Source organism: Streptomyces sp. NPDC005791 (genome assembly GCF_042871485.1).
Lineage (GTDB): Bacteria > Actinomycetota > Actinomycetes > Streptomycetales > Streptomycetaceae > Streptomyces.
Map to the genome: position 1 here is coordinate 1 of NZ_JBIAIP010000015.1, position 113,214 is coordinate 113,214.

At 70.3% G+C, this 113,214-nt stretch carries 100 protein-coding genes, 2 tRNA genes and 1 pseudogene (1 of these 103 only partly in view); 70 read left to right on the forward strand and 33 right to left on the reverse strand.

Annotated features, from left to right (window positions below; genetic code table 11):
* Positions 1 to 155 precede the first annotated feature (155 nt).
* Positions 156 to 1,337 carry a molecular chaperone DnaJ gene (gene dnaJ, locus ACFYSH_RS26335; RefSeq protein ID WP_359476959.1) on the forward strand — a complete coding sequence of 394 codons (1,182 nt, stop codon included), beginning with the start codon at positions 156 to 158 and terminating at the stop codon, positions 1,335 to 1,337.
* Between the two features lies 1 nt (position 1,338).
* A complete protein-coding gene (locus ACFYSH_RS26340) occupies positions 1,339 to 1,785 on the forward strand; it encodes a heat shock protein transcriptional repressor HspR (protein ID WP_359476956.1) in 447 nt (148 codons plus the stop codon).
* 36 nt (positions 1,786 to 1,821) lie between these two features.
* Here ACFYSH_RS26340 and ACFYSH_RS26345 read toward each other — a convergent pair whose 3' ends face one another.
* Both ACFYSH_RS26345 and ACFYSH_RS26350 read right to left on the reverse strand, forming a co-directional pair.
* A complete protein-coding gene (locus ACFYSH_RS26345) occupies positions 1,822 to 2,832 on the reverse strand; it encodes a LuxR C-terminal-related transcriptional regulator (RefSeq protein ID WP_388755975.1) in 1,011 nt (336 codons plus the stop codon).
* A gap of 190 nt (positions 2,833 to 3,022) precedes the next feature.
* Positions 3,023 to 4,006 carry a helix-turn-helix transcriptional regulator gene (locus ACFYSH_RS26350; protein ID WP_359476950.1) on the reverse strand — a complete coding sequence of 328 codons (984 nt, stop codon included), beginning with the start codon at positions 4,004 to 4,006 and terminating at the stop codon, positions 3,023 to 3,025.
* A gap of 128 nt (positions 4,007 to 4,134) precedes the next feature.
* On the opposite strand from ACFYSH_RS26350, the gene ACFYSH_RS26355 reads away from it, so the two are divergent.
* On the forward strand, positions 4,135 to 4,458 hold the full coding sequence (locus ACFYSH_RS26355) for a 5'-nucleotidase (RefSeq protein WP_359476947.1): 324 nt from the start codon (positions 4,135 to 4,137) through the stop codon (positions 4,456 to 4,458).
* On the forward strand, positions 4,455 to 4,775 hold the full coding sequence (locus ACFYSH_RS26360; protein WP_099173435.1) for a (2Fe-2S)-binding protein: 321 nt from the start codon (positions 4,455 to 4,457) through the stop codon (positions 4,773 to 4,775). The genes ACFYSH_RS26355 and ACFYSH_RS26360 overlap by 4 nt, the downstream gene beginning before the upstream one ends.
* 111 nt (positions 4,776 to 4,886) lie before the next feature.
* On the opposite strand, the gene ACFYSH_RS26365 is transcribed toward ACFYSH_RS26360, so the two are convergent.
* A complete protein-coding gene (locus tag ACFYSH_RS26365) occupies positions 4,887 to 5,288 on the reverse strand; it encodes a TIGR03618 family F420-dependent PPOX class oxidoreductase (RefSeq protein WP_359476943.1) in 402 nt (133 codons plus the stop codon).
* A gap of 134 nt (positions 5,289 to 5,422) precedes the next feature.
* On the opposite strand from ACFYSH_RS26365, the gene clpB reads away from it, so the two are divergent.
* From clpB to ACFYSH_RS26380, 3 genes are all read left to right on the forward strand, one after another.
* Positions 5,423 to 8,023, forward strand: coding sequence for an ATP-dependent chaperone ClpB (clpB, locus tag ACFYSH_RS26370; RefSeq protein WP_359476940.1), 2,601 nt, complete (start codon positions 5,423 to 5,425; stop codon positions 8,021 to 8,023).
* A 338-nt stretch (positions 8,024 to 8,361) separates the two neighbouring features.
* The gene (locus ACFYSH_RS26375) at positions 8,362 to 9,630 is read left to right on the forward strand and encodes an MFS transporter (protein WP_359476936.1); all 1,269 of its coding nucleotides are present in this window, start codon (positions 8,362 to 8,364) and stop codon (positions 9,628 to 9,630) included.
* A 70-nt stretch (positions 9,631 to 9,700) separates the two neighbouring features.
* A complete protein-coding gene (locus tag ACFYSH_RS26380; RefSeq protein WP_359476933.1) occupies positions 9,701 to 10,246 on the forward strand; it encodes a YbjN domain-containing protein in 546 nt (181 codons plus the stop codon).
* Positions 10,247 to 10,320: 74 nt separating this feature from the next.
* On the opposite strand, the gene ACFYSH_RS26385 is transcribed toward ACFYSH_RS26380, so the two are convergent.
* Positions 10,321 to 11,502 carry a pyridoxal phosphate-dependent aminotransferase gene (locus ACFYSH_RS26385; RefSeq protein ID WP_388755828.1) on the reverse strand — a complete coding sequence of 394 codons (1,182 nt, stop codon included), beginning with the start codon at positions 11,500 to 11,502 and terminating at the stop codon, positions 10,321 to 10,323.
* 142 nt (positions 11,503 to 11,644) lie between these two features.
* Between ACFYSH_RS26385 and ACFYSH_RS26390 the strand changes: the two genes are divergently transcribed.
* From ACFYSH_RS26390 to ACFYSH_RS26460, 15 genes are all read left to right on the forward strand, one after another.
* The gene (locus ACFYSH_RS26390; RefSeq protein WP_359476927.1) at positions 11,645 to 11,899 is read left to right on the forward strand and encodes a hypothetical protein; all 255 of its coding nucleotides are present in this window, start codon (positions 11,645 to 11,647) and stop codon (positions 11,897 to 11,899) included.
* 310 nt (positions 11,900 to 12,209) lie between these two features.
* Positions 12,210 to 12,734 carry a DUF2617 family protein gene (locus tag ACFYSH_RS26395; RefSeq protein ID WP_359476924.1) on the forward strand — a complete coding sequence of 175 codons (525 nt, stop codon included), beginning with the start codon at positions 12,210 to 12,212 and terminating at the stop codon, positions 12,732 to 12,734.
* A 128-nt stretch (positions 12,735 to 12,862) separates the two neighbouring features.
* Positions 12,863 to 14,461 (forward strand): polyamine aminopropyltransferase, encoded by a 1,599-nt coding sequence (locus ACFYSH_RS26400; RefSeq protein WP_359476921.1) that lies wholly within the window; start codon positions 12,863 to 12,865, stop codon positions 14,459 to 14,461.
* Positions 14,462 to 14,545: 84 nt separating this feature from the next.
* Complete coding sequence (locus tag ACFYSH_RS26405) at positions 14,546 to 15,394, forward strand: SRPBCC domain-containing protein (protein WP_359476918.1); 849 nt, start codon at positions 14,546 to 14,548, stop codon at positions 15,392 to 15,394.
* A gap of 30 nt (positions 15,395 to 15,424) precedes the next feature.
* Entirely contained in the window at positions 15,425 to 16,219 is a 795-nt protein-coding gene (locus tag ACFYSH_RS26410; RefSeq protein WP_359476915.1) for an aldose 1-epimerase, read from the forward strand.
* A 30-nt stretch (positions 16,220 to 16,249) separates the two neighbouring features.
* Entirely contained in the window at positions 16,250 to 16,789 is a 540-nt protein-coding gene (gene pyrE / locus ACFYSH_RS26415; RefSeq protein WP_359476913.1) for an orotate phosphoribosyltransferase, read from the forward strand.
* Positions 16,790 to 16,955: 166 nt separating this feature from the next.
* Positions 16,956 to 17,987: a class II fructose-bisphosphate aldolase gene (gene fbaA, locus ACFYSH_RS26420; protein WP_359476910.1), complete on the forward strand. Its 1,032-nt coding sequence runs from the start codon at positions 16,956 to 16,958 to the stop codon at positions 17,985 to 17,987.
* Between the two features lie 210 nt (positions 17,988 to 18,197).
* Positions 18,198 to 19,706 (forward strand): DHA2 family efflux MFS transporter permease subunit, encoded by a 1,509-nt coding sequence (locus tag ACFYSH_RS26425; RefSeq protein ID WP_359476908.1) that lies wholly within the window; start codon positions 18,198 to 18,200, stop codon positions 19,704 to 19,706.
* 3 nt (positions 19,707 to 19,709) lie between these two features.
* The gene (locus ACFYSH_RS26430; RefSeq protein WP_359476905.1) at positions 19,710 to 20,123 is read left to right on the forward strand and encodes a DUF3151 domain-containing protein; all 414 of its coding nucleotides are present in this window, start codon (positions 19,710 to 19,712) and stop codon (positions 20,121 to 20,123) included.
* Between the two features lie 169 nt (positions 20,124 to 20,292).
* The gene (locus ACFYSH_RS26435) at positions 20,293 to 21,141 is read left to right on the forward strand and encodes a tryptophan 2,3-dioxygenase family protein (protein ID WP_359476902.1); all 849 of its coding nucleotides are present in this window, start codon (positions 20,293 to 20,295) and stop codon (positions 21,139 to 21,141) included.
* Positions 21,134 to 22,330 carry a kynureninase gene (gene kynU, locus ACFYSH_RS26440; RefSeq protein ID WP_359476899.1) on the forward strand — a complete coding sequence of 399 codons (1,197 nt, stop codon included), beginning with the start codon at positions 21,134 to 21,136 and terminating at the stop codon, positions 22,328 to 22,330. The genes ACFYSH_RS26435 and kynU overlap by 8 nt, the downstream gene beginning before the upstream one ends.
* 115 nt (positions 22,331 to 22,445) lie before the next feature.
* On the forward strand, positions 22,446 to 23,321 hold the full coding sequence (locus tag ACFYSH_RS26445) for an alpha/beta hydrolase (protein WP_359476896.1): 876 nt from the start codon (positions 22,446 to 22,448) through the stop codon (positions 23,319 to 23,321).
* Positions 23,322 to 23,396: 75 nt separating this feature from the next.
* Positions 23,397 to 24,716 carry a histidine kinase gene (locus tag ACFYSH_RS26450; protein ID WP_359476893.1) on the forward strand — a complete coding sequence of 440 codons (1,320 nt, stop codon included), beginning with the start codon at positions 23,397 to 23,399 and terminating at the stop codon, positions 24,714 to 24,716.
* The gene (locus ACFYSH_RS26455; protein ID WP_359476890.1) at positions 24,713 to 25,381 is read left to right on the forward strand and encodes a response regulator transcription factor; all 669 of its coding nucleotides are present in this window, start codon (positions 24,713 to 24,715) and stop codon (positions 25,379 to 25,381) included. The genes ACFYSH_RS26450 and ACFYSH_RS26455 overlap by 4 nt, the downstream gene beginning before the upstream one ends.
* A gap of 9 nt (positions 25,382 to 25,390) precedes the next feature.
* The gene (locus tag ACFYSH_RS26460) at positions 25,391 to 26,596 is read left to right on the forward strand and encodes a cytochrome P450 (RefSeq protein WP_359476887.1); all 1,206 of its coding nucleotides are present in this window, start codon (positions 25,391 to 25,393) and stop codon (positions 26,594 to 26,596) included.
* Here the strand turns inward: ACFYSH_RS26460 and ACFYSH_RS26465 are convergent.
* Positions 26,579 to 26,965, reverse strand: a complete 387-nt coding sequence (locus ACFYSH_RS26465; protein WP_359476884.1) for a hypothetical protein — start codon at positions 26,963 to 26,965, stop codon at positions 26,579 to 26,581. The two genes, ACFYSH_RS26460 and ACFYSH_RS26465, sit on opposite strands and share 18 nt — an antisense overlap.
* Positions 26,966 to 27,025: 60 nt before the next feature.
* Entirely contained in the window at positions 27,026 to 27,856 is an 831-nt protein-coding gene (locus ACFYSH_RS26470; protein ID WP_359476881.1) for a diacylglycerol kinase, read from the reverse strand.
* A 186-nt stretch (positions 27,857 to 28,042) separates the two neighbouring features.
* On the opposite strand from ACFYSH_RS26470, the gene ACFYSH_RS26475 reads away from it, so the two are divergent.
* Entirely contained in the window at positions 28,043 to 29,326 is a 1,284-nt protein-coding gene (locus ACFYSH_RS26475) for an adenylosuccinate synthase (RefSeq protein ID WP_359476878.1), read from the forward strand.
* A gap of 116 nt (positions 29,327 to 29,442) precedes the next feature.
* Here the strand turns inward: ACFYSH_RS26475 and ACFYSH_RS26480 are convergent, their stop codons facing one another.
* On the reverse strand, positions 29,443 to 30,993 hold the full coding sequence (locus ACFYSH_RS26480) for a substrate-binding domain-containing protein (protein WP_359476876.1): 1,551 nt from the start codon (positions 30,991 to 30,993) through the stop codon (positions 29,443 to 29,445).
* 265 nt (positions 30,994 to 31,258) lie between these two features.
* Here ACFYSH_RS26480 and ACFYSH_RS26485 point away from each other — a divergent pair, with 265 nt between their 5' ends.
* The 3 genes from ACFYSH_RS26485 to ACFYSH_RS26495 all read left to right on the forward strand — a co-directional run bounded on the left by ACFYSH_RS26485 (position 31,259) and on the right by ACFYSH_RS26495 (position 34,538).
* On the forward strand, positions 31,259 to 32,152 hold the full coding sequence (locus ACFYSH_RS26485) for a glycoside hydrolase family 19 protein (protein ID WP_359476873.1): 894 nt from the start codon (positions 31,259 to 31,261) through the stop codon (positions 32,150 to 32,152).
* 95 nt (positions 32,153 to 32,247) lie between these two features.
* Complete coding sequence (locus ACFYSH_RS26490) at positions 32,248 to 32,739, forward strand: hypothetical protein (protein WP_359476870.1); 492 nt, start codon at positions 32,248 to 32,250, stop codon at positions 32,737 to 32,739.
* A 341-nt stretch (positions 32,740 to 33,080) separates the two neighbouring features.
* On the forward strand, positions 33,081 to 34,538 hold the full coding sequence (locus ACFYSH_RS26495) for a helix-turn-helix domain-containing protein (protein ID WP_388755978.1): 1,458 nt from the start codon (positions 33,081 to 33,083) through the stop codon (positions 34,536 to 34,538).
* A gap of 87 nt (positions 34,539 to 34,625) precedes the next feature.
* Here ACFYSH_RS26495 and ACFYSH_RS26500 read toward each other — a convergent pair whose 3' ends face one another.
* Positions 34,626 to 35,120, reverse strand: coding sequence for a MarR family winged helix-turn-helix transcriptional regulator (locus tag ACFYSH_RS26500; protein WP_359476867.1), 495 nt, complete (start codon positions 35,118 to 35,120; stop codon positions 34,626 to 34,628).
* Entirely contained in the window at positions 35,117 to 35,746 is a 630-nt protein-coding gene (locus tag ACFYSH_RS26505; RefSeq protein WP_359476864.1) for a DJ-1/PfpI family protein, read from the reverse strand. Before ACFYSH_RS26505 ends, ACFYSH_RS26500 begins: the two co-directional genes overlap by 4 nt.
* Before the next feature lie 175 nt (positions 35,747 to 35,921).
* Here ACFYSH_RS26505 and ACFYSH_RS26510 point away from each other — a divergent pair, with 175 nt between their 5' ends.
* From ACFYSH_RS26510 to ACFYSH_RS26520, 3 genes are all read left to right on the forward strand, one after another.
* A complete protein-coding gene (locus ACFYSH_RS26510) occupies positions 35,922 to 37,295 on the forward strand; it encodes an aspartate aminotransferase family protein (RefSeq protein WP_359476861.1) in 1,374 nt (457 codons plus the stop codon).
* Between the two features lie 92 nt (positions 37,296 to 37,387).
* On the forward strand, positions 37,388 to 38,101 hold the full coding sequence (locus tag ACFYSH_RS26515) for a GntR family transcriptional regulator (RefSeq protein WP_388755842.1): 714 nt from the start codon (positions 37,388 to 37,390) through the stop codon (positions 38,099 to 38,101).
* Positions 38,102 to 38,182: 81 nt separating this feature from the next.
* Positions 38,183 to 38,833: a hypothetical protein gene (locus tag ACFYSH_RS26520; protein ID WP_359476855.1), complete on the forward strand. Its 651-nt coding sequence runs from the start codon at positions 38,183 to 38,185 to the stop codon at positions 38,831 to 38,833.
* A gap of 64 nt (positions 38,834 to 38,897) precedes the next feature.
* Here the strand turns inward: ACFYSH_RS26520 and ACFYSH_RS26525 are convergent, their stop codons facing one another.
* Positions 38,898 to 39,680 (reverse strand): SLATT domain-containing protein, encoded by a 783-nt coding sequence (locus ACFYSH_RS26525; RefSeq protein ID WP_359476852.1) that lies wholly within the window; start codon positions 39,678 to 39,680, stop codon positions 38,898 to 38,900.
* Between the two features lie 358 nt (positions 39,681 to 40,038).
* Here ACFYSH_RS26525 and ACFYSH_RS26530 point away from each other — a divergent pair, with 358 nt between their 5' ends.
* The 7 genes from ACFYSH_RS26530 to ACFYSH_RS26560 all read left to right on the forward strand — a co-directional run bounded on the left by ACFYSH_RS26530 (position 40,039) and on the right by ACFYSH_RS26560 (position 46,622).
* Entirely contained in the window at positions 40,039 to 40,377 is a 339-nt protein-coding gene (locus tag ACFYSH_RS26530) for a YbaB/EbfC family nucleoid-associated protein (RefSeq protein ID WP_359476962.1), read from the forward strand.
* Positions 40,378 to 40,437: 60 nt separating this feature from the next.
* Complete coding sequence (gene recR / locus ACFYSH_RS26535; RefSeq protein WP_031090791.1) at positions 40,438 to 41,037, forward strand: recombination mediator RecR; 600 nt, start codon at positions 40,438 to 40,440, stop codon at positions 41,035 to 41,037.
* Between the two features lie 83 nt (positions 41,038 to 41,120).
* Complete coding sequence (locus ACFYSH_RS26540; protein ID WP_359476848.1) at positions 41,121 to 41,780, forward strand: DUF5063 domain-containing protein; 660 nt, start codon at positions 41,121 to 41,123, stop codon at positions 41,778 to 41,780.
* Between the two features lie 192 nt (positions 41,781 to 41,972).
* On the forward strand, positions 41,973 to 43,244 hold the full coding sequence (locus ACFYSH_RS26545; RefSeq protein WP_359476845.1) for an aspartate kinase: 1,272 nt from the start codon (positions 41,973 to 41,975) through the stop codon (positions 43,242 to 43,244).
* A complete protein-coding gene (locus ACFYSH_RS26550; RefSeq protein WP_359476842.1) occupies positions 43,241 to 44,305 on the forward strand; it encodes an aspartate-semialdehyde dehydrogenase in 1,065 nt (354 codons plus the stop codon). Before ACFYSH_RS26545 ends, ACFYSH_RS26550 begins: the two co-directional genes overlap by 4 nt.
* A 359-nt stretch (positions 44,306 to 44,664) precedes the next feature.
* Positions 44,665 to 45,240, forward strand: a complete 576-nt coding sequence (locus ACFYSH_RS26555; RefSeq protein WP_359476839.1) for a SigE family RNA polymerase sigma factor — start codon at positions 44,665 to 44,667, stop codon at positions 45,238 to 45,240.
* A complete protein-coding gene (locus tag ACFYSH_RS26560) occupies positions 45,237 to 46,622 on the forward strand; it encodes a hypothetical protein (RefSeq protein WP_359476836.1) in 1,386 nt (461 codons plus the stop codon). Before ACFYSH_RS26555 ends, ACFYSH_RS26560 begins: the two co-directional genes overlap by 4 nt.
* A 272-nt stretch (positions 46,623 to 46,894) precedes the next feature.
* On the opposite strand, the gene ACFYSH_RS26565 is transcribed toward ACFYSH_RS26560, so the two are convergent.
* The 5 genes from ACFYSH_RS26565 to ACFYSH_RS26585 all read right to left on the reverse strand — a co-directional run bounded on the left by ACFYSH_RS26565 (position 46,895) and on the right by ACFYSH_RS26585 (position 53,806).
* Positions 46,895 to 47,677 carry an SURF1 family protein gene (locus tag ACFYSH_RS26565; protein ID WP_359469032.1) on the reverse strand — a complete coding sequence of 261 codons (783 nt, stop codon included), beginning with the start codon at positions 47,675 to 47,677 and terminating at the stop codon, positions 46,895 to 46,897.
* 62 nt (positions 47,678 to 47,739) lie between these two features.
* On the reverse strand, positions 47,740 to 49,620 hold the full coding sequence (locus ACFYSH_RS26570) for a prolyl oligopeptidase family serine peptidase (protein ID WP_359469035.1): 1,881 nt from the start codon (positions 49,618 to 49,620) through the stop codon (positions 47,740 to 47,742).
* A 159-nt stretch (positions 49,621 to 49,779) separates the two neighbouring features.
* Positions 49,780 to 50,574, reverse strand: a complete 795-nt coding sequence (locus tag ACFYSH_RS26575) for an SGNH/GDSL hydrolase family protein (protein WP_359469037.1) — start codon at positions 50,572 to 50,574, stop codon at positions 49,780 to 49,782.
* Positions 50,575 to 51,040: 466 nt separating this feature from the next.
* Positions 51,041 to 52,954 carry a molecular chaperone HtpG gene (gene htpG / locus ACFYSH_RS26580; RefSeq protein ID WP_359469040.1) on the reverse strand — a complete coding sequence of 638 codons (1,914 nt, stop codon included), beginning with the start codon at positions 52,952 to 52,954 and terminating at the stop codon, positions 51,041 to 51,043.
* Positions 52,955 to 53,146: 192 nt separating this feature from the next.
* Positions 53,147 to 53,806, reverse strand: a complete 660-nt coding sequence (locus ACFYSH_RS26585) for a TetR/AcrR family transcriptional regulator (RefSeq protein WP_388755852.1) — start codon at positions 53,804 to 53,806, stop codon at positions 53,147 to 53,149.
* A gap of 117 nt (positions 53,807 to 53,923) precedes the next feature.
* Here ACFYSH_RS26585 and ACFYSH_RS26590 point away from each other — a divergent pair, with 117 nt between their 5' ends.
* Both ACFYSH_RS26590 and ACFYSH_RS26595 read left to right on the forward strand, forming a co-directional pair.
* The gene (locus ACFYSH_RS26590; RefSeq protein WP_388755855.1) at positions 53,924 to 54,481 is read left to right on the forward strand and encodes an NAD(P)H-dependent oxidoreductase; all 558 of its coding nucleotides are present in this window, start codon (positions 53,924 to 53,926) and stop codon (positions 54,479 to 54,481) included.
* Between the two features lie 139 nt (positions 54,482 to 54,620).
* Positions 54,621 to 55,138, forward strand: a pseudogene (locus ACFYSH_RS26595) (PrpF domain-containing protein); the annotation flags it as partial.
* A 220-nt stretch (positions 55,139 to 55,358) separates the two neighbouring features.
* Here the strand turns inward: ACFYSH_RS26595 and ACFYSH_RS26600 are convergent.
* The 3 genes from ACFYSH_RS26600 to ACFYSH_RS26610 form a co-directional block, all read right to left on the reverse strand.
* Positions 55,359 to 55,694 carry a MerR family transcriptional regulator gene (locus ACFYSH_RS26600; RefSeq protein ID WP_388755858.1) on the reverse strand — a complete coding sequence of 112 codons (336 nt, stop codon included), beginning with the start codon at positions 55,692 to 55,694 and terminating at the stop codon, positions 55,359 to 55,361.
* 968 nt (positions 55,695 to 56,662) lie between these two features.
* A tRNA-Pro gene (locus ACFYSH_RS26605) sits at positions 56,663 to 56,736 on the reverse strand.
* 88 nt (positions 56,737 to 56,824) lie between these two features.
* The gene (locus ACFYSH_RS26610) at positions 56,825 to 57,763 is read right to left on the reverse strand and encodes a metallophosphoesterase (RefSeq protein WP_359469050.1); all 939 of its coding nucleotides are present in this window, start codon (positions 57,761 to 57,763) and stop codon (positions 56,825 to 56,827) included.
* A gap of 79 nt (positions 57,764 to 57,842) precedes the next feature.
* Between ACFYSH_RS26610 and ACFYSH_RS26615 the strand changes: the two genes are divergently transcribed.
* On the forward strand, positions 57,843 to 58,307 hold the full coding sequence (locus tag ACFYSH_RS26615; RefSeq protein ID WP_388755862.1) for a GatB/YqeY domain-containing protein: 465 nt from the start codon (positions 57,843 to 57,845) through the stop codon (positions 58,305 to 58,307).
* An 85-nt stretch (positions 58,308 to 58,392) separates the two neighbouring features.
* Here the strand turns inward: ACFYSH_RS26615 and ACFYSH_RS26620 are convergent, their stop codons facing one another.
* The gene (locus ACFYSH_RS26620) at positions 58,393 to 60,621 is read right to left on the reverse strand and encodes a transglycosylase domain-containing protein (RefSeq protein WP_388755865.1); all 2,229 of its coding nucleotides are present in this window, start codon (positions 60,619 to 60,621) and stop codon (positions 58,393 to 58,395) included.
* 397 nt (positions 60,622 to 61,018) lie between these two features.
* Between ACFYSH_RS26620 and ACFYSH_RS26625 the strand changes: the two genes are divergently transcribed.
* Positions 61,019 to 61,396: a WhiB family transcriptional regulator gene (locus tag ACFYSH_RS26625; protein WP_359469058.1), complete on the forward strand. Its 378-nt coding sequence runs from the start codon at positions 61,019 to 61,021 to the stop codon at positions 61,394 to 61,396.
* Between the two features lie 31 nt (positions 61,397 to 61,427).
* On the opposite strand, the gene ACFYSH_RS26630 is transcribed toward ACFYSH_RS26625, so the two are convergent.
* Both ACFYSH_RS26630 and ACFYSH_RS26635 read right to left on the reverse strand, forming a co-directional pair.
* Positions 61,428 to 62,876, reverse strand: coding sequence for an ArsA-related P-loop ATPase (locus ACFYSH_RS26630; protein WP_359469060.1), 1,449 nt, complete (start codon positions 62,874 to 62,876; stop codon positions 61,428 to 61,430).
* Positions 62,873 to 63,907, reverse strand: coding sequence for an ArsA-related P-loop ATPase (locus tag ACFYSH_RS26635; RefSeq protein WP_359469062.1), 1,035 nt, complete (start codon positions 63,905 to 63,907; stop codon positions 62,873 to 62,875). The genes ACFYSH_RS26630 and ACFYSH_RS26635 overlap by 4 nt, the downstream gene beginning before the upstream one ends.
* 71 nt (positions 63,908 to 63,978) lie before the next feature.
* Here ACFYSH_RS26635 and ACFYSH_RS26640 point away from each other — a divergent pair, with 71 nt between their 5' ends.
* From ACFYSH_RS26640 to ACFYSH_RS26655, 4 genes are all read left to right on the forward strand, one after another.
* Positions 63,979 to 64,137, forward strand: a complete 159-nt coding sequence (locus tag ACFYSH_RS26640) for a DUF4177 domain-containing protein (RefSeq protein ID WP_019992579.1) — start codon at positions 63,979 to 63,981, stop codon at positions 64,135 to 64,137.
* The gene (locus ACFYSH_RS26645; RefSeq protein WP_359469064.1) at positions 64,137 to 64,607 is read left to right on the forward strand and encodes a RidA family protein; all 471 of its coding nucleotides are present in this window, start codon (positions 64,137 to 64,139) and stop codon (positions 64,605 to 64,607) included. Before ACFYSH_RS26640 ends, ACFYSH_RS26645 begins: the two co-directional genes overlap by 1 nt.
* A gap of 172 nt (positions 64,608 to 64,779) precedes the next feature.
* Positions 64,780 to 65,706 carry an NUDIX hydrolase gene (locus ACFYSH_RS26650; RefSeq protein ID WP_359469066.1) on the forward strand — a complete coding sequence of 309 codons (927 nt, stop codon included), beginning with the start codon at positions 64,780 to 64,782 and terminating at the stop codon, positions 65,704 to 65,706.
* Entirely contained in the window at positions 65,699 to 66,529 is an 831-nt protein-coding gene (locus ACFYSH_RS26655; protein WP_388755872.1) for an MBL fold metallo-hydrolase, read from the forward strand. Before ACFYSH_RS26650 ends, ACFYSH_RS26655 begins: the two co-directional genes overlap by 8 nt.
* Before the next feature lie 84 nt (positions 66,530 to 66,613).
* On the opposite strand, the gene ACFYSH_RS26660 is transcribed toward ACFYSH_RS26655, so the two are convergent.
* Positions 66,614 to 67,288 carry a Crp/Fnr family transcriptional regulator gene (locus ACFYSH_RS26660; protein WP_014046869.1) on the reverse strand — a complete coding sequence of 225 codons (675 nt, stop codon included), beginning with the start codon at positions 67,286 to 67,288 and terminating at the stop codon, positions 66,614 to 66,616.
* 307 nt (positions 67,289 to 67,595) lie between these two features.
* Here ACFYSH_RS26660 and nth point away from each other — a divergent pair, with 307 nt between their 5' ends.
* The 3 genes from nth to ACFYSH_RS26675 all read left to right on the forward strand — a co-directional run bounded on the left by nth (position 67,596) and on the right by ACFYSH_RS26675 (position 70,537).
* The gene (gene nth / locus ACFYSH_RS26665) at positions 67,596 to 68,384 is read left to right on the forward strand and encodes an endonuclease III (protein WP_359469072.1); all 789 of its coding nucleotides are present in this window, start codon (positions 67,596 to 67,598) and stop codon (positions 68,382 to 68,384) included.
* Positions 68,385 to 68,502: 118 nt separating this feature from the next.
* Entirely contained in the window at positions 68,503 to 69,240 is a 738-nt protein-coding gene (locus ACFYSH_RS26670) for a CoA pyrophosphatase (protein ID WP_359469075.1), read from the forward strand.
* A 91-nt stretch (positions 69,241 to 69,331) separates the two neighbouring features.
* On the forward strand, positions 69,332 to 70,537 hold the full coding sequence (locus tag ACFYSH_RS26675; protein WP_388755876.1) for a MarP family serine protease: 1,206 nt from the start codon (positions 69,332 to 69,334) through the stop codon (positions 70,535 to 70,537).
* Between the two features lie 54 nt (positions 70,538 to 70,591).
* On the opposite strand, the gene ACFYSH_RS26680 is transcribed toward ACFYSH_RS26675, so the two are convergent.
* From ACFYSH_RS26680 to ACFYSH_RS26705, 6 genes are all read right to left on the reverse strand, one after another.
* A complete protein-coding gene (locus tag ACFYSH_RS26680) occupies positions 70,592 to 70,795 on the reverse strand; it encodes a hypothetical protein (RefSeq protein WP_359469081.1) in 204 nt (67 codons plus the stop codon).
* A 105-nt stretch (positions 70,796 to 70,900) separates the two neighbouring features.
* Complete coding sequence (locus ACFYSH_RS26685) at positions 70,901 to 71,878, reverse strand: alpha/beta hydrolase (RefSeq protein WP_359469084.1); 978 nt, start codon at positions 71,876 to 71,878, stop codon at positions 70,901 to 70,903.
* Entirely contained in the window at positions 71,875 to 72,405 is a 531-nt protein-coding gene (locus ACFYSH_RS26690; RefSeq protein ID WP_359469087.1) for a phage holin family protein, read from the reverse strand. The genes ACFYSH_RS26685 and ACFYSH_RS26690 overlap by 4 nt, the downstream gene beginning before the upstream one ends.
* Before the next feature lie 39 nt (positions 72,406 to 72,444).
* A complete protein-coding gene (nhaA, locus tag ACFYSH_RS26695) occupies positions 72,445 to 73,848 on the reverse strand; it encodes a Na+/H+ antiporter NhaA (protein ID WP_388755880.1) in 1,404 nt (467 codons plus the stop codon).
* A gap of 359 nt (positions 73,849 to 74,207) precedes the next feature.
* Positions 74,208 to 76,175 (reverse strand): acetate--CoA ligase, encoded by a 1,968-nt coding sequence (gene acs, locus ACFYSH_RS26700; protein WP_388755883.1) that lies wholly within the window; start codon positions 76,173 to 76,175, stop codon positions 74,208 to 74,210.
* 196 nt (positions 76,176 to 76,371) lie between these two features.
* Entirely contained in the window at positions 76,372 to 78,879 is a 2,508-nt protein-coding gene (locus ACFYSH_RS26705; RefSeq protein WP_388755885.1) for a SulP family inorganic anion transporter, read from the reverse strand.
* A 298-nt stretch (positions 78,880 to 79,177) separates the two neighbouring features.
* On the opposite strand from ACFYSH_RS26705, the gene ACFYSH_RS26710 reads away from it, so the two are divergent.
* Complete coding sequence (locus ACFYSH_RS26710) at positions 79,178 to 80,500, forward strand: hypothetical protein (RefSeq protein WP_359469097.1); 1,323 nt, start codon at positions 79,178 to 79,180, stop codon at positions 80,498 to 80,500.
* A 32-nt stretch (positions 80,501 to 80,532) separates the two neighbouring features.
* On the opposite strand, the gene ACFYSH_RS26715 is transcribed toward ACFYSH_RS26710, so the two are convergent.
* Positions 80,533 to 81,528 (reverse strand): ATP-binding protein, encoded by a 996-nt coding sequence (locus ACFYSH_RS26715; RefSeq protein WP_359469100.1) that lies wholly within the window; start codon positions 81,526 to 81,528, stop codon positions 80,533 to 80,535.
* A 102-nt stretch (positions 81,529 to 81,630) separates the two neighbouring features.
* Here ACFYSH_RS26715 and ACFYSH_RS26720 point away from each other — a divergent pair, with 102 nt between their 5' ends.
* Positions 81,631 to 82,455: an oxidoreductase gene (locus ACFYSH_RS26720; RefSeq protein ID WP_359469102.1), complete on the forward strand. Its 825-nt coding sequence runs from the start codon at positions 81,631 to 81,633 to the stop codon at positions 82,453 to 82,455.
* A 411-nt stretch (positions 82,456 to 82,866) separates the two neighbouring features.
* Here the strand turns inward: ACFYSH_RS26720 and ACFYSH_RS26725 are convergent, their stop codons facing one another.
* Complete coding sequence (locus tag ACFYSH_RS26725; RefSeq protein ID WP_359469351.1) at positions 82,867 to 83,718, reverse strand: HAD-IB family hydrolase; 852 nt, start codon at positions 83,716 to 83,718, stop codon at positions 82,867 to 82,869.
* A gap of 564 nt (positions 83,719 to 84,282) precedes the next feature.
* Between ACFYSH_RS26725 and ssd the strand changes: the two genes are divergently transcribed.
* The 7 genes from ssd to ACFYSH_RS26760 all read left to right on the forward strand — a co-directional run bounded on the left by ssd (position 84,283) and on the right by ACFYSH_RS26760 (position 89,450).
* The gene (gene ssd, locus ACFYSH_RS26730; RefSeq protein ID WP_359469104.1) at positions 84,283 to 85,356 is read left to right on the forward strand and encodes a septum site-determining protein Ssd; all 1,074 of its coding nucleotides are present in this window, start codon (positions 84,283 to 84,285) and stop codon (positions 85,354 to 85,356) included.
* Positions 85,353 to 86,501 (forward strand): TadA family conjugal transfer-associated ATPase, encoded by a 1,149-nt coding sequence (locus ACFYSH_RS26735; RefSeq protein ID WP_359469106.1) that lies wholly within the window; start codon positions 85,353 to 85,355, stop codon positions 86,499 to 86,501. Before ssd ends, ACFYSH_RS26735 begins: the two co-directional genes overlap by 4 nt.
* Positions 86,498 to 87,367, forward strand: coding sequence for a type II secretion system F family protein (locus ACFYSH_RS26740; RefSeq protein WP_359469109.1), 870 nt, complete (start codon positions 86,498 to 86,500; stop codon positions 87,365 to 87,367). The genes ACFYSH_RS26735 and ACFYSH_RS26740 overlap by 4 nt, the downstream gene beginning before the upstream one ends.
* Positions 87,368 to 87,372: 5 nt before the next feature.
* Positions 87,373 to 88,182: a type II secretion system F family protein gene (locus ACFYSH_RS26745; RefSeq protein ID WP_388755891.1), complete on the forward strand. Its 810-nt coding sequence runs from the start codon at positions 87,373 to 87,375 to the stop codon at positions 88,180 to 88,182.
* 170 nt (positions 88,183 to 88,352) lie between these two features.
* On the forward strand, positions 88,353 to 88,574 hold the full coding sequence (locus ACFYSH_RS26750; RefSeq protein WP_359469111.1) for a DUF4244 domain-containing protein: 222 nt from the start codon (positions 88,353 to 88,355) through the stop codon (positions 88,572 to 88,574).
* Complete coding sequence (locus tag ACFYSH_RS26755; RefSeq protein ID WP_359469113.1) at positions 88,561 to 88,953, forward strand: TadE family type IV pilus minor pilin; 393 nt, start codon at positions 88,561 to 88,563, stop codon at positions 88,951 to 88,953. Before ACFYSH_RS26750 ends, ACFYSH_RS26755 begins: the two co-directional genes overlap by 14 nt.
* 5 nt (positions 88,954 to 88,958) lie before the next feature.
* Positions 88,959 to 89,450 carry an Rv3654c family TadE-like protein gene (locus ACFYSH_RS26760; protein ID WP_359469354.1) on the forward strand — a complete coding sequence of 164 codons (492 nt, stop codon included), beginning with the start codon at positions 88,959 to 88,961 and terminating at the stop codon, positions 89,448 to 89,450.
* Here the strand turns inward: ACFYSH_RS26760 and ACFYSH_RS26765 are convergent.
* Positions 89,368 to 91,881 carry a DEAD/DEAH box helicase gene (locus ACFYSH_RS26765; RefSeq protein WP_359469116.1) on the reverse strand — a complete coding sequence of 838 codons (2,514 nt, stop codon included), beginning with the start codon at positions 91,879 to 91,881 and terminating at the stop codon, positions 89,368 to 89,370. The genes ACFYSH_RS26760 and ACFYSH_RS26765 overlap by 83 nt on opposite strands.
* 79 nt (positions 91,882 to 91,960) lie before the next feature.
* Here ACFYSH_RS26765 and ACFYSH_RS26770 point away from each other — a divergent pair, with 79 nt between their 5' ends.
* The 14 genes from ACFYSH_RS26770 (at position 91,961) to ACFYSH_RS26835 (ending at position 111,654) form a co-directional block, all read left to right on the forward strand.
* Positions 91,961 to 92,314, forward strand: a complete 354-nt coding sequence (locus tag ACFYSH_RS26770) for an STAS domain-containing protein (protein WP_003967428.1) — start codon at positions 91,961 to 91,963, stop codon at positions 92,312 to 92,314.
* Positions 92,315 to 92,520: 206 nt separating this feature from the next.
* Positions 92,521 to 92,970: an ATP-binding protein gene (locus ACFYSH_RS26775; protein WP_359469119.1), complete on the forward strand. Its 450-nt coding sequence runs from the start codon at positions 92,521 to 92,523 to the stop codon at positions 92,968 to 92,970.
* Positions 92,971 to 93,208: 238 nt separating this feature from the next.
* Entirely contained in the window at positions 93,209 to 95,680 is a 2,472-nt protein-coding gene (locus tag ACFYSH_RS26780; RefSeq protein WP_359469122.1) for a sodium-translocating pyrophosphatase, read from the forward strand.
* Positions 95,681 to 95,959: 279 nt separating this feature from the next.
* Positions 95,960 to 96,580: a small secreted protein gene (locus ACFYSH_RS26785; protein ID WP_359469125.1), complete on the forward strand. Its 621-nt coding sequence runs from the start codon at positions 95,960 to 95,962 to the stop codon at positions 96,578 to 96,580.
* A gap of 143 nt (positions 96,581 to 96,723) precedes the next feature.
* A complete protein-coding gene (locus ACFYSH_RS26790) occupies positions 96,724 to 98,229 on the forward strand; it encodes a methyltransferase (RefSeq protein ID WP_359469128.1) in 1,506 nt (501 codons plus the stop codon).
* A gap of 378 nt (positions 98,230 to 98,607) precedes the next feature.
* Positions 98,608 to 98,805 (forward strand): hypothetical protein, encoded by a 198-nt coding sequence (locus tag ACFYSH_RS26795; RefSeq protein ID WP_359469130.1) that lies wholly within the window; start codon positions 98,608 to 98,610, stop codon positions 98,803 to 98,805.
* 360 nt (positions 98,806 to 99,165) lie between these two features.
* Complete coding sequence (topA, locus tag ACFYSH_RS26800; protein WP_388755895.1) at positions 99,166 to 102,033, forward strand: type I DNA topoisomerase; 2,868 nt, start codon at positions 99,166 to 99,168, stop codon at positions 102,031 to 102,033.
* A gap of 176 nt (positions 102,034 to 102,209) precedes the next feature.
* The gene (tmk, locus tag ACFYSH_RS26805) at positions 102,210 to 105,320 is read left to right on the forward strand and encodes a dTMP kinase (RefSeq protein ID WP_388755898.1); all 3,111 of its coding nucleotides are present in this window, start codon (positions 102,210 to 102,212) and stop codon (positions 105,318 to 105,320) included.
* 110 nt (positions 105,321 to 105,430) lie between these two features.
* Entirely contained in the window at positions 105,431 to 106,636 is a 1,206-nt protein-coding gene (locus tag ACFYSH_RS26810; protein ID WP_359469138.1) for a DNA polymerase III subunit delta', read from the forward strand.
* 103 nt (positions 106,637 to 106,739) lie between these two features.
* Positions 106,740 to 108,269, forward strand: coding sequence for an alpha/beta hydrolase (locus ACFYSH_RS26815; RefSeq protein ID WP_359469141.1), 1,530 nt, complete (start codon positions 106,740 to 106,742; stop codon positions 108,267 to 108,269).
* A 98-nt stretch (positions 108,270 to 108,367) separates the two neighbouring features.
* A tRNA-Thr gene (locus ACFYSH_RS26820) sits at positions 108,368 to 108,441 on the forward strand.
* Between the two features lie 458 nt (positions 108,442 to 108,899).
* Entirely contained in the window at positions 108,900 to 109,304 is a 405-nt protein-coding gene (locus ACFYSH_RS26825; RefSeq protein ID WP_359469144.1) for a hypothetical protein, read from the forward strand.
* A gap of 3 nt (positions 109,305 to 109,307) precedes the next feature.
* Positions 109,308 to 110,666, forward strand: a complete 1,359-nt coding sequence (locus ACFYSH_RS26830; protein ID WP_359469147.1) for a cytochrome P450 — start codon at positions 109,308 to 109,310, stop codon at positions 110,664 to 110,666.
* Between the two features lie 328 nt (positions 110,667 to 110,994).
* A complete protein-coding gene (locus ACFYSH_RS26835; RefSeq protein ID WP_359469150.1) occupies positions 110,995 to 111,654 on the forward strand; it encodes an NAD(P)H-dependent oxidoreductase in 660 nt (219 codons plus the stop codon).
* A gap of 315 nt (positions 111,655 to 111,969) precedes the next feature.
* Here the strand turns inward: ACFYSH_RS26835 and ACFYSH_RS26840 are convergent, their stop codons facing one another.
* Positions 111,970 to 112,950, reverse strand: coding sequence for a Gfo/Idh/MocA family oxidoreductase (locus ACFYSH_RS26840; protein ID WP_359469152.1), 981 nt, complete (start codon positions 112,948 to 112,950; stop codon positions 111,970 to 111,972).
* Positions 112,947 to 113,214 carry the final stretch of an NDP-hexose 2,3-dehydratase family protein gene (locus ACFYSH_RS26845; RefSeq protein ID WP_359469154.1) on the reverse strand. Its footprint extends 1,199 nt past the window's final position, so only the last 268 of its 1,467 coding nucleotides appear in the window; the start codon falls outside the window, past its right edge — the gene reads right to left on this strand; it ends in the stop codon at positions 112,947 to 112,949. Before ACFYSH_RS26845 ends, ACFYSH_RS26840 begins: the two co-directional genes overlap by 4 nt.

The following is a 113,214-nucleotide window of genomic DNA, read 5'->3' on the forward strand; positions in this document are numbered from 1 at the left end:
GGGGGGGGGGCGTGCCGGGGGGGGCCGCCGGGGGGGGGGGGGGGGCCCCCGGGGGGCCGCCCCCCCCCCGCCCGCGGGGGGGGCCCCCCGGGGGGGGGGGGGCCCCCCCCCCCGGCCCCCCCCCCACGGCCCATCGTCCGGAAGGAGGGACGTCGATGAGCACGAAGGACTTCGTCGAGAAGGACTACTACAAGGTTCTCGGCGTCCCCAAGGACGCCACCGACGCCGAGGTCAAGAAGGCGTACCGGAAACTCGCGCGCGAGAACCACCCGGACGCCAACAAGGGCGACGCCAAGGCGGAGGAGCGCTTCAAGGAGATCTCCGAGGCGAACGACGTCCTCGGTGACCCCAAGAAGCGCAAGGAGTACGACGAGGCGCGCGCCCTCTTCGGCAACGGAGGCTTCCGGGCGGGTCCCGGCGGTGCGGGCGGCAACTTCAACTTCGACCTGGGCGACCTCTTCGGAGGTGCTCCGGGTGGCCAGGCTCCGGGCGCCGGTGGCTTCGGCGGCGGCGGTCTGGGCGATGTCTTCGGCGGACTGTTCAACCGTGGCGGCGCGGGCACACGTGTCCAGCCGAAACGCGGCCAGGACATCGAGTCCGAGGTGACGCTCAGCTTCACCGAGGCGGTCGACGGGGCCACGGTCCCGCTGCGGATGTCGAGCCAGGCACCCTGCAAGGCGTGCTCGGGCACCGGCGACAAGAACGGCACCCCGAGGGTCTGTCCGACCTGCGTCGGCACCGGTCAGGTGTCGCGCGGTACCGGCGGCGGATTCTCCCTGACCGACCCCTGCGTGGACTGCAAGGGCCGGGGCCTCATCGCCGAGGACCCCTGTGACGTCTGCAAGGGCAGCGGCCGTGCGAAGTCGGCACGCACGATGCAGGTCAGGATCCCCGCGGGGGTGTCGGACGGCCAGCGGATCCGGCTGCGCGGCAAGGGCAGCCCGGGCGAGCGCGGCGGCCCGGCCGGCGACCTCTACGTCGTCGTCCATGTCGACGCCCACCCGGTCTTCGGCCGTAAGGGCGACAACCTCACCGTCACCGTGCCCGTCACCTTCCCGGAGGCGGCGCTCGGCGGCGAGGTGAAGGTCCCCACGCTCGGCGGTCCTCCGGTCACCCTGAAACTCCCGGCCGGCACGCCCAACGGACGTACGATGCGGGCCCGGGGCAAGGGCGCCGCGCGCAAGGACGGCACCCGGGGCGACCTTCTGGTCACCGTGGAGGTGGCCGTGCCCACGGACCTCGGCGCGGACGCCCAGGACGCGCTGGAGGCCTATCGGAAGGCGACCGCGGGGGAGGACCCGCGGGCGGAGCTGTTCCAGGCTGCGAAGGGAGCTTGAGATGGACGGCCGTCGACGCAATCCGTACCAGCTGACGGACGAATCACCGGTCTACGTGATCTCGATCGCGGCCCAGCTCTCGGGCCTGCACCCGCAGACACTGCGCCAGTACGACCGCCTCGGCCTGGTCTCGCCCGACCGCACGGCCGGGCGCGGTCGGCGCTACTCGGCCCGTGACATCGAACTGCTGCGTACCGTGCAGCAGTTGTCCCAGGACGAGGGCATCAACCTGGCGGGCATCAAGCGGATCATCGAGCTGGAGAACCAGGTGGCCGCGCTCCAGCAGCGTGTCGCGGAGCTCTCGGCGGCGGTGGACGGTGCGGCCGTCGCCATGCAGCAGCGCGAGGCCCAGGTGCACGCCTCCTACCGGCGTGACCTCGTGCCGTACCAGGAGGTGCAGCAGACCAGCGCACTGGTGGTCTGGCGGCCCAAGCGGCCGAAGGACTGAGCCTGGCTGAAGGCCGTCCGGGCCCGCCCCAGGAGTTCACGCTCCGGGGGCGGGCCCTTTCGCTGCCGTCCCCGCGTCCTGGCCGGCGATGCCCGACCGCACCAGGAGCGCCCCCAGGTGGGTGCGGCTGTGGGCGCCGAGCGTCTGCGTGAGCTTGGAGATGTGGGAGCGGCAGGTGCGGACGCTGATGCCCAGCTTGCGGGCCACGACGTCATCGACGTCACCCTCGACCAGCAGGCGGGCGATGCTCTGCTGGACGGCCGTGACCTGGGCGCCGGGCGCGGCCGAGGGCAGTTGCTGCGCGAAGGGGACGGCCTGGGCCCAGAGGACCTCGTAGACCTGGACGAGGTAGGCGACCAGGGCGGGATGGCGCAGTTGCAGAGCCATGGTGCGATCCGGCGTCGCGGGGATGAACGCGACGTCGCGGTCGAAGATGATCAGCCTCTCCACCGTCTGCTCGGTGGTCCGCACCTGTAGGTGGTCGGGGGATATCTGGGCCAGGTAGTCCCTGATGTTGGTGCTGTAGCGGGCCGGGTGCTGGTAGATGTGCCGGAGCTGGGCGCCGCGCCCGATGGCGGTCCTGGCGTTGGTGATGGCCCATCGCATCCCGTTCAGCGGCCGGTTGCTGCCCGGCTGGGCGGTGAGGACCTGTTCGGTGGCGGAGGCACTCGCCTCGCGCAGGGCCGCCTCGATCGCCGGTCTTCCTTCGAGCACCGTGATGGCGAGATCGGGGTCGGCACTGGCGACGCCGGCCAGGGGTGCCAGCGATCTGCTGAGAGCGGCGGCGAGCTGCAGGCGCTCGTCCAGTTCGCGGGTGAGGGGCTGGAGCAGGTGGGCCAGGGCGGCTGACGGGGGCACCGGACGCATCCAGGTGTCGTCCTGCGGATCAGGGTGGACGACGGCCATGTCGATCAGACACGGCACGGACTCGAGTGCGGTCGCGGGGATGCGCCCGGCGCGCACCGCCTCCTCGTACAGCCGGACGGCCGGGTCGCACAGTGTCCTCGAACCGTGCGGATGCGCGTGGTTTGCCTCGTCCGTGATGATTTGGTGACCCCTCACTTCGTGCAGTGCAACAAGATGACGGTGGTGGAAGCGTGGTGGTGGGGGGAGTGTGGGTGGTGTTGCGGGAGCCGCCGGTCTTCCCCTTCGGTGCGGGGCGTGGACGCGCCCCTTTCCGTCGCGCGGTTGCGCCCGCCGGCCCGGGGGGTGGGGGACGTCCGGGGGGATCGCCCGGTCAGGAATCTTGGTCCAGGATGCCTGACCGGGCGATGAGGTAACCGAGTTGGGCGCGGCTGGTGCTGCCGAGCGTGGCGGACAGCTTGGCCACGTGCGCCCGGCAGGTACGGACGTTCATGCCGAGACGACGGGCTATGGAATCGTCCACGTGCCCCTCGACGAGGAGCTGCGCTATGGAACGCTGGACACCGCTGATCCCCTTGGGCGGCGGTTCGTACCGGACCTCCCCGAGCAACGGGGACGCACGGCTCCAGAGCTGTTCGAACACCTTCACCAGGTAGTTGACCAGGCCCGGGTGGCGGAGTTCGAGGGCGACCCCGTCGTCGTTCCGGGCGGGTATGAAGGCCACGGTCCGGTCGAAGACGAGGAGGCGCTCGATGAGCTCCTCCAGGGTGCGGATCTCCACCTTGCCCTGGGACAGGCGGGCCGCGTAGGCGAGTGTCCCCTGGCTGTGCCGGACGGTGTGCTGGTAGAGCGTCCGCATGCTGACGCCCCGGTCGACGACCGACAGGGCGCGCTCCAGGCCTTCGCTGAGACGGTCCTCGCCCCGGTCCCCACCGGGCTGGACGGTGAGCACCTCCGTGCGGCACTCGGCGGTGGCCAGGTCGAGTGCGGCGTTGATCCTGTTGCCGCCCTCCAGCACCGTGATGGCGTGGGTGGTCGGCGGGTCCTGGGCGCTGATGTCCATGAAGGGCTCGAACGATTCGGCCAGCGCGACGGAACGCCGCCTGCGTTCCTTGATCTCGCGCTCTATGGGATGCAGACGCTGGGCCAGAGCGGCGGACGGAGGGACCGGGCGGAGCCAGGCCGTGTCGTCCGGATCCGGGTGCAGCAGCGCGAAGTCCATCAGGCAGGGGGCGGGGTCGACTTCCACCCGGGAGATCCGGCCGGAACGAAGAGCACTGGCGTAGAGGCGTTTTCCCTCGTCGCACAGCTCGGTGACCCCATGGGGATGTGTCCCTGTTGCGTCGCTTGTAGCCATATCTCCACCCCCCAGCTTCCTGAACATGCAGGAACATGATGCATCGTCCTGGTGGCGTTGTGTGGCCCGGGTGAGACATCGTCGTGGATGCGGGGGAGAGGAATCCACAAGTGAGGACGAAGCCGACTATGGATAAGCGAAAGCTTCGCTCGGTGCTTGCTGCCGCGTTCGTCGCGGCCCTGGGCTTCGGCGTGACGGCCGGCCTGGCCGGCAGCGCGTCCGGGCCTGGCGAGATCAGCTGGTCGGAGCAGGCGGCTGGGCCGGGGGAGATCAGCTGGGGCATGCCTGCTTCCGCTCCGGGCGAGATCAGCTGGGGCATGCCCGCGGCTGCTCCCGGCGAGATCAGCTGGTTCGTCCAGGCAGCGGGGCCCGGTGAGATCAGCTGGGGTATGCCCGCTTCCGCTTCGGACGAGATCAGCTGGAGCGCGCCCGCAGGCGTCGCGAGCGCATGACCACGCCCCCGGACGACCGCACCTTCCGGCGGGAGATGGCCACGGCCTATCGGTCAGGGTGGCATTTCATCGATCTGCTCACGGCACTGACCCGCCAGGGCGATTCGTTGATGGTCACCCTGTTCGGAGAGCCGATTCTGGTCGTGATGGAAACGGATGACGACATCCGCGCCTATCGCTGTCTACGCCGGCCTCGCGGAGCACCGCAACCGGTTCGCTGTGCCGTGAGGTACGGCATGATTTTCGTGAATCTCGATCAGCGCGACCATGAGCTGTTCGAACAAGAAGCCATTTCCGCCACCCCCCGCAGTGCCTGAACGATTCCCCCGTTTTCACCTATCGTTCCGGCACTTCCCCCACACAGCGGCGCCATCGTGACCTGAACACGATGGCGCCGTTGTGCTGCCCGGGAATTCCCCGCGCATTGTTCAGGCATTTCCGAGGGCCCGGTCGACGGTGATCTCGATGACGATGCGCTCGGGGTTGGGCCGCGGAGTCCGCTCGTAGCGCTCCGCGTAGCGGCGTACCGCGTCCTGGATCTCGTCGGGCTCCGTGCGGACCACCGCCCGGCCCTCCAGGGTCGCCCAGCGGCGCCCCTGCATCTGGCAGACCGCGACCCGTGCCCCTTCCGGCCCCGCCGCCCGCACGTGGGCGGCCTTTCGCGTGTTCCTGCCGGTGATCACGCGGGCGATCCGCGTCTCGGGGTCGTACGTCACGCCGACGGGCACCACGTGCGGTGTGCCGTCCGGGCGGAGCGTGGTCAGGGTGCACACATGGCGCTCCCGCCAGAAGGCGAGGTACTCGGGTCCGGGGTTGCGTAGGTCAGGCATGGGGCCAGCCTAGATACAGCGGGATCCGGGGCCCGAGGTGGCATCCGTCGTCCTTGAGTGGAATAGACTCAACTTTGTACCCGTTGTGCGAGTCATAGCCCCTGAAGTACCAGCACGAGGAGGAGACAGCGCCCGTGGACGCCGAGCTGACCAACAAGAGCCGGGACGCCCTCAACGCGGCCACCAGCAGGGCCGTCAAGGACGGACATCCGGACCTGACCCCCGGGCACCTGCTGCTTGCACTGCTCGCGGGCGAGGACAACGCGAACATCATCGATCTGCTGGCCGCCGCCGAGGCCGATCAGGTGGCCGTTCGCGAGGAGACCGAGCGGCTCCTGGGCGCACTGCCCAGCGTCACCGGGTCGACCGTCGCGCCACCGCAGCCGAGTCGGGATCTGCTCGCCGTCCTCGCGGACGCCGACCAGCGGGCCAAGGAGCTCGGAGACGACTACCTCTCCACCGAGCACCTGCTGATCGCCCTCGCGGCGAAGGGCGGCCGTACCGGTGAGATCCTCGACGGACAGGGAGCCAGCGCCAAGAAGCTGCTGGACGCGTTCGAGAAGAGCAGGGGAGGGCGCCGGGTGACCACTCCCGACCCCGAGGGCCAGTACAAGGCCCTGGAGAAGTTCGGCACCGACTTCACGGCTGCCGCGCGCGAGGGCAAGCTGGACCCGGTCATCGGCCGCGACCAGGAGATCCGCCGCGTCGTGCAGGTGCTGTCGCGCCGCACGAAGAACAACCCGGTGCTCATCGGTGAGCCCGGCGTCGGCAAGACGGCCGTCGTCGAAGGGCTCGCCCAGCGCATCGTCAAGGGCGACGTCCCCGAGTCCCTGCGGAACAAGCGGCTCGTCTCCCTCGACCTCGGCGCGATGGTCGCCGGCGCCAAGTACCGCGGCGAGTTCGAGGAACGCCTCAAGACGGTCCTCTCCGAGATCAAGGAGAGCGACGGGCAGATCATCACCTTCATCGACGAGCTGCACACCGTCGTCGGTGCGGGCGCCGGCGGTGACTCCGCCATGGACGCGGGCAACATGCTCAAGCCGATGCTCGCCCGCGGTGAGCTCCGCATGGTCGGCGCCACCACGCTCGACGAGTACCGCGAGCGCATCGAGAAGGACCCCGCCCTGGAGCGCCGCTTCCAGCAGGTCCTGGTGGCCGAGCCGTCCGTCGAGGACACCATCGCGATCCTCCGTGGCCTCAAGGGGCGCTACGAGGCGCACCACAAGGTACAGATCGCCGACTCCTCGCTGGTGGCCGCCGCGACGCTCTCCGACCGCTACATCACCTCCCGGTTCCTCCCCGACAAGGCCATCGACCTCGTCGACGAGGCGGCCTCCCGGCTCCGCATGGAGATCGACTCCTCGCCCCTGGAGATCGACGAGCTCCAGAGGTCCGTCGACCGGCTGCACATGGAGGAGCTGGCCCTCAAGAACGAGTCCGACGCGGGGTCCAAGCAGCGTCTGGAGAAGATCCGCCGCGACCTCGCCGACAAGGAGGAGGAGCTGCGCGGTCTCACCGCACGCTGGGAGAAGGAGAAGCAGGGCCTGAACCGCGTCGGTGAGCTCAAGGAGCGGCTCGACGAGCTGCGGGGCCAGGCCGAGCGCGCCCAGCGCGACGGTGACTTCGACACCGCCTCCAAGCTGCTCTACGGGGAGATCCCCGGTCTGGAGCGTGAGCTGGCCGAGGCGGACGAGGCCGAGCAGGAGGCAGCCGAGGACACCATGGTCAAGGAGGAGGTCGGCCCGGACGACATCGCCGACGTCGTCGGAGCCTGGACCGGCATCCCCGCCGGACGCCTCCTGGAGGGCGAGACCCAGAAGCTGCTGCGGATGGAGTCCGAGCTGGGCAGGCGGCTGATCGGCCAGACCGAGGCCGTGCGGTCCGTGTCGGACGCCGTGCGCCGTACGCGTGCGGGGATCGCCGACCCCGACCGGCCCACCGGCTCGTTCCTCTTCCTCGGACCGACCGGCGTGGGCAAGACGGAGCTGGCCAAGGCGCTCGCGGACTTCCTGTTCGACGACGAGCGGGCCATGATCCGCATCGACATGAGCGAGTACGGCGAGAAGCACAGCGTCGCCCGGCTCGTCGGCGCTCCGCCCGGCTACGTCGGCTACGAGGAGGGCGGCCAGCTCACGGAGGCGGTCCGCCGCCGCCCGTACAGCGTCGTGCTGCTCGACGAGGTCGAGAAGGCCCACCCCGAGGTCTTCGACATCCTGCTCCAGGTGCTCGACGACGGCCGGCTCACCGACGGGCAGGGCCGGACGGTGGACTTCCGCAACACCATCCTGGTCCTCACGTCGAACCTGGGCAGCCAGTTCCTGGTCGACCCCCTGACCGAGCCCGAGGTGAAGAAGGAGCGGGTGCTGGGCGTCGTGCGCGCCTCGTTCAAGCCGGAGTTCCTCAACCGGCTCGACGACCTGGTCGTCTTCTCCGCCCTCTCCGGGGACGAGCTGGCCCACATCGCGGGGCTCCAGGTGGCCCGTCTCGCCGGCCGTCTGGCGGACCGCCGGATCCACCTGGACGTCAGCCCGGACGCCCTGGCCTGGCTGGCGGAGGAGGGCAACGACCCGGCGTACGGCGCCCGGCCGTTGCGCCGTCTCATCCAGACCGCGATCGGCGACCGGCTCGCGAAGGAGATCCTCGCGGGCGAGGTCAAGGACGGCGACACGGTCCGGGTGGACCGGGCCGGCGACGGACTGATCGTGGGGACCGCACCGGCGGCGAAGACCCTGTAGGCGAGAACCCGCACCGTGTGTCCCCGGCCGGACGCTCTCGCGTCCCGGCCGGGGACACATGTGTGTGCGGCTCCCGGGGATATTGATGTGTGTAGCCGACACGCTCTCGGCGCATCCGCCTGCGCCACGGAATTCCCGTTCCGTGGCTGAACGGCTGATGCGAAACCCGCCCGGTTCCGCTATTTGTATCAGGGCGATACATATCTGTGCCCCCCTTTTCGAATCGGAGCAGCGGCTGCGCGGGAGACAGTGGTCCGCGCAATACCGGGCCACTCCCGCCCCATTTCCTTTACGGCGGAAGCGGCGATGTCGAATTCGTGAGCCGGTAAGGTACGCGCATGACGGAGCGGATACCCGGCGAGGCGAGCGCGGAGCCGAGGAATTGCAGAAGTGACAGTCTCCTTCGCCTGCGCGAATTCCGTGCCCTGTGGGCGGCTTCCGCGCAGTCGGTGACGGGCGACCAGCTGGCGCGCGTGGCGCTGTCCCTGCTGGTGTTCGAACGCACCGAGTCGGCCGGCTGGACCGCGGCGACCTATGCGCTGACGACCCTGCCCGCCCTGCTGTCCGGGGTGCTCCTCTCCGGCCTCGCCGACCGTTTCCCCCGGCGTACGGTCATGATCGGGTGCGACCTGGTCCGCGCCGTCCTCGTCGGGCTGATGGCCCTGCCCGGTACGCCCCTGCCGCTGCTGGCCGGGCTGCTGGTGCTGGCACAGCTCGCCGAGGCGCCGTTCGGGGCGTCGCAGGGCGCCCTGATGCCGGCCGTCCTGGGCGAGCGCCTGTACGAGCGGGGGCAGCGGGTCATGCTGATCACCCACCAGGCCGGACAGCTGGTCGGCTTCGCCGTCGGCGGGGCCCTCGTCGTATGGCTGGGGAGCCATCTCTCCCTGGGACTGAACGCGGCGACGTTCCTGATCTCCGCCGCCCTGATCAGGCTGGGTGTGAAGGCGCGGCCGGTGGACGCCGGGAGCGACGCGCGGCCGAAGCGGATGCACACCCAGGTGGGAAGGGCCGCCGCACTGATCTGGTCGGACCACCGGCTGCGGTCGCTGGTCGCGCTCGGCTGGCTGGCGGGGTTCATCATGCTGCCGGAGGGCCTGGCCGTCCCCTTCGCGGAGGAGGCCGACGGGAGCGCCGCGTCGGTGGGGCTGCTGCTCGCCGCGCATCCCGCCGGAATGGTGCTGGGTGCGGCGCTCCTGGGGCGCGCGGGCTTCGGCGTCGAGCGGCGCCGCAGGCTGCTCGGTCCGCTGGCGGTGGGTGCGAACCTGCCGCTGGTCGTCTACTGGGCGGGCCCCGGCGTGGGGGTGGCCCTGCTGGTGCTCCTGGTGTCGGGCTTCTTCTCCGCCTACCAGATCACCGCGGGGGCGACCTTCGTCCTGCTCACCCCGGCCGACCAGCGCGGTCAGGCCCTGGGCCTGGCCAGGTCGGGGCTCACCGCCATGCAGGGGATCGGCGTCGCGGCGGGCGGAGTGGCGGCGGAGCTGTCCGGTTCGTCGGCCCGGGCGATCGGGGGGGCGGGGCTCGTCGGCACGGCCTGCGCGGTCGTGATCGCGGTTTCCTGGGCGCGGGCCAGGGGGACGGGCGCGGGGGCGATTCCCATGAGCGCGTAGGACTACCGGCCGCGATCGCGGCTAGGGTCGGAGCCAGGAAACCACGTGCGATCCACAGGAGTACCCAGCGATGTCTATCGACCCGTCCTCGATCCCCAACTTCGGGGGTCAGCCCGAACCGCAGGCGTCAGGACCCGAGGGCCCCGTGGTCCCCGACCAGGACCTCGTCAAGCAGCTTCTCGAGCAGATGGAGCTGAAGTTCGTCGTCGACGACGAGGGCGACCTCGCCGCGCCGTGGGAAGACTTCCGGACGTACTTCATGTTCCGTGGCGAGGAGGAGCAGCAGGTCTTCTCGGTCCGGACCTTCTACGACCGTCCGCATGCCCTGGACCAGCGCGCCGTCCTGCTCGACGCGATCGACGACTGGAACCGCCGCACTCTGTGGCCCAAGGTCTACACGCACGCCCACGAGGGTGAGGAGGGCGCCGCGGGCTCCGTACGGCTCGTCGGTGAGGCGCAGATGCTCATCGGCACCGGTGTCAGCCTGGAGCACTTCGTCTCCTCGACGGTCAGCTGGGTGCGGGCCTCGATCGAGTTCGACAAGTGGCTCGTGGACCGTCTGGGCCTGGAGCCCGGCGAGAAGCAGGCCGAGGGCGAGGAGCCCACGGAGGCCTGAACCGGCCGACGCACAGCAGAGGCCCGGTCCGGGGCGCGGCCGACGCCCCCGGACCGGGCCTCCGACGTGTGCGGTCAGGATGCCCGGAGGCCCTTCAGCCGGGTGACCGCCTCGGTGAGTACGTCCGTGCGCTTGCAGAACGCGAAGCGTACGAACGGCGCTCCCTGCTCGCGGTGGTCGTAGAAGACCGCGTTGGGGACGGCGACGACCCCGCAGCGCTCGGGGAGCGCCCGGCAGAAGGCGAAGCCGTCGCTCCCGTGGCCGAGCGGACGGATGTCGGTGGTGACGAAGTACGTCCCGGCGGGCTCGTAGACCTCGAAGCCGGCCTCGGCGAGGCCGGCGCTCAGCAGGTCGCGCTTGGCCCGCAGGCCGGCGCGCAGCTCGTCGAAATAGCTGTCGGGCAGCCGCAGGGCCTCGGCGACGGCGTACTGGAGGGGTCCCCCGGAGACGTAGGTCAGGAACTGCTTGGCGGTGCGGACCGCAGTGACCAGCTCAGGGCTCGCGGTGATCCAGCCGATCTTCCAGCCCGTCAGCGAGAAGGTCTTGCCCGCACTGCTGATGGTGACCGTGCGTTCCCGCATCCCGGGGAAGGACGCGAGGGGGATGTGCTCACCCTCGAAGACGAGGTGTTCGTAGACCTCGTCGGTGACGACCAGGAGGTCCCGCTCGCAGGCGAGTGCGGCGACGGCGGCCAGCTCGTCCCGGGTCAGGACGGTGCCGGTGGGGTTGTGCGGTGTGTTGAGCAGGATCAGCCGGGTGCGGGGCGTGACGGCGGCGCGCAGCTCGTCGAGGTCGAGCCGGTAGGCGCCTTCGTGGGGCCGCAACGTGACGGGGACGCGGGTACCGCCCGCCATGGCGACGCAGGCGGCGTACGAGTCGTAGTACGGCTCCAGGGCGATGACCTCGTCGCCGGGCTCCAGGAGGGCCAGCAGGGAGGCGGCGACCGCTTCCGTGGCGCCCGTGGTGACCAGGACCTCGGTATCGGGGTCGTACTCCAGGCCGTAGTGCCGCTGCTGGTGCTCCGTGACCGCGGAGCGCAGCTCGGGGACGCCGGGGCCGGGCGGGTACTGGTTGCCGTGGCCGGCGCGCAGGGCCCGGACCGCGGCCTCGCGGACCTCCTCGGGGCCGTCGGTGTCGGGGAAACCCTGGCCGAGGTTGATGGAGCCGGTCCGTACGGCCAGCGTCGACATCTCCGCGAAGATCGTCGTGCCGAACTCGGTGAGGCGGCGGTTGAGCAGCGGTCGTCCCTGTGTCATGGACGCCATCCTGTGCCGAAGCTCTGGAGTTGCTCAAGTCTGCTTTGGCTCCGGCGGGGCGTGGGAATCGAACGGTCAGCAGGACACGGGGGCCTCGCATCGGGGGCTTCGGGGGTACGGGGGACAGAAGGATGTGAGGTCGGTGGAATTGTTCTTTTTCATCGTGTTCCTGGTGATCGTGGTGGTCGGGATCGCCGCCCTGGCCTCGAGTTCGGGGGGCAGGAAGAAGTCGAGGGCGGGGCGCAGCGGGCGCCGCGGTTCCGGCGGTGGCGGGGGAGGGGACTCCCACGTCGGCAGCTGGTGGGCCGGGGACAGCGGCGGTGGTCATTCCTGTGGCGGCGGCAGCAGCAGTAGCTGCGGCGGCGGAGGCGGCGGCTGCGGGGGCGGCGGCAACTGAGACTGGTCCGCCCGCCCCCGCACGGGGTCGGGACGGGTGTGCCACAGGTGCCCGGCGGGGGTGAACTCCCGCCGGGCACCTTTTTGTTGGGAGTTCCTGGAACAGGTGAACCGTCCTGCCCCCTGAGGGATGGAAACCGCGGCAAGTTGGGTAAAAACGCTGTGAGCGCGACGTACTTCGTGATTGCATCGAAGTAGAGAACATTCAGCCCCCGGGCCCCAGTTGGGCCGGATCGGGCTCCTCATCCCCCGATTGCGCCGACGGGGAAACCTCCTGTCCATGTGTTTCTGTGCGTTTGCGGAGCCGATCCATGCTCACCACCCTCCAGACCTCCTATTCCGACACCCGTGCTGCCGATCTGGCATGGACGCTCGGGCGGGAGCCGCTGCCCGCCCTGGCTGTACTCGAACTCGAACTGGCAGGAGCGAAAGTCCAGTTGAGGCTGCTCGGCGCCTCCCATCAGGTACTCCTGGAACAGGACCGCCGTACGTGCTCCGAGACCGTGGCCTGTCTGCCGGGCAGCAGCTCACCGCTGCCGCTGGGCGTCGCCGAGAGCATCGGTGACTGGGACTACGAATTCGCGGCGCGCGTCGAGACGCTCTCCCAGGGCTCGTTCGCAGGGCGCGCGCAGGAGTTGCTCGCACTGGTGAGCGATCACCCGCACGGACTGGCGGGGACGTTTCCCGGCAGCCCGTACGCCTTCACCGCGATGCTGGCGCAGCGGACGGAGGAGGGGCAGGTGCGCTGGCGGACCTGGCACGCGTATCCGCAGGAGGGGCAGTTGGTGGTGACCCGTACGTGTGTGGGGGTGCGGGTGCCGGCCGCGGTGTCGTGAGGGGGGTGCGGAATCCGTCCTGGTCCGTCCGGGGTAGGGCGCCGTGGGCCCGGCGTGCGTGCGGCGCGCCTCACTTGCACCCGTGTGGGTGACAAGCAGCGACCTTCTGGTCACGTAGCGTTCGTTTCATGATCGACCAGCGGGTACCACTGCGAGAGGAAGCGGCAGCGCTTCCCGTACGGCCGAGGACCGGCCGGTTCCTCGTGCTGGCCGTGGTCTTCGTCTGCGCCGCCTGCGGTCTGGTCTACGAGCTGGAACTGGTCGCTCTGGCCTCGTACCTGATCGGTGACTCGGTCACCCAGGCCTCCGTGGTGCTGTCCGTGATGGTCTTCGCGATGGGCATCGGGTCCCTCCTCGCGAAACGTTTACGCAGCCGCGCCGCTGTGGGATTCGGGCTGCTCGAGGCCGTGCTCGCGCTCGTAGGCGGCACCTCGGCCCTCGTCCTCTACGCGTCCTTCGCCTGGCTCGGGGAGTCGCGGTACGCGCTGGTCGGTTTCTCGCTCGCGATCGGGATCCTGATCGGCGCGGAGATCCCGTTGCTGATGACGCTGATCCAGCGGGTCGACCGGCAGGACGCGGGCGGGGCCGTCGCGGATCTCTTCGCCGCCGACTACGTGGGCGCGCTCGTCGGAGGGCTCGCCTTCCCGTTCCTGCTGCTGCCGATGATGGGCCAGCTGACCGGGGCGCTCTTCACCGGCGCGGTCAACGCGGCGGCGGGTGGTGCGCTGGTGCTGTGGGTGTTCCGGCGCGACCTGAGCCGGCGGTCACGCCGGCTGCTGATCGTCGTCGACGTCACGGTGATCGTCCTGTTGGCCACTGCGTCCGCCCTGGTCGACGACTTCGAGCGCGCGGCGCGGCGCGCGGTGTACGGCGACGAGGTGCGGGTCGCCCGGCAGACCGAGGTGCAGGAGATCGTCCTCACCGGTTCCAGGCGCGGCGCGCTCGACCTCTATCTGGACGGCCGGCTCCGGGTCAGCTCCCGGGACGAGCGCCGGTACCACGAGGCGCTCGTGCACCCCGCGATGAACGGGGCCCACCAGCGGGTGCTCATCCTGGGCGGGGGCGACGGCCTGGCCGCCCGCGAAGTGCTGCGCTACCCGGGTGTCGGATCCGTCGTGGTGGTGGAACTCGATCCGGCCGTCACCCGACTGGCCCGCACGGATCCGGCGCTCGCCGGGTTGAACGGGCACGCGTTCGACGACCCCCGGCTGACAACGGTCACCGGGGACGCCTTCACCTGGCTGCGGGTCACGCACGACCGATACGACGTGGTGATCTCGGACCTTCCGGACCCGGGGATCACGGAGAGCACGAAGCTGTACGCCGCCGAGTTCTACGGACTGGTCGCGGGTGCGTTGGACCCGGGCGGGCGGCTGGTGGTGCACGCGGGGGCGCCGAGCAGCAGGCCGACGACGTTCTGGACGGTGGAGGCGTCGGTACGGGCGGGCGGGCTGGAGCCCCTGCCGTACAGCGTCGACGGGCGTCTCACCGGCTTCGCTGCGGGCCCGGACCGGGCCACGGAGGGGGCGGACGCGCCACGGGACTGGGGATTCGTGCTGGCCGCCCGGCAGAACACGGGCGGGTTCGGCATGGACCCGGGAGCGCCGGCCCTGCGGACGCTGGAGGAGCGGGAGTTGCTGGCCGGCCGACGCGCGGCGGAGCGGATGCGGCAGCACGGGGTGCTCCCGTCGACACTCGTCCACCCGCGGTACCGGGAGGAACCCTGAGCACGGTGGGGCGGTGCGGTCCGTACGGCGGCCGGGGCGTGGAAGCGCTGACGGGACGGCCGGGGCTGAGTAGGCTCGGGTGGTATGGAGCATGAGGTGTTCGTTCCGGTTCCGGTCTCGTCCCTGCGTCGGACGCTGGGTGATCCCGCACGTGTCGCGCGCTGTGTGCCAGGTCTTCAGCAGGATGCCGACGCGTCGGCGGGCCCGTTGGCGGGCCGGCTGAGATTCCGGGCCGACGGCCACACGATCACGTACCGCGGTGCGCTGACGCTGCGGCCCTCCGGCGGGGGTGACTCCTTCTCCGTGACCGGGGAGGGAACAGAGGCTCGGGGCACGGGCTCGGCGAAGCTGGAACTGACCGTCGGCCTCACGGAGACGGACGGTGGGACGACGATCGGTTTCACCGGCACGGCGAGCGGTGACGGCCGCATCGTGGACCTGGACGCGGCCGTGGCACTCGCGGCGGCGCAGCGGTTGCTGGACCGCTTCACGCAGCAACTGGTGACGGAGTCCCTCGCGGCGCGGGACGGTGCGCCGGAGCAGACCGTGTCCGAGGCGCCACCGTCTCCTCCGGCTCCTGACGCGTCTGCCGAGCCGCCGTCTACGGCTCCCGACGCGTCTGCCGAGCCGCCGTCCGCCGATAAGGAGCCGGTGTTCGACGCGCCGGTGCCGCCGTCGCCCGACCCGTCCGCGGAGCTGGAATTCACCGTGCCGGACGAGCCGCCCGCCGAGGCCGCGCACGCCCGCCGCACCATGATCGGCCGTAGCACGGAGGAGGTCGACCACGCCCCGCCGCGCGGCCGGTACGCCCCCGTGCCGTCGCCCGAGGCAGGCGCCGTGGGCATCACGCTGCGCTGGGCCGCCCCGGCAGCAGCTTTGGCGATCGTCTCGGCCGTGGTGGTGGGCAGGGCTCTGCGGCGCAGGAGGCCGTGAGAAGCCGCCCCACGCCAGTAGTGTCGGGGGGTGAGCAGAGTTGTGGAGAACGCCCGGCTGACCGCCGGCGACGTCGAATTGACCGTTGACCCCGTTCATGGCTGCCGGATCAGCAGCCTGTGGATCGGGGGCACCGAAATGCTGCGCCAGGGCGAGCGGTACGGCTGCTTCCCCATGGTGCCGTGGTGCGGCCGCACCGAGAACGGCCTGTTCCGCAACGGCGGGGAGCCACACCGGTTGCCGCTGAACTCCCCGCCGCACGCCATTCACGGCACCGGCCGTGACACCGCCTGGAAGCTTGCCCGGCATGAGGAGGCCGAGGCGGCCTTCTTCTACGACCTGGCCGACCCATGGCCGTACGAGGGCCGGGTGACGCAGTCATTCGAGCTGACCGAGGACTCGCTGACCCTGAGCCTCGGCATCGAGACGTACGGGGACTCGTTCCCCGCTCAGGCCGGGTGGCACCCCTGGTTCCTCCGGAACCTCGGCGGCCAGGACGTCCACATCGCTTTCGACGCGGCCTGGCAGGAGGAGCGCGGTGACAACCACCTGCCGACCGGACGCCGGATCGACCCCCGGCCCGGCCCCTGGGACGACTGCTTCGGGATGCCCGCCGGCGTCGACGTACAGCTCACCTGGCCGGAGCAGCTGGAGCTGACGGTCAAGAGCCGTGACGAATGGGTGGTGATCTACGACGAGCAGGCGGAGGCGGTCTGCGTCGAGCCGCAGTCCGGGCCGCCGAACGGCCTGAACACGGCCCCCCGGCTGGTCACTCCGATCGAGCCCCTGGAGATCACGACCACCTGGAACTGGGTACGGCTCTGACCCTCCCCGGCAGCCCTTACCCTCGTTGACATGACTGACGTACGCGCTGAGCTGCTCCAGCAGATCAAGGACAAGGCCGTGGTACACGGCAAGGTGACCCTCTCCTCGGGTCTGGAAGCCGACTGGTACATCGACCTGCGCCGGATCACGCTGGACGGCAAGGCCGCGCCTCTGGTCGGCCGGGTGATGCTCGATGCCACCGCCGAGCTGGACTACGACTGTGTCGGCGGCCTGACGCTGGGCGCCGACCCCGTGGCCACCTCGATGCTGCACGCCTCGGCGGCGCGCGGGAAGAGCCTGGACGCGTTCGTCGTCCGCAAGGCGCAGAAGGCCCACGGGATGCAGCGCCGCATCGAGGGCACGGACGTCAAGGGCCGTCGCTGCCTCGTCGTCGAGGACACCTCGACGACCGGTGGCTCGCCGCTGACCGCGGTCGAAGCGGTGCGCGAGGCCGGCGGCGAGGTCGTGGCCGTCGCCGTGATCGTCGAGCGTGGCGCCGCTCCGGCGATCGCCGAGGCCGGTCTCCCGTACGTCCACGTCTACTCGGTGGCGGACCTCGACCTGGCCTGACCTGGGGCTTCCTCGGGGTGCTCCCTGTTTCACGTGAAACAGGGAGCACAACTCGACGGGCAGCGTGGAGCCGAAGCCAGAGTCTGGGAAGATGAGGGCGACGATGACGTCGCCCCCAGGTCAGGGACCAAGCACTGCACACCCGCACATCCCAAGGAGCGGACAGATGCCCATCGCAACCCCCGAGGTCTACGCCGAGATGCTCGACCGGGCGAAGGCAGGCAAGTTCGCCTACCCGGCCATCAATGTGACGTCGACCCAGACCCTGCACGCTGCACTGCGCGGCTTCGCGGAGGCGGAGAGCGACGGCATCGTCCAGATCTCCACCGGTGGCGCCGAATTCCTGGGCGGCCAGTACAACAAGGACATGGTGACGGGCGCCGTGGCCCTGGCCGAGTTCGCGCACATCGTCGCCGCCAAGTACGACATCACGGTCGCGCTGCACACCGACCACTGCCCCAAGGACAAGCTGGACGGCTATGTACGTCCGCTGCTCGACGTCTCCGCGGAGCGCGTCGCCAAGGGTCTGAACCCGCTGTTCCAGTCCCACATGTGGGACGGCTCGGCCGAGACCCTCGCCGACAACCTGGCCATCGGCCAGGAGCTGCTGGCCAAGGCAGCCGCCGCCAAGATCATCCTCGAGGTCGAGATCACCCCGACCGGTGGCGAGGAGGACGGCGTCACGCACGAGATCAACGACGAGCTGTACACGACCGTCGACGACGCGCTGCGTACGGCTGAGGCGCTCGGCCTGGGCGAGAAGGGCCGCTACCTGCTGGCCGCCTCCTTCGGCAACGTCCACGGCGTGTACAAGCCGGGCAACGTCGTCCTGCGTCCGGAGCTCCTCAAGGACCTCCAGCAGGGCGTCGCGGACACGTACGGCAAGCCGGCCGGCAGCCAGCCGTTCGACTTCGTCTTCCACGGCGGGTCGGGCTCGACGGCCGAGGAGATCGCCACCGCGCTGGAGAACGGTGTGGTGAAGATGAACCTCGACACCGACACCCAGTACGCCTTCACCCGTCCGATCGTGGACCACGTGTTCCGCAACTACGACGGCGTGCTGAAGGTTGACGGCGAGGTCGGCAACAAGAAGGTCTACGACCCGCGCAGCTGGGGCAAGTCCGCCGAGGGCGGCATGGCAAAGCGGGTCACGGAGGCCTGTGCCAACCTGCGGTCTTCGGGGACCAAGCTGAAGTAGGCGCCGCGGTACGTGACGGGCGGGCCCGGTCTCCCTTCGGCCCTTCGGGGGCCGGGCCTGTCGCGTGTCCGCTGCGCGGGGCTCGTCCCCTGCCCGTCCCTTCCCGGAACCGGGGCTCTGCCCCGGACCCCGCTCCTCGAGCGCCGGAGGGGCTGGAAGGTAGGGGTTGTGTGAATGGCCGAGTGGGCGGGCAGCGGTGATGCTGCTCGTATGACTGACACGGACGGCGCGGACGGCGCGGACGGCGACGGGATCCGGGTTGCCTCGCCCGTGGGCCGGTGGGTCGTCCTGACCACCGTGCTCGGGTCGAGCATGGCTCTGCTCGACTCCACGGTCATCAATGTGGCCCTGCCCCGCATCGGCCAGGACCTCGGCGCCGATCTGGCCGCCCTGCAGTGGACCGTCAACGCCTACATGCTCACCCTTGCGGGCCTCATCCTGCTCGGTGGTGCGCTCGGGGACCGGTTCGGGCGGCGGCGGGTGTTCGTCGTCGGCGTCGTCTGGTTCGCCGTGGCCTCGCTGCTGTGCGGGATCGCGCCGAGCGCGGAGGTTCTGGTCGTCGCGCGGGCCCTGCAGGGGGTCGGCGGCGCACTGCTCACCCCCGGTTCGCTGGCGATCATCCAGGCGGGCTTCCACCCCGACGACCGGGCCCGTGCCGTGGGGCTCTGGTCCGGGCTCGGCGGGGTGGGGGCGGCCGTCGGGCCGTTCCTCGGGGGGTGGCTGGTGGACGGGCCGGGCTGGCGGTGGGTCTTCCTGCTCAATCTGCCGCTCGCCGCCGTCTGCGTGCCCGTGGCCCTGCGCCACGTCCCGGAGTCGCGGGACCCGGACGCCCACGGACGCTTCGACGTGCTCGGTGCCGCGACGGGCGCGCTCGCGCTCGCCCTGGTCACGTACGCGCTGATCGAGGTGCCGGAGCAGGGCGCGTCCGCCGTGGTCATCGGGGCGGCGGTCGCCGGCGTCGTGCTGGGGGCGGCCTTCGTACGGGTGGAGCGACGCCGGGCCGACCCCATGGTGCCCCCGTCGATCTTCGCCTCCCGGCAGTTCACCGTCGTCAACCTCGTCACCTTCTGTGTGTACGCGGCCCTCGGCGGGTTCTTCTTCCTGTCCGCGATCCAGCTCCAGGTGGTCGCCGGTTACTCGGCACTGGGGGCGGGTACCGCGCTCCTGCCCACGACGGTGCTGATGCTGCTCCTCTCCGCGTCCGCGGGTGAGCTCGGACGGCGCCTCGGGCCACGGGTCCCGCTCACCGTCGGTCCACTGCTGGCGGCCGCCGGAATGCTCCTGATGCTGCGGGTCGGCCCCGGCGCCTCCTACCCGGCGGACGTGCTGCCCGCCGTCCTGGTGCTGGGCCTCGGCATGGTCACACTCGTGGCGCCCCTCACGGCGAGCGTCCTGGCCGCCGTCGACACCGGCCGGGCCGGGCTCGCCAGCGGCATCAACAACGCGGCGGCGCGGGCCGCCGGGCTGCTCGCCGTGGCCGCGCTTCCGCTGCTGGCCGGGATGGGCCCGGAGGCCTACCGTGACGCGGGCGAGTTCGCCTCGACGTTCCGGCGGGCCATGCCCATGTGCGCCGGGCTGCTGGTGACGGGCTCGGCGATCTCCTGGTGGGCCCTGCGGAGAGCCCCGGGGCCCGGACGCGAGCCGCACCCGCAGTGCGCGACGCACTGCGGCGTCACCGCCCCGCCCTTGGAGCCGGAACCCGGACCCAGGCACACTTGAGCCATGTCCATCCACGAGAACCTGCTCGGGGGCCCTCCCCCGACCCATCTGCCCGACGACCCGGAGCCGCGCGAGCTGCTCGCAGGAGGCGCGGCGCCCGCCGACGTCGCGGCCAAGTACCCCAAGTCGTCGCTGGCCTGGGCCCAGCTCGCCGACGAGGCGTACGAGGGCGGCCGGGTCGTCGAGTCGTACGCGTACGCGCGCACCGGCTACCACCGCGGTCTCGACGCGCTGCGCCGAGCGGGCTGGAAGGGCCACGGCCCCGTCCCGTTCGAGCACGAGCCGAACCGCGGCTTCCTGCGGGCCCTGCACGCCCTCGCGCGCGCCGCACAGGCGATCGGGGAGCAGGACGAGTACGAGCGCTGCTCGGTCTTCTTGCGTGACTCCTCGCAGACGGCGGCCGACACCCTGGGCTGAGCCGCCCCGCTGCACCCGGGCCCCACGGACCGCACGGTCCGCGGGGCCCGACGCATGCCGCGCGACGCCGCGGGTGAGGCCGTTAGGATGCCGAGCAGGGGACCGGAGCTCCACCACCTCAGAGGAAGGGGCGGACCGCTACCCGGAAGCTCGTGTCGAGGAGACAGAAATGTCGACGATCCACCCCGACCCCGAAGCCACCGGTGCGGACGACCCGCACCTGGACTTCGCGGGAACGACTCCGTACGAGGACTACGTCCAGGCGGACGTCCTGACCCACCTCCAGCACCTGCGCTCGGACGATCCCGGCGAGATGGTCTTCCTGGTCACCACCCAGGTCATGGAGCTGTGGTTCACGGTCATCGTCCATGAGTGGGAGACGGCGGCGCACGCGCTGCGCGAGGACCGCGTCCCGGTCGCCCGCGACGCCCTGAAGCGCTCGCTGAGGGAGCTGGAGGCGCTGAACGCCTCCTGGAAGCCGCTGGCCGGCCTCACCCCCGCCCAGTTCAACTCCTACCGTGGCTCCCTCGGCGAGGGATCCGGCTTCCAGTCGGCGATGTACCGCCGGATGGAATTCCTGCTGGGCGACAAGTCCGCCTCCATGCTCGTCCCGCACCGGGGCGCGCCCCGCGTCCACGCCGAGCTGGAGAAGGCGCTCCACGAGCCCGGCCTGTACGACGAGGCGCTCGCCCTGCTCGCCCGGCGTGGGTACGCCGTGCCGCAGTCGGTGCTCGGGCGGGACCTGTCGCAGAAGTACGAGCCGTCCGCCGCCGTCGAGGCGGTCTGGGCGGAGATCTACGCCGACCCGGACCAGAACGGGGAGCTCGTACGGCTCGGCGAGGTGCTGACCGATGTCGGTGAGCTGGTGTGGCGATGGCGCAACGACCACCTGACCGCCACCCGGCGGGCGATGGGGTCGAAGACCGGAACCGGCGGATCGGCCGGGGTCGCCTGGCTGGAGAAGCGGGCCACCAAGAGCGTGTTCCCCGAGCTGTGGACGGCACGGAGCCATGTCTGACTTCAAGGAGCGCGCCGAGGCGCTCGACACCGCCGACGAACTGGCCGCCTTGCGCGAGCTGTTCACCCTCGACGACACCGTCTACCTCGACGGGAACTCGCTGGGCGCGCTGCCCCGCCACGTCCCCGCGCGCATGCAGGACGTCATCACGCGTGAGTGGGGCGCGCTGCGCATCCGCTCCTGGGACGAGAGCGGCTGGTGGACCGCGCCCGAGCGGATCGGCGACCGGATCGCCCCGCTGGTCGGAGCGGCCGCCGGGCAGATCGTCGTCGGCGACTCCACCAGCGTGAACGTCTTCAAGGCGGTCGTCGCGGCGACCCGCCTCGCGGGCGACGGGCGCGACGAGATCCTCGTCGACGCCACGACCTTCCCGACGGACGGGTACATCGCCGGGTCGGCGGCCCGTATGACGGGCCATCGCGTCGTCCCGGTCGCCCCGTCCGACGTGCCGGCCGCACTCGGGCCCCGCACGGCGGCCGTCCTCCTGAACCACGTCGACTACCGCTCGGGCAGGCTCCACGACCTGCCGGGTCTCACCGCCGCCGCCCACGAGGCGGGCGCCCTCGCCGTATGGGACCTGTGCCACAGTGCGGGCGCCCTGCCCGTGGGTCTCGACGCGCACGGCGTGGACCTGGCCGTCGGCTGCACGTACAAGTACCTCAACGGCGGCCCTGGTTCGCCGGCCTACCTGTACGTCGCGCAGCGGCATCAGGCGGCCTTCGACTCGCCCCTGCCCGGGTGGACCTCGCACACCGACCCGTTCGCGATGACCCCCGGGTACAGCCCTGCGGATGGTTCCGTGCGGGGCCGGGTCGGCACGCCGGACATCCTGTCCATGCTGGCCCTGGAGGCGGCGCTCGACGTGTGGGACGGCGTGTCGGTGGACGCCGTGCGGGCCAAGTCCCTGGAGCTGACGGACTTCTTCCTGGAGTGCGTCGCCGCCTACGTGCCCGAGGGCCGGGTCGCGTCCGTCACCCCGTCCGCCCACGCGGAGCGCGGCAGTCAGGTCTCGCTGCGGTGCCAGGACGCGGCGGTGACGGAACCGGTGATGCGGGCGCTCATCGAACGCGGCGTGGTCGGCGACCTGCGCCGCCCGGACGTCCTGCGCTTCGGGTTCACCCCGCTGTACGTCGGTTTCGCCGACGCGGAACGGGCGGCGCGGATCCTCGCCGAGGTACTGGCGGACTGAGCGTCAGCCGCCGCACGGGCCCACACTCCGGGCCCGTGCGGCGGCGATCCGTCGTACTGGTACCGTCCCCGCAGGTCAGTCCGGTTGAGCACGGGCCCAGGACGGTTGGAGCAGCATGTCGGATTCTGCCGCGCGTGAACGCGACGCCGCCGAGACCGAGTCGGCGTTCGCACATCCCGTGGTCGCCCCCGACGGGTCCGCGTCCTACGGGAGCCACCCGGACCAGGTGATCGACTTCTTCGCACCGCGGGACGGCCGGACCGGGGTCCCCCTCGTGGTCCTGCTGCACGGCGGGGCCTGGCGGGCGCCTTACGACCGGCAGCACATGTCGCCGTTCGCGGGCTTCCTCACACGCCGCGGTTTCGCCGTGGCCAGCGTCGAGTACCGGCGCGGCGGCGAGGACCCGCAGCAGGGCGCGGCCGGTCCGGTCGCGGGCCGCTGGCCCGAGACCTTCGACGACGTGGCCGCCGCGATGGACGCCCTGCCGGAGCTGGCGGCCCGGGAGCTGCCGGGGGCGGATCTCCGTAAGACCGTGGTCACCGGGCACTCGGCGGGCGGGCAGCTCGCCCTGTGGGCGGCCGCCCGGCATGTGCTCCCGAAGGGTTCGCCGTGGCGGCTGCCCGCCGCGCCGCCGCTGCGCGGGGTCGTCGCTCTGGCGCCCATCGGGGACTTCGCGAGCGCGGTGGAGCTGGATGTCTGCTCGGGCGCGCTGCACCAACTCCTGGGCGGCGAGGACGCCTTCGAGGCGCGGGCCGCACACGTCGATCCGGCCCTGCTGCTGCCGACCGGGATCGCGACGGCAGTCGTCCAGGGGGTGGATGACATCACCGTGCCGCAGGCCGTCACGGAGGCGTTCGTTGACGCCGCCGCCAGAGCGGGGGAGATGGTGGGGCTCACGCTGCTGGACGGGGTCGGGCACTTCCCGCTGATCGATCCGTCGGCGGACGCCTGCGCGGTGGTGGCCGAGGAGATCGCCCAGCTGGCCTGGTAGTACTTACGACGGACGGCGAAGGATCCACATCACTGCTGACGACCGGGGCAGGGGCCGACGCCTACTTTGGGACACGTGACCGAGACCAAGACCCGAAGCCCGGAGTTCCGGCTGGCCGCAGGGGCGATAGACGGCCTGCGGCAGGACCTCTTCCACGATGTGTTCGACTACCGTCCACTGGCGCCGCTGGCCACGGACGGGCCGGTGATCCGGCAGCTCCCGAAGCCGATCCGGGCGCGGGCCGTCTGGTTCCCGCACGCGGTGGTGGCCGCGGTCGCGCTGATGGCCGTGCTGGGAGGCGTCTTCTCGGCGAACACCTACTCCCTGTTCGGGATCGCGACAGTCATCACCGCGTTCCTGCCGGCCGCCGCGTTGCTGATGACACTGCTCCGCCCCGTCCTCGCCTTCTGGGCGTCGATCGCTCTGGTCCCGGTGATGGCCGTCCTGGGCGGCGGGGACTGGCCGTGGGCGCCTCACGCCTTCGTGTGCCACCTGGGCGTCCTCATCGTCGTCGCGGCGCGGACCAGGCCGCGTACGGCGGCCTGGATGTGGGTGATCACCCTGCTCCCCGGCTTCTTCATGGTCGTCCTGGGCCCCCACAACCCCTCCTCGACCAGTGGCGGCATGGCCTTCACGTCGGCGTTCGCCCTGCTCGTCGTGACGGTCGTGCAGACCCGCCGCGAGGCCCAGCGGGAGGTGACCGTGCAGCGCACCGTCACCGCGGTCGAACGCGACCGGCGCACGCTGCTGGAGGAGCGCACCACCATCGCCCGTGAGCTGCACGACGTCGTCGCCCACCACATGTCCGTCGTGGCGATCCAGGCCGAGGCAGCCCCGTACCGGGTGGAGAATCCGCCGCCGGAGCTGGAGCAGGCGTTCGTCACCATCCGGGAGAACGCCGTGGCGGCGCTCACCGAGCTGCGTCGCGTCCTCGGTGTCGTACGGGCGGAGGACTACGAGGCGCCGGACGCCCCGCAGCCCACCCTCGCCGCGCTCGACCGGCTGCTGGACAACGTCCGGGAGACCGGCCTGGAGACGGAGAAGACCGTCACCGGCGCTGTCCGGGAGCTCCCGCAGGGCGTCGAACTCTCGGCGTACAGGATCATCCAGGAAGCGCTGAGCAACACGCTCCGGCACGCACCGGGCGCCGCCGCCAAGGTGGAGATCGGCTATGTGCTCGGCGGGCTCGGGGTGCGGGTCGTCAACGGTCCCGCACGTGGACTGGTCAAGCCGTCACCGGGTGCCGGGCACGGGATCACGGGGATGCGGGAGCGGGTCGCGATGCTGAACGGGGAGATGACCGCGGGGGCCACCGACGACGGCGGGTACGAGGTCTCCGTGTTCCTTCCCGTGCCGATGGTGCGCGACGGCGTGGAGGACGGTGAGGGAGCGTGAACGACACGTCCATCCGGGTGCTGATCGTCGACGACCAGATGATGGTCCGCGAGGGTTTCTCCGTGCTGCTCAACGCGATGCCCGGCATCGAGGTGGTCGGTGAGGCCGTCGACGGACGGCAGGCCGTGTCCCAGGTCGCCGCGCTGCGGCCCGACGTGGTGCTGATGGACATCCGGATGCCGGAGCTCAACGGCATCGAGGCGACCCGGGAGATCGTCGCCGCCGACGCGGACGCCAAGGTGCTCGTCCTGACCACGTTCGATCTCGACGAGTACGTGTACCAGGCCCTGCGGGCCGGCGCCTCGGGCTTCCTGCTGAAGGACGCCTCGGCCCGGCAGCTCGCCGAGGGCGTGCGGGTGGTGGCGTCGGGCGAGGCGCTGCTCGCCCCGACGGTGACCCGCCGGCTGATCACCGAGTTCTCGAAGATCGCCGAGGCGCCACGGCCGCCCGCCATGGCCCGGATCGGCGACCTCACCGAACGGGAGACGGAGGTGCTCGTGCTGATCGCCCAGGGGTTGTCGAACCTGGAGATCGCCTCCCACCTGGTGGTCGCCGAGTCGACGATCAAGACCCACGTCAGCCGCATCCTGGTGAAGCTGGGGCTGCGGGACCGGACGCAGGCGGCCGTGTTCGCGTACGAGGCGAGGCTGGTCACGCCCGGGTAGCGTCGGTTCATGCACGTGTCCTTCGACCCCTGGTCCCCGGCGTTCGTCGCCGACCCGTACCCCGCCTACGCCGCCCTGCGCGCCACCGGCCGGGCGCACTACTTCGAGCCGACGCGGCAGTGGCTGGTGCCGCACTACTCCGATGTGTCCGGGCTGCTGCGCGACCGGCGGCTGGGGCGGACCTATCTGCACCGTTTCAGCCACGACGAGTTCGGTGCCACCGCCCCGCCGGCCGCCCACGAACCGTTCCACACGCTCAACGGGCACGGAATCCTCGATCTGGAGGCCCCCGACCACACCCGGATCCGGCGGCTGGTCGCCCAGGCGTTCACGCCCCGGCGGGTCGAGGCGCTCGCCCCGACCGTGGAGCGGCTGGCCGCCGGGCTCGTCGGCGACTTCGTCGAGGCGGGCGGCGGCGATCTGCTGAGCGCGGTCGCCGAGCCGCTCCCGGTGGCCGTCATCGCCGAGATGCTGGGCGTACCGGAGGCCGACCGGGGGCTGCTGCGGCCGTGGTCGGCGGCGATCTGCGGGATGTTCGAGCTGAACCCGCCGGAGGAGACGGCGCGGGCCGCCGTACAGGCGTCGGTCGAGTTCTCCGGCTACCTGCGCGAACTGATCGGCGCGCGGCGCGCCGACCCGGGGCCCGATCTGATCTCCGGGCTCATCGCGGCGCACGACGACGAGGACCGGCTGACCGAGCAGGAGATCGTCTCCACCTGCGTACTGCTGCTCAACGCCGGACACGAGGCGACCGTCAACGCCACCGTCAACGGCTGGTGGATGCTCTTCCGGCACCCGGAGCAACTGGCGGCCCTGCGCGGCGACCACGGTCTGCTGCCGACCGCGGTGGAGGAACTGCTGCGCTACGACACCCCGGTGCCCATGTTCGCGCGGTGGGTCCTGGACGACATCGAGATCGACGGCACCGTCATCCCGCGCGGTTCACAGGTCGCGCTGCTCTTCGCGTCCGCCAACCGGGACCCGGAGCGCTTCGCCGACGCGGAGACGCTGGACCTGTCCCGGCAGGACAACCCGCACATCTCCTTCGGCGCGGGCATCCACTACTGCCTGGGCGCCCCGCTGGCCCGCCTCGAACTCGCCGCCTCCTTCGGAGCGCTGCTGCGCGAGGCGCCCGGTATGCGGCTGACGGCGGAGCCGGAGTGGAAGCCCGGCTACGTGATCCGAGGGCTGCGGGAGCTACTGGTCGAGATCTGAGGCGAGGGCGCCGGAGAGCCGGATGTGGTCCGGGTGGTGCGGGTTCGCCCAAGTGTGCAGAGCCCAGGCGGACAGCGCGACGAAGCCCGCGGTACACACGGCCGCGACGAGGACGCGGGCCCGCAGGGTTCCGCGCCCGCGCAGCAGACGCAGCGGCAGCAGCCAGGCGAGTGGGGGGATCAGGGCCCCGGCGAGCAGGACGAGGGGCAGTTCCGTCCACAGGACGGAGAGGTCCCTGCTGTGCCCTTCGAATCCCATGCCCATGTTCAGGCCGGTACGCCGTGACGAGGCCCAGACGTACACGGCGACGGCTGCTCCGATCGCCGCCGTCGCGCACCCGCCGTACCCTGCCGCGTCCCGTTGTTCCATGTGCGTCAGGACGTCGGCGGGACCGGGACCGGTTCCCCACGCTGTCCTGAGTGACGGCCATCAGGCCCGCCCAGGCAGCACCAGCCCCCAGGCACCCGCCCGTACCGTCCATGTACGGGTCCTGACGGGGCCCGCGGTCCGTATGTCCGCGCGGTAGCGGAAGTCCGGGCCGGAGACCGTGACAGCCTTGGCCTCCGCCGTGTGCGTCTCTCCGGAGGTCGTGTGGATCACCACGTCGGCCAGACCGCCGTCGCCCTGGGCGGCCACCGAGACGCCGTCGACCGGCCGGTCCAGGTCGTTCAGCAGGACCCCGTCGGCCTCGACCCGCAGCCGGTGGGCGCGGGAAGGGCCCGGCGCGGGCGGGGCGGGGCGGACCAGCGAGGCCACCAGGGAGCGGCAGTGGTCCCAGACTGTGTGGGGCGGGCCCGGTGAGGGCCTGGCCGCCGGGATGCGCAGCTCGCCGAGGACGACTCCGTCACTGTCGTCGACCAGGAGGTCCAGTCGGCGTGTGGCTCCGTCGAGCGCCGTGCGCGCCGCCGCCACCGCGCCCGGGGGCACGCCGAGCGCGTAGCTGAGTTCCAGTGTGCGCGCCGCGCCGACCGGGATCAGGGAGAGCACACAGTCGGAGAGCTCCCGCTCCCGGTGGAGCTGGGACACGGCGCGCAGCAGCGCGTGGTCGTCGCCGACGACGACCGGACGCCTGGAGCCCCGCCGGGACAGTGCCTTGGCGAAGTCGTCCGGACCGTCCGCGAAGCAGATCTTGGCGTGCGCGCCGGCGCTCAGCACGTCCTTCGCGATGCGCACGGACTCGCCGTCGTAGCGGCGGGCAAGGGGGTCGATGAGCACGAGTAGCTGGTGGTCGCCGTCGCCGGGGGGCTCTGCAGCCGACACCTCGGTCCTTCCTCGGGTAGCATCTTGGTGCAAGAGCCCCTTGCGCTATTGCGCCAGGGGCTTCGTCTATTCCGGGGCACCCGGTTCGACGGCTCAGGCTTTGCCGTACATCGTCGTGCGGCAGGTACGACCTTTACGTACGCCCCCTGACCTTGGACATGCCCCGCCCGGAAGGGGTGTACGCCTGTGCCCGCACTTGTGCTGCTCGGTGCTCAGTGGGGTGACGAGGGCAAGGGGAAGGCCACCGACCTCCTCGGTGGATCCGTTGACTATGTGGTGCGTTACCAGGGCGGCAACAATGCCGGCCACACGGTTGTCGTAGGCGACCAGAAGTACGCACTGCATCTCCTCCCCTCCGGAATCCTGTCGCCGGGGTGTACCCCGGTCATCGGTAACGGTGTCGTCGTCGACCCGGCGGTCCTGCTCTCCGAGCTGAGCGGTCTGAACGAGCGAGGCGTCGACACGTCCAAGCTCCTGATCAGCGGCAACGCTCATTTGATCACTCCGTACAACGTCACCGTCGACAAGGTGACGGAACGCTTCCTCGGGAAGCGCAAGATCGGCACCACCGGGCGCGGTATCGGCCCGACCTACGCCGACAAGATCAACCGGGTGGGCATCCGCGTCCAGGACCTCTACGACGAGTCGATCCTGGAGCAGAAGGTCGAGGCGGCGCTGGAGCAGAAGAACCAGCTCCTGGCCAAGGTCTTCAACCGGCGCGCGATCGAGTCCGGCAAGATCGTCGAGGAGATGCTCCAGTACGCGGAGCAGATCAAGCCGTACGTCGCCGACACGACGCTGATCCTGAACGACGCCATCGACGAGGGCAAGGTCGTCCTCTTCGAGGGCGGTCAGGGCACCCTGCTGGACGTCGACCACGGCACGTACCCCTTCGTCACCTCGTCGAATCCGACCGCGGGCGGCGCCTGCACCGGATCTGGTGTGGGACCGACGAAGATCAGCCGGGTCATCGGCATCCTCAAGGCCTACACCACCCGCGTCGGTGCCGGACCCTTCCCGACGGAACTTCTCGACGAGGACGGCGAGGCGCTGCGCCGGATCGGCGGCGAGCGCGGAGTCACCACCGGCCGTGACCGCCGCTGCGGCTGGTTCGACGCCCCGATCGCGCGGTACGCGACCCGGGTCAACGGCCTCACCGACTTCTTCCTCACCAAGCTGGACGTACTGACCGGCTGGGAGCAGATCCCGGTGTGCGTGGCGTACGAGATCGACGGCAAGCGCGTCGAGGAGCTCCCGTACAGCCAGACGGACTTCCACCACGCGAAGCCGGTCTACGAGATGCTGCCGGGCTGGTCCGAGGACATCACGAAGGCCAAGACCTTCGGCGACCTGCCGAAGAACGCGCAGGCGTACGTGAAGGCGCTGGAGGAGATGTCCGGCGCCCCGATCTCCGCGATCGGTGTCGGCCCCGGCCGTACCGAGACGATCGAGATCAACTCCTTCCTGTAGGAGATCTCTCGGCGCGACGGCCGGACCTTCCCCCGTGGAAGGTCCGGCCGTCGCTGGTGCCAGGGGTGGTGCGGGCGCCCGTCAGGGGGACTGCCGCAGGGTGCGGTCCGCGCCCCCTACTGCGGTGGGGCCCAGCCCTCCCCGCAGAGCCGCATCCCCTTCGGCGTCGCGCACGGCAGGTGGCCGTTGGCGCGCATGATCTCCTCGCCGTAGTTGTCCAGGTAGTTCAGGAAGCCGGCCACCAGGGAGTCCGCGGGGGGCGACCCGTAGGTGTACGCGTACTCGATCTCCTGGTACGGGTAGTCGTCGGTGTCGATCGTGTCGACGGACGGGGTGGCGCCGTCGATGGCTATCCGGTGCGCTCCCTCACGCACTTCGCCGTTCCGCAGTTCGGTGTAGCCGATCGCGCCGTCCAGCTCGGCGACCTCGGCCAGGACCTGGTCCGTGCCGTCGAGTTCGCAGCGCAGGACCGGTGCGTCGGCGTAGTCCTTGGTGGAACAGTCACGCGAGGACGTGGCGAGCTCGTTGGCATCGAGGACGCGGCGCTGGAACACCTCGCGGGTTCCGGAGTTGGCGTCCCGGCTGACGAGCCGGATCTCCTGGTCGGGGCCGCCCTCGACCTGGTTCCAGTTGCGTATCTCGCCGCGGTAGATCCGTCTGATCTGGTCGAGGGAGAGGTCGGTGAACGGCACGGTGTCGTTGACGACGAGGGAGAACAGGGAGAGCGCGACCGGCTTCTCGTGCAGATCGGTGAGTGCGGCCGGCCTGCGGCCGTCGGACAGGGCGATCATGGCGGGGGAGCCGGCCGATCCCGCCTTGGCGCCCAGGGCGTCGAGCTTCCGCACCCCGGCGTTGCTGCCATGGGTTTCGACGATGATCTCGGAGCCCTCGCACTCTTCCTCGTACTCGTGCTTCAGCTCGTCCAGGACCGGCCGGAAGGCGGTGGAGCCGGTGACCGTGAGCGTGCCCTTGGCGCAGTCCATCGGGGGCGGGGAGTCGTCCCGTACGACGATGATGCCGGCGAGCGTGACGACGCAGGCGGTGAGGGCGACGGTGATGACCCTGGCCGCCGGGCCGAACAGCGGGGGCTTCTCGTCGGGGCGGGCGGCCTTGTTCCGCGCCACGACACCGTCCCGGATGCCTCCGGTGATCTTGATCGGTCCGCCCACGTGGGACCCGGTGAGCAGGACCAGGAGCTTGAAGTGCTCGTTGCGGTTGAGCGGGACACGCGGCAGCCGGATGATCGAGCCGTCGTGACGCAGCCCGGCCGCCGGGGTGAAGTGGTCCATCAGGTGGTCGGCGTCCGGTGAATGGGTGACGGCGATGCCGCGGACGGTACGGCCCGTGAACTCGGCGGTGAGACCGTTGAGTTCACCGCGCCCGGTGTAGTCCTCGTCACCGATCGACTGCGAGCCGTCGTTCTCGATGCGCAGCAGGACGAGCGTGGCGTCGGCCATGTCCGCGGTCTCGTTGAAGAGCCCGAGCCGCACATTGGCCCGGCCCTGGCTGACTTCGCTGCCTATCGGGGTGTCCATCTGCACGCGGTAACCGATGCGCTTGCGGCGCGGGACGCGGCGTTCGTACCAGAGCACGCCCGCCGAGGTGAGGACGCCCAGGCCGGCGGAGAGGATGGCGATGACGTTCTCGGGGCTGAACAACCACTCCATGGTTCTCGCGCTCCCTCGGGCGTGCGGTGTGCCGGATGGCGTCACCGTACGACCGGGGGGCGAGGGGTAGGAGAGCCTCCGGATTCCTTCCGGTGAAGTTCGTCCGCCGTTCAAGGCCCGTATGAGAAGGCGGAGTTGGGGGAGGGGCGCCGCTGGGTGAGTTCTGGTCTAGACCTTGACAGGTTCAGACCATCGGCGCTTGAGTGGTCGCACCCCCCATGGCGGCGCACGCTCGGCGCGAGCGCCGCGCCGAAGGAGTGATCACGTGGCCAAACGTGTCATCAGTCTGATCGCCGCGCTGGGCGCGGTCATCGCTACGTTCGTCCTTCTCCCCGTCTCCACGGCATCGGCCGCCGCCTGCGCCCCGGCCTGGAGCGCCTCCGCCGTCTACTGGGGCGGCGGCTCCGCCTCGTACAACGGGCACAACTGGTCCGCGAAGTGGTGGACCCAGAACGAGCGGCCCGGCACCGCCGACGTGTGGGCCGACCAGGGCAGCTGTGGCTCCGGCGGCGAGACCGACCCGGGAGATCCGGACCCCTCGGGCTTCGTCGTGAGCGAGTCCCAGTTCAACCAGATGTTCCCGAGCCGGAATTCCTTCTACACCTACAGCGGCCTGACCGCGGCCCTGAGCGCCTACCCCGGATTCGCCGACACCGGCAGCGACACGGTGAAGAAGCGGGAGGCGGCGGCGTTCCTCGCCAACGTCAGTCACGAGACCGGTGGACTGGTGCACATCGTCGAGCAGAACACCGCGAACTACCCGCACTACTGCGACACCGGTCAGCCCTACGGCTGCCCGGCCGGACAGGCGGCCTACTACGGCCGTGGCCCGATCCAGCTCAGCTGGAACTTCAACTACAAGGCCGCCGGTGACGCACTCGGCATCGATCTGCTCGGCAACCCCTGGCAGGTGGAGCAGAACGCGGCCGTGGCCTGGAAGACCGGCCTCTGGTACTGGAACACCCAGTCGGGCCCCGGCACCATGACGCCCCACAACGCCATCGTCAACGGCGCCGGCTTCGGCGAGACCATCCGGTCCATCAACGGCAGCATCGAGTGCAACGGTGGCAACCCCGCCCAGGTCCAGAGCCGCATCGACAAGTACCAGGCGTTCGTCCAGCTCCTCGGCACCACGCCCGGCTCGAACCTGAGCTGCTGAACCCGCCCCACCCGGGGAGAAGGGGGCGCGCCCCGCCACGGCCGGGCGCGCCCCCGATGCGTCGTCCGGCGGGGTCGGTTGGCAGGATCGCCCTCATGAACACGGACAGCGACGGCACCCCGCCCGCCACCACGGAGGACCGCCTCGCCCTGATCGACAGCACCCTCACCCTGCCCTACCCGGCGGAGGAGGAGCGCGACGGCAGCGGTGTGCGCAGCAGCGGCCCCGGACACCACCTGCTGATCCTGCGGGCGAGCCGGGACTTCTGGGACGACCGGTCCCCCGAGACCGTCGAACCTGCCGAGCTGGAGATCGAGACCGAATTCAGCGCCCTGGCCACCGCGTTGAGCGAGCGGTGGGGCGAGCCGGAGACCGTCGACCTCTGGCCGTACCTGGAGCGGGACGAGGAGGGCGCGGGCGTCGCCCCGCAACCGGTGGGGCAGCTCTGCAATCTGGCGGGCAGCATGCAGGTCTGGCGTGTGCCCGGGGGTACGCGGTGGCTCGGTCTCGCGGTGGGGCAGGCCGATCCGGAGTTCCCGATCTGGCTGCTCGCCGCCGTGGGGGAGACGACGACGTTGCCGGGGTGAGTGGTCCTCCGGGCGGGGTCCGTCGCGGCCCTCGAGCCGCGGCCGACGACAGCGACCACCCCCGTGGGCCGCTGCCGCCGCGCCGTGCGGACGTCCCCCGACGTCCTCGGGCCCCGGATCCGGCACGTTGCCACGTCCCCGGCGTCCCCCGGCGTCCCCCGGGCGTCCCGGAACACGCTGGGGACTCTATGGGGACGGGGCGGCGGGCCGGGAGATTCAGTTCGCACGGTGTGGGCTCCGCCGGGTATCACACCGCACAGCCGGACCGGTACTCTGCACTCCGGTTTCGGGGAGGAGCGGGACACGTGCGTGCGCGGGAACGGGCCGACGACGTACTGCTGATGTACCGGCTGGCACGGACCGGCGGTTCGCCGGAGCTGCTGCGCAGGCTGGCCCGCCGGGCGGAGGGCTGGGCCGGGATCCTGGGCGGGGACGGCACGGTGCTCCAGGCCGTGGCCGGGAACGTCCGGTGGCCGGGCCACGAGGCGGCCGGTCTCGCCGCCCGGGCCACGCGGGAGCTGACGGCCCGGGGTGCGGGCGCGTACTCCCTCGACACCGGCGCGTGCGCGGCGCTGCTCCTTCCCCTCGACCGGACCCCCGGGACCGACGGCCCGGTCCTCGCACTCGTCGCGCCCAAGCCGCTGCCCGCGGGACTGACCACCCTGATGGCCGACGCGGTGATGCCGCTGGCCCTGGCCTGGGCGTCGGAGAGCGTCGAACGCAAGCGACGGCGGGTGGACCTCGCGGAGTCCCGGGGGCGCGAGGCCGTGCTGCATCTGCTGATGACGGGCCAGCTCTCCATCGCGCACCAGGTGGCGGGCGCCCTGCGGCCGAAGCTCCCCGACCCCGTACGTGTCTGCGTCGTCGAGTGCGCCGGCGGGCAGCGGGACGAGGTGGCCCGTATCTGTACGCACGCCTCAGGCGGCCGGGCCTGGATCGTGCGCTGCCCGGTGTACGCCCGTCATCTGATCCTGATCGTGCCGGCGGACGAGGAAGCGGAGGCGGAGGGCCCCTCGGACGACCGCACGCTCGGCCTGGCCGTCGCCGGGCTCGTGGACGACTGCGTCGTGGGCGTCAGCGAGGAGGTGCGGCTCCCCGACACGGCCACCGCCTACCAGCAGGCGTTCCACGCCCTCGCCGTCGCCCGTGGTCTCCCGGGACGCCACGCCGGATTCGGAGCCGTCACGGAGCCCGCGCTGCTCGTCGGCGCCGCCGGTGCGCGGTGGGCGGACGCGCTGCTCGCGCCCCTCCTCGCGCATCTCCCGCACCGCTCGCAGGACCCCGGCAGTCAGGAGCTGTCGGCGACCGTCGCGTCCTGGCTGGCGTTCTCCTCCCACGCGACCGAGCACCTGAAGATCCACCGCAACACCCTGGCCGCCCGGCTGAGACTCGTCGGCGAACTGCTCGGACTGGACCTGCACCAGGTCGCGGACCAGGCGGCCGTCGACCTGGCCCTCCGGATCAGGGCCACCCCGATGCCGCACCGCTCCCACTCCGTGGGACCCGCGCCGTCCGAGGGCCTCGACACCGTCCTGCGCGCCTCAGGCGTACAGGACTGGGCCGCCCAGCAGCTCCGGCTCCTCGACCGGGCCGGACCGATGGGCGAGGAGACCCTGCGGACGTGGCTGCGCTGCGAGGCCCGACTGAGCCCGGCCGCCGCCGAACTGGGCATCTCCGTGCCGGGTGCGCGTAAGCGCCTCACCCGGCTCGAGGCCCTGCTGCGCCGTTCGCTGCTCCGGACGCCGAGTGCGCGGTACGACCTGTGGCTGGCCTTCCGGGCGGTGGACCTCGCGGCGTGAGCCGCGTCGGCCTGTCGCTGCTCGGCCCGGGACAGCACGGTGTGGCCTGTCCCGCCCCGCTGGACGGCTGGCGCCGGAAGGCGGTCCTCAGCCCTCGGTGGACTCCGGCGGCTGAACGGCCGGGGACGTCAGGGTGTCCATGGCGGCCGCGAGCCGCTCCAGCACCTGGACGGTCCGTGCGAACTGCTCCTCGCCCAGCTCCTCGGCCAGCCGCGCCGCGAACTCCGCGTGGGCGGGGTCGATCCGGCTCACCGCGGCCCGGCCCTCCACGGTGGGCCGGAGCAGCTTGGCCCGCCGATGTGCCGGGTTCGCGACGTACTCGGCAAGGCCCTGGTCCACCAGCAGATCGGCGATCCTCTGCACGCTCTGCCGGGTGATGCCCATCGCGCGGGCGATCCCCGACACGGGGAGCGGCTCGGTCAGGACCGCGCCGAGGACCTGCCACCGGGCCGCCGTGAGCCCCGCGGGCCCGGCCAGCTCCTCGGCGACGGACAGGAACCGGCCGTTGAGCCGGAACACCCCGAGGGCGGTGCGGCTGAAGCGGTCCTGGTCCTCGTCGTCCGAGGCGTTCGCGGCGCTCATCCTTCGAGCACCTCGTACGCGCTCGGGTCCGAGTCGTGGAAGAGCCGGTACCAGGCGTCCAGTTTTTTCGGCTCGAACACCCCGAGCAGTCCGAAGATCTCGCGCGCGAAGGCGACCGGCTCGGTCGGCCCCGCCGTGACGAGAGCGCCGCACGACGCCCCGCCGGAGGCCGTGTCCCCGCCGGCGTCGGTCACCGCGTCGGCCTCCACGTAGCGCGCGCCGCCTTTGTAACCGGTGGCGGCGAGGTAGAACGACACCGCGCTCGTGTGGGTGCGGTCGTCGAGCAGCCCTTCACGGGCCAGCCCCGCGGTCGCCCCGCAGATGGCGGCGACGGGCACACCCGCCTCCAGGAAGGTCCGCGCCGTACGGGCGAAGGGCGCGAGGACGTCACCGGTGTCCCAGAGGGAGGCGCCGGTGAGGATGAGCAGCTCGCTGTCACCGGGGGTCAGGTCACCGAGCGCGAGATCGGGCTGGACGCGCATCCCGCCCATGGTGGTGACGGGCGCGGTGGTGGGGCCGACGGTGCGCACGGTGTGACCGTGCCGGGCGAGCTGGGCCGTGGCGAAGCCGGGCTCCCAGTCGGCGAAGGTGTCGTAGACGGCCAGGTGAACGGTCGTGCCGGGCATGGCGACCTCCGGTGGTTCCACAGGGACCTTATGACAGAAGGCTGTCATGAGGGCAGCATCCTGTCAATCGGTACGTCCGGTTCCTGACGGGACCCGACATCCTGCCGAGCCGGGCGGCCCACGCCGTACACAGTGGCCATGGAGGACGCCCGGACCCGCCGCATACGCTCGTCGTATGAGCCCCGATGCCCCTCGCCCCCCGTACGTCGACTCCGCGGCGGGTGCGGCCGTGAAGGCCGCCGACCGCGCGCACGTGTTCCACTCATGGTCCGCCCAGGGCCTGATCGACCCGCTCGCCGTCGCCGGCGCCGAGGGGGCGTACTTCTGGGATTACGACGGCAACCGCTATCTGGACTTCACCAGTGGTCTCGTCTTCACCAACATCGGCTACCAGCACCCCACCGTCGTCGCCGCGATCCAGGAACAGGCCGCGAAACTCACCACGTTCGCGCCCGCGTTCGCCATCGAGGCGCGCTCCGAGGCCGCCCGGCTCATCGCCGGGCGCACCCCCGGCGACCTGGACAAGATCTTCTTCACCAACGGTGGTGCCGAGGCCGTCGAGAACGCCGTCCGCATGGCCCGGGTGCACACCGGGCGCCAGAAGGTGCTCTCCGCCTACCGTTCGTACCACGGGGCCACCGCCGCCGCGATCAACCTCACCGGGGACCCCCGCCGCTGGGCCTCCGACACCGGCTCCGCGGGTGTCGTCCGCTTCTGGGCGCCGTTCCTCTACCGCTCGCCCTTCTACGCGGAGACCGAGGCCGAGGAGTGCGCCCGCGCGCTCCAGCACCTCGAGGACACGATCGCCTTCGAGGGTCCGGCGACCGTCGCCGCCGTCGTCCTGGAGACGATCCCCGGCACGGCGGGCATCATGACGCCGCCGCCCGGTTATCTCGCGGGGGTCCGCGAGATCTGCGACCGGCACGGGATCGTGTTCGTGCTGGACGAGGTGATGGCCGGATTCGGTCGCACCGGGGCCTGGTTCGCCGCCGACCACCATGACGTCGTACCGGACCTGATGACGTTCGCGAAGGGCGTCAACTCCGGTTACGTGCCGCTCGGCGGCGTCGCCATCAGCGCCGAGATCGCCGCCACGTTCGAGTCCCGTCCCTACCCCGGCGGACTCACCTACTCCGGTCATCCGCTGGCCTGCGCCGCCGCCGTCGCCACGATCGAGGTCATGGAGGAGGAGAAGACCGTCGAGAGCGCCGCACACCTCGGCGAGCACATCCTCGGCCCCGGCCTGCGCGAGCTCGCCGAGCGCCATCCGTCCGTCGGCGAGGTGCGGGGACTCGGCGCGTTCTGGGCGCTGGAGCTGGTGCGCGACAGGGAGACCCGCGAGCCGCTGGTCCCGTACAACGCGACCGGCGAGGCCAACGCGCCGATGGCGGCCTTCGGCGCGGCCTGCAGGAAGAACGGCCTCTGGCCCTTCATCAACATGAACCGCACCCACGTCGTCCCCGCCTGCAACATCACCGAGGCCGAGGCGAAGGAGGGCCTCGCGGCCCTGGACGCGGCCCTCTCGGTCGCCGACGAACACACCGTGTAGGCGGACCCCGGACACGACGCCCTCCCCCGTGCCCGGAACAGGGCAGATGCCCTGGCTTATGGTGACCGGAGCCGAGAACGGGAGGGGGCGTCATGGGTGTGGGCGCAGGTGTGACCCGCAGTACCCTGCGTCAGCAGATCGCCGACGCGCTGCGTGACGAGGTGCTCGCGGGGCGTCTGCGGCCCCGGGTGGCCTTCACCGTCAAGCAGATCGCCGAGCAGTACGGGGTGTCCGCGACGCCCGTCCGTGAAGCGCTCTTCGACCTTTCCGCGCAGGGGCTCCTCGAATCCGACCAGCACCGCGGCTTCCGGGTCCGCGAGTACACCGTCGCCGACTACCGGTCGATGGTGGAGGCGCGCTCCCTGGTCATCGACGGGGTGTTCCGGAAGGTCTTCGACGGGACCGGTTCGGCGTCCGCCGTGATCGGCGCCCGACAGGCCGCCCTCGTATCCGTACGCCGTCGGGCGGAGGAGGCCGCGCGGGCCGCCCGCAGCGGCGACCTCGACATCCTCATCGGCTACGACCTGAGGTTCTGGCGGGAGCTCGGCGTGGTCATCGGCAACACCTACATCAACGACTTCCTGCAGCGGCTGCGCATGCAGTCCTGGGCGTTCTCCGTCCCGTACCTGCGCGGGGACGCCGATGTGTGCGACTGGCTGTGGAACGGCCACCAGGAGCTGGTCGCGGCGATCACGGCCGCCGACGGACCCGCCGTACGCGCGGTGCTGGACGCCTACTACGCGCACGGGCTGAGCTGGGCGGACCGGCTGGCCGCGGGCGACCCCCCGCACCCGGGCCACGGCTGAGCGCCCGCGCACTGTGCGCGGGGTCCCGGCCGCATTACGCTGTTCCGACCATCGCACGAACCCGTTGGAGAGCGAGCATTCGTGGCCTGTGACCTGTGGCTGGTCCCCCTCGTCGATGTGCTGTGCCACAGCCCCGACAACCCGTTCGCCGAAGAGATCGCCGTCTACGACAAGGCGTTGACCGAGGCGGGCCTGCCGCCCGTGCCCGTCTACGCCTACATGCCGGGACTCACCGGGGACGTCGCCCCGGTGGCCGGCTTCGACTACGACGCCCTGCACTTCCTGCGCCGCGCCTACCTGCTCCAGCTGAGCGGTCTCGCCGTCACGCCCGTCGACGAACTGGGCGGGGACTACGAGCAGTTGCTGGAGATGTTCGAGCAGAGCGCGCAGGAGTCGCACCTGGTCTGGCACTACGACCACGCCGGAGCGTACGTCCCGGTGGACTTCGCCCGTCCGCTCTCCGGCGACCAGCTCCTGGAAGGCAGCGGCCCGCTGGGTTCCTCCCACGGCCTGTTGCGGGAGCTGGAGCTCGTCGCGCCGTCCCTCGGCATCGACCCGGCCAACCCGCCTGCCGCCCCTCTCCCGCCCGCCGGCCCGACCTCGCTGGAGGAACCGGCCGCCCCCGTCCCGTACGACGGGAGTCCCTTCTCCCGGGAGCGGCACGTCTGGCTCGGCCTGCACGCGGCGGCCACCCGCAGCCTCGCGCAGGGATCGATGATCATCTTCAGCTGATCCCGTACCGCTCCCGACGGCCGTCCCGCTCCTTCGGCGGGGCGGCCACCGGCTTCCGGCGGCTTCAGCGGGGTGCGTCCGGCGGGCGCTGGCGCGGCATGTTCGGCCGGACCGCCGCGGGCATCGTGAACCGGCCGGGTGACGGCTCGGGCCGGCCACCGGGTCCGCCCGACAGCAGTGACTGCATCCCCATGGGCGCCGGCCCGGCCCGGAACTCCACCATCCAGTCCGCCGTCTCCGTGCGGACGAGTTCGGTGACGTCCTCCGAGAACCGGCGCAGGACACCCAGGCACCGCTCCGCGGCCTCGCTGGCGGTCCCCTCCGTGGGCCCGAGCACCTCCCGGACGCACTCGGAGGACCAGTCGAACTGCAGCACCTGCAGGCGCCGCTGCACGGCCTGAGCCGTCGCGAGATTCCTTATCCAGCCGGAGGTCAGGCCGAAGTACCGGTCGCACGCCATGCACGCGGCGCCCAGCAGCAGCGACAGATAGCCCCAGCCGGCCGCCCCGTGCAGCTGCCCGGTCAGATCGAGCAGCGGGAGGGCCGCGCCCGCGACCGCCCCTGCCGCCGTGCCGAGCCGGAGCAGTCTGGCCGTGCGCCGCTTACGGACCCGGTCACGCAGATACCAGTCGGCGGTCTCCATGGCGCCGGCCTCGACCCAGCGGTAGAGCTCGTCGAGCCGCTCGGCCGGGTCGCCCCAGTCGCCGAGGGGGAAGGCGCGGCCGGTCAGGTCCCGAGGGCTCGATCCGTAGCGCGAACCGGACCGTTCGGTTCCGGTGCCTGCACCGGATCCCGCGCCGGACTCCTTGCGGGGCGGCCCTTCGGGCTGCATCTCCGGCTGACTCACCGGGGCACTCCTCTGCACTCTGCGTTCGGCGTATCGACGCGGATCGGCATGGTTTCGGTCACTGCGGGGGCGGGTACCGGCAAGTGTCCGGAGCCCCCGCTGGTGTAACTCTGCGTTACCCTCCCGGTGTGCTGGGGTACGGATACGCATGCCCTTCCTACCGCCGAATGGTGGGCCGCGGGGTCGGAATCGCGGTATCCCCGGGTGTGGACGGCCTCTGGTCAGGTATAGGAGCGCGGCAGGCACTTCTCAGAACTCACCCGAAAGAGTTGGTCCCCTGCGGGTGGGGCATGGCGTCCGGTGAACACGTAGGCTCGGCGTACCGAAACAATTCGTCGTCGAAATGCCAGGAGTGACCGTGATTCCCGGTGGTGGCCAGCCCAACATGCAGCAGCTGCTCCAGCAAGCCCAGAAGATGCAGCAGGATCTTGCCGTGGCCCAGGAGGAGCTGGCCAGGACCGAGGTCGAGGGACAGGCGGGCGGTGGCCTCGTGAAGGCCACCGTGACCGGGTCCGGAGAGCTCCGTGGCCTGGTGATCGACCCCGGCGCGGTGGACCCGGAGGACACCGAGACGCTCGCCGACCTGGTGGTCGCCGCGGTCCAGGCGGCGAACGAGAACGCACAGCAGCTCCAGCAGCAGAAGCTGGGCCCGCTCGCCCAGGGGCTGGGCGGCGGCATGCCGGGTCTCCCGTTCTGACCCCTGTAGCTACTCAGGCGTACCGGATACGGTGCGGGCAGGAAAAGGAAAGGCGTTCCGTTGTACGAAGGCGTGGTTCAGGAGCTGATCGACGAGCTGGGCAGGTTGCCGGGCGTCGGTCCCAAGAGCGCGCAGCGGATCGCCTTCCACATCCTGCAGGCCGAGCCCACCGACGTACGCCGGCTGGCCCACGCCCTGCTCGAGGTCAAGGACAAGGTCCGCTTCTGCGAGATCTGCGGGAACGTCGCGCAGCAGGAGCAGTGCGGCATCTGCCGGGACGCGCGCCGTGACCGGACGGTCATCTGTGTGGTCGAGGAGCCCAAGGACGTCGTGGCGATCGAGCGGACCCGTGAGTTCCGGGGCCGCTACCACGTGCTCGGCGGCGCGATCAGCCCGATCGAGGGCGTCGGCCCCGACGACCTGCGCATCAGGGAGCTGCTGGCCAGGCTCGCTGACGGCTCCATCACGGAGCTGATCCTGGCGACGGACCCCAACCTCGAGGGCGAGGCCACCGCGACGTACCTCGCCCGCATGGTCAAGCCGATGGGCCTGCGCGTCACGCGGCTGGCCAGCGGACTGCCCGTGGGCGGCGATCTGGAGTACGCGGACGAGGTCACGCTCGGCCGCGCCTTCGAGGGGAGGCGGCTGCTCGATGTGTGACCTGGAGCCTGACTGCGGCTTTATGTGCGCCGGCGCTATGTTCTACCCACCGTTCGCGACCGTGCCCACGGGAGGTCCTCTCGATGTCTGACGCCACGCTGAACTCCGTCACGCAGGATCCGGACGATTTCGCCGTCCAGATCGCGGACCAGATCAAGACCTTCATCGTCGCGGTCACCGAGGTGTCCAAGGCCGAGGAACCCGAGACGGCCGTCCCGGTGCTGCTCCTTCAGGTCTCCCAGCTGCTGCTGGCCGGCGGGAGGCTCGGCGCGTACGAGGACATCATTCCGGACGAGCGCTACGAGCCGGACCTGGGCGCCGAGCCGGACGCCGACGGGTTGCGTGAGCGCTTCGCGGAGCTCCTGGAGCCCATCGACGTCTACTCCGAGGTCTTCGACCCGTACGAGCCCCGCAAGGCCCCGGTGCCGCACCGCATCTCCGACGACCTGGCCGACCTGGTCACGGACCTCGGCCACGGCCTCGCCCACTACGAGGCGGACCGCACGGCGGAGGCCATGTGGTGGTGGCAGTTCTCGTACTTCTCCAACTGGGGTTCCACCGCTTCCGCGGCCCTGCGCGCGCTCCAGTCGCTGATCGCCCACATCCGGCTGAACCAGCCGCTCCAGGAGCTCGACGGCCTGGACACGGACCAGGACCCGGGCGACGGGGACCTGGCCGAGGAGGCGGGGCGTGTGATGGCCGAGGAGATCGCGGGCCCCCTGGGCCTGCGGCCGGTGCTGTAGCGGCCCGTTGTGTCCTGGGACACAAAGAGGCGTGCGGGCCGGTGAAAGGGGCAGCAGCCCGGTACGAGCAGTTCGGAGCGACACTCCGTTCCGGGTGGTGGGCGGGACATCTCACCATCCGGTACCGACGGGTCGATTCCGGGCTGCTCGTTAGACTGAGCCGACCGCACCATTATTGAGCGAGGAGCGCACGTGGGCCTTGTCGTGCAGAAGTACGGAGGCTCCTCCGTAGCCGATGCCGAAGGCATCAAGCGTGTCGCCAAGCGAGTCGTCGACGCCAAGAAGAACGGCAACCAGGTGGTTGTCGTGGTGTCCGCGATGGGCGACACGACGGACGAGTTGATCGATCTCGCCGAGCAGGTATCCCCGATGCCTGCCGGGCGTGAGTTCGACATGCTGCTGACCGCCGGAGAGCGGATCTCCATGGCCCTGCTGGCCATGGCGATCAAAAACCTGGGCCACGAGGCCCAGTCGTTCACGGGCAGCCAGGCCGGTGTCATCACCGACTCGGTCCACAACAAAGCGCGCATCATCGATGTCACGCCGGGCCGTATCCGGACCTCCATCGACGAGGGCAACATCGCCATCGTCGCCGGGTTCCAGGGTGTGAGCCAGGAGGGCAAGAACATCACGACCCTCGGTCGCGGTGGCTCCGACACGACCGCCGTCGCGCTGGCCGCCGCGCTGGACGCGGAGGTCTGTGAGATCTACACCGATGTGGACGGTGTCTTCACCGCCGACCCCCGGGTCGTGAAGAAGGCCCGGAAGATCGACTGGATCTCCTTCGAGGACATGCTGGAGCTGGCGGCGTCCGGCTCCAAGGTGCTGCTGCACCGCTGCGTCGAGTACGCACGCCGTTACAACATTCCGATCCACGTCCGCTCGTCCTTCTCCGGACTGCGCGGCACCTGGGTCAGCAACGAGCCGCAAGGGGACCAGCAGGTGGAGCACGCCATCATCTCCGGAGTCGCCCACGACGTCTCCGAGGCCAAGGTCACGGTCGTCGGCGTCCCCGACAAGCCGGGCGAGGCCGCCGCGATCTTCCGCGCCATCGCGGACGCCGAGATCAACATGGACATGGTGGTCCAGAACGTCTCCGCCGCCTCGACCGGTCTCACGGACATCACGTTCACCCTGCCCAAGGCCGAGGGCCGCAAGGCCATCGACGCCCTGGAGCGCAACCGCGCCGGCATAGGCTTCGAGTCGCTGCGCTACGACGACCAGATCGCGAAGATCTCCCTGGTCGGGGCGGGCATGAAGACCAACCCCGGGGTCACCGCCGGCTTCTTCGAGGCGCTGTCGAACGTCGGCGTGAACATCGAGCTCATCTCGACGTCCGAGATCCGCATCTCGGTGGTCACCCGGGTCGACGACGTCAACGAGGCCGTGCGCGCCGTGCACACCGCCTTCGGCCTCGACAGCGACTCCGACGAGGCCGTCGTCTACGGAGGCACCGGCCGATGACAGGACGCCGCCCTTCGCTCGCGGTCGTCGGCGCGACCGGGGCGATCGGTGGCGTCATGCTCCAGATCCTCTCGGAGCACGAGGACGTCTGGGGCGAGGTCAGACTGATCGCCTCCCCGCGTGCGGCCGGCACCAAGCTGGTCGTACGCGGCGAGGAGAGCGAGGTCCTCGCACTCTCCGAGGACGTGTTCGACGGGGTGGACGTCGCCCTGCTCCTGGTGCCGGACGAGGTCTCCGCCCAGTGGGGGCCGGTCGCCGCCGCCAAGGGCGCCGTGGTCGTGGACGACTCGGCTGCCTTCCGGCTGGACGACGACGTACCCCTGGTCGTCCCCGAGATCAATCCCCATGCCGCACGGCTGAGGCCGCGCGGCATCGTCGCGTCCCCGAACTGCACGACGCTGTCGCTGATCGTCGCGGTCGGTGCGCTGCACGCCGAGTTCGGGCTGAGCGAGCTGATCGTCTCGTCCTACCAGGCGGTGAGCGGCGCGGGCCGGGACGGTGTCGCCGTACTCCGCGAGCAGCTCTCCCTGGTTGCGGGCACGGAGCTGGGCACACGCCCCGGAGACGTACGACGGGCGCTGGGCGACGGGGACAAGAGCCCGTTCGCGGCCCCGGTGGCCCTGAACGTGGTTCCCTGGGCCGGGACCGACGCCGGGGACGGCTGGTCCTCCGAGGAACTGGCGATCCGCGAGGAGTGCCGCAAGGTCCTGGGCCTGCCGGACCTGAAGGTGACGGCGACCTGTGTGTACGTGCCGGTCGTCGGGACGCACTCGATGTCCGTGCACGCCCGCTTCGAGAACGAGGTGTCCGTGGCCCGGGCACACGAGGTCCTGGCGACCGCGCCAGGGGTGGTGCTCTTCGACAGCCCGGCGGCCGGCGACTTCCCCACACCGTCGGACGTCGTGGGCACCGACCCCACCTGGGTGGGCCGGGTGCGGCAGTCGATGGACGATCCGCAGGCCGTCGAGATGTTCGTCTGCGGCGACAACCTCCGAAAGGGCGCGGCTCTCAACGTGGCCCAGATCGCCGAGTCGGTGGCCGGAGAATTTCCTCGTACCTGATCGAACCTGTTTTGTAGGATCTGTGTGCGCCCTGTGGGTAAGTTGCCGCTCTCGACCTCTTGAGCTGGGGCGTTGTCATATCCGACGATGATCTCCTGGCCCTCCGCAACCGCTAGACGGATGCGACGCGTCTACATCGTCACTTCTTGCGTGGCTGGATGTGTTTTCAGGGCATTTGGGGAAGAGCAGGTACGAATGAGGGCATGTCGCACAGCATCGAAAGCGGTGCCGTACGCGTACAACCCTGACGGGGGGAAGCGTGTCCAACTGGCGTGGCAGAGGTTCTCGACATCACAGTGGTGGGCCCGTTGCGAGGCGCTTCGGTGCGTCCGCTCCGGCGGCCCCGCGCAGCCGGCGGTATGCCGGTGATTGCGCCCATGCCCGCTGCGCGACCCGCCCGGCTGCCTTCGCAGCGCGAGGGCGCTGAGGAGGCGGTGGCGGCAGGAACGACGGTCGACCATCTCACCGAGACCTATCGCGCCCACTACCGCTCACTGCTGGGTCTGGCGGCGCTCCTGCTGGACGACACCGCGTCCTGCGAGGACGTGGTGCAGGAGGCCTTCATCCGGGTGCACTCGGCGCGGAACCGGGTGCGCGATCCGGAGAAGACGCTCGCGTACCTCCGGCAGACCGTGGTCAACCTGTCCCGCTCCGCCCTGCGTCGGCGCATCCTCGGGCTGAAGCTCCTCTCCAAGCCGATGCCCGACATGGCGAGCGCGGAGGAGGGCGCGTACGACCAGCTGGAGCGGGACGCGCTGATCAAGGCGATGAAGGGGCTGCAGCGCCGCCAGCGCGAGGTGCTGGTGCTGCGCTACTTCTCGGACATGACGGAGTCCCAGGTCGCGGAGACGCTGGGGATATCGCTCGGCTCGGTGAAGGCGTACGGCTCACGGGGCATCGCGGCACTGCGCGTCGTGATGGAGGCGCAGGCATGAGCGGCCGAGAGCACAGGCACGACGATGACCGGACTGGAAACGGAATTGTGAACCAAGGGCCGGAGGACACCCCGAACACCGATGGTGAGCAGGACGGTGAACGGCAGCGGGACACCGCCGAGGTCGACGGTGCGGAAGCCGCCTCACGACCCACCGCCCCGGATGCGTCCGCGGGCGGTGACGGCGCGGGCGGTGGCGACACGACCCGTGACGGCGCGGGCGGTGACGACGCGGTAGGCCGAGGGGCGGACGGGCACGACGACGCCGAGGCCGACGGTGGCGGCACACTGACCGAGCTCTTCGGCGGAGGCGGCGGACGGGGAGGCGGCCTCTCCGCAGGCGCCGGAGCTCTCGGCGGTCCCGGCGGTGGGGGCATGGACGAGGACGCCTTGCGCCGGATGCTGCACGGCGCCGTCCAGGGGCTCGAGCCCTCCGACGGCACCCTCGGACTTCTGCACCGCGCGGTGCCCGCCCGGCGCGCCAGGCGGCGGCAGGGCGCGGTGGGCGCCGCGGCTGCGGCACTGCTGATCGGAACGGCAGTCCCCGCTTTCGTCCATGTGGCCAATTCGGACGGCTCGGTCACCGCCAACCCCGCCATCGCCGGCCATGGCCAGCAGGCTCAGGGAGGCAGCGGCGAGGACGCCGGCGCAGAATCCGACGGCGGGAAGACGGCAGGCCCGGCCGACCGCCAGAGCGAGGGCGCCGAGGGCGAGACCGGTGACACCACGGCCCCGACACGGGGTTCCGTCCCCGACGCCGAGCAGAGCGGGACTACGGGCCCGGACACCCCGCCGGGCTCCGCCGCGGCCGCCGGCACGGTCTGCGCACCCGATCAGCTCGGTGTCGCCTCCGCCGACACGGGCGCGGCCGGTGCGGACGGCACGGTGTACGGAACCTTCAGGATCGCCAACGTGTCGGGTGACGCCTGCTCGGTCACCAGCAACGGCACAGTCGGTTTCCAGGCGGCGGGCGCCGCCGACCCTCTGAAGATCACCGTGGTGCAGCACGCGGCGGGCGACCCCGCGGCCGGGCTGCCCGATCCGTCGCTGGAGCCGGGCGTCGTGCTGCTGAAGCCGACGGCGACGTACGAGGTGCGCTTCGCCTGGGTGCCGTCGGACACCTGCCCGACCACCGGAAGTTCGCCCAGCCCGACGCCCACGGACGGCGACGGGGGCGGAGGAGGCGGGGGCGCCGCCGAGGGTTCGGAAACCGCCGTGGGGACGGACACCGCGGCGCAGTTCGGCAGTGCGGACGAGGGCCCGGCGGACGGCAGCATCGCGATCACGCATACCCCTGAGGCGGGTGCGCCGACCGCGGAGACCACGATCGGCAACGCGTGCGCCGGCACGATCTACCACACGGGCGTACTGGACGCCTCCTAGGGCGTGTTTCGAAAGTCCCGCCTGCCTGGCGACGCCTGGCACGCACGCTCGCCGCGTTGTCGGGATCACCCCGATACATCCAGTATCGGGGCGACCCTCCGCCTTGCGATCGCACGCACCAGACGCCGCCAGGCCCGCCCTTCGGGCGGACGGCGCTACTTTCGAAACACGCCCTAGCCGGAGCCGGACGTCGTCACGGGCAGGGGCCCTGCGGAACCATGGGTTCCGCAGGGCCCCTGCCCGTGACCGCGTCTTCCGTGTCGCGTGCTCCGTCAGTCGGCGTCGGCCGCGAGGCCCAGCTGTACGTCGCGTTCGGCCTCCGCCTCGCGGCGCACCAGCCGGAACCACATGAAGAGCACGAAGCCGCCGAAGACGAACCACTCGCCGGTGTAGCCGAGGTTCTGGAAGGCCTTCAGATCCAGCCCGCTGCCCTGCGCCGCCGCCGCGGGCACGGGCTTCATCCCGCCGCTGCCCTCGCCGCCCGCCTCCGGCTCGGGCAGAGTCACCCAGGCGTCGTACACGTCGTACGGGACGAGGTTCACGAGGGACGCCGCGCTGATCATGCCGAGCTGGCCCTCGGGGAGCCCGCCGCTGACGTCGACGCCGGTGGTGCCGCTGTTCTCGGATGCCTGCAGATCGCCGGTCACGGTGATCTCGCCGGCCGGTGCCGAGGGAACGTCGGTGCTCCCCGGGGTGCCCGCCAGCCAACCCCGTACGACGGGCAGTGCCTTGCCGCTGTCCGTGCGCAGCAGATCCAGCACGTAGAAGCCCTCACGGTCGTCCAGCTCACGGCCGGGGACCAGGAACTGGTCGGCGTACGTCCCCGTCGCCACGGCGGGGCGGCCGGAGGTCTCCGTGCTCACGGGCAGCAGCTCGTCGAGCGGCTCGGGGGACCGGGTGCCCGGATCGGGGCGCGCCTCGGCCTTCTCGTGCGTCTCCACGCGGTCCTCGAAACGGCCGAGCTGCCACGTGCCCATGAACACGCAGAACGGGATGGCCAGCACGACGAAGAGGTTGATCCCCCACCACCGCGGGGTCAGCAGGAACCGGTACACCCCTCCACGGTACGTTCTCCGGCAAGGGGCCCTCGGGGCGGGGTGCACCGTTTATCCGGCCCTTATGCCGTCGGCCGCTCTCCCCCCGGGCCTGCCACCCGCCCTTCCGTCCGGCCCTCGGGCCGGGTGTGTCCCAGGTGGCGCAGCGCGAAGTCCAGCTCCAGGCGCACCTGTTTGATCCTCTCCTCCACCACGAGTGAGCCGTGACCCGCGTCGTAGCGGTACACCTCGTGGACCGCGCCACGGGCCGCGAGGCGGTCCACGTAGTTCTCCACCTGACGGATGGGACAGCGCGGATCGTTGACACCGGCGGAGATGTAGACCGGGGCGCGCACGGCGTCCACATAGGTCAGCGGGGACGAGGCCTCGAAGCGCTCAGGCACCTGCTCCGGTGTGCCGCCCAGCAGCGTGCGGTCCATCGCCTTCAGGGCTTCCATCTCGTCGTGGTAGGCGGTCACGTAGTCGGCGACCGGGACCGCGGCCAGCCCGAGGGCCCAGACGTCCGGCTGCGTACCGAGCCCGAGCAGGGTCAGATAGCCGCCCCACGAGCCCCCGGCAAGCACCAGCCGCTCGGGGTCCGCGAGCCCCGACTTCACCGCCCACTCCTGGACGGCCGCGATGTCCTCCAGCTCGATCAGCCCGACCCGGTGCTTGAGCGCGTCCGTCCAGGCACGGCCATAGCCCGTGGAGCCGCGGTAGTTGACCCGCACGACGGCGAAACCGTGGTCCACCCACGCGGCGGGGCCCGACGCGAAGGCGTCGCTGTCGTGCCAGGTCGGCCCGCCGTGGATCTCGAAGACCGTGGGGAACGGACCGTCACCGGTGGCCGGGGTCTGCACCAGGGCGTGGACACGCCCGCCCGGGCCGTCGACCCAGGCGTCCCGCACCGGCACCGACGCCGGAGCCTTCGCACCCGGGGGGTCGAGCACGACGGAGCCCGTCGTGGACCGCACGGCCGGCGGCTGGGCGGCCGACGACCACAGATACTCCACGGTGCCGTCCGGACGGGCCGTGGCGCCCGACACCGTCCCGGACGGGGTCTCGACCCGCACGGGCCCCGCGGTGCCCGGCTCGTACCGCCACAGCTCGCTGCGGGCCTCGAAGCTGTGCTCGATCAGCAGCGCGGACCCGTCCGGATACCACTCCGCGCCCACGTCACCGGGCAGATCGATCGCCAGGTCCGTCTGCGTCCCGGCCACCGGGTCCCAGATCATCGGCTCCCACCGGCCGCGCCGCTGATGCCCGACCAGCAGCCGGGTGTCTCCGGCCACCGGTGCGAAGCCCAGCACCGACAGGCCCAGCTCCTTCGTGCCGCCCTCGGTGTCGTCCAGCTCGGCGACCGTCGATCCGTCGGGACGCACCACTCGTAGAGCGGAGTGCATCGCGTCGCCGTGCTCGGTGTGCTCAAGAGCGATCAGCGTGCCGTCGTGGGAGAGGTCACCGACCCCGGCGGACTCCCGGTGCCGGTAGATCTCGACCGGCTCCGCCCCGGCGCGCACCAGGTGGACGGTCGTGCCGTCCTCGTCCGTCGAGCGGCCGACCACCGCCGAGCCGTCACGGCCGATGGCGAGTCCGGCCGGGTAGGAAGCCTCCAGACCGGGCGTGGCCGGCTCGTCAGCCCCGCCGTCGAAGGGCTGCCGCATCCACACACCGAACTCGTCGCCGTCGGTGTCGGCGAACCACCACACGGCCCGGCCGTCCGGTGTCAGGACCCCGTCGGTCGTCCCGTTGGGCCTGTCGGTGACCTGGCGTTGCTTCCCGGTCGCCCGGTCCCAGGCGTACAGCTCGTACGTGCCGGTGGCGTTGGAGACGAAGAGCGCGCGGTCGGGGGCGTCCTCGGCCCAGTCGGGCAGGGACACCCGGGCGGCGCGGAAGCGCTGCTCCCACTGCGGCGGCTCCTGCTCCCGATCCGGTACAAACGCTTCGTTCTGTGTGTCGCTCATGGACCCATCAAACCCGATGTGACCCCACCACCGGGCGGCCTGTGGACAACCGTTCGCACACGCCCCGGCCTGTGGGTAACTTTCCCGGTGCGAGCCGTCCGGGCGCCGTGCCGCGACGCACTGCGGGCCCGCCCCGCCGGGCGGACCCGCCGAGAGGCGTTACGCCGCCGAGTCGAAGGCGGGCAGATAGCCGTTGGACTGCCCGACGGCCTTGGGGTGGTACGAGTTGGCGATCGGGACGGTCACGCTGTGGATCCATGCGTCACCCGAGCAGAGTTCGTGCCCGGTGAACTCGTCCGCCACGCCGGAGAACGTGAAGCCCGCGTCGGCCGACCGCTTCGCGAGCACCCCGTTCAGCACGTCCGACGCGTTGTTGATCGCTCCGCGCTCGGTCTCCGTGAGACCTGCGATGCAGGAGCCCGACAGCTTGTAGAAGCGCGGGTAGCCCAGCACCACCACCTGGGCCTGCGGAGCGCGTGCGCGGATGCCGTCGTAGAGGGAGTCGAGGCTGCCCGGCAGCGAGTTCTGCATCTGGGAGACCGCGGCGTTCACGCGGTTCACGCAGTTGGCCTCGCTCTGCAGGACGCATGTCTGCATGACGTCCGCGAACCCGACGTCGTTGCCGCCGGCCGTGATGCTCACGAGCGTGGTCGACGAGCTCAGAGCCCCGAGTTGGCCACTGGACACGGACGCCGTCGTCGCACCCGAACAGGCGACGAACGCGAACGAGGACGGGGCGTTCGCGTTCCTCCAGAGGTAGGGGTAGGCGTTGGTGCTGCGCTTGCAGTTGCCACTTTCCGAGGTGTAGCTCCCGGCGCCGACGCCGGAGGAGTAGGAGTCACCGAGAGCGACGTAGTTCTCGCCGGCGGCGGATGCCGGCTGCGCGAAGCCGAGTGTGGCGACGGCGGCGAGCGCGAGAGCGGAGAGGGAGGCCCGGAAGGTTCGTACTGACATGGCTGCCAGCCCTTCGAAATGTGAGGGACGAGTGGGGAGTTCGTGGGGCGGGCACGTTTCTAGCAGCTCTCGGTACTCGGCGGTAATAGCCCTGGGGAAAGTCGTCTGATATGCCCGAAGGATCGTTCGGTCGACGATGCTCCGCGCGTAGATAAACCCTCGACGGCCCCCCGAAACGGTGAAGTTACGGGTGTCTTCGACGCCTTCATGACTCCTCTGCGTCACCTCTGAGGGGGCCGTCCCGTTCGAACGGCGCCCGTTTCCCCGCGTCGCCCCGCCGTCACGACCTCCCGCGCGGCACACACGAAAGCGGCCGCCAGGGAGAACCTGACGGCCGCGGTGCGAGGGCGTGTTTCGAAAGTAGCGCCGTCCGCCCGAAGGGCGGGCCCGACAACGCGGCGAGCGTGCGTGCCAGGCGTCGCCAGGCAGGCGGGACTTTCGAAACACGCCCTGGAGGGGTCGGACGTTACAGCGTGCGCTCCAGGCGGTCCGCCATCAGCCTGCTGAAGCGCGAGGGGTCACTCAGCTCGCCACCGTCCGAGAGGAGCGCCAGCCCGTGGACGAGCTCGGCCGTCTCGGCCAGTTCGGTGCCGGCGCCGTCTTCGCCGACCTGTTCGGCGTGCGCCTTCCTCAGCCCGCTGATCAGGGCGTGCGAGGGGTTCAGTTCGAGGATCCGCTTGATCTGCGGCACCTCCTGGCCCATCGCGCGGTACATGTTCTCCAGGGCCGGAGTGACATCGTGCGTGTCCGAGACGATGCAGGCCGGCGAGACGGTGAGCCGCGAGGAGAGACGTACCTCCTTCACCGTGTCGCCGAGCTGCTCCGTCATCCAGGTCAGCAGACCGGCGTAGTCCTGCTGCTGCTTCTCACGCTCGGCCTCGACCTCCTTCTTCTCCTCATCGGTGTCGAGGTCGACCTCGCCCTTGGAGATGGACTGCAGCGGCTTGCCGTCGAACTCGGGAACGGACTGGACCCAGACCTCGTCGACCGGGTCGGTCAGCAGCAGGACCTCGAAGCCCTTGGCGCGGAAGGCCTCCATGTGGGGCGAGCTCTCCATGGCCGCGCGCGACTCGCCCGTCATGTAGTAGATCTGCTCCTGGCCCTCCTTCATCCGCTCCACGTACGCGCGCAGGGTGGTCAGCTCCGCCTCGTCCTGGGTCGAGGCGAAGGAGGAGATCTCCAGGATCGCGTCGCGGTTCTCGAAGTCCTGGAACAGGCCCTCCTTGAGGACCCGGCCGAACTCCTTCCAGAACGTCCCGTACTTCTCCGGTGTGTTGGACCTCATGTCCTTCACCGTCGACAGGACCTTCTTGACCAGGCGGCGCCGCATCATCTCGATCTGGCGGTCCTGCTGAAGGATCTCGCGCGACACGTTGAGCGACAGGTCCTGTGCGTCGACCACGCCCTTCACGAAGCGGAGATACGTCGGCATCAGCGCTTCGCAGTCATCCATGATGAATACGCGCTTCACATAGAGCTGGACGCCACGCTTGTGGTCCTGCATGAACAGGTCCTGCGGTGCGTGGGACGGCAGGAAGAGCAGAGCCTGGTATTCGAAGGTCCCCTCCGCCTGCATGCGGATGGTTTCGAGCGGTTCGGTCCAGTCGTGGCTGATGTGCTTGTACAGCTCGCTGTACTCCTCATCGGTCACGGAGTCCTTCGACCGGGCCCACAGGGCCTTCATCGAGTTGACCGTCTCGACCTCGGGCTCGGCGCCCTCTTCGCCGCCGGCGGCCGCCATGCGGATGGGCCAGGTGATGAAGTCCGAGTAGCGCTTGACGATTTCCCTGATCTTCCAGGGCGACGTGTAGTCGAAGAGCTTGTCCTCGGTGTCCTCGGGCTTCAGCCGCAGCGTGACCGAGGTGCCCTGCGGGGCGTCGTCGACGGACTCGACGGTGTAGGTGCCCTCGCCGCTGGACTGCCAGCGCGTGCCGGTGTCCTCACCCGCGCGCCGGGTCAGCAGGGTGACCTCGTCGGCGACCATGAAGCTCGAATAGAACCCGACGCCGAACTGCCCGATGAGTTCCTCGGACGCGGTGGCGTCCTTGGCTTCCTTCAGTTCCTGGAGAAATTTCGCCGTACCGGAATTCGCGATGGTTCCGATCAGCTGCACGACCTCGTCGTGCGACATCCCGATGCCGTTGTCGCGCACGGTCAGGGTGCGCTTCTCCTGGTCGGCCTCGATGGCGATGTGGAGGTCGGACGTGTCTGCCTGGAGCGTGTCGTCACGGAGCGTTTCCAGTCGCAGCTTGTCCAGCGCGTCCGAAGAATTGGAGATGAGCTCGCGCAGGAATACATCCTTGTTCGAATAAATCGAATGGATCATCATCTGCAGGAGCTGGCGCGCTTCTACCTGAAACTCGAACGTCTCGGCCGGCATGGGTACGGGTTCCCTTTCCTGGGTTGGTCGTCTGAACCGCTGCATATCGTAACCAGGCCACGGTCCGCCCATGTGCCGGTTCGGTCACGGCCGTTGCGGTCCGCTGGACGGCCTGGAGCGGTCAGGCCGGTAGTGGCGTACCAACGGCACGCACGCGCTGATCCAGGGCGCGAACACGGCCGAGTGGTGGGGTCACGCGCAGCGAGGAACGCCGTACCGGCTGAGGAGTTCGTGCCACCCCTGCTCCAACTGGTCGATGGTCCTGCCGCGTTCGCATGTCAGGTGATGGACGAGGGGGGTGTCGATCGAACCGAGCAAGGTGTGTCCGAGCAGTTCCGGATCGCCTGCCGCCCCCGCCTGGCGCAGCAACAGGGTGACATGGCTGAGCCTCAGCCGTTGCGCGGGGACGGCGTAGGCCCGCAGCGGGTCGTTGCGCGAGGCCAGGATCAGTTCGTGGTGATCGCGTTCATGCCGCATCAGGGCGGGGCCGAAGGCGTGCAGCCGCTCGGCCGCCGGAGCGTCGGGGCCCAGAGGGGGCGGTCCGGAGAGGAAGGCGGCCTGCAGGAGTGCCTCGCGGTGATCGAGGAGTGCGATGAGCAGCCCGGCGCGGTCCTTGAAGCGCCGGAAGACGGTTCCCTTGCCGACGCCCGCAGCGGTGGCCACCGCCTCCATGGTGAGGTTCGCCGGCCCGCAGCCGGCCAGCAGGCGGGAGGCGGCGTCCAGCAGGAGCGCTCGATTGCGTGCTGCGTCCGCCCGCAGCGCTCCCGGCTCGCCGACGGTGGCGAGCGTGATGTCGGTCCGCGCCTCGCCGGGTCCGGGTGGCCTGGGCAGTGGCGGCAGGGGGGCGGTCATGGCTTCAGGGTATCCCCGGGCGGCAGTAAGTGGACCACGGTCCGCATAGGTGGTACAACTTTAAACGGATCGTGGTCCGTTTACTTCTGCCGTCTCCGTCTTCCGGGAGCTTCCCCCATGTCTGTACGCATCCTCGCCCTCGTCGGCAGCCTCCGCGCCGGCTCGCACAACCGTCAGCTCGCCGAGGCCGCCGTCAAGCACACGCCCGAGGGCGTCGAGGTGGAGGTCTACGAAGGCCTCGTGGACGTTCCCTTCTACAACGAGGACATCGACGTCGAGGGTGGCGTTCCCGCCGCGGCGGCCCAGCTGCGCGAGGCGGCCGGCCGGGCCGACGCGTTCCTGCTGTTCTCGCCCGAGTACAACGGCACGATGCCGGCCGTCCTGAAGAACGCCATCGACTGGCTGTCCCGTCCGTACGGTGCCGGCGCCCTGACGGCCAAGCCGGTCGCCGTGGTCGGCACCGCCTTCGGCCAGTTCGGCGGCGTCTGGGCGCAGGACGAGGCGCGCAAGGCGGCCGGCCTCGCGGGTGGAGCGGTCCTCGCGGACGTCAAGCTCTCCATCCCCGGCTCCGTGACCCGCTTCGCCGAGCTCCACCCGGCGGACGACGCCGAGGTCGTCGCCTCGCTGACCGAGGTTCTCCGCCAGGTCGCGCAGGGCGCCGCGGCAGCTGCCTGATCACCTCCGGCGGTGCGCCGGATCTGCCGCGCGGCCGTCCTCGTGGCGCCCGGCACGGCCGTGGGCCTGGCCCCCTCTCAGGAGGGGGCCAAGCCCACGCGTCGTTGTGCGGGCGTTCTCGTGCGGGGTGCCGATGGACCCGGTCACCAGCAAGGTGGCGGTCGTCTCCGTACCGGACGACCCGGACATCGATGTCGACTACCTCTTCCTCCAGGTCGGCGTCGACACGGCGGAGGTGTCCGACCGCCAGAACTGCGGCAACCTGCTCGCCGGGATCGGTCCGTTCGCTGTCGAGTGGGGCCTGGTGGCGGCCCAGGACGGGCGGACGACCGTACGCATCCGGATGGTCAACACCGACGACTACCTCGGCCTGACCGTCAACGGGCAGGACGGTGACTCCGTCCATCTGCGTACGTTCGACGACTACGAGCACCACAGCCTGGTGCTGACCGCCGCCGTGAAGCCCGGTCTGCGCCGCACCGCCCTGCGCACCTCCAGCGAGAAGGCTCTGCGGCGCGAGGACGCCGAACTCGAGGCCACGGGCCACGCAGGGCACTGGGTGGAGGATGAGCCGGGCATCGGCAGGCTGTACCTCACCGCCGACCCCGACGGCCACGAGATCGCCTCTACTGGGAGACCGAGTACTACCAGGCGCCGCCCGCACCCCGCAGGGTGGGGCGGCCCCGGCTACGACGTGCGCGTCGGAGGCAGGACGGAACGATGTTCTCGGCCGTCGGGCCGCAACGCTGCTGCGCGGTCCTGACCGTTCCCGCCCCGGGGCTGTCCGCCTGACCTGCTCGAGGTAGCCGTGCGCTCGGGCGCGGGCGAGAAGTGCAGGCGAGGTGAGTGGCGGCGTATCCGGCCGGCACGCACCGTCTCAGGCGGCGGGTGGCCCGTTATCCGATGCGGCGCGGCGGTAGTCGGCGTTGATGCGCTGGGCTTCCTCGAGCTGGTCCTCGAGGATGATGATGCGACAAGCGGCCTCGATGGGTGTGCCCTGGTCGACGAGCTCACGGGCGCGCGCGGCGATGCGCAGCTGGTAGCGGGAGTAACGTCGATGGCCACCCTGGGAGCGGAGCGGGGTGATCAGACGGGCTTCTCCGATGGCTCGGAGGAAGCTTTGGGTGGTCCCGAGCATCTCGGCGGCCCGGCCCATGGTGTAAGCGGGGTAGTCGTCGTCATCGAGACGGCCGAACGAGTCGTCTGCTGTCATTGCACCTCTCTGTGAAACGCGTGGAGGGGCCCTGGTGCCATTGGCACCAGGGCCCCGAAGGAACTGCTACACCATCGGCCGGCCCTGTTACTGCGCCGGCCTTCTGTTTCCGCGGACCCGACCGAGCTGCTGTCGGGGGCGCGGGGATCGCGGTTGCTTGACCGGAGACCACCTCACTATCGATGTCCTGCGGTACCCGGGCTCAAGGCTTCCGCCCGGGCGATCCTGATGGCGCCTGGCTCCTCCGTTCTTCCCTCTGGACAATCACTTACCTGGCGGGTACTGCGTACTGCTGGTGATGCGAACCAACCGTGGCCTGTGACAGCGCCACGCTTCGACAGCCAGCCCCGTCGCCCGTCCTGCGTCTGCTTCGGCTTGGAACCCCACTGTCGAACTTCCCGGTGCGCGCGTCCGCAGCCGACGCCTTCACCGAGGTGCTGCTACTGCGTGTACTACTCGTGGCGGCCCCTGATCACTGCGGGCCACCCGGTCCGGTCGTCAGTCCCGTCGCCGTCCTGCAACAACCCTGGCTTCGAAACTCCACCACCGCACCGTCCTGCAACTTCGGTACTGCTGCCCGGCAGTTCATCTCTGCCGGGCCTTGCTCGATCTCGGCTACAAGAGAAACCATAGCCACGCGACAGGCCAATGTCTACCTCGACCGCCATAGATTTTTGGCATTCGGTCGCAGAGATAGCCGGTCTCGGTCGCTGAACATGTGTGCGGGCGCCCATGCCGTCCGGTGGAGCCCGTACGGGCCGGAGCCGTCCTGCCCACGACGCACCGCAAGGGCGACGGAGCCCGGCTCGGCTGTGAGGGGACGACGGGGTGCCTGTGCCGGTCGGACCCAGCCGGCTTGGGATGCCCTGGTCAAGGCCTGCTCCCGGATGTCTCCCGAACGACTCCGGGAACGCGGAAAGGGCCTGATCCTCAGAGAGGATCAGGCCCTTGACCTGGTGTTTCAGCTGTCGGGGTGGCGGGATTTGAACCCACGACCTCTTCGTCCCGAACGAAGCGCGCTGCCAAGCTGCGCTACACCCCGATGTCCACCGATTGTCCCGGCGACATCGATTACTTTAGCTCACCGGCGCCCGGAGGCGAAATCCGGTTTTCGTCCCCCGGCGGGGGCGTCAGTCGCGAGGCGTCAGCGTCAGCAGGGTCGCCTCGGGCGGGCATGCGAAGCGGACCGGGGTGTAGCGGTTCGTACCGCAGCCAGCCGAGACGTGGAGGTAGGCGCGCCGTTCGCCCACCGTGTGGCCGGAGAGGCCCTTCACCCGGTCCGTGTCCAGGTCGCAGTTGGTGACGAGTGCGCCGTAGAAGGGGATGCAGAGCTGACCGCCATGGGTGTGGCCGGCCAGGATCAGGGGGTAGCCGTCGGCCGTGAACGCGTCCAGGGTGCGCAGGTACGGGGCGTGGACGACGCCGATCGAGAGGTCCGCGCCCGTTTCGGGGCCGCCGGCGACCTCGGCGTAACGGTCCCGCTTGATGTGGGGGTCGTCCAGGCCGGTGAAGGCGATCTCGAGCCCGTCGGCCTTGATCCGGCCCCGGGTGTTGGACAGGTTCAGCCAGCCGGCCTCGTCGAAGGCGTCCCGCATCGGCTCCCACGGGTTGTGGACGACGTCGACCGCCGGTGCGTTCCCGTTGAGCCCGTGCTTGCCCTGTGTCTTCTCCAGGAGGTAGCGGACCGGGTTACGGAGCTTCGGGCCGTAGTAGTCGTTGGAGCCGAAGACGTAGACCCCGGGCAACTCCATCAGCGGGCCGAGTGCGTCGAGCAGCTCCGGTACGGCCTCCGGGTCGGAGAGGTTGTCGCCGGTGTTCACCACGAAGTCCGGGCGCAGGCCCGCCAGTGACTGCAGCCAGGCGCGCTTCTTGCGCTGACCGCTCACCATGTGGATGTCCGAGACCTGGAGCACGCGCAACGGGCGTGCCCCGTGCGGGAGTACGGGAACGGTGATCCGGCGGAGGCGGAACGAGCGTGCCTCGAATCCGGCCGCGTACACGAGGCCGGCGGCACCGACCGCTGCGCCGACTGCCGTGACTTTCAGGGGTACTCCGTAGCGTGCGCGCATGGCCCCATCGTCGCAGAAAGGGTGCGGTGGGACGAAAACAGGAGGGCGGCAGGTGCCTCGCACCTGTCACAATCGCCGCATGACCACGCTCAAGTCCAAGCTCAAGGAAGACCTCACCACGGCCATGAGGGCGCGTGACGAGCTCACCGCGTCCACCCTCCGGCTCACCCTGACCGCGATCACCAAGGAAGAGGTCAGCGGCAAGACGTCGCGCGAGCTCTCCGGCGACGAGGTGCGGAAGGTGATCGCCAAGGAGGCGAAGAAGCGCCGCGAGGCGGCTGAGGCCTTCGCGCAGGGCGGCCGGACGGAGCAGGCCGAGCGGGAGAGGGCCGAGGGAGAGCTGCTCGACGCGTACCTGCCCAAACAGCTGTCCGACGAAGAGCTGACCGCGATCGTCGCGCAGGCCGTCGAGGAGGCCAGGTCCGCCGGTGCCGAGGGGCCGCGCGCGATGGGCGCCGTCATGAAGATCGTCGCCCCGAAGGTGGCGGGGCTCGCCGAGGGCGGCCGGGTCGCCGCCACGGTGAAGAAGCTGCTCGCGGGCTGAGAGGCGACGCACATGAAGGAGGGGCGCCCCCACGCCGGGGGCGCCCCTCCTTCATGTCATGACGACGTCGTACGACCGGGGACGGTCAGGGGCCGTTACCACCGCGCCCGCGGCCGTCGTTCCCCCCGATGATGCCGGGGGGAAGGGTGATCCCGCCGATGGGGTCGGCGCCGGGCCTGCCGTTGTCGTTCCCGCCGCCCGTGTCCTCGTCGCGGTCGTCGCCCTTCTCCTTCTCCTTCTCCTTGGCGCGCGGCACCGACACCGCGTTGAAGGAGGGAGTCTCCGAGGCGTTCAGCGCGCCGGTCATCGCCGTCTTCCAGATGGGGCCGGGGAGACAGCCACCGCAGACCTTGTCGTAGTACCGGCCGCCGATGTTGATGTTGTACATCGGCACCTTCTTGCCGATGTCGGCACCGACCCACACCGCCGTGGACAGGTTCGGTGTGTAGCCGACGAACCAGGCGTCCACACGGTTCTCGGTCGTACCCGTCTTGCCCGCGTTGTCGCGGTCGGTGAGGCCGGCCTGGGTGCCGGTACCGTCCTCGACGACGCCCTTCAGCATCTGGTTGATCGTGTCCGCGGTCTTCTCACTCATCGCACGCGAGCAGTCGGACGCGGGGACCTGCAGCTTCTTGTCGTTGGCGTCCTTGATCGACTCTATGGCGATCGGCGTGCAGAACGTTCCGCGGTTGGCGAACGCGGCGTACGCGGAGGCCATGGCGAGCGGGGTGCTCTCCGTGGTGCCGAGCGTGATGGAGGGGTTCTCCGTGAGCGGCTTGCCGTTGCCGCGCTGGTAGCCGACCTTCTTCGCCATCGTGATGGTCTCGCAGAGGCCGGCCTTCTGCTCCAGCAGCGCGAAGTAGGTGTTGATGGACTTGCCGAGGGCGCCCGTCATGTCGAAGGAGCCCTTCTCGGACTCCAGTTCGTTCTGCACGGACCAGTCGCCGCCGCCGGCAGGGGCGCCGTCGCAGGTCTTGTAGGTGTTGAGCGGAAGGGAGGTCTTCCACGGCGTGTCGAAGGACTGCGCCGGGCTGATGCCCTTCTCCAGGGCGGCCGCCGCGGTGATCGGCTTGAAGGTCGAACCGACCTGGAAGCCGTAGGTGCTGCCGCCCATCTTGTTGCTGACAGCGAGGTTGAGCACCGTCTCGTGCTTGTTCTGGTCCAGTCCGTACGGCCGGGACTGGCCCATCGAGAGGATCTTGCCGGAGCCCGGCTCGACCTGCACGACCGAGGCGGCGACCTTGTCGTCCTTGTCGACCTTCGACGTGGCGGCCTCGTTGGCGGCCTGCTGCGCACGCGGGGAGAGTGTGGTCCTGATCGTCAGGCCGCCGAGGTTCCAGAGCTTGGAGCGCTCCTCCTCGGTCTTCCCGAAGGCCGGGTCGGTCAGGATGGTCTTGCGCACGTAGTCGCAGAAGAACCCCGCGCCGCTGACCGCGGTGATGCAGCCGTTCTTGGGCCTGCTGATCTTCAGCTCGAGGGGAGCGGCGATGGCCTTGTCGGCCTCGCCCTGCGAGATGCTGCCGACGGCGGCCATGCGCTGCAGCACGGTGTCGCGGCGCTTGGTCGCCTCCTCCGAGTCGTTGACCGGGTCGTAGCGGGTCGGCGACTGGACGAGACCGGCCAGCATCGCCGCCTCTCCCAACTCCAGGTCCTTGGCCTGCTTGGAGAAGTAGCGCTGGGAGGCCGCCTCGACGCCGTAGGCCTGCTGCCCGAAGAACGTGATGTTGAGGTAGTTCTCCAGGATCTTCTTCTTGCCGAGCTCTTCCTCGACCTGGATCGCGTACTTCAGCTCCCGGACCTTGCGGCCCAGGGTCTGCTGGGTGGCCTCGGCGACCTTGTCCGGGTCGTCGCCCGCCTCCTCGACGAAGACGTTCTTCACGTATTGCTGAGTGAGCGTGGAGGCGCCCTGCGCGGCGCCGCCCTCCTGCACGTTGCGGTTCATCGCGCGCAGGATGCCCTTGAGGTCCACCGCGCCGTGCTCGTAGAAACGCGAGTCCTCGATCGCGATGATCGCGTCCTGCATGTACGGCGAGATGTCCTTGAGCGGGACGACGGTGCGGTCACGCGAATACACCGTGGCGATCGCACCGCCCTCGCTGTCCAGGATCGTGGTTCGCTGACTCAGCGGCGGAGTCTTGAGGTTGGAGGGGATCTCGTCGAATCCCTCGACCGTCCCCTTGGCTGCGAGCCCGAGTGCGCCGGCGGCCGGCAGTGCGATGCCCGCAAGCACAGCTCCGGAGAGCGCGGCGACACCGAGGAACTTGGCGGCCTGCTGGGTCGTCGTCAGACCCCCGCCTGAGCGCTTCTTTGGCATGGGGGCAGCCTACGTTCTCATTCGCCGGACACGCGTACAGGCCTTGGCCTAAGCTGCTCCCAACTGTCACAGCAGTCCGATTTCGTATCAACCCCCTGCGCGTTCCTCAACAGAATTCAGCCACCTGCCGAGACGTTCCCGAATAAGCCTCGAATGCCGCTGAAAGTCCGTTGTGGATTGGGTTTTCTGTCCCGATTCGGTCGGGAAGGTCGCGCATGTCCTCGCATCACTCCTCTGGGTGATCTGCCGCGTACACATAGTCCGTTCGGACCATTCAAGATTGGGCCCGAAGGGGGTGTTGCGCTGTCGCCACCTTCCGTAACGTCCTCAACTGGCAGCGGTGAATATGCCGCTGTCGCCGTGGGGGAGCCTCGATTCGGGAGAGGACGGCGCCGGGATGGGCTGGGTAACCGACTGGAGTGCGCAGGCAGCCTGCCGCACTACCGATCCGGATGAACTGTTCGTACAAGGGGCAGCGCAGAACAGGGCCAAGGCGGTGTGCACCGGATGTCCGGTGCGGACCGAGTGCCTGGCCGACGCGCTGGACAATCGCGTCGAGTTCGGCGTGTGGGGTGGAATGACGGAGCGGGAGCGACGCGCGCTGTTGCGCCGACGGCCCACCGTCACGTCCTGGCGCCGCCTGCTGGAGACCGCGCGCAGTGAGTACGAGCGGTCCACGGGCCTGCTGCCCGCAGCGGTGGGTCTGGACGACGACCTACACCACGACGACCTGCATGACGACGAACTGCACGAGACGTTCGCCGCCGTGGGGTAGGCCGCACGGCGGTGTGGGGCCCGCGGTGGTCCTACGCAGCTCCGACCGGGGCGGAAGCGGAGCCGGTCGCGAGGAGTTCCCCGATGGCCCTGAGGCCTGAGAGGTCGTGCACGTCACCGGGCAGCGCCGCCACCGCGGTCACCGGAACCTCGGGGTGGAGCGTGGTGAAGCGGTCGCGTGTGCGCTGCTCGCGTGCGACGACCTGCATCCGCTCGGCGTGCAGGCGCAACAGGCCCGCGGTCAGCTGTTCGACGGACACCCCGGCCGATACGGCGTCCGCGTCCGTGGCGGGTGTGTCGTTCCCGTCCGCTGCTGGGTGCGTGGATGGCCCGGACGGGTCAGGCGACTTCCGGCCATGGCTCCGCGGCTCGGGGGTGTGTGACATGCGGTCGTGCTCGGGCGGCTCCTGCTGTGGCGGCTCGTGTGGGGAGGGCGCGTCGCTTCGCTCGGGGGGGAGCGGTGACTCCGGGGCTTCGGGAGAGGTGGCGTCCATCGGGTCACCAAGGCCAGCCTTCCCTGCCGCCTGATCCACAATGCCGACGCCGTCAAGATTTTCTGCGGCCGCGAGCGCCCGTTCCGCGGAAAGCCGTGCGGCCTCGCTGCCGTGCACCCGGTTGAGGACCAGACCGGCCAGCGGCATCTCCTCGGCGGCCAGCCGTTCCACGAAGTAGGCGGCCTCGCGCAGCGCGTCACTCTCGGGTGTCGCCACCACGAGGAACGCCGTGCCGGGTGCCTGGAGCAGCTTGTACGTCGCATCGGCCCGGGTGCGGAACCCGCCGAACATGGAGTCCATCGCCGCGACGAAGGTCTGTACGTCGCGCAGGAACTGACCGCCGAGCAGTTTGCCCAGCGTCCCCGTCATCATCGACATCCCGACGTTGAGGAACTTCATCCCCGCCCGCCCGCCGATCTTCGCCGGAGCGATCAGCAGCCGGATGAACTTCCCGTCCAGGAAGGAGCCGAGACGTTTCGGTGCGTCCAGGAAGTCCAGCGCGGAACGGGACGGCGGGGTGTCGACGATGATCAGGTCCCATTCGTCGCGCGCCCTCAGCTGCCCGAGCTTCTCCATCGCCATGTATTCCTGCGTGCCCGCGAAACCGGCCGACAGCGACTGGTAGAAGGGGTTTTCCAGGATGGCGCGGGCCCGGTCGGCGTCCGTGTGCGCCTCGACGGTCTCGTCGAAGGTGCGCTTCATGTCGAGCATCATGGCGTGCAGTTCACCCTCGCCGTCGATGTCCTCGACCCGGCGCGGGATGTTGTCCAGCTGGTCGATGCCCATGGACTGGGCGAGACGGCGGGCCGGGTCGATGGTGAGGACGACGACCTTGCGCCCACGCTCGGCCGCCCGTACGCCGAGAGCGGCCGCGGTCGTGGTCTTGCCCACGCCCCCCGAGCCGCAGCACACGACGATACGGATCTCCGGATCGTCCAGGAGCGCGTCGGTCTCCAGCCCCGGTGCGCTGTCCGTGCCCGGTGTCATGACCCCACCCCTCGTCCGGAGCCGCGTCGTTGTCCACCACGGGGCGCCTGCCCCGCCGCGTCCGCGGTCTCGTCGCCGACACCCTGTTTGCGGAACTCCTCCGCCAGTTCGTACAGCGCGGACAGGCTCACTCCCTCACCCATCAGCGGGAGCTCGGCCGTCGGCAGCCCCAGCCCGGCCAGCGCCGCACGCTGTTCACGCTCCAGGCCGACGCGTTGGGCGTGCTCGGCGGCCTGCTCGACCAGCGGCCGGACCAGCCCGGCGGAACCTGTCACGCCGGCCCGGGTGAGCGCCTTCGCGATCTCCTTGCGGCGGCCGCCCGACGCCGTACGCAGCGCGTCCTCGTCCAGCACATGGGGGCGCACCATGTTCACCACGACCCGGCCCACGGGAAGTTCCGCGGCCCGCAGCTCGGCGATCCCGTCCGCGGTCTCCTGGACGGGCATCTCCTCCAGGAGCGTCACCAGATGGACCGCGGTCTCGGGGGACTTCAGGACCCGCATCACGGCCTGAGCCTGATTGTGTATCGGGCCGATCCGTGCCAGCCCCGCCACCTCGTCGTTCACGTTGAGGAAGCGAGTGATGCGACCGGTGGGAGGCGCGTCCATGATCACGTAGTCGTAGACGAACCTGCCCTGCTTGTCCTTCCGGCGCACGGCCTCGCAGGCCTTACCGGTCAGCAGGACGTCCCGGACTCCCGGGGCGATGGTGGTGGCGAAGTCGATCGCGCCGAGCTTCTTCAACGCCCGGCCCGCACTGCCCAGCTTGTAGAACATCTGCAGGTAGTCCAGGAGTGCGCGCTCGGCGTCGATCGCCAGTGCGTGCACCTCCCCGCCGCCCGGAGCCACGGCGATCCTGCGTTCCTCGTAGGGGAGGGCATCGGACTCGAAGAGCTGGGCGATGCCCTGCCTGCCCTCGACCTCGACGAGGAGTGTGCGCCTGCCCTCGGTCGCGAGGGCGAGCGCGAGTGCGGCGGCGACCGTGGTCTTACCGGTCCCGCCCTTGCCGCTGACGACCTGGAACCTGCTCACGTCTTCGAGCCTAACCAGTCGGCAGGCAGGCTACGCACGAGGCGGTGTGTGCCAGGCATTACAGTCGGCTCATGACCAAGTGGGAATACGCGACCGTGCCCCTTCTCGTGCACGCGACCAAGCAGATTCTGGACACCTGGGGCGAGGACGGCTGGGAGCTGGTCCAGGTCGTTCCCGGCCCGAACAACCCCGAGCAGCTCGTGGCCTACCTGAAGCGGGAGAAGCCGTAGTGGCGGGCACCGTCGAGGCGAGGCTCGCCGAACTCGGCCTGACGCTCCCCGACGTCGTACCGCCGCTGGCCTCGTACCAGCCGGCCGTGCGGTCAGGGGTGTACGTCTACACCTCCGGGCAGCTTCCGATGGTGGACGGCAAGCTCGCGGTGACCGGCAAGGTCGGCGCCGAGGTGACGCCGGACGAGGCCGCGGAGCTGGCGAAGACCTGCGCGCTGAACGCCTTGGCGGCGGTGAAGTCGGTCGCCGGTGACCTGGACCGGATCGCACGGGTCGTGAAGGTCACGGGCTTCGTCGCCTCGGCCGCCGACTTCACCGGGCAGCCGGGAGTCGTCAACGGCGCCAGCGAGCTGCTGGGCGCGGTCCTGGGCGACAAGGGCGTGCACGCCCGCAGCGCCGTGGGCGTCGCGGTGCTGCCGCTGGACGCACCGGTGGAGGTCGAGGTCCAGGTCGAGCTCGTCGACGCCTGATCCCGTACCCCCTGATCCCGCACCTCCCGATCCCGTCCGGTCGCCCGACCGGACGGGATCACGCCTGTACGGGGCAGACGCGGGAGGCGGAGGTGAGGGGGCCGATGTAAGGGGCAGGCATCGATGCCCGGGACCCCTCGAACATCGGCGCGGTTCCGGATAGCCTCCGGCCATGCCCAACGGTCAGTGGTACCCACCGGAATGGCCCGCCCGGATCCGGGCCCTCGCCAGCGGCGAGCTGACGGCCGTGACCCCCAGGCGCGCGGCCACGGTGATGCTGCTCCGGGACGACACCCAGGGGCAGGCCGGCCCCTGGGTGCACATGGTGCGGCGGCGCACCTCCATGGCCTTCGCCGGCGGCGCGTACGCCTATCCGGGTGGCGGGGTCGACCCGCGCGACGACGACCACCTCGTGGGCTGGGCGGGACCGTCCCAGGACACCTGGGCCGGCCGCCTTGGTCTCGACACGGCCGCCGAGGCGCAGGCGGTCGTCTGCGCCGCGGTCCGTGAGACGTACGAGGAAGCGGGCGTCCTGCTGGCCGGGCCGACCGCCGACACCGTCGTGAGCGACACCACGGGTGCCGACTGGGAGGCCGACCGCGAGGCGCTGGTCGCCCGCGAGCTGTCCTTCGCCGCCTTCCTGGACCGCCGCGGCCTGGTGCTGCGTTCCGACCTGCTGGCCGCGTGGGCCCGCTGGATCACCCCGGCGTTCGAACCGCGACGCTACGACACGTGGTTCTTCGTGGCGGCGCTCCCGGAGGGCCAGCGCACCCGGAACGCCTCCACCGAGGCCGACCGGACGGTGTGGATCCGACCCGGGGACGCCACCGACGGCTACGACAAGGGCGAACTGTTGATGATGCCGCCCACCGTGGCCACCCTGCGGGCGCTGAGGCCGTACGGGACGACCGCGGAGGCGCTGGAGGCGGCGGACTCCCGGAACCTCGCTCCCGTGCTGGCAGAGGCCCGCATGGAGGGCGACGAGCTGGTGCTCAGCTGGCCGGGGCACGACGAGTTCACCAGACTCGTCCCGGCGGCCGGTGGGCCGGCTTCGTCCACGGGCGACGGCACGGCCACGGAGGGGACCCGTCATGAGTGACGCGGCGGCGCTGCCCGGGCAGCCTCGCGGCGGAGTGCTCTCCGGGCCCGCCACCACCCGGACGGTCAACGTCCTGGCCCCCAACGCATCGGCGATGACCCTGGACGGCACGAACACCTGGATCGTCGCGGAACCGGACTCCGACCTCGCGGTCGTGATCGACCCGGGGCCGCTCGACGACGTACACCTACGGGCCGTCGTCGACACCGTGGAGAGGGCGGGCAGGCGCGTCGGTCTCACCCTGCTCACGCACGGGCACCCCGACCACGCGGAGGGCGCCGCCCGTTTCGCCGGGCTCACGCGCACGAAGGTACGCGCCCTGGACGTGATGCTGAGGCTGGGCGACGAAGGGCTCACGGCCGGCGACGTGATCACCACGGGAGGGCTCGAACTCCGGGTCGTCCCCACCCCGGGACACACCGCGGACTCGCTCTCCTTCCACCTGCCCGCCGACCGGGCCGTACTGACGGGTGACACGATCCTGGGGCGCGGCACGACGCTCGTCGCGCACCCGGACGGCCGGCTCGGTGACTACCTGGACACCCTGAGGCGGCTGCGTTCGCTGACGGTCGACGACGGTGTGCACACGGTGCTTCCCGGGCACGGCCCGGTTCTCGAGGACGCCCAGGGCGCCGTCGAGTTCTACCTCGCCCACCGGGCGCACCGCCTCGCTCAGGTCGAGACGGCCGTGGAGTCCGGGCACCGGACGGCTGCCGAGGTCGTGGCGGCGGTGTACGCGGACGTGGACCGTTCCCTCTGGCCGGCGGCGGAGCTCTCGGTCAGGGCCCAGTTGGAATACCTGACCGAGCACGGCCTGATCTGAGACTCGGCCCGCACGCCCCCCGGGTGACGCGGAAGGGCCCCACCGCACGGTGGGGCCCTTCCGGCGCGCGTACGGGGTGGGGCGTCAGCGGGACCGCTTCGCCAGCCGCTCCACGTCCAGAAGGATCACGGCGCGTGCTTCGAGCCGCAGCCAGCCGCGGCCCGCGAAGTCCGCGAGCGCCTTGTTGACCGTCTCGCGGGAGGCACCGACCAGCTGGGCCAGCTCTTCCTGCGTCAGGTCGTGCACGACGTGGATGCCCTCCTCCGACTGCACACCGAAGCGGCGCGACAGGTCGAGAAGCGCACGGGCGACGCGTCCCGGCACATCGGAGAAGACCAGGTCCGACATCTGGTCGTTGGTCTTGCGCAGGCGGCGGGCGACGGCACGCAGCAGGGCCGTGGCCACCTCGGGCCGGGCGTTCAGCCAGGGCTGGAGGTCTCCGTGACCGAGGCCGAGCAGCTTGACCTCGGTGAGCGCGGTGGCGGTCGCGGTGCGCGGTCCCGGGTCGAAGAGCGACAGCTCTCCGATCAGCTCGCCGGGGCCGAGGACGGCCAGCATGTTCTCCCGCCCGTCGGGGGAGGTGCGGTGGAGCTTCACCTTGCCCTCGGTGACCACATACAGGCGGTCGCCCGGGTCGCCCTCGTGGAACAGCGCGTCGCCGCGTGCGAGGGTCACCTCACTCATCGAGGCGCGGAGCTCCGCGGCCTGCTCGTCATCGAGCGCCGCGAAAAGCGGGGCGCGCCGCAGAACGTCGTCCACGAGTTCTCTCCTTGTCGGCCTGTTCAGGGAAGCGTCGTTTCCATGATGCCGGACGGTAAAACAGTGCGATCGATCACAAACCAGTTTGACGCACGGGCGTGCCGGACCCTACGGCAGGGGGCCGATCGGGCGTGAATGGTCGGTGACCGGGGTGGATGTCCGCCCCTGGCTCTAGGCTGGCCGAGTGTCCGGAACGCCGGTGGGAGCACAGGCGGAGGGGGCTGATGGGGTGCTGGGAGACAGGAATTCCGCTGTGGGCGAACAGTTCGTACGAAGTGAGAAAAAAGCCGCAAAGTCATCGACGGGGATGGCGTCGGGCGGGGCCTCGAAGCCGGAGTCGCACCTCGCGATGGTCCGCCGTGCCCGCCGGATCAACCGGGAGCTCGCCGAGGTCTACCCGTACGCGCACCCCGAGCTGGACTTCCGTAACCCCTTCGAACTCCTGGTGGCCACGGTCCTCTCCGCCCAGACCACCGACCTGAGGGTCAACCAGACCACCCCGGCGCTCTTCGCCGCCTATCCGACGCCCGAGGACATGGCTGCCGCCGTGCCCGAGAAGCTGGAGGAAATCATCCGGCCGACCGGATTCTTCCGGGCCAAGGCGCGGTCCCTCATGGGCTTGTCGGCCGCCCTGCGGGACGACTTCGGCGGAGAGGTCCCGGGCCGGCTGGCGGACCTCGTGAAGCTGCCCGGTGTCGGGCGCAAGACGGCCAACGTCGTTCTCGGCAATGCGTTCGGTGTCCCCGGCATCACGGTGGACACCCACTTCGGCCGTCTGGTCCGCCGCTGGAAATGGACCGAGCAGGAGGACCCGGAGAAGGTCGAGGCGGAGATCGCCGCGATCTTCCCGAAGAGCGAATGGACGATGCTCTCGCACCGGGTGGTCTTCCACGGCCGCCGCATCTGCCACTCCCGCAAGCCCGCCTGCGGCGCCTGCCCGATCGCCGCGCTCTGCCCCTCCTACGGGGAGGGCGAGACGGATCCCGAGAAGGCTAAGAAGCTTCTGAAGTACGAGATGGGCGGCTACCCGGGACAGCGCCTCAGCCCGCCCCCGGACTATCCGGGCAGCCCCGCCCCGCCGCTGGGAGCCGGGTGAGCGGGCTTCCTGCGGGGCGAAGGGGCAACCGGCCCGTGCGGGTCCCTCCGCGGCCTACGGGCCGGGCCCGCGTGGAACGAAATGGCCGACGACAGGCGTTGGAACGACGGGGGTGCCTATGACACACGCACAGACCACACGAGCCGCAGCCGACGCGGCCACCTCCGAGACGGGCGCGCCCCACGACAGCGCGGTCACCGTCTCGACCGACGGGCTGCCCGCCTGGCTCGAGCCCGTGGCCCGGGCGGCGCGGACCGTGCGGGCTCAGCAGCTCAGCCGATTCCTGCCGCCCGAGAGCGGCGCCGGGCGGCAGTCAGCAGTGCTGGTTCTCTTCGGCGAGGGCGAGCGCGGTCCGGAGCTGCTCCTCATGGAACGCTCCGGCTCCCTGCGTTCCCACGCCGGCCAGCCCTCCTTCCCCGGAGGCTCCCTCGACCCCGAGGACGGCGACCACGCGACCACCGGGCCGCTCAGGGCCGCGCTGCGGGAGGCCGAGGAGGAGACCGGGCTCGATCCGGCCGGGGTCCAGATCTTCGGTGTGCTGCCCCGGCTCTACATCCCGGTGAGCCACTTCGTCGTCACGCCCGTCCTCGGCTGGTGGCGGACGCCCAGCCCGGTGGGTGTCGTCGATCCGGCCGAGACGGCCCGGGTCTTCACCGCCCCCGTGGCGGATCTCACGGACCCGGCCAATCGTGCGACCGCTGTGCATCCGAGCGGCCACAAAGGCCCCGCATTCCTGGTCGAATCCGCACTGGTGTGGGGGTTCACAGCCGGCGTGATCGACAGGATCGTGCACTACGCGGGGTGGGAACGCCCCTGGGACAGGACCAGGCAGGTGCCGCTCGACTGGCGCGCATGACAGGCTGACTCCCGTGCTGCGCTGTTCCGGGCCTGGCCCGGACCCCGTCGAACCGGACGGGCCAGGTGACGAATCTGCGAGGCTATAGACGGTGAACGTGCTGGACATCCTGCTGCTCGTCGGCGCCGTGTGGTTCGCGGTCATCGGCTACCGCCAGGGTTTCGTCGTCGGCATCCTGTCCGTGATCGGCTTCCTGGGCGGCGGCCTCGTCGCCGTCTACCTGTTGCCGGTCATCTGGGACCAGGCGACCGACGGGTCGGAGGTCTCCTCCACCGCCGCCATCGTCGCGGTCGTGATCGTGATCGTGTGTGCTTCCGTGGGCCAGGCGTTCACCACCCACCTCGGTAACAAACTTCGCCGGTACATCACGTGGTCGCCGGCGCGCGCCCTGGACGCCACGGGCGGTTCGCTGGTCAACGTGGTGGCCATGCTGCTGGTGGCCTGGCTGATCGGCTCCGCGCTGGCCAGCACGTCACTGCCCACGCTGGGCAAGGAGGTCCGCAGTTCCTCGGTCCTGCTCGGAGTCTCACGGGTGATGCCCGATCAGGCCTCGAGCTGGTTCACGGACTTCTCCTCGGTCCTGGCGCAGAACGGCTTCCCGCAGGTCTTCAGCCCCTTCGCCAACGAGCCCATCACCGACGTCGAACCCCCGGACCCGGCCCTGGCAGGAAGCCCCGTCGCCGCCCGTGCCAAGAAGTCCATCGTCAAGGTGGTCGGCATGGCGCCGGGCTGCGGCAAGGTCCTCGAGGGAACCGGTTTCGTCTTCTCCGACCGCCGGGTGATGACCAACGCCCACGTGGTCGGCGGCGTCGACGAGCCGACCGTACAGATCGGTGGCGAGGGCCGGCTGTACGACGCCAAGGTCGTCCTCTACGACTGGCAGCGTGACATCGCCGTACTGGACGTCCCGGACCTCGACGCCGAGCCGCTGCGCTTCACGGACACCGACAAGGACGCGGCGAGCGGTGACAGCGCCATCGTCGCCGGTTTCCCGGAGAACGGCGCCTACGACGTACGCTCCGCCCGCATCCGGGGCCGTATCGACGCCAACGGCCCGGACATCTACCACCGGGACACCGTGCGACGTGATGTCTACTCGCTCTTCGCGACCGTCCGGCAGGGCAACTCCGGCGGTCCGCTGCTCACTCCGGACGGCAAGGTGTACGGAGTGGTGTTCGCCAAGTCGCTCGACGACCCGGACACGGGTTACGCGCTGACGGCCGACGAGATCCGCGAGGACATCGAGCTCGGCAGGTCCACGGTCCAGCAGGTCGACAGCCAGGGCTGCGCGCTCTGAGGTCCTGCGTCCGGATCAGGCCGGGCGTGGGCGTACGGTGCGACAGTTCCTGCGTCATCCACGGGGATGGCGCAGGCGCGCCGAGACCCAGCGGGCCCGGCGGTGGAGGATGCGCGGAATGCCCAGTCGGAGATCATGAAGATCGCTCACATCGTGTACCCGGTCCCGTGAGCCGCCCCCCTCGTGAATGCTCGGACCGGCGGGAGCGGTCGAGCGGCGGTTGCGTGCTGCGTCGTTGAAGTCGCGCGTCCAACCCATACCCCGACGTCTGCCCGTGACCCAAGGTCGGTAATCGTTCGCGCGTCAGCCAATTGGCTTATGCAGCAGGCAAATGGCTGTTCGTCGGACACCCGTACGCGTCGTCTACCGGTCGGGCTCGGGGTCCTTGAGCCAGTTGACGAGTTCGGTCGAGAAGCCGACAGGATCCTCCTCGTGGGGGAAGTGACCCAGACCGTCGAAAAGTCGCCACCGGTACGGCGCCTCGACGTACTCGCCGGAACCCGCGGAACTGCGTGTCCGGATCGCCGGATCGAGCGAACCGTGGAGATGCAGTGTCGGTACACGGACCGGCCGCTTCATCCGCCGGTTGAACTGGACACCGTCCGGACGTGCGAGGGAGCGCACCATCCAGCGGTACGGCTCGATCGAGCAGTGGGCCGTGGACGGGATGCACATCGCGCGCCGGTAGACGTCCATGGTCCGGTCGTCGGGGAAGTCGGGGGTGCGCGGACCCGCCCAGTCGCGGATCATCCGGGCGACCAGCGCCGCGTCGTCCGCCACGAGCTGACGCTCCGGAACCCACGGTCGCTGGAAACCCCAGATGTGCGACCCGGCCCGGGACTGCGCGGGATCCGAGAGCATCGAGGAACGCCAGCGGCGCGGATGAGGCATCGACGACACCACGAGCCGCCGGACCAGCTTCGGCCGCATCACCGCGGCCGTCCAGGCGAGGTAGCCACCCATGTCGTGGCCCACGAGAGCCGCGTCCGGCTCGCCGAGCGAGCGGATCACACCGGTGACGTCAAGTGCCAGGTTCGCAGGGTCGTAACCCCTGGGCGTACGGTCGCTGCCGCCGACCCCGCGGAGGTCCATCGCGACCGCGCGATAGCCGGCGTCGGCCAGGGCGGTCAGCTGATGACGCCAGGTCCACCAGAACTGCGGGAAACCGTGCAGCAGCAGCACCAGCGGCCCGTCGCCGAGCTCGGCGATGTGGAAGCGCGCGCCGTTGGCCGCCACATCACGGTGGGTCCACGGCCCGTCGAGGCGGACGGGGCTGCCGGTACCGGCAGCCCCTCTCAGCGGCCCCACCGGGCCGGATGCACTGAAATCGGGGTCGGTCATGCGGACGAGCGTGTCACAGGGACCGCCTTGTCCTGGACAGGGCGGTTCTCGATGGCCTTGTCCGCCAGCGTGCTGCCCTGCGCCTGTTCGATCGCACGTGCGCCGACGGCGGGGCGGGGGTGCGGCTTGACACCCTGCAGGACCGCCGCGGTCTGCTTGGCCGAGGCGATGGACTTCTCCGGCGGCTTGACCTTCTTGAACTTCGCGAGCCCGAAGAGGGCGAGCAGAATCCCCAGCAGGACGAACGCGCCGCCGACGATCAGGAACGACCAGGCAAGCCCGAGCCCGAGATTGTGGATCCCGTAAGCCGCGGCGAAGCTCAGCACGGGGATCGCGAACAGGATCAGCACGCCCGTGACGATGAACGCCACGCTGCCGATCACACCGCGCTTGACGTCCTGACGCACCTCGGCCTTGGCCAGGGCGATTTCGTCGTGCACCAACGCGGACATCTCGGCAGTCGCCGAAGCGAACAATTGTCCGATACTACGGTCGGTACTGCCCGCGTAGTTGCCGGGGTCGCTCATCCCTGACTCCCTTTCCTCTTCCGTACATCCGATGTCAGATCATGCCGGACTGTCCGGCTTGCCGCTCGCTGCCCCCGCCCGTTCGGCAAGGCGGCGGTGCTCGGCAGCCTTCTTCTCATGGAGCGCGGCCATCCGCAGGTGGAACTCCGGGTCGTCCTGCTCGTAGACGTCGGGTATCCCGGATTCGTCCGCGTCGAGTTCCTCGGCTTCGTACAGCGCCCTGTATCTGCGTACCCGCAGTTTGAGCAGTACACCGGAGAGTACGGCGGCAATCAGGGAACCGACGAGGACCGCCGCCTTCACGTCGTTGATCATGTCCTCGTCGCCGGTGAAAGCGAGTTCCCCGATGAGCAGCGAGACGGTGAAGCCGATGCCGGCCAGCGTGGCCACCGCGAAGACGTCCGCCCAGGCGAGGTCCTTGTTCAGTTCCGCCTTGGTGAAGCGGGTGACGAGCCAGGTGCCGCCGAAGATGCCGACGGTCTTGCCGACGACCAGACCGAGAACGACACCGAGCGTCTCGGGCCGGGTGAAGACGCCGGCCAGGGCGTCGCCCTTGAGGGTGACACCGGCCGAGAACAGGGCGAACAGCGGTACCGCGACACCCGCCGACAGAGGGCGCACCAGGTGCTCGATGTGTTCGCCGGGGGAGTGGGCCTCGCCCTCACGCCTGGTGCAGCGGAGCATGAGGCCCATGGCGACACCGGCGATCGTGGCGTGGATGCCGCTGTTGTACATCAGCCCCCAGATGACCAAGGCGAGCGGGAGGTAGATGTACCAGCCCCGCACTTGTGCGCGCAGCAGCACGTGGAACACGGCCAGACCGGCGAAGGCACCTCCGAGCGCGAGGAAGTCGATGTTCTCGGTGAAGAAGACCGCGATGATGAGGATGGCGAAGAGGTCGTCGACGACGGCGAGCGTCAGGAGGAAGGCGCGCAGCGCCGACGGCAGCGAGGTGCCGATGACCGCGAGGACGGCGAGTGCGAACGCGATGTCGGTGGCGGTGGGGACGGCCCAGCCGGCAGCGGACCCCCCGCCGAGCACGACGGTCAGCACGTAGACGATGGCGGGGACTGCCATGCCGCAGAGTGCCGCGGCGACGGGCAGGGCCGCGGCCCGGGGGTCACGGAGCTCCCCGGCTACCAGCTCACGCTTGAGTTCGACTCCTGCGACGAAGAAGAAGACGGCGAGCAGTCCGTCGGCCGCCCAGTGGGCCACCGAGAGATCCAGTCCCAGGGTCTCCGGCCCGAAGTGGAAGCGGCTGACGGCCGCATAACTCGATCCGAAGGTGTTCGCCCACACCAGCGCGGCCACGGCCGCGACCAGCAGGATGACGCCACCGACAGTCTCGGTGCGCAGGGCCTCGGCGACGTAGTTCCGCTCGGGCAGGGACAGCCGGCCGAACAGGGTGCTGCGTCGGTCGGACGGGGGGGCGGGCGTGGCCACGGGGGAGACCTCCGGGTCGGTTCACGGCAGTGGTGGCATGGCGGATCACATGCCGACCAGACTTCCCGGCGCCCCTGTGGAGATGTCCTATGTGGTTGTTGACGTCAGCTGCTCGAGCCGACGGCCTTCGTCGGATGCGCTTCTCGCGAAGCGCTGCGTGGACGAAACCACCACTCTACCCGGGGTGTCAGAACGCTACCCGTATGTGGTGTGGGACGCCCCGTGGCGGGACTGCGACGTCCTTCGTGCCCGCATCGCCGGAGGAGCCCTGCCCCGGACGCCCGGAGGGGCACCCGGTGATGTGCCGGATGTCCCTCCGAGGCTGTGCCAACCGTGACGGTGGTCCGTCCCGGCCCGCTCTAGTCCTCCGAGGACGCGGCGGGCAGTTGCGTCTGGATGAGGGACATGACCGAGGAATCGGTGAGCGTCGTGACGTCACCCAGTTCGCGGTTCTCGGCGACGTCACGGAGCAGGCGGCGCATGATCTTACCGGACCGGGTCTTTGGCAGCTCCGCCACCGGGAGGACCCGCTTGGGCTTCGCGATCGGCCCGAGCGTGGCGCCGACGTGGTTGCGCAGTTCGGCGACCAGCTCCTCGGATGTGGTGGCCGTACCGCGCAGGATCACGAAGGCGACGATGGCCTGACCGGTCGTCTCGTCGTTGGCGCCGACCACGGCGGCCTCGGCGACCGAGGGGTGCGACACGAGGGCCGACTCGACCTCCGTGGTCGAGATGTTGTGCCCGGACACGAGCATGACGTCGTCGACCCGGCCGAGCAGCCAGATGTCACCGTCCTCGTCCTTCTTGGCGCCGTCGCCCGCGAAGTACTTGCCTTCGAAGCGTGACCAGTAGGTGTCGATGAAGCGCTGGTCGTCACCCCAGATGGTGCGGAGCATCGACGGCCACGGCTCCGTGAGGACGAGATAGCCGCCCCCGCCGTCGGGCACCTCGCGGGCCTCGTCATCCACGACAGTGGCGGAGATGCCGGGCAGGGCCCGCTGGGCCGAACCGGGTTTGGCCGCCGTGACACCGGGGAGCGGCGAAATCATCATGGCGCCGGTCTCGGTCTGCCACCAGGTGTCCACGACCGGGCAGTTGTCGGCACCGATGTGCTTGCGGTACCACATCCACGCCTCGGGGTTGATCGGCTCACCGACCGAACCGAGGACGCGCAGCGACGACAGATCGAACTTGGCGGGGATGTCGTCTCCCCACTTCATGAACGTACGGATCGCGGTCGGCGCGGTGTAGAGGATCGTGACCCCGTACTTCTGGACGATTTCCCAGAAGCGTCCCTGGTGGGGCGTGTCGGGCGTGCCTTCGTACATGACCTGGGTCGCGCCGTTGGCCAGCGGGCCGTAGACGATGTACGAGTGCCCGGTGACCCAGCCGATGTCGGCGGTGCACCAGTACACGTCCGTCTCGGGCTTGAGGTCGAAGACAGCGTGGTGGGTGTACGCCGTCTGGGTCAGGTAGCCCCCGGAGGTGTGCAGGATGCCCTTCGGCTTACCCGTGGTTCCCGAGGTGTAGAGGATGAAGAGCGGATGCTCCGCTTCGAAGGCCTCGGGTGTGTGCTCGGCCGACTGCCTGCCGGTGATCTCGTGCCACCAGACGTCCCGGCCCTCGGACCATGCGGTGTCCTGTCCGGTGCGCCGGACCACGAGGACATGCTCGACGGTGTCGATGCGGGAGACGGCGTCATCCACGGCGGGCTTGAGCGCCGAGGGCTTGCCGCGGCGATAGCCGCCGTCGGCCGTGATGACGACCTTGGCATCGGCGTCCCGGATACGCGCGGCGATGGCGTCCGCGGAGAAGCCGCCGAAGACCACCGAATGCGCTGCGCCGATGCGGGCGCAGGCCAGCATCGCTACGGCCGCCTCCGGAATCATCGGCAGGTAGACGGCGACCCTGTCACCTTTGCCGACGCCCAGTTCGGTGAGTGCGTTGGCCGCGCGGGAGACCTCGTCCTTCAGCTCCGCATAGGTGATCGCGCGGCTGTCGCCGGGCTCGCCCTCGAAGTGGATCGCGACCCGGTCCCCGTTGCCCGCCTCGACGTGCCGGTCCACGCAGTTGTACGCGACGTTGAGTTTGCCGTCCGCGAACCACTTCGCAAAGGGCGGGTTGCTCCAGTCGAGCGTCTCGGTCGGCTCCGAGGCCCAGGCCAGGCGGCGGGCCTGCTCGGCCCAGAAGCCCAGCCTGTCCGCCTCGGCCTGCTCGTACGCCTCCGCTGTCACGTTGGCGTTCGCGGCCAGATCGGCAGGCGGTGTGAACCGCCGCTCCTCCTTGAGCAGATTGGCCAGGCTTTCGTTACTCACGACATCTCCCATTCCCAGGGTGTCCGTTGTGTCCCGGGGGACAGCTCATCAGGCTGCGGGCCAGGTGACAAGTGTCTGCCGGGAATTGGTTTAGACCTGTGTCTCGCGTGCGGAGCCACAGGTCCCGCTTCCGCGAGCGGCGCTGTGCCGTGCGAAAAGCGGGACCACAAGGTCTCACGGCCCGGGCGTGTGAGTGGTTCAGGCGCTTTCAGGTACCGACGGTGGTGCCGGTGGGCGTGTGCAGGGCTTCGGCGCCGGGTTCCGCACCCCATACGGCGCCGGGAGCGACCCGAACGAAGACCTCGTCGGGCCCCGTGCCGGAACTGACGCCCTCGGTCAGCAGATAGGCCTGCGCCTCTCCGACGTGGAAATACATGCCGTGCAGCTGCAGGGTGCCTGCCGTCAGACGGCGGGCCACCGATTCGTGCGCGCGCAGGTGCTCCAACTGCTGGACCACATTGGTCAGACAGAGCTGCTCCACCGCATCGGCGGGTAGTCGGCCGGCGATGCGCGCCCAGGAATGGTGACGGGAACGCATGCGCTCCAGGCTCGGTAGCCCGTGTCGCAGCCAGCGCCACAGAGGCGTCCGGGGTGCTTCCGAGGCCGCTTCCAAGAGGGCCTGCATCGCGCCACATCCGGAGTGGCCGCAGACGGTGATGGATTCGACCTCGAGCACGTCCACCGCGTACTCGATGGCGGCAGCCACGGAGTCGTCGGTGCCTGTGGCGCCCTCGGTGTCCGGTGGCGGCACCAGGTTGCCGACGTTCCGCACGGTGAAGAGGTCGCCCGGGCCGCTTGCGGTGATCATGCTGGTGACCAAGCGGGAGTCGGCACAGGTGAGGAACAGCTGCGACGGCCGTTGTCCTTCGGCTGCGAGCCGGGCCAGCTCTTCACGGACCAGCGGAGCGGTGGTCCGCTGAAACGAACTGAGACCGTTGAGGAGCCGATGGGTGCCGCGACGGTGACCCGAAAGCCTCTTCTGGGCCGAGGAGGGGACGGCGTTCGGGGCGACGTGCGGGGCGGGGACAGGAGTGGTGGGCGTGGCGTCCTGCGTGCGGTCGTGGCAATGATGGTTACGCCACGGTGTCCATGGACGGCAGCAGGAATGCCCGGCGGAGGCCGGCTCGGCGATCCGGCCACCGGAACGGCCGGTGAACTGGATCCGGCCACCTAGCGCGGTCTGCGCCGCGTACCAGTCCTGGATCGTCTCGTACGCCGCGTGATCCATGAAGAAGCCGTCCAGTTCGACCACGGCGTCAACCCCTGCGGGGAGACTTCCGAGTAGACGGCTGAGCCGTGGGACGGCCAGGAAGGTCAGCTGGCCACGAGCAGCGACCAGGTAGCGGCCGTCCTGTTCCGTCACGGTGATCCTTGTGCGCGCCAGCCGGTGCAGGGCGACGACCACGGCCACGACGATGCCGATCGCAACGCCCTCAAGCACTCCGGCGAGAATCACGCCGCTGATCGTCGCGCCGTACACCAGGAACTCCCGGTGTTTGTGCACCTTGCGGATATGGGCGAAGTTGACCATCTGGATGCCGACCACCATGACCAGGGCGGCGAGCGCCGCCAAGGGGATCAGCTCGAGGGCGGTGACCAGCAGCATGGCTGCCAGCAGCACCCAGACACCGTGCAGGACGGTGGAGGCGCGACTCGTAGCGCCCGCCCGTACGTTGGCGGAACTGCGCACTGCGCCGCCGGACACGGCAAGGCCCCCGGCGAGGCCGGACACCGCATTGGCGACACCTTGGGCCCGCAACTCACGGTCGAGGTCGGACCGTTTGACGTACGACGGCGGCGCCGATCCGCCCTTGAGGAAGCCTGCCGACCGTTCAGCGGCCAGCTTGTCCACGGAGACCGCAGCCAGCAGCGATTCGAGGCTGGCCACGAGCATCACGGTGAACACGGCTGTCGCCAGCGCCGCGACCGGACCCTGCGGCAGTTCGGGCAGGGCGTGCGAGCGCCACGACGGAAGGTCCACCCGGGCGATCCCAGGGGTTGCCACGGTGGCCACGGCTGTTGCGATGACCACGGCGGCGAGCGCGGCAGGAATTCTGCCCAGCGACGTGCCGATCCGTCCAGGCAGGCGCGGCCACACGACGAGAAGGACGATTGTCAGCGCCCCGATAAGGGGGGCGGCCGGCTCGAACCGCGCCAGATGAGAAGGGAGCGACAGGGCGTTGTCGAGGGCTGAGCTCTTCGGTGTCCCGCCCAGGACGATGTGTAGCTGGGCGAGAGCGATGGCCACGCCGATTCCCGCCAGCGTGCCGTGCACGATGGCCGGGCTGACGGCGAGGGCACTGCGGGCGGCTCTCAGTGAACCCAGCAGGATTTGCAGGAGCCCCGCACCAATGGTGATGGCGCACGTGGTGCGCCAGCCGTAGAGCTGAATCAACTCGGCTGTCACTACGGTCAGTCCGGCGGACGGGCCACTGACCTGTAGGGGTGTGCCGCCCAGTAGTCCGGCGACGATGCCGCCGATCGCTGCCGACACCAGACCGGCGGCGAGGGGGGCGTCCATGGCGACGGCTAGACCGAGCGACATGGGAACGGCGATCAGGAAGACAGTGATCGATGCGGATACATCCGCACCCGAGACGCGGAAACGTCCGTGGCGAGGCGGTGGCGGGCTGTGTGGACGCTTGAATCCCCAGGCGCGGGAAGCACGCGAACTGCGGGATGTGTGGTCGGTACGAGTGGGGACGCAGGCAGACATATTCCCGTCTCCTCCGGGGCAGCGCGGTCGCGGTATGTGAGTGACGGCGGCCGTGGTTCACGGCGTGCAGCGGTGGGGTGAAGCGGCGGGATTTCTAAACGCTCCGTAAATGAATCGTAATGGAGAGTAAAGAAGGGTGTCCATACTTTCGAGCAAATAGCTCAGTCCATCACTCTTTCAAGTGAATAAGCATCTTTTCATCCGGCTTGTCGTACTAATTCCCGCGGGCTGCGTGTGAGGTTGGCCGCGCCGTGTCGGCACTTCAACGCATGAATCCTGCAAGGGAAAGGGTGGACGGATGACGGTCGTCGCGAAGCGGATGGCCCTGGGGGGCGTGGCCACGGCGCTGATCGCCGGGCTGGCCGGTTGCTCGGGGGCCACCGACCCAGCGCCCGGAGGGGTGAGGGAGCCGGCCCGGGCCACGGAGGGCAATGCGCCGGCGGCAGCCCCGAAGGGGGCGGTCAAGCTCATCGGAGACGGATCCACCTCGTTCACCGGCGCTCAGCCCGGACTCCCCGTGGCCAAACGTCTCAAGCCCGGTCAGAAGCCCCCGCAGTTCGTCGTGTTCTCGTGGGACGGTGCGGGTGAGGACAGTCAGAGGCTGTTCTCGCATTTCCGTGCGGTCGCGAAGAAGTACGACGCCACGATGACGTACTTCCTCAGCGGCGTGTACCTCTTGCCGGAGGACAAGAAGGAGCTGTACGACCCGCCTCAGCACTCGGTGGGACGATCCGACATCGGGTTCAACGACGCCGAGGGAATGCGTCGAACGCTGACGGAGCTGCGTGCCGCGTGGCTGGACGGCAACGAGATCGGCACCCACTTCAACGGGCACTTCTGTGGGCCGGACGGGGGAGTCGGCACCTGGTCGGTCGAAGAGTGGAAGAGCGAGATCAGCCAGGCGAAGTCGTTCGTGAAGAGCTGGAAGACCAACGCACCGGCTCTCAAGGGAGAAGCGCCCCTGCCCTTCGACTACGAGGAGGAGTTGATCGGCGCCCGGACGCCCTGCCTGGAAGGGCAGAAGAACATGGTCGCAGCCGCGCGGACCATGGGGTTCCGCTATGACTCCAGCGGCGTTGGCAATCAGGTCTGGCCTGCCAAGAAGGACGGCATCTGGGATATCCCCTTGCAGCTCGTCCCCGTGCCGGGCCGCGCGTTCGAGACGCTCTCGATGGACTACAACTTCATGTTCAACCAGTCCGGTACGGCGACACAGGGCGACCAGGACAAGCACGAGTACTGGGGTAACCAGATGAGGGACGGTCTGCTGCAGGCGTTCGACCGCGCCTACAACGGGAATCGGGCTCCACTGATCATCGGCAACCACTTCGAGTCCTGGAACGGTGGCACCTACATGCGTGCGGTCGAGGAGACGATCAAGACGGTCTGCACCCAGCGCGATGTGCAGTGCGTTTCCTTCCGGCAGCTCGCCGACTGGTTGGACGCGCAGGACCCTGCGACGCTCGCCAGACTCGGGACGCTGGAAGTCGGGCAGAAGCCCCGGCCCGGCTGGACCGCGTTCCTTGCGGAGTCGGCGCCGGGCGAGCCCGCCGGCAGTCCCGTGCCTGCCGGACCGGCGGATCAGCCGGCAGGCAAGGAAGCCGACGGGGTTGTGGAGTAGACATCGTCGGTCCCGGCGCCGCTTCGTCCGGCTCAGGCCAGCTGGGTGGCGTCCGTGTCCGCGTAGTGCTCATGCAGGATGAACGCGGGGTCCACCTGGGCAGCCAGGTCGGCCCCCGTCTTCTCGTTTCCCCAGCTCTCGGCGTTCTTCAGATGGAAGTGCACCATCTGTCGCGTGTAGCGCTCCCAGTCACGTAGCTCGTACGAATCCTCCGCGGCGTCCTGCAGGGCCTGCAGAGCCATCCGGTTGCCCGCCTCGAGCAGCTCGAACGGGGCCGGTCGGCCCTTTTCCATCGTCCGGACCCAGTCGGACTGACCCACACCGACCAGCAGGTCGTCGCCGACCTCGGCGCGCAGGAAGTCGAGATCGTCCTCTCCCTGCACCTTGTTGCCCACCACCTTCAGGGCGATGCCGAAGTCTCGCGCGTACTCCTTGTACTGCCGGTAGACGGAGACGCCCTTCCGGGTGGGTTCGGCGACCAGGAAGGTCATGTCGAACCGGGTGAACATTCCCGACGCAAACGAATCGGACCCCGCGGTCATATCGACCACGACGTAATCGTCCGGGCCGTCTACCAGGTGGTTGAGACAGAGCTCTACGGCTCCGACCTTGGAGTGGTAGCAGGCGACACCCAGATCGGACTCGGTGAACGGGCCGGTGGCCATCAGCCGGATGTCTCCGTCGTCGAGACGGACGGTGCGGGCACAGGCGTCGTAGACCGGGTTGTCCTCGCGGACCCGCAGGAGCCGGGACCCCTCCCCGGGCGGCGTCGTCTTGATCATGGTTGCGGAGGACGTGATGCGGGGGTTGCTTCCGCGGAGGTAGTCCTTGATGAGAGACAGTTGGGCGCCCATGGCGGGCAGGGCGGCGGCCTCTTTCTCGTCCAGGCCGAGGGCGGCCCCGAGGTGCTGGTTGATGTCGGCATCCACCGCGACGACATGGGCTTCATTGGCGGCGAGGTGGCGGATGAAGAGCGAGGACAGCGTGGTCTTGCCGCTGCCGCCCTTCCCTACGAAAGCGATCTTCATGTTCACCTAGGGTAGCGGTCTCATCGCTCGCTGCGGTCACGCTTCGTGAAGAAGACCACTCCTGAGCGGTAATCGCGGCGAGGGCGCGTAGCCTCCCTACTTATGAGTACGACTTCCTCGGACCCGCTTGCCGCCCTAGGGGAACTGTCAGGGGTCGCCGACGCGGTGGACTCCGTACGCAAGGCGGTGGACCGGGTCTACGGACACCGTGTCATGCGGCGTCGCAGCAACGAGGTCACCGCCGAAGCGGCCCTGCGCGGAGCTCGCGGTTCCGCCGCGCTCTCGGGTGCCGACTGGAATCTCGAAGAGGTGCGGCGGCGTACGGACTTCCGTGGCGAGGACGAGGCTCGCACCATCGGTGCCGCCTTGCGGCTCACGGCGGAGGCGGGGCAGATGCTCTCCATCTGGAGGCAGTCACCGCTTCGTGTTCTGGCGCGGTTGCACCTGGTGGCGGCGGGCGGCGCTACTCCCGACGATACGGTCGGCAGGCCCAGGCTGGCGGGTGAACCGGTCGATGAGCCCTTGGTCGGCGCGCCGGTCCCGGGTGCGGACGAGGTGGCCGGGCGGCTTGAAGGGCTCTCGCGACTGATCATCACCGGCAGTTCGGCGCCCGCACTGATCACGTCATCGGTGGTGCACGGCGAACTGCTGGCGCTGCGCCCCTTCGGTTCGCACAACGGGCTGGTCGCTCGGACCGCCGAACGGATCGTGCTGATCGGTAGTGGTCTCGACCCCAAGTCGATCTGTCCTGCCGAAGTCGGCCATGCGGAGCAGGGGCGCGCGGCTTACGTGGCCGCCTTCGAGGGGTATCTGTCGGGGCGGCCGGAGGGTATGGCTGCCTGGATCACTCATTGCGGACGCTCGGTGGAGCTGGGCGTGCGGGAGTCCACGGCCGTGTGCGAGGCGCTGCAGCGCGGTGCCGCCTGAGGTGAGTCGACCGCCGGAACCAAAAAGGGTGCGGCGGTACCGGTTCCGGTACCGCCGCTGACACGTCGGCCGAGTTACCAAGCGTCCTCGATGTATGCCCATCAGGTCGGGTTCTTTGCCCGTCCCCTGGTGCGGCTGGCCCGTAATCGACGGGTCGACGTCGCGTGGGTGCTCGGATTCCGTGCTTCGGTCCGTGGGGCCGACTGTGCGTGAAAAGGTCATCCTCGCGGATGTCCGTGGTCTCGCGGGCCGCTGAATCCTTTGTACTCCTGGACGCGAGGGAGTGGAAGGCTTGGTCGCACTTCTTTACTTTTGTGTTCAAATGCTGCCGAAGTCGGAATTTGGTTGTGCATGGCGTGCTGTGGCGCCCCGCGCTCGGCGGGTGCCGGGTAATGGCCGTCGGTTGCCTGGTCAGGTGACGAGCGAGGCAGCGCGGCGACGGTTGGCATACCAGACGATCCCCGCTGCGACGGCTGCTGTGCCCAGTGCGGCCGCGGCCACGAGTGCCGGTCGTGGCGGCATCGAGAACGCGGGAAGGCGCTGCTTGAGCCGGACGGGTCGGTCAAAGACGAGAATCGGCCATTCCCGGAGCGTCGCCTCGCGCCGCAGCGCCCGGTCGGGGTTGACGGCATGCGGGTAGCCGACCGACTCCAACATCGGCACATCCGTGGCGGAGTCGCTGTACGCGTAGCAGCGCGAGAGGTCGTAGCCTTCCGATTCGGCCAGGGCCGTGATCGCCTCGGCCTTGGTCGGCCCGTAGGCGTAGTACTCGACCTCACCGGTGAAACAGCCGTCGTCGCCCACGACCATCCGGGTCGCTACGACCCGGTCGGCACCGAGCAGCTCCCCGATCGGTTCGACGACTTCGGCGCCTGAGGTCGAGACGATGACCACATCGCGTCCGGCGGTGTGGTGCTCCTCGATGAGAGTCGCGGCCTCGTCATAGATGATCGGGTCGATGAGATCGTGCAGGGTTTCGGCGACAAGGTCCTTGACCTGCTGGACGTTCCACCCCTTGCAGAGCGCTGAGAGATATTCGCGCATCCGCTCCATCTGGTCGTGGTCGGCACCCCCGGCGAGGAACACGAACTGTGTGTACGCGGTGCGCAGTACGGCGCGGCGGTTGATCAGCCCGCCTTGGTAGAAGGACTTGCTGAAGGTGAGTGTCGATGACTTCGCAATGACCGTCTTGTCCAGGTCGAAGAAGGCTGCTGTACGCGGCAAGAAGCAGTTATCCACAAGGTGAGCATAGGGGCCCGCCATTCGGCGTAAAATCCGGCGGGTGGGTTTGCCTGAGAAGGTGCTCGGGTACACCATGGAAGTCACGGATCGTTCGCGACCGTGCTAACCCGGTCCGGCTCCTCCCCCCCCTGAGTCGGCCGTGGGGACGACCCCCGCTCTCCCCCCCGGCGGGGGTCGTCGCATGTCCGGATGCGTTTCAGAGCCGGAAGACCAAGGCTTGTCGAGGCTTTCCCTCCCTGCTGTCGTCGTTGCTTCCGCTTCTCGGGGAGGCTCATCCGAGCACGCATCGTCACCGTGCGTAGCAGAAAGGGTGCACTCCGAAAGTCCCCTGTACGAGCTACTGGGATATTCACAACGCCGGAGTTGTCCACAGTTTCCGGGCAAGATCCACATCTTTTTCCGGGCCGTTGCATGTTGATTCCACCCGCGAAGTCCGCGGGTTCCGGAATCGTGCATCTCGGAAGTGTTCGAGATCGCCGCGAAACCGTACTGAAGGGACAGCGAGAGGGGGCAGGAATCGTGGCTGGATCTTTGGCAGGCGAAGGCACGTCCGGCGCCGGAGGGCGGCGGGACGGACCGTTGATCGTGACCGAGGACGCCGACCTGCTGGACGATCTGCTCAGGCTGTGCGCGGCGGCAGGGGCGGTGCCTGAGGTGCACCACGGCCCACCAGGAGAGAGGGGCGGCTGGGAGAGGGCCCCGATGGTTCTGGTGGGCGACGACGCGGCGCGCGGGTGCCGCGGAGTGGCCCGCAGACCCGGAGTCATGCTCGTCGGGCGGGACCAGGACGACCCAGTTGTATGGCGTCGCGCGGTCGAGATCGGGGCTGAATACGTACTGAGGCTGCCTGATTCCGAAGGCTGGCTGGTCGACCAGATCGCCAATGCCGTGGAGGGTACGGGCCGATCCGCTCTCACCGTGGGGGTGATGGGGGGACGTGGCGGCTCCGGCGCATCCACGCTGGCTTGTGCGCTTGCTGTGACAGCGGCGAGGTCGGGCCGCCGGACCATGCTGATCGATGGCGATCCGTTGGGCGGCGGGATCGATGTGCTGCTCGGCGGTGAGGAATCCGAGGGCTTGCGTTGGCCGAATTTCGCCCGTTCGAAGGGGAGGCTGGGCGGAGGGGCCCTCGAGGAGTCGCTGCCCGCGTTGCACGGCCTTCGTGTACTCAGTTGGAGCCGCGACGACGAGGTGATCGTCCCGCCGCACGCCATGCGGTCTGTACTTGCCGCAGCGCGCCGGCTCGGTGGAGTGGTGGTCGTGGACCTGCCGCGGCGGGTCGATGAGAGCGTGGCAGAGGCACTGTCGCAGTTGGACGTCGGGCTGCTGGTCGTGCCCGGTGAGTTGCGAGCGGTCGCGGCAGCGCGGCGAGTGGCTTCTGCGGCCCGTATGGTCCTGGAAGACCTCCGAGTCGTTGCCCGGGGCCCCTACACGGCGGGGCTGGACGAACAGTGGGTGGCCCAGGCACTGGGATTGCCGCTTGTCGGCGACCTGCCCGCGGAGCTCGGGCTGGCTTCGGCTCAGGACAGGGGTGTGCCCCCGGGCGGGAATTCCCGCGGCGCTCTGGCCCGCTTCTGCGCGGCCTTCTGGGACCTGGCGGATGGTCCGAGCCGCTCCGGCGACGTGCCGGCCCGAGTCCGTGGGGGAGAGGCGTCATGACCGACGCGCTGCTCGACGCCGTACGCCAACGACTCGCCCGCAGCGGGACGGCGCCCACTCCAGCAGGGGTGGCTGCCGCGCTGAGGGAACAGGGCCGGCTGCTCGGTGACGCGGAAGTGCTCGGCGCGGCCGAGGAAATGAGAGGCGAACTGGTCGGCACAGGAGTCCTGGAGCGGCTGTTGGCCGACCCGGCGGTGACCGATGTGCTGGTGTCCGCTCCCGACCGGGTGTGGGTGGACCGGGGCGGCGGACTCGAGCTGACCCGAGTCGTCTTCCCGGATGCGGCGGCCGTCCGAAGACTGGCTCAGAGGCTCGCTGCGGTGGCGGGGCGCCGGCTGGACGATGCCCGGCCGTGGGTGGACGCCCGGTTGCCGGACGGCACGCGTATGCACGCGGTGCTGCCGCCGGTGTCGGTCGGCTCGACGTGTCTGTCACTGCGGGTGGTACGGCCGAGAGCCTTCACGCTGGCGGAGCTCGTGGCGGCGGGGACGGTCCCGCCCGGCGGCGACCGGCTGCTGAGAGCCCTGGTCGAGGCCAGGGTCTCGTACCTGATCAGCGGAGGGACCGGGGCGGGGAAGACGACGCTCCTGGCGAGTCTGCTGGGGGCGGTCGGTGAGAAGGAACGCATCGTGCTGGCCGAGGATTCGGCGGAATTACGCCCGGACCATCCGCATGTGGTGCGCCTGGAATCGCGCCCGGCCAATCAGGAAGGTGCTGGGCGGGTGACTCTGCGGGACCTGGTACGCCAGGCGCTGCGTATGCGCCCCGACCGGCTGGTGGTGGGAGAGGTCCGTGGCGCCGAGGTGACGGAGCTTCTGGCGGCTCTCAACACGGGACACGAAGGCGGTTGCGGCACTGTGCACGCCAACGCGGCCGAGCATGTGCCGGCGCGCCTGGAGGCTCTCGGAACGGCTGCTGGACTCGACCGGGCTGCTCTGCACAGCCAGTTGGCGGCGGCATTGTCCGTGGTCGTCCACCTCGTGCGGGATGGAGGCGGGCAGCGGCGTCTCGCTGAAGTGCATGTGCTCGAGCGGGATTCCGCAGGCCTGGTCGTCACCGTGCCCGCGCTGCGCTGGGGTGCTGCGGGCTTCGAGCCGCAGCGAGGCTGGGACCGGCTCGGGTTGCTGATCGGGGAGGCGGCATGACGGCGTCCGGTTCCGACGCCCTGGTGCAGGTGTCTGTGTGGGTGATGGCGGGCTGCGCGGGTTTGGCAGGTGGTCTGGCCGTGGCGCGGGACCCGGGGGCTCGGCGGGCTCGGGTGCTGCTGGCCCCAGGGCGTGAGGTGCGGTGGGGACCGGCTGCACGGGCCACGGCCCGCACACTCCTCGACGGGCGGTGGGAATGGCTGTGTGCCCCTGTGGCGGCTCTCCTCGCCGTGCTGGGGGAATCGGCGCTCCCTCTGCTCGCGGGCGCTGTGGCGGTCCCTCTCTTGAGGCGTCGGCTGCGACAGAGGGCTCGGCGGCGGGGCCGTGAGGAGGCGGCTCATGCGGTGACGGGATTGTGTGGGGCGGTGGTCGGTGAGCTGCGGGCCGGGCGGGAGCCCGGACAGGCTTTGCTCGCTGCGGCACGGGACACCGGCGCGCTGGGCGCTGCCGAGCCCGCGGTCCTGGCCGCTGCGCGGTTCGGCGGTGATGTGCCGGGCGCGTTGCGGCAGGCGTCGGAAGGGCCCGGCCTTGACGGGCTCGCGGGGATGGCGGCCTGTTGGCGGGTCGCCGTTGACGGCGGAGCCGGTCTCGCGGCAGGACTGGCTCGCCTGGAGGGCGCACTGAGGGGTGAGAGGCGACGGCGGGAGGAGCTGCGGGCACAGCTGGCGGGCGCGTGGTCGACGGTTGTGGTCCTGGCGTTGCTGCCGGTGGTGGGCCTGGGACTGGGGGCGGCACTGGGCGCTGATCCGCTGCGCGTTCTGCTCCACAGCCCGGGCGGGCTCGTCTGCCTGGTGACGGGCTGCCTGCTGGAGACTGCGGGGCTGTTCTGGGCCTCGCGGATCGTGCGGGCGGGGGAGGCGGTGTGAGCGGGATGTCTGGTCTGGATGCGTCGCCCGGGGCGGTGCTGTGGGGGGCAGGGGCGGTGGTGGGTACAGCCGCCTACCTCACCATCACGCTGTCCGTCCGACGTCATGAGCAGGCGATACGCAGACGGGGGTCGCTACTGACCGGGTCCCCTGCGAGCGGAACGGGGCGGGGGTGGATGGACCTGCGGGCACGAGGCCGGGGGCGCGCTCGTTCGTGGGGGGTGTTTCTGGCCGTCTGGGCGGTCGGCTGGGTCCTCGTCGGTGGACCGGGCGGATGCGGAGTCGGGCTTGTGGCGGCTTACGGAGTGAGGCGGTGGCGGCACTCCGTGAGCCGTGGGCGTGGCGCCGCCGCCGAGAAGGCCGAGGCTGTGCTGGTCGCCCGGCAGTTGCCCGATGTCGCAGACCTCCTGGCGTCCTGCCTTTCGGCGGGTGCGGGGCCGCGGGAGGCGGCGGAGGCGGTCGGGGAATCCATCGCCGGGCCCGTCGGTGAGAGGTTGGCTCGCACGGCGGCCGAGATCCTGCTCGGCAGTGAGCCGGCTGAGGCCTGGGACCGGTTCGGGGCGCTACCGGGCGCAGCACCACTGGCCCGCTGTCTGGAACGGGCGGCGACGACGGGAGCTCCCGCGGCGGAGCTTGTGTCCAGGCTGGCCGATGAGATGCGCGCCGAGCGGACGAGTGCTGCTGTGGCGCGGGCACAGCGGGCCGGTGTGCTGATCACCGCACCGGTGGGGCTCTGCTTCCTGCCCGCTTTTTTGACGGTGGGTGTGGCGCCGGTGGCGATCGGACTGGCGGACGGTCTGGTTCACCGCAGCTGAGCGGGAACGGCCGCCTTCCGGTGCCGGCTCCGCAGCAAATCGAGAAGTGGGCCGGCGAGCTCCCGCACAGGGGCCGAGCTCCGGCTTGCTCCAGGTATTGCATCGAAGTTCCGGAACAACCGAAGAAACATGCTTTTTGGATACTGGGGGTTGAAATGGGCAGGAAAGTCATGGAGCAGTCCCTGAGTGCGCTGGGTCGCGCGTGGAGGGCCGGCTTCGGCAAAATCGCCCGGTACCGCGGGCTGGACCGGGGGATGACGACGTCCGAGTACGCGGTGGGGACCATCGCCGCCTGCGCCTTCGCGGCGGTGCTCTACAAGGTGGTTACCGGCGGAGCAGTGCAGGCGGCGTTGCAGTCGCTGATCAAGGACGCGCTCGATGCGAAGTTCTGAGGCGTCGCGAAGGGACCGGCGCGGAGGCCGTGACGGCGACCGGGGAGCGGTGACGGCGGAGGCCGCCATGGTCATTCCTGTGCTGGTGGCGTTCGTCCTCGCTCTTCTCTGGGCGCTGGTCGCAGCGTCGGATCAGATTCGCTGCGTGGACGCCGCGCGGGCCGGAGCGCGGGCCGCGGCCCGGTCGGAGCCGGAGGCGACGGTACGGTCCACGGCGCGGGAAGCGGCGCCGAGCGGGGCCCGGGTGGATGTGGAGCGGGTCGGGGGGCTGTGGCGGGTCCGGGTGGAGGCACCGATACCAGGGCCCGGGCAACTGGGCCTGACGCTGAGCGCCGAGGCAGCCGCACTGGCCGAGGACACGGTGGGGACGGAGCCATGAGGAGGATGAGAGGCGGCCCTGGAGCTGGTGACCGGGGGCTGGCAACCGTCTGGGCGGCGGTCACGGCGACAGCGTTCTGTGCGGTGTTCGCGATGCTGCTGGCCCTCGGCCAGGCCGTGTCCGCCCGCCACAGGGCCGGCGGCGCGGCGGACATGGCGGCCCTTGCCGCAGCCGACCAGGCGCTGCTGGGTGCGGAGGCGGCGTGCGGGGCGGCACGTCAGGTCGCGGTGGCTCAGAGAGCGGAGATCGTGCGTTGTGGGGTTCAGGGCGAGATCGCCGACGTGACGGCGCGCGCACGGTTCGGCCCGTACGCGCCTGAGGTCAGATCGAGAGCGGGGCCCCCGGAGGCATCGCTGCGCCCGGGGTCTGAGACAGGGGCGTCACTCGTGGAGGAGCCGGGTCACGCAAGCGGCCTCATGCCGCGGGGTTTTCCGGCTGCGGGTCATCCCGGATTTCCTCCGCGTGGCCTTCCCCAGGGTCCTGCGGCGCGGTCCTGAGTAGTTCGGTCAGGAGGCGCACAGCGCCCCGCTTGTGCAGTGGTTCGTTGCCGTTGCCGCATTTGGGGGACTGGATGCAGGACGGACAGCCCGCCTCGCACTCGCAGGACGCGATGGCCTGACGTGTTGCTGTGAGCCATGCGCGGGCCGTATGGAAGGCGCGCTCCGCGAACCCCGCGCCACCGGGGTGGCCGTCGTAGACGAACACCGTGGGCAGGAGCGTGTCGGGGTGCAGCGGAACGGAGACACCACCGATGTCCCAGCGGTCGCATGTGGCGAAGAGCGGAAGCATGCCGATGGAGGCGTGTTCGGCGGCGTGCAGGGCGCCACCGAGGATCTCCGGGCTGATCCGGGCGGCGTCGAGCTGGTCCTCGGTGATCGTCCACCACACGGCACGGGTGCGCAGGGTGCGGGGCGGCAGGTCCAGTTTGGTCTCGCCCAAAACCTCCCCGGTGATCAGCCTCCGGCGCAGGAAGGAGACCACCTGGTTGGTCACCTCGACGGAGCCGAAACAGAGCCGCCCGTCACCCCACGGGATCTCGGTGTCGGTCTCCAGTACGGTGACCGCTGTCGTGTCGCGGGCGCTGGTCGAATAAGGAGGGACGGCTTCCTCCACCAGGGCCACCGAGTCCTCCAGGTCCAGCTTCCGGACGAGGTAGGTGCGGCCCTGGTGGAGGTGGACCGCGCCCTCGTGCACGGCGGTGTGTGCTGCCGCTTCGTCGACCGTTCCCAGCAGCCGGCCGGTGCCCTCTTCGACGATCTGGACCGGACGGCCGCCTCCACCGCGGATGTCCGTGAGGTCGGCGGCCCGCTCGCGGCGGGTCCAGTGCCAGCCCGTGGCCCGTTTGCGCAGCAGTTTCGACGCTTCGAGCTGTGGCAGCAGGTCGGGTACCGCCGGGCCGAAGAGCGCGATGTCGGGCTCCGTGAGGGGGATCTCCGCAGCCGCGGCACACAGGTGGGGGGCAAGGACGTAAGGGTTGTCAGGGTCCAGGACGGTTGACTCCACGGGCTGCTGGAACAGCGCCTCGGGGTGATGGACGAGGAAGGTGTCCAGCGGGTCGTCCCTGGCCACGAGGACGGCGAGGGCGCCCTGCCCCGAGCGTCCTGCGCGGCCGGCCTGCTGCCAGAGAGAGGCACGGGTGCCCGGATAGCCGGCGATGATCACGGCGTCCAGCCCCGAGACGTCGATGCCGAGCTCCAGGGCGGTCGTGGCGGCCAGTCCGAGCAGGTCCCCCGAGTGCAGTGCTCGTTCCAGGGCCCGCCGTTCCTCGGGCAGGTAGCCGCCACGATAGGCGGCGACGCGCCCGGGCAGCGAGCGGTCCACCTCGGCCAGCCGTTCCTTGGCGATGAGGGAGATGAGTTCGGCGCCGCGCCGGGAGCGCACGAAGGCGACCGAGCGCACGCCCTGGAGCGTCAGGTCGGTCAGGAGGTCGGCGGTCTCGGCCGTGGCGGTACGGCGTACGGGAGCCCCCTTCTCGCCGTGCAGGTCCGTCAGTGGCGGTTCCCAGAGGGCGAAGATCAGCTCGCCCCGGGGCGAGGCGTCGTCGGCGACTTCTTTGACGGGAAGGCCTGTGAGGCGGCTCGCGGCGACCGACGGCTGTGCCGCTGTGGCGGAGGCGAGGAGGAAGACCGGATCGGACCCGTAGCGGGCGCAGAGGCGGCGAAGACGGCGTAGCACCTGGGCCACATGCGAGCCGAAGACGCCCCGGTAGGTATGGCACTCGTCGATGACGACGAAGCGAAGCGAGCGGAGGAAGGAGGCCCAGCGGGGGTGGGACGGGAGAATGCCTCGATGCAGCATGTCCGGATTGGTCAGGACGTAATTGGCGTACTGGCGCACCCATTCGCGTTCTTCGACCGGCGTGTCGCCGTCGTAGACCGCCGGCCGGATCGCGGAGCCGAGGGGCGCCGCGAGCGCTTTCACCGCGCGGCGTTGGTCGGCGGCCAGAGCCTTGGTGGGGGCCAGGTACAGGGCGGTGGCGCCGCGGCCGTTCGGAGCCTGGGAGCCGTCGAGGAGGGCGCTCAGCACCGGAGCGAGGTAGGCGAGCGACTTGCCGGACGCCGTCCCGGTGGCGATCACCACGGACTCGCCGTCCAGGGCGTGCTCGGCGGCAACGGCCTGGTGCGTCCACGGATGGTCGATCCCGGCCCGGCTGATTGCCGAGATCACTTCGGGCCGGATGCGATCCGGCCAGATGGCATGGGTTCCCGCACGCGGGGGCAAGTGCTCCCTATGAGTGATGCGCGCTGCCCGGCCCGCCGCTGCGGCGAGCCGGTCGAGAACCACCGTGGGAGAGGGGCGCGAGCCCGCGTTCTCGGGTGGTCGACTGGGTCGGTGATTCTTGGCCATCGGCACCGAGTGTGTCACTGGCATGACGGACAATGGTCCCAAGGCGTCGTGCATGGCTGCTGGTAAGTGATTGAATGCCATCGCGGCTGGCGATCCGTCCCCTGGCCTCCGTCGGGGAGACCGAGGGGCGACCGCTCGATAGCAAGGTGCTGGAGGATCCGTGGACCTGTCCCTGTCGACTCGCAATGTGTCCGGCCCTGGTGGCGACCGTACGGTCGTCGAGGTCGGTGGCGAGATTGATGTGTATACCGCGCCCAAGCTGCGCGAGCAGTTGGTCGAGTTGGTGAATGACGGCAGCTACCACCTGGTTGTCGACATGGAAGGCGTCGACTTCCTCGACTCCACCGGCCTCGGCGTGCTCGTGGGCGGCTTGAAGCGTGTCCGGGCCCATGAGGGCTCGCTGCGCCTGGTGTGCAACCAGGAGCGCATTCTCAAGATTTTCCGGATCACAGGTCTGACCAAGGTGTTTCCCATTCACACCACGGTCGACGAAGCTGTCGCGGCCACCGACTGAGGCGTCGGTGCAGGTCGGCATCTCCAAGGCCGGCCGGCACGCAGTGACAGACCGGCAGGCGGCAGCAGACGGGCCGCCACGAGCAGGCGGTCGACCACACGGTCGGCTGCCGGCTTCGTCGGTTTCCGGAGGAGAGTGAGAGCAGGGGTACCGGGCGCCTCGCCCGGGCCCCTGAGACGCACGCCCAAACGTTCGAGGGGGATGGCATGCCAACCGTTGAACTCCGCTTCAGCGCTCAGCCCGAACACGTCAGGACGGCCCGCCTGGTGGCAGCCGCCGTGGCGCGCCGGGCCGGCGTCGATGAGGCGGTGCTCGACGAAGTCAGACTCGCTGTAGGTGAGGCGTGCAGCCGCGCTGTGGGACTGCACCGCAGCCATCACGTCGTCGCTCCGGTCACGGTCATCCTCATCGAGGAGGAGAAGGCGTTCTCCATCGAGGTCGGCGACGGGATCACCGCCCCGGGCAACGACGCCTCGGCGTCGGTGGCACCCGGCGGCGGAGGTCCGGATGACCCGGAGACCGACGCCGACAGCGAGGACGAGATGGGCCTCGCTGTCATCAAGGGCCTGGTCGACGATGTGGAAGTCCGCACGGGAGCGGACGGTGGAGTGATCCGCATGACCTGGCCGACGGCTCTGGCCGCCGTGCTCCCCTGATCCGTCCGCGACTCCTGGCCCCGAGAAGCAGGGGCCTTTCCTTTTCCTGGTCAATGACCTCAGGCAATTGCACAGGCGTCACGCGTCCACTTCATTACTGCATTCGGGTCCGGGTGCGAGTGAGAACTTTTGGCATTGGGTGGACGAAAGTCGATTTCATTGACCACTCACTGATCTGACCGGGTTCCGCTCCCTACTATTCGTCCACGTCTTGAGCGCTCAGCTTCAAGGAGGACGTATGGCGGAGTTCTTCGACACCCCACTGGCAGAACTGACGCACGGCCCCGTACCTTCCGGCCGCTCCACTTCGGTCGCAGCCGCAGTACTCACCGACGGCAACAGGCTGATCGTCGTGGTCATCGTGGTCGTCGCCCTTGCCGCCCTGGTCGTGGCCCTTCTGCTCGTGCGCCAGGTCCTGGCAGCCAGCGCGGGTACCGAACGCATGAAGGAGATCGCGGCGGCCGTCCAGGAAGGCGCGCGTGCCTATCTGACCCGGCAGCTGCGGACCGTGGGCATTTTCGCCGTGGTCGTGTTCTTCCTGCTCCTGCTGCTTCCGGCCGACGACTGGTCGCAGCGCGCGGGGCGCTCGCTGTTCTTCCTGGTGGGTGCGCTTTTCTCGGCAGCCACCGGATACACCGGTATGCGGCTCGCCGTACGCAGCAATGTGCGCGTGGCCGCCGCCGCGCGTCAGGCGACTCCCGCCCCAGGAGAACCGGAAACGGATCTGACCACCGCTTCGCACCAAGCGATGAAGATCGCTTTTCGTACGGGTGGTGTGGTCGGCATGATCACGGTGGGCCTCGGTCTGCTCGGCGCCTCCTGCGTGGTGCTCGTCTACGCCGCCGACGCGCCCGAGGTACTGGAGGGGTTCGGCCTCGGCGCCGCATTGATCGCCATGTTCATGCGAGTCGGGGGCGGCATCTTCACCAAGGCCGCGGACGTGGGCGCCGACCTCGTGGGCAAGGTGGAGCAGGGCATCCCCGAGGACGACCCGCGCAACGCCGCCACCATCGCCGACAACGTGGGCGACAACGTCGGTGACTGCGCGGGTATGGCCGCCGACCTGTTCGAGTCGTACGCCGTGACGCTCGTGGCCGCGCTCATCCTGGGCAAGGCCGCCTTCGGGGACTCGGGCCTCGCCTTTCCGCTGATCGTCCCGGCGATCGGTGTGGTCACGGCGATGATCGGAATCTTCGCCGTCGCTCCCAGGCGCACCGACCACAGCGGGATGAGCGCCATCAACCGCGGGTTCTTCGTCTCCGCCGTGATCTCGCTGGTCCTCGTGACGGTGGCCGTATTCGTCCACCTGCCGTCCTCGTACGCCGAGCTGGACGGGGTCACCGACGAGGCCATCACCTCGCACGCAGGTGACCCGCGCGTCCTCGCACTGGTCGCCGTCACCATCGGCATCGTGCTCGCCGCCTTGATCCAGCAGCTCACCGGCTACTTCACCGAAACCGGCCGACGCCCGGTCCGGGACATCGGGAGGTCCTCGCTGACCGGTCCGGCGACGGTCGTGCTCGCGGGTGTCTCCCTCGGCCTGGAGTCGGCCGTCTACACCGCGATCCTGATCGGGCTCGGCGTCTACGGGGCCTTCCTGCTCGGCGGTACGTCGATCATGCTGGCCCTCTTCGCGGTGGCCCTGGCCGGGACCGGCCTGCTCACCACCGTCGGAGTCATCGTCGCGATGGACACCTTCGGCCCGGTCTCCGACAACGCCCAGGGCATCGCCGAGATGTCCGGGGACGTCACGGGCGCCGGTGCCCAGGTCCTCACGGATCTGGACGCAGTCGGCAACACCACCAAGGCCATCACCAAGGGAATCGCGATCGCCACGGCGGTACTGGCGGCGGCGGCGCTGTTCGGCGCGTACCGGGATGCCGTCGCCTCGGCGGTCGACGCCGTGGGAGCCAGGACAGGAGAACTCGGACTGAGCACGGACATCTCGCAGCCGAACAACCTGGTCGGTCTGATTTTCGGAGCCGCCGTCGTCTTCCTCTTCTCCGGACTGGCCATCAGCGCGGTCTCCCGTTCGGCCGGGGCCGTGGTCCACGAGGTGCGGCGGCAGTTCCGGGAACACCCCGGGATCATGAATCACACGGAGAAGCCGGAGTACGGTCGCGTCGTCGACATCTGCACCAGGGACGCGCTGCGCGAGCTCGCCACGCCCGGGCTGCTCGCGGTCCTGGCGCCGATCGCGGTCGGGTTCACACTGGGGGTCGGGGCTCTCGCCGCCTACCTCGCAGGAGCCATCGCCACCGGCACCCTGATGGCCGTTTTCCTCGCCAACTCCGGTGGAGCGTGGGACAACGCCAAGAAGCTCGTCGAGGACGGACACCACGGCGGCAAGGGCAGCGAGGCCCATGCCGCGACGGTCATCGGCGACACGGTCGGCGACCCCTTCAAGGACACGGCGGGCCCTGCCATCAACCCGCTCCTCAAGGTGATGAATCTGGTGGCGCTGCTCATCGCCCCCGCGGTGGTGCGGTTCAGCTACGGCGAGGACACGAGCGCGGGGCTGCGGGCCCTGGTCGCCGTCCTCGCCGTCGTGGTCATCGTCGGTGCGGTCTACGTGTCCAAGCGGCGAGGGATCGCCGTGGGCGACAGCGGCAGCCTGGGCGGCGGCCCCGGCGGTGGCCCGGGTGCCGGTGGCGGTGACGACCGCGGGGGCGGCACCGCCAAGTCCGCGGGTCGTGCCCCGGTTTCTTGAGCCATGCGGTCGCGGGCGAACCGGCCCCGAGGTGACGCGCACTCAGACAGGCGCGCCGCCAGCCGTCCTGAGGTGCTGTCCATCGCTCCCTGCCCGCCACGGCTGGCGTGGAGGAGGCGTTTCCGTACGGAGGGCCGAGTGGTCAGGTGAGTTGTATCTCCCTCATTTCCCTTGGTGCAAATGGCTTCAAAAGCATATATATCGGAGGACCGGCGCCTGATTGTCGGCCATTCGACGTGTAAGTTCCGGGGCCGAGAGCCTTGGAAGGGACCCAAACCGGTGAACAAGAAGCTTGCAGCCGCACTGTCCGGCGGTGCGGTACTCGTACTGACGCTGTCGGGTTGCAGCGACGACAGCGATGACAAGGTGAACGACTGGGCGAAGAAGGTCTGCGACCAGGTTCAGCCGCAGTTGCAGAAGATCGCGAACGCCAATGCCGCGATCCAGCAGCAGACGGGTGATGAGAGCAAGCCCGCCGATGTCCAGAAGACCGACTCGGCCGCCTTCCAGCAGATCTCGCAGGCGTACAAGGCGCTGGGCACGGCTGTGCAGTCGGCGGGCGCGCCGCCCGTGGACGGCGGAGAGACCACGCACAAGGAGGCCGTGAAAGAGCTCAACGCTTCCTCGACGGCCTACGCGAACCTGAAGACGAAGGTCGACGCGCTCGATCCGAAGGACCAGGCGAAGTTCGCCGACGGGCTCAACGGCATCGCCGACGAACTGACGAAGATCAGCACCAATGGTGACCAGGCGCTGAAGAAGTTGCAGTCCGGCGAGGTCGGTTCCGCGATGGCGAAGCAGAAGGGCTGCCAGAAGCCGACGGCATCGGCTCCCCCCGCCTCCGCTCCGTCCGCCCCGGAGTCGAAGTCCGCAGCACCTTCCGCCTCGGCGAGCGAGTAGGCGTAGCGGCCGGGAACCTCAGTGTCCGAGAGGCCGTAGCGGTGGGGAAGCCGTAGCGGCCCGGGACCCCTCGCAGCTGTCCGGCCGGCCCTCGTGGAGGCCGGACAGCTGCCGTTGTCGGCGTGAGCGGACACAATGGGCGGGTGAGTACGACCAGCCTCCCCGCATCCGACCGTGCCCCCCGGCTCCGCGAAGCCCTGATCGCCGCCGCGTTCACCGCCGACGGGCTCCTCGAACAACTCGGCGCGCCGGCGTACGCCGCGCTCGCCCGCAGTGAAACCGTCCCGGCGCTCCGGGCCACGCGCGGGGATTCGCCGCTCGACACGCTGGTGCGGCTTTTCCTTCTGCAGCGTCCCGTTCCCGCCGCCGCTGCCGCCGCGGCCCTCCCGCTGGAGGAGTGCGTGGAGGACGGCTGGGCGGTCCGCGAGGACGATCTGGTGACAGCGACCGTCGACGTACGGCCCTACGGCGGACCTGAGGGGCAGGACTGGTTCATCGTCTCCGACCTGGGGTGTGCGGTCGGCGGAGCCGGAGGTATCGGCTCGCACGAGGAAGGCGTCGTCCTGGGTGTGGGCGGAGCCTCCACCACGCTCGCCGGCATCACCGTACGCAGGCCTGTGGCCTCCGCTCTCGATCTCGGTACCGGGTCCGGCATCCAGGCTCTGCACGCCGCCCAGCACGCCACCCGGGTCACGGCCACGGACGTCAACCCGCGTGCGCTGGAATTCACCCGCCTGACGCTTGCCCTGTCCGGAGCGGCCCCCGCCGATCTGCGGGAGGGCTCTCTCTTCGAACCGGTCGGTGCCGAGACGTACGACCTGATCGTGTCCAACCCGCCCTTCGTCATCTCGCCCGGGGCCCGGCTGACGTACCGCGACGGAGGGATGGGCGGCGACGACCTGTGCCGGACCCTCGTGCAGCAGGCCGGGGACCGGCTCAACGAGGGCGGGTACGCGCAGTTCCTCGCCAACTGGCAGCACGTCCAGGGCGAGGAGTGGCAGGACCGGGTGCGCTCCTGGGTGCCCGCCGGCTGCGACGCCTGGATCGTGCAACGAGAGGTGCAGGACATCACGCAGTACGCCGAGCTGTGGCTGCGTGACAGCGGCGACCACCGCACCGACCCCGCTCTCTACACCGAGCGGTACGAGGCATGGCTGGACGAGTTCGAGGCCCGCAGCACCAAGGCGGTCGGCTTCGGCTGGATCACGCTCCGGAAGTCCGCCGCGGCGGCCGCCGGGAGCCCCTCGATCGTGGCCGAGGAATGGCCGCACGCGGTGGAGCAGCCCCTCGGGCCCGCTGTCGAGGCACATTTCGCCCGGCAGGACTATCTGCGGGAGCACGACGACGCGGCCTTGCTCGCCGAGCACTTCACCCTCGCCGAAGAGGTCGTTCAGGAACAGGTCGGAATGCCGGGCGCCGAGGACCCGGAGCACGTGGTGCTGCGTCAGCACCGCGGAATGCGCCGTGCGACCAAGGTCGATGCCGTAGGGGCCGGGTTCGCAGGTGTGTGCGACGGTTCGCTGCCCGCGGGCCGGATCCTGGACGCCATCGCTCAGCTGATGGCCGAGGACCCGGTGCTGCTGCGCGACCGCACCCCGCAGGCGATCCGGCTGCTGGTGGAGGAAGGCTTTCTGGAGCCTGTGCGATGACGGCCTGTGCGATGGCGGCCTGTGCGATGACGGGGTGACGTGACGGCGCGTCGGCGGTGCCGCCCGCTCTCCGGCAGGTCGCCGCGCCCGCGCTCCGTTCCCGCGCGCCGAAGCCTCGCGCTCCGATGCCCAACACCCCTCTGACCAGCGTCTCCACGGCGGCCCCGGCATCGTTCCGTGGCAGACCGCAGGTTCCGTTCGTGACGGTTTCCGGGTGGTTGCACGGTGTTCATCCCGGGTTCGTTCGGAGGACCCTCCGGCGTGGCAGCCTCCCCACTGCCGAGCGCCCGCACAGTGTGACGGCATGGGAGCCACGGGCAGGGCGGCGGCGTACGAGTGCCGCCCGGCGCCGAGGAGAAGAGCGTGAGGGGTACGGACATGGAAAGTGTCACAGCGGTCTTCGCCGGTGCGGCTTTCGCACTGTTCGGTGCCGCCCTCCTCCTCTGGACGGGGGCGCGCACCATCCAGCGCGCGCCGGTGGCGCTCGGTGTGAGCCCCGTCGCCTCCACCGCCCTCGCCACGCTCTTCGGCGTACTCTTCCTCGTCCTCGGCGTGTGGTGCTTCACCCGCGTCTAGGGCGTGTTTCGAAAGTCCCGCCTGCCTGGCGACGCCGGGCCCGCCCTTCGGGCGGACGGCGCTACTTTCGAAACACGCCCTGGTCCACTCCTCCGGCAGGGCGGCGCGGCCGGGCAGGTGTCCCGCACACTTCCCCGTCACGCCTCGAAACCCGCAGGCGACGGTGCTGCGAGGAGCGGGCCGGGCAGTCCGGGCGGCAGGAAAGACGGAAGTCGGGTTACCGTTCGAGTGGCCGTTGCGGGCTTTTGCCGTTTGACACGGGGGCGGGTTGTACCGTCACACTCCGCAGCGACAGCACCGCGGGCAGCGTCACAGCGCTGCCCGGATGCCCACGAGTGCCGACCGGAGAGAAGAGCGAAGTTGTCCCCGACCAGCGAGAGCGCAGGCCGCCGACTCGTCATTGTCGAGTCGCCTGCCAAGGCGAAGACGATCAAGGGCTATCTCGGCCCCGGATACGTCGTCGAGGCGAGCGTCGGGCACATCCGCGACCTGCCGAACGGCGCCGCCGAGGTGCCGGACGAGTACACCGGCGAGGTACGCCGCCTCGGCGTGGATGTCGACAACGACTTCCAGCCGATCTACGTCGTCAACGCCGACAAGAAAGCCCAGGTCAGGAAGCTCAAGCAGCTCCTCGCCGAATCCGACGAACTTTTCCTCGCCACCGATGAGGACCGCGAGGGCGAAGCCATCGCGTGGCACCTGCAGGAAGTCCTCCGGCCCAAGGTCCCGGTCCACCGGATGGTCTTCCACGAGATCACCAAGGACGCGATCCGGGCCGCCGTCGCCAATCCGCGCGAGCTGAACCAGCGCATGGTCGACGCCCAGGAGACCCGCCGTATCCTCGACCGCCTCTATGGCTACGAGGTCTCGCCGGTCCTGTGGAAGAAGGTCATGCCGCGGCTTTCCGCGGGCCGTGTCCAGTCCGTCGCCACCCGGCTCGTCGTCGAGCGGGAGCGCGAGCGCATCGCCTTCCGCTCCGCCGAGTACTGGGACCTGACCGGTACGTTCGCCACCGGGCGAACCGGTGACGCCTCCGACCCCTCGACGCTCACCGCCCGCCTCAGCGCGGTCGACGGGCGCCGCATCGCCCAGGGCCGTGACTTCGGCCCGGACGGGCAGCTCAAGTCCGGCTCGGGCCAGACGCTGCACCTGGACGAGGCGAACGCCCGCGCCCTGGCGGCGGCGCTCGCCGACTCCACGTTCGCGGTCCGCTCGGTCGAGTCGAAGCCGTACCGCCGCTCGCCGTACGCGCCCTTCCGTACGACGACCCTCCAGCAGGAGGCGAGCCGCAAGCTGGGCTTCGGGGCCAAGGCCACCATGCAGGTGGCGCAGAAGCTGTACGAGAACGGCTTCATCACTTACATGCGTACGGACTCCACGACGCTCTCGGACACCGCGGTCTCCGCGGCCCGGGCGCAGGTCACGCAGTTGTACGGCGCGAACTACCTGCCCGACAAGCCCCGCACCTACGCCGGGAAGGTCAAGAACGCGCAGGAGGCGCACGAGGCGATCCGCCCTTCAGGCGACCGCTTCCGCACCCCGGCCGAGACGGGTCTCACCGGCGACCAGTTCCGGCTCTACGAGCTGATCTGGAAGCGGACCGTCGCCTCCCAGATGAAGGACGCCGTCGGCAACTCCGTCACCGTCAAGATCGGTGGCCGGGCGAGCGACGGCCGTGACGCCGAGTTCTCCGCGTCCGGCAAGACGATCACCTTCCACGGCTTCATGAAGGCGTACGTCGAGGGCGCGGACGACCCGAACGCCGAGCTGGACGACCGCGAGCGCCGACTGCCGCAGGTCGCCGAGGGTGACGCGCTGACCGCCGAGGAGGTGACGGTCGACGGCCATGCCACCAAGCCGCCGGCTCGCTACACCGAGGCCTCGCTGGTCAAGGAGCTCGAGGAGCGGGAGATCGGCCGCCCGTCGACGTACGCCTCGATCATCGGGACCATCCTGGACCGCGGCTACGTGTTCAAGAAGGGCACGGCCCTGGTGCCGTCGTTCCTCTCGTTCGCCGTGGTCAACCTGTTGGAGAAGCACTTCGGCCGGCTCGTCGACTACGACTTCACCGCCCGCATGGAGGACGACCTCGACCGCATCGCCCGGGGCGAGGCCCAGTCGGTGCCGTGGCTGAAGCGCTTCTACTTCGGGACCGGCGACGACACGACCGGTGCGGGTGCCGCCTCCTCCGCGGGCAACGGCGACGGCGACCACCTCGGTGGTCTGAAGGAGCTCGTGACCGATCTGGGCGCGATCGACGCCCGCGAGATCTCCTCGTTCCCCGTCGGCAACGACATCAAGCTGCGCGTCGGCCGCTACGGCCCGTACATCGAGCGTGGCGAGAAGGACTCCGAGGGCCACCAGCGCGCGGACGTGCCGGAGGACCTGGCGCCCGACGAGTTGTCCGTGGAGCTCGCCGAGGAGCTGCTGGCCAAGCCGAGCGGCGATTTCGAGCTCGGTACCGACCCGGTCAGCGGTCACCAGATCATCGCCAAGGACGGGCGTTACGGCCCGTACGTCACCGAGGTGCTGCCCGAGGGCACGCCGAAGACGGGCAAGAACGCGGTGAAGCCGCGGACGGCCAGCCTCTTCAAGTCGATGTCGCTCGACACGGTGACACTGGCCGACGCACTCAAGCTGATGTCGCTGCCGAGGGTCGTCGGTGAGGACGCCGAGGGCGTGGAGATCACCGCGCAGAACGGCCGCTACGGGCCCTATCTCAAGAAGGGCACGGACTCGCGTTCGCTGACGTCCGAGGACCAGCTCTTCGACATCACGCTCGACGAGGCCCTCGCGATCTACGCCCAGCCGAAGCAGCGTGGGAGGGCCGCCGCCAAGCCGCCGCTCAAGGAACTGGGCACGGACCCCGTGAGCGGGGCTCCGGTGGTCGTGAAGGACGGCCGCTTCGGCGCGTACGTCACCGACGGCGAGACGAACGCGACGCTGCGGACCGACGACAGCGTCGAGGACATCACGCCGGAGCGCGGCTACGAGCTGCTCGCCGAGAAGCGCGCCAAGGGGCCGGCGAAGAAGAAGACGGCGAAGAAGGCTCCGGCCAAGAAGGCTACGGCGAAGAAGGCCGCGACCACGAAGAAGGCGACGACGGCCAAGAAGGTCACGGCTGCCAAGAAGACGACGACCGCGAAGACGACGACCGCGGCCAGGAAGGCGCCCGCGAAGAAGACGGCCGCCGCGGCGAAGAGGACGGCTTCGACCGAGGAGAGCTGACCGACGCTATCGGTTCCGCGGAAGTGCGGAGCTGACCGTCGGGCCGTACGCGAACGCCGGAAGGGCCGGGACATCCCGGCCCTTCCGGCGTTCGCACGAAAGTGGTCTGCCTCTCTATGGGGCATATGTTCGGACGCGGCCCCCGGACACCGCGCCGCTCCCGATAGGCTGGGCGGATGACGCGAGCCGAGCAGCCACCGGTCGTGAGCCCCACCTCCGACACACTTGCCGCAGACTCACGCGAGCGCGCCGTACGAGCCCTTTTGCGTGTTCCCCCGCTCAGGCGGTTGTGGAGCGCCCAGCTCGTCGGCAGTATCGGCGATTCACTCGCCCTTCTCGTGCTGGTGCTGTTGTCGCTGCAAGCGGCGGTCCTCGAGGGCTCCTTCGGGGCCGGGTACCGCGGGGCGGCCTTTGCCGTCGCCGCTGTGTTCGGTGCCCGGATTCTTTCCACCGTGCTCTTCGGAGCCGTGCTCCTGGGGCCTCTCACGGCGCTCACGGCGCCAGGCGGTCCCGTCGACCGCCGCTGGCTGATGATCGGGGCGGACGGGCTGCGACTCGCTCTGCTGGTCGTCGCACCCCTGTGGATCGACTGGACGCCCGACAAGGCACTCATGATGATCCTGATCACCGTCTTCGTGGTCGGGGCCGGCGAACGGCTGTGGGCGGTGGCCAAGGAGAGCGCGGCTCCCGCGCTGCTCCCCGCACCGCCCCTGGAGGGCGCCGCCGTGCGCCCGCTCCCGGACCACCTCGACGCCCTGCGCAGGCTCTCCCTGAGGACGAACTTCCTGGCGGTCCCGGCAGCCGCCACCGTGCTGGTGGTCGCCGCGCTGATCGGCGGACTGCTCGGTACCGGCTTCGACTGGTTCTCCCTCCACCAGGCCGCTCTGGGTTCCTACGTCGCGGCGGGGCTCTTCGCCGCTTCCGTCTCGACCCTGTACTTCCTCGAATTCCCGGCCACCCGGACGCCCCGCCCCCGCTCGCCCCTGGAGGGCCTGCGCCGGCCGGTCACCGGAACGGGTTCCGACAAGGGCCGCACCGGCAGCGTTCCGCTGGTCGTCGCCGTGTGCGCCGCGGTCGCCGGGGCCGTCGCCGCGGCTGCCGCCGTCTCCGTGCTGCACGCCGCCGATCTCGGTGGCGGGCCCGCCACCTTCGCCCTGCTGGTCCTGGCCCTGACCGGTGGCACCGCGCTCGGTATCCGTACCGCGCGCAAGGTGCTGCCCGCCCTGTCGCGGCGTCGGCTGCTGGCACTCGCGGTCGCCGTCACGGGTCTGGCCCTCCTCGCGCTCGGCCTGGTGCCCGACACCGCCACCGGGCTGTTGATCGCGCTGCTCGCCGGTTACGCGGCGGGCGTCGCCGCACACATCGGGCACGCCGTCATCGACCAGGAGACGGAGGCCCCCCGGCAGGCCAGGGCCACCGAACACCTCCAGGCCGTCGTCCGGGTGCTGGTCGCTCTCGGCGCGGTGGGCGGCCCGCTGCTCGCCGCGGCCATCGGGCGGCACCGCCTGGGATCCGGCGACTTCGTCTTCGCGCACGGTGGTGCGGCCTTCGTGCTGATGCTCATCGGTGCCCTGCTGCTGCCCGTGGCCGTGATCGTCCTCGCCAAGACCGACGACCGTGCCGGTGTGCCGCTCCGGCGCGATCTGCGTGAGGCGCTGCGTGGCGGCGACCCCGCCGTCGCGCCGGCGGCGAACGGTTTCTTCCTCGTGCTGGAGGGCGGCGACGGAGCCGGTAAGTCCACCCAGGTCGAGGCGCTCGCCGAATGGATCCGTGCCAAGGGCCACGAGGTCGTCGTGACCCGCGAGCCGGGCGCCACCCCGGTCGGCAAGCGGCTGCGTTCCATCCTGCTGGACGTCTCGTCGGCCGGACTGTCCAACCGCGCCGAGGCTCTGCTGTACGCCGCCGACCGCGCCGAGCACGTCGACTCGGTCGTCCGCCCGGCACTGGAGCGCGGCGCGATCGTCATCTCGGACCGTTACATCGACTCCTCGGTCGCCTACCAGGGCGCGGGGCGTGACCTCGCCCCGACCGAGATCGCCCGGATCTCCCGCTGGGCCACGAGCGGGCTCGTACCGCATCTGACGGTGCTCCTGGACGTCGACCCGGAGACGGCACGGGAGCGCTTCACCGAGGCGCCCGACCGGCTGGAGTCCGAACCGGCCGCATTCCACACCCGCGTCCGGTCCGGCTTCCTGACCCTCGCGGCGGCCGACCCGGCCCGCTACCTCGTGGTGGACGCCGGGCAGGAGCCGGAAGCCATCACCACCGTCGTACGCCACCGGCTCGATCACCTCCTGCCGCTCTCCGAGGCCGAGATCAAGGCCCAGGAGGACGCGCGCAAGGCAGCCGAGGAGGAGGCCAGGCGCAGGGCCGAGGAAGAGGCGGCGCGCAAGGCCGAGGAGGAGCGCCTGGAGCGGGAGCGCCAGGCTCAGCTCGCCAAGCTCCGTGCCGAGGAGGAGGAGCGCAAGCGCCGCGAGGAGGAAGAGGCCCGGCAGCGCGAGGCCGAACGGCAGGCGGAGGAGGCCCGGCAGCGCGCCGAGGAGGCCCGCCGCCGCGCGGAGGAGGAGCGGGCCCGCATCGAGGCGGAGGACCGGGCGCGCGAGGCCGAGCAGGAGCGGCTGCGCCGGCAGGCGCAGGAGGAGGCGCGGCTTCGTAAGGAGGCGGAGGAGCTCCGCCTGGAGAAGCAGCGCAAGGCGGAGGAGGCGCTGGTACGGGCCGAGGAGGCGCGTAGTCGCGCCGAGGCCGAGGCTGCCGCCCGGGCCGAGGAGGCCGCCGCGGCACAGCGTGCTGAGGAGTACGGCCGTCCCGGTTCCGGGTCCTCCGGGCCCTCCGTGCCGGACAACGAACTCACCGTGCCGACTCCGGTCGTCAATCCCAACGAGATCACGCAGCCCGTGCCGGTCGCCAGGCCGGACCGACCGGCGGGCGACTCCGACGAGACGACTGTCCTGCCGCCCGTCAGGGACGCGGACGAGACCGCCGTACTGCCGCCCGTGCGCGACGCGGACCCGACGGACCGGGTACCGCCGGGCGTCTTCCGTGAGGAGCGCGGCGCTTCCCGTCCCGAGAGCGAGAACGAGCGCACCCGCGAACTGCCGCAGGTCAGCGACGACCCGCAGGCCGGACGGGCGGCGCAGGACGCCGCCGGCCGCCGGCAGCGGCCGCGTTCCGACTGGGCCGAGGAGACGCCGCTCGACGATCTGCCGTCCCTGGCCGACGAACTGCTCGGAGGCCAGGACGACGAGCAGGGCGGATCCGGGCGGGGCGGACGCCGGCCGCGCCGCTGACGGGAGCGGGCGGTGGGGACGGAACGCCGGGATTGTCAGACCCTTCCCGCACAATGGGGAGGCGCTGGGATTCCGGCGTGCCGCACCACACCACCGGAAGGGCGGTGACCATGACCGTATGGGACGACCTGGTCGGACAGGACCGGGTGCAGGAGCAGCTCGGTGCCGCCGCCCGGGACGCCGACGTACTGGTCACCGCCGTTTCCGCCGGCGAGCCGGTGCCTCCGGGCTCGAAGATGACCCATGCCTGGCTGTTCACGGGCCCGCCCGGCTCCGGCCGGTCCACCGCTGCCCGCGCCTTCGCCGCCGCGCTCCAGTGCACCAGCCCCGACCGGGCCCTGGGCGGGGCGCCAGGCTGCGGGTTCTGCGACGGCTGCCACACGGCGCTGATCGGTACCCACGCCGATGTCGAGGTGATCCGCACGGATCTGCTCTCCATCGGCGTGAAGGAGACCCGCGAGCTGGTCCGTCGTGCCCAGCTGTCCCCCGCCGTGGGGCGCTGGCAGGTCATCGTCATGGAGGACGCCGACCGTCTCACCGAGGGCGCGGGCAACGTCCTGTTGAAGGCGGTGGAGGAGCCCGCGCCCCGCACGGTGTGGCTGCTCTGCGCCCCCTCCCTCGAGGACGTGCTGCCCACGATCCGCTCCCGCTGCCGCCATCTCACGCTGCGTACGCCCCCCGTCGACGCCGTGGCCGATGTGCTGATCAGGCGTGACGGGATCGATCCCGAGCGCGCCGCGTCAGCCGCCCGGGCCACCCAGGGGCACATCGGCAGGGCGCGCCGTCTGGCCACGGACGAACGGGCGCGTGCCCGCCGTGCCGCTGTGCTCAGGCTTCCTCTGCGCGTCCATGACGTCGGCGGCTGCCTCAAGGCGGCCCAGGAGCTGATCGATACGGCCACGGACGACGCCAAGCAGGTCGCCGAAGAGGTCGACGTCAAGGAGACGGACGACATGAAGGCCGCGCTCGGCGCTGTGGCCGGGGGCCGGATGCCGCGCGGTACGGCCGGTGCGATGAAGGAGCTGGAGGACAGGCAGAAGCGCCGCAGGACGCGTACGCAGCGGGACAGCCTCGACCTGGCGCTGAGCGAACTCACCGGTTTCTACCGCGATGTACTGGCTCTTCAGCTGGGGTCCCGGATCGCCCTCGCCAACACCGATGTACGGGACGCACTCGACCGGGTCGCCGAGTCGTCCACGCCCGAGCGCACGCTGCGCCGTATCGAGGCCGTCATCGCCTGCCGCCGTGCCCTCGACCGCAACGTGGCGCCCCTGCTCGCCGTGGAGGCGATGGCGGTGGCGCTCCGAGCGGGCTGATGTCCGGCGTCGACCCGGCAGACGGGGCTTCCCGATGGTGGGTGGATTCACCCGTATGAGTGGGGAATCGGTCGAGTCGTCCCGCGGAGGCTAGGCTCCGGGGATGGACACCAGGCGCCTGCTCCGTATCTTCGCCACCGCGTTCGGCACTGCCGGCCTTCTCGTCACCGGTTGCAGCAGTGGCGGCTCGGCGCCGAACGCCTCGGCGACGGGTTCGGCCGTCGCCGAGGAACTTAAGCCGTACTACGGGCAGAAGCTGCGCTGGCGGGACTGCGGTACGGAGGACTTCCAGTGCACCACGATGAAGGCCCCGCTGGACTACTCGAAGCCTGGTGACGGAGACGTCCAGCTGGCCGTCTCCCGTAAGAAGGCCACCGGGCCGGGCAAGCGGATCGGCTCGCTCCTGGTGAATCCCGGCGGCCCCGGCGGCTCGGCCGTCGGCTACCTCCAGGGGTACGCGGCCCTCGGTTACCCCGCTCCCGTCCGTGCCCGGTACGACATGGTGGCCGTCGACCCGCGCGGAGTGGCCCGCAGTGCACCGGTCAAGTGCCTCACCGGCAAGGAGATGGACGCTTACACGCAGGTGGACCAGACCCCGGACGACCAGCGCGAGATCACCGCGCTGAAGAAGTCCTACGAGAAGTTCGCCGCCGGCTGCGAGAAGCGCTCCGGCAAGATCCTCCCGCACGTCTCCACGGTCGAGACGGCTCGCGACATGGACATCCTGCGCTCCCTGCTCGGTGACGAGAAGCTGCACTACGTCGGCGCCTCGTACGGCACGTTCCTCGGCGCGACCTACGCCGAGCTGTTCCCCACCCGGACCGGACGCCTCGTCCTGGACGGGGCGATGGACCCCTCGCTTCCCGCGGTCGACATCAACCGCGACCAGACCGCGGGCTTCGAGGCCGCGTTCCAGTCCTTCGCCGCGGACTGTGTGAAGCAGGCCGACTGCCCGCTCGGCACCACGTCCGTCGCCGATGCGGCCACGGCGCTGAAGAGGCTCTTCGCCGATCTGGACTCCGCACCCGCGGCGACCGGTGAGACCCGGAAGCTGACCGAGTCCCTGGCGACCACGGGTGTGATCGCCGCCATGTACGACGAGGGCGCCTGGCCCCAGCTCCGCGAAGCCGTCGACGGCGCGCAGCGCGGCGACGGCTCCGGTCTGCTCGCTCTGGCCGACAGTTACTACGAGCGTCAGCCGGGCGGTGAGTACGCCAACCTGATGTTCGCCAACGCCGCCGTGAACTGCCTCGACGTGCCGCCCGCCTTCACCGGCTCCGCAGCGGTGGAGGAGGCGCTCCCGGAGTTCGAGAAGGCCTCGCCGGTCTTCGGCAGGGGATTCGCCTGGGCCGCCCTGAACTGCGGCGCCTGGCCCGTGGACCCCAGTGGCACCCCGCACCGCACCGAGGCGAAGGGCGCGGCGCCGATCGTCGTGGTCGGCACCACCCGCGATCCGGCCACCCCTTACAAGTGGGCCGAGTCCCTCGCGGGCCAGCTCTCCTCCGGCACTCTGCTCACCTACGAGGGTGACGGGCACACGGCGTACGGCCGGGGCAGTGACTGCGTCGACACGGCGATCAACACCTACCTGCTGGACGGCACGCCGCCCGAGGACGGCAAGAAGTGCACCTGACCTGCGGATACGGTGACGGGAGCGGGCGGTACGGAGCACCCCTGGAAACTGTGTAGACTTGGCGTCGCTGCTGATCGCACCATGGTGCGACAGAGCGTGCCGCCTTAGCTCAGTTGGCCAGAGCAACGCACTCGTAATGCGTAGGTCTCGGGTTCGAATCCCGAAGGCGGCTCAGAGAAACCCCAGGACTCACTCGCCGTGACCTGGGGTTTTTCCTTTGCCTCGTGCCCCGGTGGCGGCTCAGGCCGCGAACCGTTGCTGAAGTCGCCGGTGGACGTAGACGGGGGTACTTCACCCGGGGATGTGTTCGCGGGAGCCCCCCGCGGTGGGGCTGACCGTCCACTGCCGCGTCTGCGGTACGTGTGGGCCGTGCTCCAGCCGGACGTCACCCCAGACCCCAGCCGTAGGCGTCCATGACGGTCTGGTCGAGCTCGACGCCGGTCCTGCGCGCTCGTGCCTCCGGCAGCCCCTGCCTGCTCCGGCCACCCGGCGCGTCCAGCGTCCGTGCACTCGCCCTCTAGTCGCTGCCGACAGGCTGGGCCGCGCGGCGTCCCGCCGGCCCGTGCCCGCTGCCCGTTCTTCCGCCGCCCGGCCCACACCGACCGGCACCGCCCCAGGAGGTATCCCCGCATGCTCACCCAGATACCGCCGGACACCGGCCTGGAGACGGCCGCCGGAGAGAGACGGACCCTCGCCGTGGAGCGCGCGGCCGGCCGGTCCGGTGTCCTTGACTTCGATGTGGTGGCCGCGGTCCGCCGGGCCCGCCTCGCCCGGCACTTCGTCGCCCGCGAACTCGGCTGCAGCGCCGGGCCGTCCGCGGCTCCGGCCCGGGCCGTCCTCGCCGTCGGCGAGGGACGCGCGGCAACCGCCTGGTGCGCCTCGCCCGAGGCGAACGGCACGGGCGGCTTCTCCCAGGGCCGCCCCGCCGAGCGCTTCCGGCGCGACATCACTGCGGCCACCAGCCCCTTCGCCCCGCAGTACGACACGGCCGCCCGCAAGAACTACTCGGCCGTCCTCATCGGACCGGAGAGCTGAGCGATGACCACCACGCAAGAGACGACCCCGACCCGGCCCTCGACCCCGGCGACCCCGGCGGCTCCGGCCGCTCGGGCGGCGACCGCGCAGCCCGAGCCCGTCGGCCGGGACGACGCGGTGTGCCCCATCGGCCACGGGAGCGGGGACGCCCCCGCCGCCGCACCCGTCTTCCCCCTCCCGTACTCCTCCTACCGGGGCCCCGCTCCCGGTTACGCCCGGCTGCGCACCGAGGCGCCGGTGGCCCGGGTGCCGGTCGCCACCGGCGGGCACACCTGGGTGGTCACTGGTTACGAGCAGGCCCGGGAGGCCCTCGCCGACCCACGGTTCAGCCGCGCCGCGCTCTACCGCGAGGGCGCCCCGGAGTTCCCCGGACTGCTCAAGGCACCGCCGGAGATGATCGCCTCCATGGACCCGCCGGAGCACACCCGGCTGCGCAAGCTGGTCACCAGAGCCTTCACCGTACGCCGGATCGAGCAGATGCGGCCGCGTGTGGAGGAGTTGGTGGACCGCTACCTCGACGCGATGGAGGCCGGCGGTGACTCCGCCGACCTGGTGGCCTCGCTGAGTTCCCCGCTGCCCCTCACGGTCATCTGCGAACTGCTCGGCGTCCCGGTCGACGACCAGGAGCAGTTCCAGCTCTGGGCCCGCCAGTTCGCCAACGTCACCGGTGACCCCGCGGTGGCCGCGGAGGGCGCCGGACAACTGGCCGGCTACATGGCACGGATGATCGCCGTGAAGCGGGAGAACCCGGGCGACGACCTCCTCTCCGCGCTGATCGCCGCCCGCGACGACGACGACCGCCTCAGCGAGCAGGAGCTGATCGTCTTCGGCTACGCCCTGCTGGGCGCGGGCTTCGACACGACCGCCTGCCAGCTCGCCAACTCCGTGCTGGCGCTGGTCGAGCACCACCCCGACCAGTGGCGCCGGCTCACCGAGCACCCCGAGGAGGTGCCCGCTGCCGTCGAGGAACTCCTGCGCGTGGTCAACCTCTTCGCCACCGACACCACCGGTTTCCCTCGGCTGACCACGGCTGACGTGGAGATCGGTGGTGTGACGATCCCGCGCGGGGAGCCCGTCTTCATCGTGCTCTCCGCGGCCAACCGTGACCCCGCGCTGGTCGCCGACCCGGACCGCCTGGACCTTCGCCGCCCCGACAACCGGCACCTCTCCTTCGGCCACGGCATCCACCGTTGCCTCGGCGCCCCCCTGGCCCGTCTCGAACTCACCATCGCCCTGAAGGGCCTCGTACGCCGCTTCCCCCACCTCCGCCTCGCCGTACCGGAGTCGGAGCTCACCTGGCACCGGGGCGACGTCAACCACAACCTCGCGTCTCTTCCGGTGACCTGGTCCCGGCGGAGCTGAGCCGGCCCGGCACGCGGCTCTCAGCGACGGTCCTCAAGAAGCCGTAGGAAGAAGGAGAAGGCCGGCGATTCGCGACCAGAACGGGAAGAGGGCGACTGCTGCGTTCCCGGCGCGGCAGTCGCCGGTTGCGCCCGGTGGCGGGCCCGCTCCCGGTCACGTCGGCCACCGTCTCCGATCCGTCCGGCGGCTCGCGTGTGCTCCTGGTAGTTCGAGGTGGTCCTCGCGTTCCTCGTCACCGCCTCCAGCGACAGTCGAGGGGTCTCCGGGAACATGGTCGGGAAACCGTCATGGGCCGTGCGCGGCCGCACATCCACCACAGGAGAGCCAGATGACCCGCCTTCTCCATATCGACTCGTCCGCCAGCGCGGAAGGGTCCGTCTCCAAGGCGCTCGCCGCTTCCTTCCGGAAGGTCTGGGACGCGGAGCAGCCGGATGCCACGGTGACCTACCGCGATCTCGGCCAGGACGCCGTCCCGCACGTCGACAGCGACGCACTCGCCTCACTCGTCGTCCCGGGAGAGCACCAGAGCGAGAGGCAGCGTGAGGCCCGTGTGCTGCACGACACCCTCATCGACGAGTTGCTGGGCGCGGACGCCCTGCTGATCAGCGCTCCCATGTACAACTGGTCCATCCCCTCCGGTCTGAAGGCGTGGATCGATCAGACGATCATCTTCGGCCGCACCCTGTTCAGCCCCGCGGCGCAGGGTCCGCTCGCCGGCCGGCCGGTGACGGTGGCCCTGGCTTATGGCGGCGGCTACAGCCCCGGCGCCCCGCAGGAGGCGTGGAACCACGCCGACACCTACGTGAGGACCGTCTTCCAGGATGCCCTCGGTATGGAACTCACCGTGGTGACGGCCCAGCTCACGCTGGCGGGGAAGACGCCCGGGATGGAGTCGCTCGTCGAGATGGCCGAGGGGTCGCTGAAGGCCGCGCACACCGACATCGAGGAAGCGGCACGCAAGGTCTCCGCCGGCTTCGCGCTCGCCTGAGCATCGCCTCGTATCCCGGGCCCAGGAGCGGTGAGGGCGGGAGGACGTACGGCCGGTGCCGGACCGGGCCCGCACCGGCTCCCGGACGCTGTCGGCCGATTCGGGCCCGTGAGTGACGTCGGCTCCCAGGACCTGGTTGTGGTCCTGGGAGCCGACGTCGTCAGGCGTCGGGCGCTGCGGCCTGCGCGGATTCGTTGCCGCGGTCTGGCGAGGACCAGCCTCCGGCACCAGCTCACCGGCTCCGCCATCGGCCTCGCCCGCATCGACGCCCACCTGACCGGCACACCCGGAGCCCGCAGCCCCTGTGCTGCCTACTCAGCCGGCCTTTCGGAGGACGTCGTCCACCAGAGTGCCCAGGACGACGGCGGGATGGCTCAGCGGATCATCCGTCCGCGACGCGGGTGAGCGCACCGCGTCGGCGAAGCCGCGCATCGCGGCCGTGTACTGGTCGTCCGGCGGCCACGCCATCTGCTCGACCCCCCGCTCGCGCTCGACCCGCACGTCGGGGCGCAGGTCGGCCGGAGGTGCGTAGGCCCGCTCGACCGTGATGCGGCCCTCGCTTCCGCACAGTTCGTAGGAGGCGCGGTAGAAGTTCCGCATGCCGAAGGTGACCTGGACGAAGACGTCCTCCGAAGACCGCAGGAGAGCGGCGCCGCCGAGGTCCACGCCCCTGCGGGTGTCCCGGGCGAGCGTGGCCCCCAGCACGTCGAGCTCGTTCCCGAGGAGGAGCTGGGCCGCGCGGAGCGGATAGACACCGAGGTCGAGCAGCGAACCGCCGCCCAGATCGGGGCGGTAGCGGATGTCCGCATCAGGTCGGGGCGGGACGGAGAACACGGCGTTCAGCGAGCGCAGTTCCCCGATCGCGCCGGCTTCCACGAGATCCAGGACTCGCCGGTGCTGACTGTGGAACGGGAACATGAAGTTCTCCCGCAGCACCAGACCCCGCGTCGCGGCGAGGCGTACGAGTGCGGTCGTGCGCGCGCCGTGGGTGGAGAGCGGCTTCTCGGACAGTACGTGCTTGCCGGCGAGCAACGCCCGCTCCACCCACTCGGCGTGCAGCGCGGTGGGAAGCGGCACGTACACGGCATCGACGTCCTGGCGGTGCAGGACCGCGTCGTAGCCGGTCACGGCGGCGGCGCCGTTGGCCGCGGCAACGCGTTCGGCGGTGCTCCGGTCCCGGCTCGCGACGACTGCGGCCTCCACACCGGGGACGGCCGCGATCGCGGGCAGCACACGCCGCACGGCGATGTCGGCGCACCCCAGCACGCCCATGCGCACGGGTCCGGTCGCTCTCACCGCAGCGTGCTCAGGCAGGAGATCAGCGTGCGCGCCTGCACGTTGACGTAGTTTCCGTGGCGTAGCAGGTCGGTGAGCTGCCCGATGGTGACCCAGGAGAATTCGGGCGGCAGTTCGCCGAACCGGTCCACGGCGTCTGCCTCGACGATCAGGTGGCGGCTGCGGGCGTTGAGGAACCTGCCACCCTCCTCGGAGTGGATCGCGTCGTACCGTATGCGGTCGGGTGTCGCGCAGAGCACATGGTCCAGCAGGAAGGGCCGGCGC

Bases quoted from the DNA above. Each gene is read 5' to 3' on its own strand.
- dnaJ (WP_359476959.1), top strand. From the start codon at position 156: ATGAGCACGAAGGACTTCGTCGAGAAGGACTACTACAAGGTTCTCGGC.
- ACFYSH_RS26340 (WP_359476956.1), top strand. From the start codon at position 1,339: ATGGACGGCCGTCGACGCAATCCGTACCAGCTGACGGACGAATCACCG.
- ACFYSH_RS26350 (WP_359476950.1), bottom strand. From the start codon at position 4,006: ATGGCTACAAGCGACGCAACAGGGACACATCCCCATGGGGTCACCGAG.
- ACFYSH_RS26355 (WP_359476947.1), top strand. From the start codon at position 4,135: ATGGATAAGCGAAAGCTTCGCTCGGTGCTTGCTGCCGCGTTCGTCGCG.
- ACFYSH_RS26360 (WP_099173435.1), top strand. From the start codon at position 4,455: ATGACCACGCCCCCGGACGACCGCACCTTCCGGCGGGAGATGGCCACG.
- ACFYSH_RS26365 (WP_359476943.1), bottom strand. From the start codon at position 5,288: ATGCCTGACCTACGCAACCCCGGACCCGAGTACCTCGCCTTCTGGCGG.
- ACFYSH_RS26375 (WP_359476936.1), top strand. From the start codon at position 8,362: ATGACGGAGCGGATACCCGGCGAGGCGAGCGCGGAGCCGAGGAATTGC.
- ACFYSH_RS26380 (WP_359476933.1), top strand. From the start codon at position 9,701: ATGTCTATCGACCCGTCCTCGATCCCCAACTTCGGGGGTCAGCCCGAA.
- ACFYSH_RS26385 (WP_388755828.1), bottom strand. From the start codon at position 11,502: ATGACACAGGGACGACCGCTGCTCAACCGCCGCCTCACCGAGTTCGGC.
- ACFYSH_RS26395 (WP_359476924.1), top strand. From the start codon at position 12,210: ATGCTCACCACCCTCCAGACCTCCTATTCCGACACCCGTGCTGCCGAT.
- ACFYSH_RS26400 (WP_359476921.1), top strand. From the start codon at position 12,863: ATGATCGACCAGCGGGTACCACTGCGAGAGGAAGCGGCAGCGCTTCCC.
- ACFYSH_RS26405 (WP_359476918.1), top strand. From the start codon at position 14,546: ATGGAGCATGAGGTGTTCGTTCCGGTTCCGGTCTCGTCCCTGCGTCGG.
- pyrE (WP_359476913.1), top strand. From the start codon at position 16,250: ATGACTGACGTACGCGCTGAGCTGCTCCAGCAGATCAAGGACAAGGCC.
- fbaA (WP_359476910.1), top strand. From the start codon at position 16,956: ATGCCCATCGCAACCCCCGAGGTCTACGCCGAGATGCTCGACCGGGCG.
- ACFYSH_RS26425 (WP_359476908.1), top strand. From the start codon at position 18,198: ATGACTGACACGGACGGCGCGGACGGCGCGGACGGCGACGGGATCCGG.
- ACFYSH_RS26430 (WP_359476905.1), top strand. From the start codon at position 19,710: ATGTCCATCCACGAGAACCTGCTCGGGGGCCCTCCCCCGACCCATCTG.
- ACFYSH_RS26435 (WP_359476902.1), top strand. From the start codon at position 20,293: ATGTCGACGATCCACCCCGACCCCGAAGCCACCGGTGCGGACGACCCG.
- kynU (WP_359476899.1), top strand. From the start codon at position 21,134: ATGTCTGACTTCAAGGAGCGCGCCGAGGCGCTCGACACCGCCGACGAA.
- ACFYSH_RS26445 (WP_359476896.1), top strand. From the start codon at position 22,446: ATGTCGGATTCTGCCGCGCGTGAACGCGACGCCGCCGAGACCGAGTCG.
- ACFYSH_RS26460 (WP_359476887.1), top strand. From the start codon at position 25,391: ATGCACGTGTCCTTCGACCCCTGGTCCCCGGCGTTCGTCGCCGACCCG.
- ACFYSH_RS26465 (WP_359476884.1), bottom strand. From the start codon at position 26,965: ATGGAACAACGGGACGCGGCAGGGTACGGCGGGTGCGCGACGGCGGCG.
- ACFYSH_RS26480 (WP_359476876.1), bottom strand. From the start codon at position 30,993: ATGGAGTGGTTGTTCAGCCCCGAGAACGTCATCGCCATCCTCTCCGCC.
- ACFYSH_RS26490 (WP_359476870.1), top strand. From the start codon at position 32,248: ATGAACACGGACAGCGACGGCACCCCGCCCGCCACCACGGAGGACCGC.
- ACFYSH_RS26495 (WP_388755978.1), top strand. From the start codon at position 33,081: ATGTACCGGCTGGCACGGACCGGCGGTTCGCCGGAGCTGCTGCGCAGG.
- ACFYSH_RS26500 (WP_359476867.1), bottom strand. From the start codon at position 35,120: ATGAGCGCCGCGAACGCCTCGGACGACGAGGACCAGGACCGCTTCAGC.
- ACFYSH_RS26505 (WP_359476864.1), bottom strand. From the start codon at position 35,746: ATGCCCGGCACGACCGTTCACCTGGCCGTCTACGACACCTTCGCCGAC.
- ACFYSH_RS26510 (WP_359476861.1), top strand. From the start codon at position 35,922: ATGAGCCCCGATGCCCCTCGCCCCCCGTACGTCGACTCCGCGGCGGGT.
- ACFYSH_RS26515 (WP_388755842.1), top strand. From the start codon at position 37,388: ATGGGTGTGGGCGCAGGTGTGACCCGCAGTACCCTGCGTCAGCAGATC.
- ACFYSH_RS26540 (WP_359476848.1), top strand. From the start codon at position 41,121: ATGTCTGACGCCACGCTGAACTCCGTCACGCAGGATCCGGACGATTTC.
- ACFYSH_RS26550 (WP_359476842.1), top strand. From the start codon at position 43,241: ATGACAGGACGCCGCCCTTCGCTCGCGGTCGTCGGCGCGACCGGGGCG.
- ACFYSH_RS26555 (WP_359476839.1), top strand. From the start codon at position 44,665: ATGCCGGTGATTGCGCCCATGCCCGCTGCGCGACCCGCCCGGCTGCCT.
- ACFYSH_RS26560 (WP_359476836.1), top strand. From the start codon at position 45,237: ATGAGCGGCCGAGAGCACAGGCACGACGATGACCGGACTGGAAACGGA.
- ACFYSH_RS26570 (WP_359469035.1), bottom strand. From the start codon at position 49,620: ATGAGCGACACACAGAACGAAGCGTTTGTACCGGATCGGGAGCAGGAG.
- ACFYSH_RS26575 (WP_359469037.1), bottom strand. From the start codon at position 50,574: ATGTCAGTACGAACCTTCCGGGCCTCCCTCTCCGCTCTCGCGCTCGCC.
- htpG (WP_359469040.1), bottom strand. From the start codon at position 52,954: ATGCCGGCCGAGACGTTCGAGTTTCAGGTAGAAGCGCGCCAGCTCCTG.
- ACFYSH_RS26585 (WP_388755852.1), bottom strand. From the start codon at position 53,806: ATGACCGCCCCCCTGCCGCCACTGCCCAGGCCACCCGGACCCGGCGAG.
- ACFYSH_RS26590 (WP_388755855.1), top strand. From the start codon at position 53,924: ATGTCTGTACGCATCCTCGCCCTCGTCGGCAGCCTCCGCGCCGGCTCG.
- ACFYSH_RS26600 (WP_388755858.1), bottom strand. From the start codon at position 55,694: ATGACAGCAGACGACTCGTTCGGCCGTCTCGATGACGACGACTACCCC.
- ACFYSH_RS26610 (WP_359469050.1), bottom strand. From the start codon at position 57,763: ATGCGCGCACGCTACGGAGTACCCCTGAAAGTCACGGCAGTCGGCGCA.
- ACFYSH_RS26615 (WP_388755862.1), top strand. From the start codon at position 57,843: ATGACCACGCTCAAGTCCAAGCTCAAGGAAGACCTCACCACGGCCATG.
- ACFYSH_RS26620 (WP_388755865.1), bottom strand. From the start codon at position 60,621: ATGCCAAAGAAGCGCTCAGGCGGGGGTCTGACGACGACCCAGCAGGCC.
- ACFYSH_RS26625 (WP_359469058.1), top strand. From the start codon at position 61,019: ATGGGCTGGGTAACCGACTGGAGTGCGCAGGCAGCCTGCCGCACTACC.
- ACFYSH_RS26630 (WP_359469060.1), bottom strand. From the start codon at position 62,876: ATGACACCGGGCACGGACAGCGCACCGGGGCTGGAGACCGACGCGCTC.
- ACFYSH_RS26640 (WP_019992579.1), top strand. From the start codon at position 63,979: ATGACCAAGTGGGAATACGCGACCGTGCCCCTTCTCGTGCACGCGACC.
- ACFYSH_RS26650 (WP_359469066.1), top strand. From the start codon at position 64,780: ATGCCCAACGGTCAGTGGTACCCACCGGAATGGCCCGCCCGGATCCGG.
- ACFYSH_RS26655 (WP_388755872.1), top strand. From the start codon at position 65,699: ATGAGTGACGCGGCGGCGCTGCCCGGGCAGCCTCGCGGCGGAGTGCTC.
- nth (WP_359469072.1), top strand. From the start codon at position 67,596: ATGGCGTCGGGCGGGGCCTCGAAGCCGGAGTCGCACCTCGCGATGGTC.
- ACFYSH_RS26670 (WP_359469075.1), top strand. From the start codon at position 68,503: ATGACACACGCACAGACCACACGAGCCGCAGCCGACGCGGCCACCTCC.
- ACFYSH_RS26680 (WP_359469081.1), bottom strand. From the start codon at position 70,795: ATGGGTTGGACGCGCGACTTCAACGACGCAGCACGCAACCGCCGCTCG.
- ACFYSH_RS26685 (WP_359469084.1), bottom strand. From the start codon at position 71,878: ATGACCGACCCCGATTTCAGTGCATCCGGCCCGGTGGGGCCGCTGAGA.
- ACFYSH_RS26690 (WP_359469087.1), bottom strand. From the start codon at position 72,405: ATGAGCGACCCCGGCAACTACGCGGGCAGTACCGACCGTAGTATCGGA.
- acs (WP_388755883.1), bottom strand. From the start codon at position 76,175: ATGGGAGATGTCGTGAGTAACGAAAGCCTGGCCAATCTGCTCAAGGAG.
- ACFYSH_RS26705 (WP_388755885.1), bottom strand. From the start codon at position 78,879: ATGTCTGCCTGCGTCCCCACTCGTACCGACCACACATCCCGCAGTTCG.
- ACFYSH_RS26710 (WP_359469097.1), top strand. From the start codon at position 79,178: ATGACGGTCGTCGCGAAGCGGATGGCCCTGGGGGGCGTGGCCACGGCG.
- ACFYSH_RS26715 (WP_359469100.1), bottom strand. From the start codon at position 81,528: ATGAAGATCGCTTTCGTAGGGAAGGGCGGCAGCGGCAAGACCACGCTG.
- ACFYSH_RS26720 (WP_359469102.1), top strand. From the start codon at position 81,631: ATGAGTACGACTTCCTCGGACCCGCTTGCCGCCCTAGGGGAACTGTCA.
- ACFYSH_RS26725 (WP_359469351.1), bottom strand. From the start codon at position 83,718: ATGGCGGGCCCCTATGCTCACCTTGTGGATAACTGCTTCTTGCCGCGT.
- ACFYSH_RS26735 (WP_359469106.1), top strand. From the start codon at position 85,353: ATGACCGACGCGCTGCTCGACGCCGTACGCCAACGACTCGCCCGCAGC.
- ACFYSH_RS26740 (WP_359469109.1), top strand. From the start codon at position 86,498: ATGACGGCGTCCGGTTCCGACGCCCTGGTGCAGGTGTCTGTGTGGGTG.
- ACFYSH_RS26745 (WP_388755891.1), top strand. From the start codon at position 87,373: ATGTCTGGTCTGGATGCGTCGCCCGGGGCGGTGCTGTGGGGGGCAGGG.
- ACFYSH_RS26750 (WP_359469111.1), top strand. From the start codon at position 88,353: ATGGAGCAGTCCCTGAGTGCGCTGGGTCGCGCGTGGAGGGCCGGCTTC.
- ACFYSH_RS26755 (WP_359469113.1), top strand. From the start codon at position 88,561: ATGCGAAGTTCTGAGGCGTCGCGAAGGGACCGGCGCGGAGGCCGTGAC.
- ACFYSH_RS26760 (WP_359469354.1), top strand. From the start codon at position 88,959: ATGAGAGGCGGCCCTGGAGCTGGTGACCGGGGGCTGGCAACCGTCTGG.
- ACFYSH_RS26765 (WP_359469116.1), bottom strand. From the start codon at position 91,881: ATGGCATTCAATCACTTACCAGCAGCCATGCACGACGCCTTGGGACCA.
- ACFYSH_RS26775 (WP_359469119.1), top strand. From the start codon at position 92,521: ATGCCAACCGTTGAACTCCGCTTCAGCGCTCAGCCCGAACACGTCAGG.
- ACFYSH_RS26780 (WP_359469122.1), top strand. From the start codon at position 93,209: ATGGCGGAGTTCTTCGACACCCCACTGGCAGAACTGACGCACGGCCCC.
- ACFYSH_RS26795 (WP_359469130.1), top strand. From the start codon at position 98,608: ATGGAAAGTGTCACAGCGGTCTTCGCCGGTGCGGCTTTCGCACTGTTC.
- tmk (WP_388755898.1), top strand. From the start codon at position 102,210: ATGACGCGAGCCGAGCAGCCACCGGTCGTGAGCCCCACCTCCGACACA.
- ACFYSH_RS26810 (WP_359469138.1), top strand. From the start codon at position 105,431: ATGACCGTATGGGACGACCTGGTCGGACAGGACCGGGTGCAGGAGCAG.
- ACFYSH_RS26815 (WP_359469141.1), top strand. From the start codon at position 106,740: ATGGACACCAGGCGCCTGCTCCGTATCTTCGCCACCGCGTTCGGCACT.
- ACFYSH_RS26825 (WP_359469144.1), top strand. From the start codon at position 108,900: ATGCTCACCCAGATACCGCCGGACACCGGCCTGGAGACGGCCGCCGGA.
- ACFYSH_RS26830 (WP_359469147.1), top strand. From the start codon at position 109,308: ATGACCACCACGCAAGAGACGACCCCGACCCGGCCCTCGACCCCGGCG.
- ACFYSH_RS26835 (WP_359469150.1), top strand. From the start codon at position 110,995: ATGACCCGCCTTCTCCATATCGACTCGTCCGCCAGCGCGGAAGGGTCC.